Below are 85527 nucleotides of genomic sequence, written 5' to 3'. Positions count from 1 at the left end.
CTCGATCTTCTTCATGCTCCGGCCCGCACAGGGCGCGGAAAGGCGAAGCCGTGTCCTAGAAGAGGGTTGCCGTGCGCTCTTCACCCGATTCCCCTGAGTGTCGGACGATCCGCGCTCCCAGCTACTGCCCGCGTCCCGGTTGCCCCGCGAACCGCACGGCCTCCTCGGCGGCGCGGAAGAGGGCCTTGGCCTTGTTGATGCATTCGGCCTGCTCGCCGGCGGGCACGCTGTCATAGACGATGCCGGCGCCGGCCTGGACATGCATGGCGCCGTCCTTCACCAGGGCCGTGCGCAGCACGATGCAGGTGTCCATCTGGCCGTCGGCGCCGAAATAGCCGATGGCGCCGGCATAGAGGCCGCGCTTGTCGCGCTCCAGTTCGTCGATGATCTGCATGGCGCGCACCTTCGGCGCCCCGGAGACCGTGCCGGCAGGAAAGCCGGCGGCAAGGGCGTCGAGGGCGTCATGGCCGGAGCCGATCTGGCCTTCGACATTCGAGACGATATGCATGACGTGGCTGTAGCGCTCGATGAAGAAGCGGTCGGTGACATTCACCGTACCCACCGCCGCGACATGGCCGACATCGTTGCGACCGAGGTCGAGCAGCATGAGATGCTCGGCCAGTTCCTTGGGATCGTTGAGCAGCGACGCCGCGAATGCATCGTCCTCGGCCTTGCTCTTGCCGCGCGGACGCGTGCCCGCGATCGGGCGCACCGTGACCTTGCCGTCGCGCAGGCGCACCAGGATCTCCGGGCTCGAGCAGACCACCGAGAAGCCGTTGAGCTGCAGATAGACCAGGAAGGGCGCCGGGTTGATGCGGCGCAGCGCGCGGTAGAGCGAGAAGGGCGGCAGCTGGAAGGGCGCGGAGAAGCGCTGCGACAGCACGACCTGGAAGATGTCGCCGGCCTTGATGTACTCCTTGGCGCGTCCCACCATGGCGAGATAGTCGGCTTCGCTGGTGTTGGAGATCTGCGCGGCATGCAGGGCGTCGAGATCGATGGTCTCGGCGAGCTTGGGTGTCGGGCGGTCGAGACCGTCGACGATGGCCATCAGCCGCTCCTCGGCGCGCAGGAAGGCCTGTTTGGCGCTCACGCCTGGCTGCGGGCGCACCGGCGTCACCGCCGTGATGGCGTCGCGCACGGCGTCGAACACCACCATCACGGTGGGGCGCATCAGGATCGCGTCGGGGATGCCGATGGGATCGGGCTTGTCGGCCGGCAATTCCTCGACGAGACGCACCATGTCATAGCCGAGATAGCCGAAGAGGCCCGCCGCCATGGGTGGGGCGCCCTCGGGCAGCTCGATGCGGCTTTCGGCGATGAGGTCGCGCAGCGTCTGCAGGGGGTGGCCCTGCAGCGGCTCGAACACATCGGCCGAGACCTGCCGGTTGATCGAGGCCTTGCCGTTCTGGCAGCGCCAGATCAGATCGGGCTCAAGGCCGATCATCGAGTAGCGCCCGCGCGTGGCGCCGCCTTCCACCGATTCGAGCAGGAAGGCGTTGGGGCGGTCGCCGGCCAGCTTCATGAAAGCGGAGACCGGCGTTTCCAAATCGCCGACCAGCGTCAGCGTGACGATCTGGGCCTTGCCCGCGGCATAGTCAGCCGAGAAGGCTTCGAAGGACGGTTCGAGAAGCATGGACAGGGCTCAGAAGCTGCCGGTGCCGACGACGCGGTCGACATTGGTCTGGTTGATGGTCACGCCGAGCTGATCCTGGACCTTGGCGACATACTCCGTCATCAGGTCCTGGCCGATGGCCGCGGTGAGCTGCTTGCCGGTGGCGACGGTCTGGTCGGCCTTCGGGTCAAGCTCCGGGATCACATTGTCCTCGACGTGGAAGATGAGGCGATCGGTGCCGTTGGCCGCCATCGAGGAGCCGAAGCCCTTCAGAGGCGTCGCGAAGACGGCGCTGACGGTGGCCGGCGGCACGGGCGCGTTCTGGCCGTTGCGGGTGAGATCCCAGGCCGGCATGATCTGCGCATTCACGCTCTTGGCGATCTCCTCCAGGGTCTTGCCGCCATTCATCTGCTTGACGAGGTCGTCGGCCTTCTGGCGTAGCCTGTTGGCCTTTTCGTCGACGCTCCAGGCAGCGATGACATCGGCCTTGGCCTCGTCGAGCGTGCGGTCCCGCGAGGGCACGACGGTGTCGAGCGAGAACCACATCAGGCCCTGGTCGCGACCATCGATCGCTTCGGGATCGGAGCCCTGTTCGGTCTTGAACAGCGCAGGGACCACCTGTGCTGCCAATGGAATCTCGGCCTGCTTGCCCGAGGCGTCGAGACCCTGCGCATCGACCGCTGGCACGCTCACAGCCTGCAGCTTCAGCTTGGTCGCGATATCCTTGAGCGGGGTACCACCCATGCGCTCGTCCTCGATGGTATCGCGCAGGTTCCTCAGCGCTTCCTGCGCCCGCTGCTGCAGCAGTTCGGCGCGCACCACGTCCTGAGGCGTGACCACCTTGGTGACCTTCAGGATGACATTGGTGAGCGTGCCCTGCACCGCGCCGGAGGTGGCCCCTTCCGCAAGGCCGAACGCCGCGTCGGCGATCTTGGCGTCGGTGAGTCGCGATCTGGAGACGGTGCCGAGATCGATGTCCTCGGGCGCCAGCTTGCGCTCGGCCACCAGGCCCTCGAAGGTAATCTGGCCGGACGCGATCCGCGCTGCCGCGGCCTTGGCCTCATCCAGCGAAGGGAAGGCGATCTGCTCGACCGTGCGCTGCTCGAGACCGGCGCCCTTGTCGTTTTCGGTGGCGAGGCGGGCCTGGACATCGGCGTCCGTCACGGTCGTCGCGGAAGCGATCTGCTCGGGATTGACCAGCAGATAGGTGAGGCTGCGCAGTTCCTTGGTGCGGAACTGGCCCTTGTGCTCGTCGTAATAGCTCTGCAGCGCGGCCGCGTCCGGCTGGCCGACATCGCCGACGGAGCCCTGCGGCAGCACGAAATAGGAGATATTGCGCTTCTCCTGGGCAAAGCGGGCCGCGGCCTGCAGCATGGTCTGTGACACCGGGCCGCCCACGGCGAAAGCCTCGTTCATCTGGCTTCGAAGGTAGAACTCGTGTTGCTGGGCGAAGAACATGGCCTCGTTCAGGCCGTTGTCCTGCAGCAGGCGACGGAAGGTGCTGGCATCGAAGACGGGCGGCTTGCCGGGCTGGGTGACCTGGAAGTTCGGGTCATTCATCACCGCCTGGACCATCGCGGCCTGATCGAGGCCGAGGTGGAGCCTCTTGGCCTGGACGTCGAGAGCGGTGTCGGCGACCAGCGAGTTCAGCACCTGCTTGTCGATCTGCAGGCTGCGGGCGAGATCGGGCGTCACCGCCTGGCCGGTGGCCTGGGTGATCATGGTCGTGCGGCGCCGATAGGCCTCGCTGAAGGCATTGCCGGAAATCGGGGTGCCGCTGACAGTAGCGACATCGGTGGAACTGTTGCCGTGGAGCCAGCCCTCGACACCCCACAAGCCGAAGCTTCCGATCAAGAGAAACATGATCACAGCCGTAACGATCTTGGCTGGTCCCTTGGTCATAACATTGCGGAATGAGCTCAGCATAGGTGTCTTGGTTCCATCAGGCGGGAGCGGCCGGCAGCCTCCCCCAGAAAAGCCGCGCATCATAGGGATGAGGGCGTGGCGTCGCAATGGTGGGCGGATGTGTTTCTTGTAACCTCTGCACAGCGCCTTCAACCTTCCGGCTGCGGGCACTTAAGGTAGAGATCCCGCCGCGATATGCCTCCGACGCCTTGCTCATACAAAGGCAGGTTGGTAATCACCCCCAGCCATTCGACAAGGAAGGATAGAGAGCATGACTGCGACCCGGCCGCGCCCGCTCATTGCAGGCAATTGGAAGATGAACGGTCTCCTCAAGGGAGTCGGCGAGCTTGAGGCCATTGCCTCCGGCATTGCCGGTGGTGGCGCCGGCCATGCCGAAACGCTGATCTGCCCGCCCTTCACGCTGATTGCCCGCTTTGCCGCAGCCGCTGCCGGCCAGCACATCAAGATCGGCGCGCAGGATTGCCATGCCAAGCCGTCGGGCGCCCATACCGGCGACATTTCCGCGGAGATGCTCAAGGATTGCGGCGCGAGCTATGTCATCGTCGGCCATTCCGAGCGGCGCACCGATCACGGCGAGACCGATGCCGATGTGAAGGCGAAGGCCGAAGCGGCGCAGCGGGCCGGCATCATCGGCATCATCTGCATCGGCGAGACCCGCGCCGAGCGCGAATCGGGCAAGGCGCTCGAAGTCGTCGACGTGCAACTTGCAGGTTCCCTTCCGCCCGGCGCCACCGGGGCCAATGTGGTCATCGCCTATGAGCCGGTCTGGGCCATCGGCACCGGCCTGACGCCGACCACCGGCGACATCAAGGAAGTGCATGATTTCATCCGGGCCAAGCTCATTGCCGCGCTTGGCGAGGAAGGCCACAACGTTCGCATCCTCTATGGCGGCTCCTGCAAGCCAAGCAACGCGGCCGAATTGATGGGCGTCGACAATGTCGACGGGGCCCTGGTTGGCGGCGCCTCGCTCAAGGCAGCCGATTTCCTCGGCATCGCTGCGGCCTATCGCGGATGAGCGCACGCATCCGCGAGGCGGCTGGTGAAGAGGACATGGGCTTCATGCTCGGCCTCGGCAGCCGCCTTGCGGGCGTGATCGAGACCACCTTGCACGAGGCTGACGATATCGCCGCCTTCCAGGACGCCTATTCGGCCGCCAATCTCAGGGATCCTCCACCCGATTCGTTGACCCTGATCGCGGAAGGCGAGGGGTGCGAGCGGCTCGGCTTCCTGCATGCTCTGCCCGGACCCGATGGCATCACTGGCAGGAGCATCGGCTATATCGCGCTGCTGGCCGTTGTCGAGGCGGCGGAGGGGCAGGGCGTCGCCCGGCTGCTGCTGGACGGCGCCGAGGCCTGGGCCCGGGACAAGGGCTATGCGGCCTTGTCGCTCGATGTCTTCGCCAGCAACGGCCGCGGGCGGCGCTTTTACGAAAAGAACGGCTTTGCGGTGGAGACGCTGCGCATGGTCAAGCCGTTGTAAGGTTGCCGGGACAGGCCCGGGCATTCTCGTCCATGACGGCCTCCGGCCTGATCCATGCAGCGAGATTTTTGCGCCGCGCGGCGACGTATCGGATGCCTTAATCGGCTATTGTCACGAGCACAATCAAGGAGAGATCCTGGGAGAGATCGATGACGCCAGCCAGCTTCCGTTACCCGCCAGCCGCCTTCTTCGGGATTCCCCTCGGACTTCTCGCGCTCGGTCTGTTGTGGCGAGGCGCCGAAAGACTGTGGCAGCTGCCATCGGGCATATCGGAGGTGATCCTCACGGTGGGCGCACTTGTATGGGCGCTGCTCATCGTGCTGTTCGCCGCCAAATGGCTGTTCGCCTCGTCCGAAGCGAAGGCCGAATTTGCCGACGCCATCCAGTGCTGCTTCATCGGTCTGGCTCCAGTGACGACAATGCTGACGGCGCAGGCGGCTCTGCCCTATTCCCGCGGCGCAGCGCTGGTGCTGGGGACACTAGGTACTCTCGGGGCGATTGTGTTCGCGGTCTACCGCTCGGGCGGCCTGTGGCGCGGCGGGCGCGACCTCTCGACGGCAACGGCCATTCTCTATCTGCCGACCGTTGCGGGCAGTTTCGTAACGGCTTCGACACTCGTGGCACTCGGCTGGCCGGATTGGGGGCAGCTTGCTTTCGGCGGCGGCTTGTTCTCCTGGCTTGCGATCGAATCCGTGCTGGTCAATCGCCTGCTGCATGCGCCTGCCCTGGTCGAGCGTCTGCGGCCGAGCCTCGGTATCCAGCTGGCTCCGCCGGCGGTTGGGGCGGTCGCCTATCTCAATGTCAGCGGTGGGCACGGCGATGTCTTCGCCACGGCGCTGGTGGGCTACGCCATTCTGCAGGGCCTCATCCTGCTGCGGCTGTTGCCCTGGATCATGGCGCAACCCTTCTCGCCCGGCTATTGGGGCTTCAGCTTCGGCGCCGCCGCCCTGCCGACCGCGGTCATTCGCCTCGCGGGGGAAGGCGGCAGTCAACCCATGCTGGTGCTGGCACCGATCCTCTTCGCCATCGCCAATATCGTGATCGGGATCCTCGCCATCGGCAGCCTCTACCTCCTGATCCGCGGTCGGCTGTTGCCACCTGCGCCGCAGCCGACGAAGGCCTGACCCGCTACGATCGCCGTCGCCAAATCAATGCGCCGGTTGCTTCTTCACCCGCGTCACCATCTGCGTCGGATTGATGAAGCGCAGCGCGATCACCAGCCAAATCAGCGTGCTCAGCATGTAGATCACCGCCATGGCGTCGATCGATTGTGGCGCCCGTACACCCGAGGCGGTGACGGCCGCGTAGAGCGAAACCACCAGCGTCTGGCTGTCGGAGCCGGCGATGAGGAAGGTAAGCTCGAACATGGCGATGGTACGCACCATGACGAGGAGCAGGGCGGCGAGGGCACCCGGCAGCAGCAGCGGGATCAGCACATGCCGGAAGATCGAGCCTCGGATCGATCTGCTCGATGAAGGGGATCATCACCAGGATGACGAAGGGCAGGGCCGGCACGAGATTGGCGATGATGATGCCGGCGAGCGTGCTGCCGAGGCCGACCTTGTAGAGCACGGTGGTGAGCGGAATGCCATAGGTCACGGGCGGCACGAGGAGAGGTGCAACGATACGGCTCTCGTCGTCGTGAAGGTTCTTGCGGAGCATCTGAGCCTCGTCATTCCGGCCGAAGCGAAGCGCAGCGCCGGAATCCAAGAACACTGGCCCTTGTACGATGGCGTTCATGGTTCACGGGACGGTGTTCATGGATCCCGGGTCTCCCTTTGGTCGCCCGGGATGACGATGTCCGGCGCGCAACTTCAAACGCTCTCAAGGCCTCGCCACGATGCGAAAATTATGTCTGTATTGTCAGAATGATCGTCGCTCTACTTCACACTCGGCATCAAGCGAGCGGCCGCATCCGGCTTCACGGCGAGAAACTCGATATTCGTCGTGCCCTTGAGGATCTTGCGGGCGACGTTGTCGCACAGGCCCGGCGCCACCGGCTGACGCTTGGAGGAGAGCGGCTGGCCGCCCTTTTTCGCGGGCGCGCTCTTCAGGGCACGGATGATGTCGTCATAGCTCGACTTCAACTCCGGCTTGATGGCAAAATTGGCCGGGCAATCCCGCACGATGCCGAAGGACACCGAAGCCTCCGCCATCAGGTGGCAGCTCACACCCGGCATGCACTCCTGCTGGGTGAGGGCAGGTGTGGTCGCGAGCAAGAGGGACACGGCGGTGAGTGCGAGAAGGGTCTTCATGTCCACAATCCTATTTCCTGCCGGCTTTCAGCCTTCGCATCGCGTCTGACTTGACACCCAGGAATTCGACACTTGATGAGCCATCCATGAACTTGCGCGCGGCACGATCGCACACGTCCGCCGGATGATAATTTGGTTTGGTCGAGAACTCCTCATTGCCGGTAACCTTCGCCATCGGTCGATTCAGCAAGGCGTTCATGGCTCTGTCGAACTTGGCCTTCTTGTCCGGCCTGATCTGGAAATCGGCGGGACAGTCCCGCACGGTCTTGAAGGAGAAGGCAGCAGCGCCGATCTCCTCGCAGGTGAAGCCTCCAAAACATTCCATCGCCTGGGCAGGGCCGCTCCCGACCGCCCCGATCAAGAGAGCCGTTGCGGCGATGAACGGGAGGCGCTTCATGACTAGCTCCATGCGGTGGACGGGCATGATTGCGGGTTTTCGAGCTCACCTGAAATGCTTGGAGAGCTTCAGCGCCTGGCCCTGATAGTTCGAGTTGAGCCCGGCCCCGTAGAGAATCCCGGGCCGCTCCAGCATCTTCTCATAGATCAGGCGCCCGACGATCTGTCCATCCTCGACGATGAAGGGCACTTCGCGCGAGCGCACCTCCAAGACGGCGCGGGCGGCCTCCATGCCGTCGGGCGAATAGCCGAAGCCGGGATCGAAGAAGCCGGCGTAATGGACGCGGAATTCGCCGACCAGCGGATCGAAGGGCACCATCTCGGCGGCGAAGTCCGGCGGCACATGCACGGCTTCCTTGGAGGCGAGGATATAGAACTCGTCCGGGTCCAGGATCATGTCGTTCTTGCCGCGATGGGGGATCGGCTCCCAGAAGTCGAGCAGGTCGCAGGCGCCGCGCTTGTCCACATCGATGACAGCCGTGTGGCGCTTGGCGCGATAGCCGACGATGCCGTCATTGAAGCCGGTGAGATCCACGGAGACGGCGACGCCGCCGGCAATGTCCGGATCGGGCGTCGAAACCAGGCCCATGCGCCGCTGCAATTCGCGCAGGGCCATGTCCTCGATGCGTGCATCGCCGCGGCGGAAGCGGATCTGCGACAGGCGCGAGCCGATGCGCACCAGCACCGGGAAGGTCCGGGGCCCGATCTCGGCATAGAGCGGCCCGTCATAGCCGGCCTCGACCTGGTCGAAGGCGCGGGCATGGTCGGTGATCACGCGGGTAAAGACGTCGAGGCGGCCGGTCGAGCTCTTCGGATTGGTGGAGGCGAGCAGCCCCTCCGGCATGGCGAGGCTTTCGAGCAGCGGCACGATATAGACGCAGCCCGTCTCCAGCACCGCGCCGTTGGTGAGGTCGATCTCGTGCAAGGCGAGGTCGGCGATGCGTTCGGCCACCGTCGCGCGCGGGCCGGGCAGGAAGCTCGCCCGCATGCGATAGGCCTTGGCGCCAAGGCGCAAATCGAGGCTCGCCGGCTGCACTTGGTCCGACGCCAGAGGCTGTTTGATGCGGATGGCGCCCTTCTCGACAAGGGCCGAAATCGCCTGAGAGGGCAGGATGCCGTGGGAGTGCATGGATCTCGCTTTTTTCTGCTCCCCGCCTTGCTAGACGAAACGATCCATTGACGCCACGGGGCAGTGGGTCTACTCAACAGCCTTCGTCGTGGTGGATTTGGGCCGGCCGGCTTGCAGCCACGTAAAACAACTTGCTAAAGGGGCCGTGGGAAAGAGCTGAAAAGCTCCACTTGCGGCTATTGGGACGCCGCAAATGACCAAGCATATCACCACCGCTCGCTCCACCCGGGAATTGCGCCCGGCGACCCGGCTCGTCCATGCCGGTACGCTGCGTTCGCAATATGGCGAGACGTCCGAGGCCCTGTACCTGACGCAGGGTTTCGTCTACGAGACCGCCGAACAGGCCGAGGCGCGTTTCAAGGGCGAGGATGTCGGCTTTATCTACAGCCGCTTCTCCAACCCGACGGTGGCGATGTTCGAGCAGCGCATGGCTGAGCTGGAGGGCGCCGAGGCGGCACGCGCTACCGCCTCCGGCATGGCGGCTGTCACCGCCGCGCTGATAGGGCAGCTCAAGGCCGGCGATCACGTCGTCGCGGCCAGGGCGCTGTTCGGCTCCTGCCGCTATGTCATCGAAGAACTGCTGCCGCGCTTCGGCGTGCACTCGACCCTGGTCGACGGCACCGAACTCGACCAATGGCAGGCGGCGGTGCGGCCGGAGACCAAGGTCTTCTTCCTGGAAAGCCCGACCAATCCCACGCTCGAGATTCTCGATATCGCCGCCATTGCCGGGATCGCCAAGAGCGCTGGGGCTACGCTGGTGGTCGACAATGTCTTCGCCACGCCCCTGCTGCAGAGCCCGCTGCAGCTCGGCGCCGACTGCGTGGTCTATTCGGCCACCAAGCATATCGACGGGCAGGGCCGGTGCCTGGCCGGTGTGATCCTGGCTTCGGAGAAGTTCATTACCGATTACGTCCACACCTATCTGCGCCAGACCGGCCCTTCGATCTCCCCCTTCAATGCCTGGGTGATGCTGAAGGGGCTGGAGACGCTGGAATTGCGCGTGGCACGCCAGCTCGAAAACGCCGCCAAGGTGGCGGATGCGCTCGCGGCTCACAGGGCGGTCGAGCGGGTGATCTATCCCTTCCGCGATGACCATCCGCAGGTCGAACTCGCCCGCCGCCAGATGAAGGCCGGTGGCACGCTGGTGACCTTCGAGATCAAGGGTGGCAAGGCGGCAGCCTTCAAGGTGGCCAACGCGCTACGCATTACCCGCATCTCGAACAATCTTGGCGACACCAAGAGCCTGATCACCCATCCTTCGACCACCACGCATCAGCGTTTCGACGAGGACCAGCGCCTCGGCATGGGCATCCGCCAGGGCATGCTGCGTTTCTCAGCCGGCATCGAGGACGCGGCGGATCTGATCGAGGACTTCAGCCAGGCACTCGACAAGGCGGTGTGAGGCTTGAGAGCGCGGACATCCTGTCCGCTCTTCCCTCTTCATTGGCGCCCTAGTTGCAAGAGCAGGCGAGATGCCGGCGGCCCCAGGCGGCAGCCGGAATTGGTGTGCCGGTCTTCAGACCGGCATGCCCTGGACCTGGGTGGAGGACGCCGGTCTTCAGACCGGCACAGCGCATGCGTCTTTTCCTGCCAACGCTGTGGTTCCAAGAGCGCACAGGATGTCCGCGCTCCCAGATTTCTCTTCCCGTCGCCACAAAAAGAGGCAATCATCGGGCTGCTCTAAATGGAGGCAGCCGGCGGCATGGCGTTGGAAATATCGACAGAAGGGCTGGCCACGCGGAACGGTCGCCTTGCGTCGAATCGTTTTGGCTTGCCCCTTGTCCCGCAGTATCATGTTAGCCGGCTTGCGGCGTCCCGCCGCCGGCCGCTCCGTCGGGGCACGTGAATGCGCAATTCCGTTCGTTACCTGCGCAACAATGTCGTCGAGATCATCGAGGATCTCGACCCCAGACAGACTCTGCTCGACCATCTGCGCCTATCCAAGCAGGCCGTCGGCACCAAGGAAGGCTGCAACGAGGGCGATTGCGGCGCCTGCACGGTGGTGCTCGGACGCATCCGCGACGGCGAGCTCCACTACGAACCCGTCAATGCCTGCATCACCCTGACCGGCATGGTCGATGGCTGCGAAGTGATCACCGTGGAGGACCTCGCAGAGGGCGAGACGCTGCATCCGGTGCAGCAGGCCATGGTCGACCATCACGGCTCGCAATGCGGCTTCTGCACGCCCGGCATCGTGATGTCGCTTTTCGCGCTCTATCAGGACGGCGCGCGGCCGGTGACCCGTCAGGCCATCACCGATCAGCTCTCGGGCAATTTGTGTCGCTGCACCGGCTATCGCCCGATCATCGACGCGGCCCAATCGGCCTGCGCCGCCGCGCCCGCCGACAGGTTCGCCCGCGCCCGCGCCGGCAAGCGCCAGGCCCTGCTCAACCTGCAGGACGAGATGGACGTATTTGTGGGCGACGAGCAGCGTTTCTTCGCCGCCCCGGCCTCTGTCGACGCGCTCGCCCGGCTCTATCTTCAGCATCCCGATGCTACCCTGGTGGCCGGCGCCACCGATGTCGGGCTGTGGATCACCAAGCAGTTGCGCGATCTGAAGAAGATCATCTGGCTCGGCCGGGTGGCGAAGCTCGACCGGCTGACCCTTGCCGAGGACGGCGTCTCGATGGGCGCCACCGTCACCCATGCCCGCGCTTTGCCGGCGCTCGCGGCCATCGATCCCGACCTTGGCGAAATGATGCGGCGCTTCGGCTCAACGCAGGTGCGCGCCTCTGGCACCGTGGGCGGCAACATCGCCAATGGTTCGCCGATCGGCGATCTCGCACCGGCCCTGATCGCGCTCGGCGCCAGGCTCTATCTGCGCCGGGGCGAGGAGGGGCGTGCCCTGCTCCTGGAGGATTTCTTCATCGGGTACGGCAAGCAGGACCGCCAGCCCGGTGAATTTGTGGTAGGTCTTGCGGTGGTCAAGCCTGGCGCGGACGAAGCCTTCCGCTGCTACAAGATCTCCAAGCGCTTCGACGAGGACATCTCGGCCGTGATGGGCGCCTTCAAGTTCACCTTGGCCGGGGGGCGCATCGCCTCTGCCCGCGTCGCGTTCGGCGGCATGGCGGCGACGCCGAGACGCGGCCTTCATACCGAGGAGGCGCTCGCCGGCATCGAGCTCGACGACTCGTCGAACTGGGGCAGGGCGCTCGATGCGCTGGCTGTCGACTACCAGCCGATCTCCGACATGCGCGCCTCGGCCGACTATCGGAACGAAGTGGCGCGGGCGTTGTTGATGAAGGCGCTGGTCGAGATCGCCGGCGCCGAAAGCTCTGAAACGCGGCTGATTGGCCGCAGGGAGCGCGCCGATGCTGCATAAGCCCGCGATTTCCCCCGATACCGCTTCTGTTTCGCAGGCGCTGCCGCATGACTCCGCCACACGGCATGTGGCTGGTGCCGCGTTCTATATCGACGACGTGCTGGAGCCGGCGGGAACGCTGCATGTCGTGCCTGTGGGCGCCACCATCGCGGCCGGCGAGATCCTTGCCATGGATCTCGATGCGGTCCGCATGGCGCCCGGTGTCGTCGCCGTGCTGACGGCGGCCGACGTACCGGGCAAGAACGACGTCTCGCCCGTGCCTTTCGATGTCGATCCTTGCCTTGCCGAAGAGCGCATCGAGTTCCATTCCCAGGTGGTGTTCTGCATAGTCGGCCGCACGCGCGACGAAGCGCGGCGGGCCGGTCTGCTGGCCCGGATCACCTATGAGGAGGCCGCACCCATCGTCAGCGTCGACGAGGCGCTCGACCATGGCGGCGAGGTGATGCCCGATTATGCCTTCGGCCAGGGCGACCCCGAGGCGGCGCTCGACAAGGCCGAACACCGCCTGCAGGGCTCGATACGTGTGGGCGGGCAGGAGCATTTCTATCTCGAAGGTCAGGTCGCGCTGGCGTCGCCGGGCGAGGCGGGGGACATGCATGTGCTGTCCTCGACCCAGCATCCGAGCGAGGTGCAGCACGTCGTCGCCCGTGTGCTCGGCGTGCCGGATGCGGCGGTGGAATGCGCCGTGCGCCGCATGGGCGGCGGTTTTGGCGGCAAGGAGAGCCAGGCCAGCCAGTGGGCGGCGCTGGCAGCCCTCGCCGCCCGTGTCACCGGCAAACCCTGCAAGCTCCGGCTCGACCGCGACGACGACATGGCGATGACGGGCAAGCGCCACGACTTCCTGGTCAATTACGATGTCGGCTTCGACGATGAGGGCGTGATCGGCGGCTATGACATCACCTATGCCGCGCGCTGCGGCTATTCGGCCGACCTGTCGCTCGGCATCTGCGATCGCACGATGTTCCATGCGGACAACGCCTATTTCCTGGGCGATTGCCGCATCGCCACGCGGCGCATGAAGACGAATACCGTCTCCAATACCGCCTTCCGCGGCTTTGGCGGGCCGCAGGGCATGATGGGGATCGAGCGGGTCATCGATGCCGTCGCCTGGCGGCTCGGCCGCGATCCGCTCGATGTTCGCAAGGCGAATTTCTATGCGCCCGGTCGGGATGTCACGCCCTTCGGCCAGACCGTCGAGGACAATGTCATGCTCGACCTGGTGGAGGCGCTGGAGAAGAGCTCGGAATATCGGGTGCGCCGCAGGCAGGTCGCCGCCTTCAACGAGACCAGCGCCATCCTGAAGAAGGGCATCGCGCTGACGCCGGTGAAGTTCGGCATCTCCTTCACCCTCATCCATCTCAACCAGGCCGGCGCGCTGGTGCATGTCTATTCAGATGGCTCGGTGCATCTCAACCATGGCGGCACCGAGATGGGGCAGGGGCTCTACCAGAAGGTGGCGCAGGTGACGGCGGATGTCTTCGGCATCGGCGTCGACCGCGTGAAGATCATGGCGACCTCCACCGCCAAGGTGCCCAACACCTCGCCTACGGCCGCCTCCTCGGGCACGGATCTCAACGGCATGGCTGCCCGCATCGCGGCGCGCGCGATCCGCGACCGCATGGCCGCCTTCGCCGCCGGCGAGTTTGGCGTGGCGGCCGAGTCGGTCGAGTTCCGCGGCGGCCATGTCATGGCAGGCGACAAGAAGATCGACTTCAACGAACTCGCCCGGCAATGCGTGCTGGCGCGCATCTCGCTGTCCTCGACGGGCTATTACCGTACGCCCAAGATCCATTGGGACCGCCCGGCGGGGCGGGGACGGCCCTTCCTCTATTTCGCCTATGGCGCTTCCTGTTCGGAAGTCACCATCGACGCGCTCACCGGCGAGATGAAGGTCGACCGGGTCGACATCCTCCATGACGTCGGGCGCTCGATCAATCCGGCCATCGATATCGGCCAGATCGAGGGCGGCTTCGTGCAGGGCATGGGCTGGCTGACCACCGAGGAACTGGTGTTCGACAGCAAGGGGCGCCTCACCACCCACGCGCCCTCCACCTACAAGATCCCGACGGCCGGCGACATCCCCGCCGATTTCCGGGTGGCGCTCTATGACAACCAGAATCGCGAGGATGTGGTGGGGCGCTCCAAGGCCGTGGGCGAACCGCCGCTGATGCTGCCGATCTCGGTGTTCTCGGCCATTGCCGATGCCATCCACAGCCTGGCGCCGGGTGCACCGGTTCTGCTGAACGCACCGGCCACCCCTGAGGAAATATTGAAGGCAATCAAGGCCATTATGCGGCCTAGTTGAAATGATATCTGAGAATGGAGTGGCGGTCTCCGACCGCCATCATCCTGTCCGATGAATGACCCGGATCCAAGAATGGCGGTCGAGGACCGCCACTCCATGAGGTGCCGATGACCATCTTCGACACGCTAAAAGCCATGATCGAACGGGACGGCCGGGCCGTGCTCGTCACCATCACGGCTGTGCGTGGTTCGAGCCCGCGTGAGGCGGGGACGCGCATGGCGGTGCGCGCTGATGGGGCCTTCTCCGGCACGATCGGCGGCGGCGCGCTGGAATGGCAGGCCCTTGCCGAGGCACAGGCGCTGCTCTCCGGTGGGAGCAGCCGGATGCGGACGCTCGACAAGGCGCTCGGCCCGGATCTGGGCCAGTGCTGCGGCGGACGCGTCAAGCTGATGCTGGAGCGGCTGGAGCGGGACGATCTGTCCTGGCTGGCTGGGCTGGTCGAACCACCCGCTGCCGGTGGCCGTGTCGTCATCGGCATGCCCCAGCCTCACGGCACCTATCTGCGCTGCTGGGCCGATGCGGCGGAAGCTGCCTTATTGCCGGAGGGCGAGAGCGAACGCCTGCTGCCCGATGGCCGGCTGGTCGAGAGCCTGGGGCCGCAGAACCCGGCGGTCTATCTCTTCGGTGCCGGCCATGTCGGCCGCGCCCTGATACTGGCCTTGGCGCCCCTGCCGCTCGACCTGGTCTGGTGCGATCCCCGGCCCGAGGCTTTTCCGAGCCATGTGCCGCAGCGCGTCATCCTGAGGCGGGAGGCCGAGCCGGAGCGGATCCTGGCCAGCGCGCCGGATGATGCCCGCATCCTGATCATGACGCACAGCCATGCGCTCGATCTCGCCATTGCCTCGGCCGCACTCGCCGCCGCCCGCTTTGCCTATATCGGCGTCATCGGCTCCGGCACCAAGCGGGCGCGCTTCGTCTCGCAGATGCGCCAGGCGGGGCTGACTCAGGCTGCCATCGACAGCATGGTCTGCCCTGTCGGCATTCCCGGCATCGAGGGCAAGGAACCGGCGGTGATCGCCGCCTCGGTCGTGGCCCAGATCTTGCTCGTAGAGAGCAAGCGAGCGGCCCTGGCTCCGGCTCAGCCTAGGAAGGCGCCGGTTCCACATCGCTCAGTTGGGGAAAAGCCGCTTCGTAATGTCTGAGCCCTTCGCAAGCCGCATAATACCGCCTATGAATTGGGCACGACCATGAATGTGGCAGCAATGTTGGACACCGAGACGCCGCTGATCGAAGCGCGTGGCATCGTAAAGATCTTCGGCTCGCTCCGGGCCAATGACGGCATCGATCTCAAGATCATGCCGCATGAGATCCATGCTTTGCTGGGCGAGAACGGCGCTGGCAAGTCGACTTTCGTCAAGATCCTCTACGGCCTGCTGCAGCCCAATGAAGGCCAGTTGTTGTGGGAGGGCCAGCCCATCCATCTGGCGCGGCCGGCGGCGGCGCGGGCGATCGGCATCGGCATGGTGTTCCAGCATTTCTCACTGTTCGACAATCTCAGTGTCTCGGAAAATGTCGCGCTGGCGCAGCCGCCCGGCACGAGGCTGCGCGATGTCGAGGAGAAGATCGCCGCCGTCTCCGCCGCCTATGGCCTGCCGCTGGAGCCGCGCCGCCCGGTGCACACGCTCTCGGTGGGCGAGCGCCAGCGCATCGAGATCGTGCGCTGCCTGATGCAGAACCCCAAGCTCCTCATCCTCGACGAGCCGACTTCCGTGCTCACCCCGCAGGAGGCCGACCAGCTCTTCGTCACGCTGCAGCGCATCACCGGCGAGGGCAGGGCGGTGCTCTATATCTCCCACCGGCTCGAAGAGGTGAAGCGCCTGTGCCAGACCGCCACCGTGCTGCGCCACGGCAAGCTGGTCGCTGCCTGCGATCCGCGCCAGGAGACGGCCGCGAGCCTGGCCCGCATGATGGTGGGTGCCGATGTCGCCAAGATCGAGCATGGCCGCCTTGCCAATGCCAGTGGCCCGGTGCGGCTGGAGCTCAAGGGGCTCAGCCTGGCGCCGGAGGACCTGCATGGCACGCCGCTGCGGGATATTGCGCTGCAGGCGCGGGGCGGCGAGATCGTCGCCATTGCCGGTGTCGCCGGAAATGGGCAGGGCGAGCTCTTCGCGGCAATCTCGGGCGAGCGCGCCGCCGGGAGCAGCGAGGCCGTGAAGATCGACGGCAAGCCTTCCGGCGCCCTCGATATCACCCAGCGCCGCCGTCTCGGCGCCGCCTTCGTGCCGGAGGAGCGCCTCGGCCATGCTGCGGCTCCGCGCATGACGTTGTCGCAGAATACGCTGCTCACCGGCCATGCCACCAATGGCCTCGTTTCCTATGGCATGGTCGACATGGGCAAGGCCTCGCGCGAGGCGGCGGACATCTCGAAAGTCTTCGACGTGCGCAAGGGCAAGCCCGATCCGGAGGCGGGGTCGCTCTCGGGCGGCAACCTGCAGAAATTCGTGGTGGGGCGCGAGATGCTGCGCGAGCCGAAGGTGCTCGTGGTCAACCAGCCGACCTGGGGCGTCGATGCCGGCGCCGCCGCGCTGATCCGCCAGGCGCTGATCGACCTTTCCCGACGTGGCGCTGCTGTGATCGTGATCAGCCAGGATCTCGACGAGATCTTCGAGGTGGCCGACCATATCGCCGTGATCCACGACGGCCGCCTCTCGCCTCCCGAGCCGGTGGCGGCAATGAGTCTGGAAAAGATCGGCCTCCTGATGGGAGGCTCCGGCCATGCGCATTGAACTGGAAAAGCGGCCCGAGCGCTCCACCTTGATGGCACTGCTCTCGCCTTTGATCGCCATCGGCCTCACCGTCGTGTCGGCGGCGATCATCTTCTCCTTCTACGGCCATGGACCGGTCGAGTCCCTCTACGTCTATTTCATCAAGCCGCTCACCGGCTGGCGCACCGTGCAGGAACTGGTGGTGCGCGCGACGCCCCTGGTGATCATGGGCGTCGGCCTGTCCCTTTGTTACATCTCGAACAATTGGAACATCGGCGCCGAGGGGCAATATATCATCGGCGCGGCGGTGGGCGGAGGCATCGCGCTCGCCTTCCAGGGGCAGACACCCTTCTACGCCGAACCGCTTATCCTCCTCGGCGGCATTGCCGGCGGTGCGCTCTGGGGCTTGATCCCCGCTCTCCTCAAGACGCGCTTCAACACCAATGAGATCCTCACCAGCCTGATGCTGGTCTATATCGCCGACAAGATCCTCGATTATCTGGTGCGCGGGCGCTGGCGCGATCCGGCCGGCCTCAATTTCCCGCTCACCGCCAATTTCGACAATACGCTGCCGGCCCTGTTCCGCCGCAGCCCGATCCATCTCGATGCGGTGTTCGCGCTGGTCATCGTGGCGGCGGCCGCCATCCTGCTCTGGCGCAGCCTCAAGGGTTTCGAGATCCGTGTGCTCGGCCAGGCCCCACGCGCGGGCCTGTTTGCCGGCTTCTCGCCGACGCGCATGACGCTGTTCGTGTTCGCGGTGTCGGGAGGCCTGGCGGGCCTTGCCGGCATCAGCGTTGCCGACGGCACCATGGGCATGCTGCAGATCCCCTTTGCTTCAGGCTATGGCTTCACCGCAATCATTGTCGCCTTCCTGGGGCGGCTCAACCCGATCGGCATCCTGCTGGCGGGGCTTCTCCTGGCGCTCTCTTATCTTGGCGGCGAGGCGGCGCAGATCGCGCTCAAGGTGCCGATCGGCATCACCAGTGTGATCCAGGGCCTGCTGCTCTTCTATGTGCTCGCCTGCGACACGCTTATTCTCTACCGCGTGCGCGTCATGGCCTCTGAGGTCAAGGTGGCCTGAATGAATCTTGCAGAAGCCATCATCCTCACCATCATCACCTCCTCGACGCCCTTCGTGCTGGCGGCGATCGGCGAACTCGTGGTCGAGCGTTCCGGCGTGCTGAATCTCGGTGTCGAGGGCATGATGATTATGGGCACGATCGCCGGGTTTGCGACAGCCTATACGACCGACAGCGCCATTCTCGGCTTCATCGCCGCCATCCTCGCCAGCATGATCTTTTCCTCGCTCTTCGCCCTGATGACGCTCGGCCTCGCCGCCAACCAAGTGGCCTCGGGCTTGGCGCTGACCATTCTCGGCCTTGGCCTGTCGGATCTGCTCGGCACCAATTTCGTCGGCCTGAACCGGCCGAAGATTCCCTCGCTCCACATCCCCGGCCTCAGCGACATCCCGCTCCTTGGCCCGATAGTCTTCGGCCAGGATGCGCTGGTCTATATTTCGATCGCCTTGGTCGCCGCCGTCTGGTGGTTCCTCTACCGCAGTCGCGGCGGCCTGATCCTGCGTTCGGTCGGCGAGAACCATGCCTCGGCTCATGCGCTTGGCTATCCCGTGCGTCTCATCCGCTTCGGTGCGGTGCTGTTCGGCGGTGGTTGCGCGGGCCTTGCCGGCGCCTATCTCTCGCTCGCCGATACGCCGTTCTGGGGCACGGGCATGACGGCCGGACGCGGCTGGATCGCCCTGGCGCTGGTGGTGTTCGCCTCCTGGAGGCCCTGGCGCCTGCTGATCGGCGCCTATTTCTTCGGCGCGATCTGGATCGGCAACCTGCACATGCAGGCCCTCAGCGCCTCGCTGCCGTCCTGGCTGGTGTGGCCGCCGCAATTCTGGACGGCGCTGCCCTATCTCGCCACCGTCATCGTCCTGGTGATGATCTCCAGCGGCAAAGGCAGGGGAGGCGCGGCGCCGGCCTCGCTCGGCACGCCTTTCGTGCCGGATCGCTGAGAGGAAAGAGTTTCCCTGCCGGGTTTGGGCCGTGGCCCGGCAGTTCGGATCTGTTCGCGGCCCGACAGCACGGGGAACTTCAATGAAGAAAACCATTCTGGCGGCGATGGCCGCCATCGGCCTGGCGGCGGGCGCGCTCAGCCCGGCCCAGGCGCAGGACAAGCTCAAGGTCGGCTTCATCTATCTCGGCCCGATCGGCGACTATGGCTGGACCTACCAGCACGAGGTCGGCCGCCAGGCGCTGGTGAAGGCGCTCGGCGACAAGATCGAGACGACCTATGTCGAGAATGTGCCCGAGGGCCCGGATGCGCAGCGCGCCATCGAGAACCTCGCCGATGCCGGCAACAAGCTGATCTTCACCACCTCCTTCGGCTATATGGATCCCACCATCAAGGCGGCGAAGAACTTCCCGGACGTCGATTTCGAGCATGCCACTGGCTTCAAGCGCGCCGACAACGTCTCGACATATGCCGGCCGCTTCTATGAAGGGCGCTATATCGAGGGCGTGATCGCCGCCAAGATGTCGAAGACGGGCGTCGTCGGCTATGTCGCCCCGTTTCCGATCCCGGAAGTGATCTCCGGCATCAACTCCTTCATGCGCGGCGCCCAGTCCGTGCGTCCGGACCTCAAGCTCAAGATCGTCTGGGTGTCGACCTGGTATGACCCCGGCAAGGAAGCCGATGCCGCCAAGGCGCTGATCGCCCAGGGCGCCGATATCCTCGCCCAGCACACCGACAGCCCCGCCGCCATGCAGGCAGCCGCCGAGAAGGGCATCTACGCCTTCGGCCAGGACTCGGACATGATCAAGTTCGGCGACAAGGCCCAGCTCACCGCCATCGTCAACAATTGGGGTGACTATTACATCGAGCGCACCAAGGCGGCGCTCGACGGCACCTGGAAATCATCCGACACCTGGGAAGGCCTCGACCTCGGCATGGTGCATATGGCGCCCTACACCAACATGCCCGACGACGTGAAGAAGCTCGCCGAGGACACGGAAGCCGGTCTCAAATCGCACAAGATCAACCCCTTCTCTTGCCCGGTGCTGAACCAGGCCGGCGAGACGGTTGAATGCAAGGGCGGCGACCACCTCGACCCCGGCCAGATCCTCGGCATGAACTGGTATGTGAAGGGCATCGACGACAAGTTCCCGAATTGAGGGGGAATGGGTGGTGCTAAAGCCTTTGCGGCCCATTGCGCTGCCAATCCGGATAAGGCGCGGGCCTCCCCACGAAGCTGGGGAGGGGCAGGGGTGGGGTGTGGTCAGGATAAGGCTCGCCCATAAACCAATAGCGCAACCTTAAGCCTTCAACTCGGGTGGTGCCTCACTCGGCCCACACCCCTCCCTTAGCCCCTCCCCAGCTTCGTGGGGAGGGCCCGCGCCTCTTCCTCAAACGCCCCGTCTTGCGGCCCCTTTTGCCTTCCCCTATGCAGGGTGATCCTCTCACCCCGCCGAGCCGCGCTCCCATGAACCTCGACGCCATCAACGCCCTCAGTCCCGCCGCCTTCGTCGACACCTTCGGCGATATCGCCGAGCATTCGCCCTGGGTCGCCGAGGCGGCCGCCGCGCTACGCCCCTATGCCTCGCGCGAGGCGATGGTCGATGCTTTCCAGGGCACCCTCGCCCAAGCCCCGCGCACGCAGCGGGAAGCCCTGATCCGCCTGCATCCCGACCTTGCCGGCAAGGCCACGCTGGCGCCCGATTCCCGCAAGGAACAGGCCGGCGCCGGGCTCGGCACGCTCACGGCGGAGGAGATGACGCGCTTCACGGATCTCAACACGCGCTACCAGGAGCGCTTCGGATTTCCCTTCATTCTCGCGGTGAAGGGCGCTACGAAGCACCAGATCCTGGATGCCTTCTCGACCCGGATCCACGGGGGGCGCGAGGAGGAATTTTTGACGGCTCTGGCTCAGGTGATGCGCATCATCCGCTTCCGTCTGGAGGAGCGGGTGGATGGTTGAACGCGCCATGGCGCTGGGCCGCGAGGCCGAGAGCATGATCCGGGCCCTGGCGCTGATCAGCGCCGAGGAAGGACATCTGACGCGCCTCTATCTCACGCCGGAACATCGCCTCGCCGCCGATCTCGTGCGCCGGTGGATGGCGGAGGCCGGGCTCGATGTCAGCGAGGACGCGCTCGGCACCGTGCGCGGCCGCTTGGCGCCGGAGAGCGGCGGGCGGAATTCCGTACAGCGCCTGCTGATCGGCTCCCATATCGACACCGTGATTGACGCCGGCGCCTATGACGGCGCGCTGGGCGTGATCGCCGGCATCCTGGCCGTGCGCGAGGTGATCAAGAAGCACGGCAGGATGCCCTTCGGCATCGACGTGCTGGCCTTCGGCGACGAGGAGGGCTCGCGCTTTCCGGCGACGCTGCTGTGCTCGCAGGCCGTGGCCGGGCGCTTCGATCCTGCTTCGCTGCAAGTGGAATCCGTCGATGGCGTGAAGCTCGAGGACGCGTTGCGGGCCTATGGCAAGGACCCGGCCGAGATCCCGGCCGCCGCCTATGAACCGGGCGAGGCAGTGGCTTATGTCGAGCTCCATATCGAGCAGGGGCCGGTGCTCGAACAGGCAGACGAGGCACTCGGCGTCGTCACCGCCATCGCCAGCCAGTCGCGCCATTCGGTCACGGTGGTCGGCGAGGCGGGCCATGCCGGTACGGTGCCGATGAACCTGCGGCGCGATGCTCTCGCGGCGGCAGCCGAGGTCGCGCTCGCCGTCGAGACACTCGCCCAGCGCAACGCCGATGACTTCATGGTGGCGACCATCGGCAAGCTCAGCCTGTCGCCCGGCGCTTCCAACGTCATTCCCGCGCGCGTGGTCTTCACCGTCGACCTGCGCTCGCAGACGGACGCCCGCCGCATCGAGGCGATGAACTGGCTGCGCGAGGAAATCCTCGCCATCGCCAGGAGGCGCCGCGTCACCGCCTGGATCGAGCGCACCCACGAGGCCGTGGCGCGGCCCTGTGATCCCGCGCTGCAGGCAGGCTTTGCCACGACCATCGGCCGGCACGGTGGCAAGAGCGCCATCCATCTGCCCTCCGGCGCCGGCCATGACGGCCAGGCGGTGGGTGCGATGTGTCCGATCGGCATGCTGTTCGTACGCTGCCGGGGCGGCATCAGCCACAACCCGGCCGAGTTCACCTCGGTGAGGGATATGGGGCTGGCGGTTGCGGCGATGATCAAATTCATCGAAGGTTTCGATCCCGCCAGGCTTGGGCGGCTACGGCGCGCAGACGATTGAGAGACATCGCCTGTCCGTCTCGATGCGGTGCAGGGGGCTCGCATGGACAACACGGCGGATTTGGAAGCGATTGTTCGCAGGATGCTGCCGGTGCTCAATTTGCGGCCGGAGAACTTCCGGCTGGAGCCTGGCATGCTGGAGCGGGCGAGGGAGCGGGGTAAGCCTCTCATCATGGCCATCACCGGCGCCGGGCAGGTGCTGGCTTTCGTCGGCCGTTGCGAGGCTGGCGATCCCGACAGCACCGCCTCTGAGGCCGCGGCACGGGCCATTGCGGCGATGAATCAGCCCGCCCGCGAGGCTTGCCATGATCTGATCGTCTCCTGGGAGGATGGCGCCGAGAAGCTGTCCGCCGCTGCCTTCGTGCTGGGCGAGGAGGGCACGCCCGAAGCGCGGATCGCCTGGTCATGGGCGCCGCCGGAGGCCTGGCCCGAGCCGATGCTCGATCTGACACGCGCCGCGACCGAGGACCTTCTGGAAGAGCAGATCGCGCAGATGCGCCTGCTGCTAGCGAACCGCGAGGAGCTCCCGGATTTCGAGGCGCGCCTCACGCGGGCCACGCGGCTCGCAGGCCTCGCACTCCGCTCGCTCGGCGCGGAGAATGTGGTGCCGTCGCCCCTCCTCGGCACCATCGCCTCGACAGGAAAGTGGGAGGTCTGGCTCGAAGCCTGCGAGCGCGCCGTCGATGACGAGTTGCGCCGTGTGCGCGGCCGTGCCCGGCGCGACAAGATCGGCGTCATCATGCCGGCGCAATCCGGGCCGCTCTCGGGCATGCGCGTCTTCCTCTCCTACGCGCGCTCGGAGGCGGCCGGCATGGCGGCGCACCTCTATGAAGTGCTGAGCCGGGCTGGGGCCGAGACCTGGTTCGACCAGGTCCAGCCGTTGCAGAAGGAGTGGCTCGATATCGGCCTCGCCGATCAAATCGCCGCCTGCGACGTCTACCTGATGTGTGCCAGCGACGAGTTTCTCGAGCGCGCCGGCTATGCCACGCAGGAACTGGCCTGGGCGATCGGGCATTACGGAAAGGGTGCACGCATCCGCCGGCTGCTGATTGTCGCCGAGCCCGGCACCATCCTGCCGACGATCGTCGCCGACTGGCCGCTGATCGAGATCGATGACGAGAACGTCGACCGCCTGCAGCAGCTGTTGGTCGCCTACCTGACGATGCCGGTTCCAGCGATCGTCCTGCCCGAGCAACCGCCCGTCACTGCGGTCGCGCGTCCGCCCATCGAACCTGGCGGAGAACTGGAACTGGCCACGCTCAGGGCCCGCATCCGGCATGTCGAACGCATGCTTCAGCTCACGGTCGAGAAGGTGGTGGCGTGCGCGAGCAGCGACAATGCCCGGGAAGCCGTAGCGGCACGCGCCGAGTTTCGCGCCGCGGGCGAAGGGCTGGATTGGGACGGGACCTTGCAGGATTTCGATCGCTGGCCCGACGACACCGTCATCCGCGCCTGTCGCTGGTTCATCGCCAGCGGGCGCGCCCTTGCGGGCGCGCGCTGGCCGTTCTCCGGCAATCTCGACGATCCCGATCCCATCGAACACGATATCGCCTTCCTGATTGCCTCTCCGACCGCCTTTCTGGCCTGGCCCACTGCACCGGGCTGGGGCGACAATGAGCGGCGGTTGCTGCTGCGCTATCAGACCGGCTTGCTGCGTCTGTTGAAACAGCTCCTGGCAAGGGGGCTCGATGGCGGCCTGGTGGACGTTCCCTCCGCCACCTTCGATGCCTGGCTTGCCCGGATCGACGGCTGCCGACGCCAATGCGTCGACGCCCTTGTCGGGATGCGAATGCAGAATCTGCTCGGCTGGCAAGGCGAGCGGCCAGCCTGGGATTCGCTGTACCGGGCCTGGCTCGGCCTCCTCGACCAGCTCGGCCGGGAGGCCTGGGCTCGCGACGTGCCCTCCTTTGCGCGGCTGATCGTCAGTGCGCATGAGAAGGAGATCGCCGCACTGGCGGCCGAAGCGAGCTGGATTTTCCAGGAGGTCGGCAGGCCGACCTGGCGGCGGCTCGACCTGCCTTATGCCGGGTCGATCACCCGGGTCCTCGCTTCGTCCAGCGCCGGCGCTGCCGATGTCGCGGAGGCCAAAGGCGGATCGCCTCGCACGCTGGCGCTGCACCTGTCTCTCGGCGAGACGGGTACGCCTGACGTCGCCCTCTCCTGGCGGGGGTTCGGCAGCGACGGCGATCATGTGGCCGCCGTGCCGGAGGGCCTGCGTCACCGGTTCATCCGCTCCAGCATCTGAAGCTGATCCGGTGTGCACAGGCTGCGATTGACCAGGAAGATGGCGGGCAGGTCATTCGGCTCGTCCTCGGGGTAGCCGAACAGCAGGCCCGGGACGTAGGACAGTTCGGCATCGAGCAGAAGGCTTTCATCGAGCGGCCGGCCGGGCGCCGATGCATCGACAGTCTCGCGAGCGAAGACGTCGATGGCGAGGAGCGCGGCTACGCTCAAACCCTTGTCGCGAAGCTTCAGCCCGGTGGTCAGAAGGCCGGGCAGATAGCCGCCGGTCCGCTCCGGCTGGACCTCACGATGGCTGCCGTTCCAGGCACCGAAGGCAACCGCCACGGGCAGCGTCGTGCCGGAGACCGCGACGGTTGAATGCGGCTCGCCATCCCGCAGCGTCTGCAGCACTTTCTTGGCAAAGGCCCTGAGAACCTCCGCCATGTTCGGGATGTGGTCGAACACCGGCTTGAGCAGGGCTTCCGTTCCCGCGCCGGTGAGAGGACGTTGCAAGGCCTCAATCAGGCTGAGGACGATATAGGCCTCCCGCTCCTCTTCCGTCGTCAGCGCCTCGCTGCCGCCCGCGGCCTCGAAGCTTGCTTTCGACACCGTCTTTTTGCCGGAAACGCCGAGGGGCACGGGGTCGGGGAGGGGCATGGTTCAGCTCCATTGGCGGAGGCGCAGCAGATCCATCCAACGCGGTGATTATCGAAATATCACCCAAAGCCAAGCCAGCAAGAGAGCAACCGCCAGGGGGCCGTGGACCCCCCAGACCGATGGGCTTTGCATTGCCTGGCGGAATTTATCGCCGTCGACCTCGCCGGGGCTCATCACGAAGCTTGGCGGCTCGCCGGCGTTGTAGGCCGCCGCCGCGGTGGTGAAGAGGTTGCGAAAGCCTTTCTCAAGCGCGAGGTAATAGGTATCGATGCAGGCAAACAAAGCGACAGGCACGAGGCCGATCCAGGCAAAGGCGGGGCCGCCATCTTTCACCGTCAGGCCGAGTGTCGCCGTGGTGAGCGTGATGCTCCAGCCCTTGGCCAGGAAGGCATTACCGGCCATGCGGGTGATCGCCGCCTGCAGCATTTGCAGGTAGGTGGGATCCGGCTTGGCCGGCTGGGCGGCGGCGGGCGCAGGAGCAGGTGTCGGAGGGGGATGCTCCGGTTGAACCTCTTCCAGGTCGGGCGGGCTTTCATTCATGACGGGATACCTGAGGCTAAAGCGTTTTGCGATTTGACGGAATCGCCAAGAATCGCAAAAACGCGTCGAAACAAAGAGTTAGAGAAAGCAGCGTTTACGCTTAAACGCGCTTTGCTCCAGGGCATGTCGGGCTCGGACATCGTCAGCCTCCCGCCGTGGTACGATCGAGAAGCCATTGTGAAATGGCGGCGTAAGGCTGGAACAGCAGCGTCTCTGGCAGACCCCTTTGCTCGCTTCGCCAGTGCCGCTCCGCGTCGACGATGCGCCCGGTGCTCCTTGCCGCGGTTAGGGCAGAGATCGCCTTCTCATCGGCTTGCCGGTCCTCCGCGACATTGTAGTTCAATGCATCGGGAGTGAGCAGCCGTTCCGCGGCGCCGCCGCCGCTGGGAAAGAGGTAGATCGGCGACGGCACCGGCCAGCGACGAAAGCGGGCCAGGACGGCACCGATCTCATCTCCCACTGCCGGCTGAAGGCGGGACCGGTCAAGGGAATGGAGCGCCTTCCACATGGCGGACGAAGGCGTCGGCGCGACGAGGAAAGCGTCCGCCTCGTCGCGCACGCCCTCCATGCCGCCGATGGCGACCATCGCCGCGGGAGGCTTCAAGCCGTGCCGCCCGTAAGCCCTGCCCTCGATATCGAGCATCGCTGCCCGCATCAGCGCCAGGCTCGGCGCGCTGTCGCCAACCGTCGTGCCGGGCAGAGCTGGCGTCCACTCGATGGCCGACCAGCCAAAGTGCACCATCTCCATGGTCTCGTTGGGCAGCACGTCCTGGAAGAAGCGCGACTGGAAGGTGACGATCGGCCGCTGCTTGCGACTGGGATCGGGCGGAAAATATTCGCCCGCCACAGACGCGATCAGGGGAGAGACGCTCGGATGGCCGCCGAAGACCAGCCGTCCGCCACGCGCGAACACTGCGCGGGCGAGGCTGACGATGGCCTCCTCGATCTCGCTGGCACGTGCGTTCTCCGTCCAGGGAGAGCGGTAGGGCACGCTTGCCGAGAGAAAAATGGTATCGCCCTCTTTCATGCCTGGTCCTTGGGAAGGAGACGGTCGACGAAGGTGGGGAGCGATCCTTCATCGAAGCTCAGGCAGCCGCTCATTCGCTCCAGCCAGCCGAGCCGGGTTTGCCGATCGGGTTCAAGCGCCGCGCGCGGACCGACGATCGCCGCCACCCAGGTTGGTTCGCCCACCCCCAGCGCAGCATGGACGCTTTGAAGCGAACGGAAATCGTCGAGTTCCGGCGGCCGGGTGGTCAGCCAGACCGTATGCTTGACGGTGCCCTGCGCAATCCGGATCGGCCCCACGGCGCCGTATTGGGCGGCCAGCCCGCCCTTGTTGAGGGCCGCCACGACGTCGGTGCGCAGCCGGTGGCGCCGGCGGAACAGGGCCGCGGCATGGACTTCCTTGACCTTGGTGACGAGCCGCCTGAGCGCTTCGTCCTCGAGCTTCGGCCATTCGTCGACCACAACTTCGCCGCGGAGCGGATCGATCACCTTGTGCGGAATCGGCGCGCCGGTGAAGTCCTTCGCATCCAGATCAATCCGCGCGTCCGCGCTGACCGAAATCAGCTCATCGCTCGCCGCCACATCCGGCATGCGCGCCGCCAATAGGCCCAGCCGATTCCGCTTGGCAAAATCGATCTCATGCTGGGTCCAGCGCGAATCCTTGAGGGATTTGGATTCGAGCAGCAGGACCATCGACTTGTCTTCGAGCTCCTGGCCCAACCGGCGCTGGAAGTCGTAGCCGGGCGGAATGGAAAAACGGTCGAGGAAGACTTCGAAGCCCTCCTCCACCAGCCGATCGAAGAGCTGCAGCGCCACCGGCAACGTCTCCACGCGGCGATAGCTGATGAAGACGCGGCTGACGGCGGCGGTGATCTCGGCGCGGGCGAGCAGGCCTGGCAACACTTCGCTCACTTGTCTCTGCCAGATCGAGGCGTTGATGCGACGCAGGAGGTCCTCGTCCTTGATGGCCGGATCGAAATAGGCGTCGTAATCGCCGGCCTTCAGCACGACCATGACATAGCCGCTGTGCTCGTCGGACGACCAGGTGTCGTACCAGGGGAGCGCTTGGAACGGCTTGTCCGTGCTGCCGGCGAGCACCAGCAGCTTCACCTGCCCGTCGTCGGCCTTGACGTCGAAGAGATCTGGGGTGCTGGGGCAGTCGATCGTCTCGACCCGGGCCTCGGCATTCGATTCAAGCAGTGCCGCTTCCAGCTCCGCGGCGAGCTTTGCCGCCGTCTCTTGTCCAGTCGTCCTCTTGTCCGCCGGCCAGCCCGACGAGACGATGGCGATGAAGCTTCGGCGCGCTGCCGGCACGCCCGTGAAAGCGCGGCATTCGAAGCTGCCGTCAGCCTTCTCGATCTGAACGATGACGTCGCCAGTCCCCCCCGGCATGTTCCGCTCCGCGATCGTCGCCTGATGCCGATGCCGCTGACGTTCCAGCAAGAACCAGCCGGCTTGCTTGTTACACCAATTCCCGCCCGGCGGGTAGCGCCTCGGTGGCTCTCCCGGCAAAGGCGGCGGCGGTTCCCTCTCTCGCCGGCAGCCTTTTCGTCCCGCTGAACGAGGTCAAACTTCATTTCCCTTCCGACACATCCCGCTCTACAAGAACGCCCCTGGGGGAAGCGTCATTGCAGGAACAACAGGAAAGCACGACTTTGGGAGCTCCGTCCTCCCGCTCGCAGGCGGGCCTCGCCGCTCTCATGGCCGTCGGCTCCATGACCTCGGTTCAGCTCGGCGCGGCGCTGGCGAAGCCGACGATGGATGCCTATGGCACGCTCGCCACCACCTGGGGGCGGCTGGCGTGGGCAGCCATCCTCCTCACCTTGATCGTACGGCCCGACCCCAGGCGCTACGGCCGTCGGGAAATCCTGGCGGCCCTCGCGCTCGGCGCCGCCATCGCCGGCATGACGCTGTTCTTCTTCGTGGCGATCACCCGCGTGCCGCTCGGCCTGGTCGTCGCCATCGAGTTCCTGGGTCCGCTCGGCGTCGCCACGCTTGGCTTTGCCCGCAGCTGGCGCATCATCTGGCTGTTCATTGCCCTTGGCGGCGTGCTCTGCCTGGTGCTCGACACCACGGGCTGGAGCGTCGACCCGCTCGGCTTCGCCTTCGCCATCCTCGCCGGCGTCGGCTGGGGCACCTACATCCTGTTGATGAAGCATATCGGCGCGGCCTTCAAAGGGTTGGACGGACTCGCCATCTCCTTCGTGTCAGCCGCACTGATTGCCACGCCCTTCGGCCTCTACGAGACGGGCTTTCACCTGCCGGGTGGGCTGGTCCTCCACACGATCGGCCTCGCCGTCCTGACGCCGCTGCTGCCCTATGCGCTCGAAATGGCCGCGCTGCGGCGCCTGCCTTCAGCGACCTTCGGCATCCTGATGAGCGCAGAGCCCGGTATCGGCGCGCTAGCCGGCTTCCTCATCCTGCTCGAACCGCTGAGCCTGCAGCAGATACTCGGTATTGCCCTTGTGATCGCGGCCAGCGTCGGCGCTGTGCTGAGCGGGGCGCAGCACTGACGCCGACGGTCGGGCTCAATCGGAAGGCGGCTTCACGAAGAAGGTCGGCATAGCTTTCTCATGCGCCCGCAGGGCGACCAGCCCAGCTTCGGTGACGGTGGGAATGCCGTCGATGATCTCGACATAACCCCCGTCCCGGAGGATCTGGATCATGGCGGCGGAAAGATCCGCGTCCTGCCCCTCCATATCGAGATCGCGCAACGCCTCGTAGACTTCCTTCGGCATCAGATCCATGCCCATGATCGTCGCTCCTGGGTTGACGAAATTCACGTGGGATCACCTTCGCGCGGGTTCGCAACCTCCGCGCGAGACGAGGGAAGAACGCATGGTCACAGGGAAGAGTTCCTGGGGGGAATATCAGCCAGGGATATCGCTGTGCCCGGCTGGCCGTTGCGGCAGTCAGCAGGCAAAACAAAAGTCATGGCGGCCCCCTCGTCTCAAACAATGGCCGGCGGGCGGTATGTCTGAAGCGCATGACAATGACCTCCTCGCCCGCGATGCGATAGAAGATCACATAGGGATAGGGTGTAAGAACGACACGCCGCGCCCCGCGACGGCTCGTCGCCTGGCCAACGTAAGGATGGTCTTCCAGCATGGCGATAATGCCGGCCACACGCTCGCCAATATTCGTAGCGCCTTGGGGTGAACGGTCCTTGATGTAGGAAAGGGCCTTATCGATCTGACGAAGGGCAGTCTTGGTATACCGCAGCTTCAAAGGCGGTACTTCGAGAAGACAGTTTGCACGTCGTCGTCCGTCGCCAACTCGCCACGCGCAATTTCGGCCTCGGCCTCAATGAGGTCTGCCTCTTCCTCGGGCGTAAGGCGATAAATGCCGTCGTCGTCGCCTGCCAGACGCAGGAGAACGCGAGCGAATTCGTCCTGCGTTTCAGGAGGGAGAGCCCGCACGCGATCGATGGCCTGTTCCAGGAGCTTTGTCATGCGGCTATTATGCCGGCGGCTTTCTCACAAGGAAAGTGCCAGATGAACGATAGCAGGGACGGCGCAGGTCTTTCCGGGTGCACGGGCATCCTGCCCGTTCTTGAACCGCCGTACCCATTGGATGGGAAGAACGGGCAAGATGCCCGTGCACCCGGAGTAGCCCCTCACACCGCCATGCCGTGCAGATCATACGCGTCCGAGCGCTCGATCTTCACCGTCACGATATCGCCCACGCGCAGCGGGCGCCGGCTGGCCACATAAACGGCGCCGTCGATCTCCGGCGCATCCGCCATCGAGCGACCCTTGGCGACGCTCGAGCCGACGGCGTCGATGATCACGGGCAGGCGCTTGCCGACCTTGGCCTTCAGCTTGCGCATCGAGATCGCCTGCTGCGTCTCCATGAAGCGGCGATGGCGCTGCTTCTTGATCTCGTCCGGCACGGGCGGCAGGCCGAGGTCGTTGGCGGTGGCGCCGGCCACCGGCTCATATTCGAAGCAGCCGACGCGGTCGAGCTGGGCTTCCTGCAGCCAGTCGAGCAGCAGCTCGAAATCCGCATCCGTCTCGCCGGGGAAGCCGACGATGAAGGTGGAGCGCAGGGTGATGTCGGGGCATACGTCGCGCCATTTCCTGATGCGCTCCAGCACCTTGTCCTGGTTGCCGGGGCGGCGCATCGCCTTCAGCACGGTGGGGGAGGCGTGCTGGAAGGGGATGTCGAGATAGGGCAGGATCTTGCGCTCGGCCATCAGCGGGATGACGTCGTCGACATGCGGGTAGGGGTAGACGTAGTGCATGCGCACCCAGACGCCGAGCTCGCCCAAGGCCTTTGACAGGTCGTAGAACTTGGCCTTCAGGGGCTCGCCCTGCCAGGGGCTCTCTGCATAGCGGATGTCGACGCCATAGGCCGAGGTGTCCTGGCTGATGACGAGCAGCTCCTTGACGCCGGCCTTTACCAGTTTCTCGGCCTCGCGCATCACGTCGGCGGCGGGGCGGGAGACGAGATCGCCGCGCAGCTTCGGGATGATGCAGAAGCTGCAGCGGTTGTTGCAGCCTTCCGAAATCTTCAGATAGGCGTAATGGCGCGGCGTGAGCTTCAGGCCCTGCGGCGGCACCAGGTCGCTGAAGGGGTCATGCGCCGGGGGCGCGGCCTTGTGCACGGCCTCGACCACCGTCTCATATTGCTGCGGGCCGGTGACGGCGAAGACGTTCGGGAACTTTTCCAGGATCGGATCGGGCTCGGCGCCCATGCAGCCGGTGACGATGACCTTGCCGTTCTCGGCCATGGCCTCGCCGATGGCGCCGAGGGATTCGGCCTTGGCGGAATCGAGGAAGCCGCAGGTGTTGACGATCACGAGATCGGCGCCCTTGTGGTTGCGCGTGATGCCATAGCCCTCGGCGCGCAGCTGCGTGAGGATGCGCTCGGAATCGACCAGCGCCTTCGGGCAGCCCAGCGAGACATAGGACACCGTCGGCGCGGTCTTGCCGTCAGCCATCTCTTGCGCTGCTTCGATCACCGCCATCGCGGGCTCCCGTTCCGTTCATGAAGGGCGTGTCTTTGCGCCAAACGGGGCGAGAAAGCAATGGCGGTGAAGTGGAGTTTGAAGTTGGCAGGATGAGCCGCACGCCTTTGCGGGAGGGCGCAGACATCGTCATTTCGGTCGACTGAAGGGAGATACATCTGACATGCAGGGCGCGCCCCGCCGAGCCCGCTGCTCCAAGCGGTAAAATCGTAGCCTCGCCCGCAACACCCTTGACATCTCTGCGCGGACAAAAAATAGTCAGATGTCAGACCAATTTTGGTCGCCTCGTTTTCCCGGACTTCATCCTTGCCGAATGCAACCCTCCAGGGCCTTGCTCCGTTGCCGTCCGCCGATCGGGCGGATGACGTGATGCGCGCCATTGGTGGGTTCATCGCGAGTTCCGGCCTGCAGCCCGGCGACCAGCTGCCCACCGAGCGCCAGCTCATGCAGGCGCTGGCGGTGGGACGCTCGACGGTGCGCGAGGTGATCCGCAAGCTACAGGCGCTGGGCGTGGTCGAATCGCGCAAGGGCAGCGGCACCTACCTGTTGCGCGGCATGTCGGCCGACACCATCCATGTGCCGCTGGTGATCGACGCCGCCCTGTTGCGCGACCGCCTGTTGCAGACGCTAGACGTGCGCCGCGGCCTGGAAGGGGAGGCGAGCGCGCTCGCGGCCCTGCGCGCCACCCCTCAGGACGTTGCCATCATCGAGGCCAAGCTCAACGCCATGGAGGCGGTGCATCTGGTCAAGGGCACCTCCGGGCGGGAGGACCTTGCCTTCCATCTCGCCATCTACGACGCCACCCACAACCCCCTGTTCGGCCAGTTGCTCGAACAGATGCGCGAAGCCTTCGAGAGTTTTTTTGAAGAGCCTTTCGACCGGCCAGACTTCGCCCGCCGGTCCTTTCCTTTTCATCGAGAACTTTTCAACGCCATCGCCTGTCATGATCCCGACACGGCGCGGCAAAAGACGCTCGCTATTCTCGAGATTGTCGAAGAAGACATTAAGGACATGTCCAGATGATACAAGCTTACAAGGACGGGCACCGTCATTCCGGGCGGCCGAAGGAAGACCCGGAATCCATGAACACTACCCTGCCAGGACTGTGTTCATGGCTTCCGGCGTTCCGCTTCGCTCCAGCCGGAATGACGCTACCTGCGCCTTTATCGACTACGGTTTGGAGTCCCGCCAGATGACCGAACCCCTTGCCGATTTTGACCGTGCCAGCCTCGTCGTCACCCATGACGACGAGCACGCCTTCGAGGCCGTGGTGCCGCCGATCGTGCAGAGTTCGCTCTTCACCTTCGCAACCTTCGAGGAGATGGCGGCCACCTATCGCGGCGAGCGTGCGAGGCCCGTCTATTCCCGCACCACCAATCCCACCACGCGCCTGTTCGAGCAGAAGGTCGCCGAGCTCGAATATACGGAGGACGCCATCGGCTTCGCGAGCGGCATGGGTGCGATCTCCTCCACCGTGCTCGCCTTCGTCGAGCCGGGCGACCGTCTCGTTTGCGTGCGCCACGTCTATCCCGATGCCTACCGCCTGTTCGAGACGCTGCTGAAGCGCTGGAAGATCGAGACCGTCTATGTCGACGGCCGCGACCTCGATGCCGTCGCCAAGGCGCTGCCGGGCGCGAAGCTTCTCTATATGGAGAGCCCGAACAGCTGGATGATGGAGGCGCAGGACATCCAGGCCATGGCCGATCTGGCCAAGGCGAATGGCGTCATCACCGTGATCGACAACTCCTGGGCGACGCCCGTCTTCCAGCAGCCGATCCGCCACGGCGTCGATATCGTGGTGCATTCGGCTTCCAAATATATCAGCGGCCATTCCGACGTGGTGGCCGGCGTCGCCGCCGGGCGCAAGGAGCTGATGGACGTCATCCGCAAGACGATCACGCCCTATCTCGGCGCCAAGCTCGCACCCTTCGAGGCGTGGCTGCTGCTGCGGGGTCTGCGCACGCTGCCGACGCGCATGAAGGCGCATGAGACGGCCGCGCTCACCATTGCCCGCCGCCTTGGCCAGCTGCCGGAGGTGACGTCGGTGCATCATCCCGGTCTTGGCAATGCCCTGCCGCCCAGCCTCAGCGGCACCTCCGGCCTGTTCTCCTTCGCGCTCGACGACAGTGTCGACATTCCCGCTTTCGTCAATGCGCTGCACCTGTTCAAGCTCGGCGTCAGCTGGGGCGGCCATGAAAGCCTCGTCGTGCCGGCTTTGGTGGCGCAAGCCCAGAATGCCGGCCCCAATTCGGCGCTCGATTTCGGCGTTTCCGCCCGCATCGTGCGCCTTCATATCGGCCTGGAAGGTGCGGACGCCCTATGGGCGGACATCACCCAGGCTCTTGCCGTGTCAAAAAAATAGGAGCGGCACCACCGGCGCCTCGCGCGCTTCGACTGTGTTTCTAGAGCAAATTGCGATTTTATTGAATCGCAATTTTTCTCTAACTCTTTGTTTCGACGCATTTTCTTAACTGAAAAGTCTGCCGGCTTTTCTGGAAAATGCTTTGGGCGTTAATCGAAATCGAACTGCGAAAAGCAGGAGAGGGGAGTCCCAATGTTCAGAAAGCTGCTACTGGCCGCCACGGCCTCGTTTGCCATCACCATGCCGGCCTGGGCCGACACCACGCTCAAGCTGACCGAGGTCATCACCAGCCCCGATCGTACCGAGACGCTCAAGCAGATCGTCAAGACCTTCGAGGACGCCAATCCGGGCGTGCATGTCGACATCACCTCGCTGCCCTGGGGCCAGGCCTTCGAGAAATTCGCCACCATGGTCTCGGCTGGCGACACGCCCGACGTGGTGGAGATGCCCGACCGCTGGCAGTCTCTTTATGCCAATAACGGCATGCTCGAGAGCCTTGAGCCTTATCTGGCCAAGTGGGACCACACCAAGGATTTGAACGACCGCGCCCTGCAAATGGGCCGCTATGTCAACAACACCGCCTACGCATTGCCTTACGGCTTCTATCTGCGCGCGATGTTCTACAATAAGAAGCTCTTCGCCCAGGCCGGCATCGACGGCCCGCCGAAGACCCTCGACGACTTCGTCGCCGACGCCAAGAAAGTATCCGCCATCCCCGGCAAGTATGGCTATTGCCTGCGTGGCGGTCCGGGCGGTCTCAACGGCTGGATGATGTTCGGCGCCACGGTGGCCGGGGACGGCACCTTCTTCAAGCCGGACGGCACCTCGACGATGGCCGACCCCGACTGGGTCAAGGGCGTCTCCATCCTCACGGATATCTACAAGAGCGGCGGGGCACCCAAGGATAGCGTCAATTGGGGCTTCAACGACATCGTGTCGGGCTTCTATTCCGGCACTTGCGCCATGCTCGACCAGGATCCGGACGCGCTGATCGGTATTTCCGGCCAGATGAGCAAGGACGACTATGACGTGGCGCCCATGCCCAAGGGGCCGGCCGGCAAGGCCTTCCCGACGCTCGGCTACGGGTCGTGGTCGATGTTCTCCAATTCCCAGAACAAGGATCTGGCCTGGAAGCTGATTGCGGCACTCGATGGACCGGAAGGCAACATCGCCTGGAACAAGAAGACCGGCGCACTGCCGATCTACAAATCGGCCGAAAAGGATCCTTTCTACGCCGATCCCAAGTTCAAGGGCTGGTTTGCCGAGCTCGCCGATCCCAATGTCGTGCCGCTGGTGATGCCGACCTATCTCAAGGAGTTCGCCTTCTTCGCCGACTCGCTGGCCGTAAAGACCACCCAGCAAGCCCTCCTTGGCCAGCTCACGCCCGAGCAGCTCGCCACGCAATGGGCCACCTACCTGACCAAGGCGCAGAAGAAATATCTCGAGAGCAAGAAATAGGCGCTGCCGCACGGCTGGCTGCCCCGGCACCCGCCGTTGCCTTCACCCCGGACACAGTTCCGGGGTGAATTTCTCAGGAGATCGAACGCGGTCGCCTCGAAGGGAAGCGACCGCGCGCTCCACCCGTGTTCTCCAATTGGATTGAACAGGCATGGCTCTTGCGCAAACAATGGCTCCTCCCCGACGGAATGCCCGCTGGCTTTGGCTGGCCTTCGAACCCTGGCTCTATGTCGCGCCCTCCGTCATCCTCATCGCGACCATCATGCTGGTGCCGCTGATCATCGGCATTTCCTACGCTTTCCGCGACATCCAGATCCTGGATCCGACGAGCGGCGGCTATGTCGGCTTCGATCACTTCTACGACCTGTGGGACGATGCGAATTTCTGGAACGCCCTGTCCAACACGGTGTGGTGGACGGTGATTTCAGTCGTGCTGCAGTTCGTGCTCGGGCTCATCCTGGCGTTGCTGCTCAACAAGCCTTTCCCGGGACGTTCGGTGGTCCAGGCGCTGGTCTTCCTGCCCTGGGCGGTGCCGAGCTTCCTGTCCGGCCTCAACTGGGCCTGGATGCTGAATCCCGTGGTTGGTCCGGTGCCGCATTGGCTGGTGTCGCTTGGCCTGATGGCGACCCCGGAGAACATCCTGTCCAGCCCCACCCATGCGCTGTGGGGGCCGATCGTCGCCAATGTCTGGTGGGGCTTTCCGTTCTTTGCCATCATGATGCTCGCGGCCCTGCAATCCATTCCTGCCGACATCTATGAGGCGGCGCAGATCGACGGAGCCGGCCCCATCAAGCGGTTCTTCTCGATCACCCTGCCTTTCCTGGCTCCCACCATGGCCATCACGGTGATGCTGCGCGCCGTCTGGATCGCCAATTCGGCGGATCTGATCGTGGTGATGACCCAGGGCGGCCCCGCCGATTCAACCCAGATCGTTGCGAGCTATATCTTCACGCAAGCCTTCCGCTCGCTCGATTTCGGCTACGCCTCGGCCATCGCCCTGGTGCTGCTGTTCCTGCTGCTTGCCTATGCCGGCGTGCTGGTCGTGCTGCGGCAAATGCTGATCAAGCGAGGTTGAAGCCATGCGCCGATCCACACGCCGCGGCATCTACTGGGTCTTCCACTATGCCCTGGTCGCCTGCTTCCTCATCATCGCCTTGTTCCCGCTCTTCTGGGTCTTCAAGGTCTCGATCACGCCGAACGACCTTCTCTATACGGAGGGCGTGCGTCTGTGGCCGTCACGCTTCAGCTTGGATCACTACGCCTCGGTGATCAGCCACACCGACTTCCCGCTCTATTTCCGCAACAGCCTGACTATCGCCACGACGACGGCGATCTTCACCACGCTGATTGCGGCGGGGGCCGGCTATAGTTTCTCGCGCTTCATCTATGCAGGCAAATTCTGGCTGATCGGGCTGATGCTCGTCACCCAGATGTTCCCGCTGGTGATGATCATCGCGCCGATCTTCAAGCTGTTCCAGCCGCTCGGGCTCAACAACAGCCTGACCGGCCTGATCATCGTCTACACCACCTACAACGTGCCGTTCGCCGCCTTCCTGATGCAATCCTTCTTCGACGCCATACCGAAGGATCTCGAGGAGGCTGCCATGATCGACGGCGCCACCCGCTTCGTCGCGGTCCGGCAGATCGTGCTGCCGCTGACCATGCCCGGCATCGCGGCGACCCTTGGTTTCGTCTTCACGGCGGCCTGGAGCGAGCTTCTGTTTGCGCTGATGCTCAATTCGAAGGACAGCGTCATCACCTTCCCGGTGGGCTTGCTCAACTTCGTTTCGAAGTTCGCGGTGGATTTCGGGCAGATGATGGCGGCTGGCGTGCTGGCCCTGATCCCCGTCTGCATCTTCTTCTTCCTGATCCAGCGCTACCTGGTCCAGGGGCTCACGGCCGGCGCCGTGAAGGGTTGAAAGGAAATTCGCGATGGCAAACATCGATGTGAAGGCCGTGCGCAAGAACTACGGCGCCGTACCCATCCTCAAGGGCATCGACCTCTCGATCCGCTCGGGCGAGTTCGTGGTGCTGGTGGGGCCTTCGGGTTGCGGCAAGTCCACGCTGCTGCGCCTGATCGCGGGGCTGGAGGACACCTCGCAGGGTGAGATCCTGATCGACGGCAAGACGGTCAACGACCTGCCGCCCAAGGATCGGGACATCGCCATGGTGTTCCAGTCCTATGCGCTCTATCCGCATATGAGCGTGCGCGACAATATGAGCTACGCCCTGAAGCTGAGGAAGAAGACTTCGGACTTCATCGCCAAGGCGGTCAACCATGCCGGCGCCAAGCTGGGGCTCGACGCGCTGCAGGAACGCAAGCCGCGCCAGCTCTCCGGCGGCCAGCGCCAGCGCGTCGCCATGGGCCGGGCCATCGTGCGTGACCCCAAGGCCTTCCTGTTCGACGAACCCCTGTCGAACCTCGATGCGCGCCTGCGCGAACAGATGCGCTTCGAGATCAAGAAGCTCCACCGCGACCTCAACGCCACCTCGGTCTATGTCACCCATGACCAGATCGAGGCGATGACCATGGCCGACCGCATCGTCGCCATGCAGGGCGGCATGATCCAACAGGTCGGCGCTCCCCTGGAGCTCTATGACGATCCCGCCAACATGTTCGTGGCCGGCTTCATCGGCTCGCCGGCGATGAATTTCCTCAACGCCGAGGCGGTACCGGCTGCGGGCGCGGACGGGCAGGTGCTGAAGGTGGGCGACACGCCACTCGCCACCCTTCCAGGCAGGGCGCTGCCCCCGAGCGTGATCGTCGGCATCCGCCCTGAACGCGTGGTGCTCTCCCCGGCGGGCGAGGTACCCGCGCGCGTCGATCTCATCGAACCGACGGGTTTGGGCACCGTCGCCCATCTCCAGATCGGCGGGCAGGACCTGAAGCTGTTCACCACGGACCGCCCGCAGATCAGCGTGGGCGAGACGGTGAGGGTATTGATCGCGCTGGGGGATCTGCGCCTGTTCGACCCGGGCTCGGGTGCGAGGATCAGGGTGGGGTAGACCAGGACGTTAGAGGCGCGGGAAGCCTCCCCCACGAAGCTGGGGGTATCGCGCACACAAACTGTGTGCGCGATACCCCCAGCTTCGTGGGGGAGGCTTTCGCGTTGCGCCTCTTTTCAAATCGACGCCTCGTGTGCCACAACACCCCCGAATATTGCCTCTCATTTCATCTCGCAGGCTTTCATGTCCGATATTGCTTCCCCGAGCGAGGCGGTGTCCGCCCCTGATACGCCTGCCTGGGTGACGCTGCTGATGGCCGCCGCCTGCGGCATGATCGCGGCGAACCTCTATTATGCCCAGCCCCTCATCGGCCTGATCAGCGCCGATCTCGGCATGTCGCCCGCCGCCGCCGGCCTGATAGTCACCATGACGCAGATCGGCTACGGCACCGGCCTGCTCTTCCTGGTGCCGCTCGGCGATCTCATCGAGAACCGCAAGCTGATCGTCAGCGTGCTGTCGATCGCAGTGCTGGGGCTCGCCGGCGTGCTGATGGCGCGCAGTGACGTGCAATTTCTGATCGCGGCGCTGTTCATCGGCATCGGCTCCGTCGCCATCCAGATCATCGTGCCCTTCGCCGCCTTTCTCGCGCAGCCGGAGCAGCGCGGCCGCGTGGTCGGCAATGTCATGAGCGGCCTGATGATCGGCATCATGCTGGCCCGGCCGGTGTCGAGCCTGATCACGGACTTCACCTCCTGGCACGTCGTATTCATGCTCTCCATCGCCATGATGGTGATGCTCGGCCTCGTGCTCCTGCGCGCCCTGCCTCGGCGCCAGCCTCCGCCTGGCCCGAGTTATGGCGGTCTGCTCGCCTCGATGGCGATGCTGGTGCGCACCACGCCGATCCTGCGACGCCGCGCCCTCTACCAGGCCGGCATGTTCAGCGCCTTCAGCCTGTTCTGGACGACATCGCCGTTGTGGCTGGCGAGCCCCGCCTTCGGCATGAGTCAGTCCGGCATCGCCCTGGTGGCATTGGCCGGCGCGGCAGGCGCCGTGGCCGCGCCCATCGCCGGACGCATCGCCGACCGCGGCTGGAGCCGGCCGGCCTCGGCCGTCGCCATGTCGCTGGGCGCCGTCGCCTTCCTCCTGACCCATATCGCCGAGCCCGGTTCCACCCTCTCGCTCGCGCTGCTGATCGCAGCGGCCATCGTGCTCGATTTCGGCGTCACCTCCAATCTCGTACTGGGCCAGCGCCTGATCTATGCGCTGGGCGACGAATATCGCAGCCGCCTCAACGGGCTCTACATGGCGACCTTCTTCTGCGGCGGCGCCATCGGCTCGGCGCTGGGCGGCTGGGCCTTCGTCCACGGCGGCTGGACCATGGCCTCCTGGATCGGCTTCTGCCTGCCGGTGCTTGCCTTGCTGTTCTTCGCGACGGAAAAGCGGGGGTAAGGAGCACCATGGTTTCATGGCGAGTCGAAGGACGCGTCATTCCGGCCGTAGCGAAGCGAAGAGCCGGAATCCATGAACACTACCTTCAAAGGATTGTGTTCGTGGATTCCGGAGCTCCCTTCGGTCGTCCGGAATGACGGCGCCTCTTATTCCGAAGTTCCGGCAATTCGGAAATTCCGATCTCTCAGGACGACCCAATGACGATCACCATCTATGGCATCAAGAACTGCGACACCATGAAGAAGGCCCGAACCTGGCTCGAGGGCCATGGTGTCGCCTATGCCTTCCACGACTACAAGGCTGAGGGCATCGACCGCCGGCACCTGCAGGCCTGGAGCAGGAAGGTCGGCTGGGAAGTGCTGTTCAACAAGGCCGGCACCACCTTCAAGGCGCTGCCCGAGGCCGACAAGCAGGGCATCGACGAGAGCAAGGCCATCGCGCTGATGCTGGCCCAGCCCTCGATGATCAAACGTCCGGTGCTCGACCTCGGCAACGGCAAGCTGCTGGTGGGCTTCAAGCCGGATATCTATGCGGGGGCGGTGAAGGGGTAGTGCCTTCTGGGGGGACTGCAGCAGCGTCATTCCGGCCGTAGCGAAGCGAAGAGCCGGAATCCATGAAGACCACCTTAAGAGGACTGTGTTCATGGATTCCGGATCTCCTTCGGTCGTCCGGAATGACGCCGCGTCTCTACTTCCCGATCCCAACTGAACGCAAACCGCCTTAATCGTCCAATCCCTTCCCATCGACAATCGGCTGTCTGTATTTCTCGATCCTCGCCTCGCGGGTCTTGGCTTGCTTGGCCGAGGAGAAATAGAGGAGGTAGCCCCGTTGCCGCCCCGGCGTCAGGGCCTCGAAAGCCGTCTTCAGGTCGGGGTCTTCGTTCAATCGCGTCTGGAACTCCTCGGGCATGGCGAATTCCCGGGTCTTCTTGAAATCTACCTTCAGGCCGGCTTTCTCCACCTCGATGGCCTCGTGGATATAGGCCTTCAGGGCATTTGCCTGTTTCACGATATCCTGGAGATTGGTGAAGCGGATCTGGCGCCCGGCCTGCACATTCTCCGTCTGCTGGATGAGGATGCCAGCGTCATCCTTCAATAGGGCGCCCTTGAAGAACAGCAGCGCGCAATAATCCTTGAAACCGTGGATGAGAACGATGTTGGCGTCCTGGAGGGTGTAGCAGGGATGGCCCCATTTGAACTCCTCCGTCAGCTCGCAGTCGAGAACGATCGCCCGCAGCCTCTCAAATTCTTCGCGCCACGCCTTGGCCTTGCTTAAAAATGCGTCGACCTTGGGATTGGTTCTGCTCGTCGTCATCGCACGCCTTTCAGCCGGTTTCCTGCCGGCCGCGAGTATGGCCCGGAATCCCGGCTGACGTCACCCATCCATGGCCAGACGAACCAAGGGCCGTCCTTCTCGGAGCTCCGGAAGGATGGCCCTTGCTCCCGCTCACATCTCCATCAGCGTCTTGAAGCCGCCATAGATCATGCGCTTGGCGTCAAAAGGTGCGCTGTTCATGCTGTCCTTCAGCCTGGGATCGGCCATCACCTTGGCGTTGATGGCGTCGCGCTCCTGGCGCGAGGGATAGGTGATCCAGGAGAACACCACCACCTCGTCGTCCTTGGCCTGGACCGAGCGCGGGAACGAGGTCAGCTCGCCATAGGGCACGTCGTCGCCGACACATTCGACGTAAGTGAGGGCGCCGTGCTCCTTCCAGACGGTGCCGGCCAGGCGCGCCATATCCTCATAGGCTTTCAGATTCTGCTTGGGAACCGCCACCACGAAACCATCGACATAGGCCATATCGCTTCCTCCTGCTTCGACCGTCCGAAGGACGAACGGGCGGGAGGCTAGCCGACAATCGGGGCGAAATCTTTGGAAAGCTGACGATATTACGCAACTTTAACGTGTGTCAGCGCTGCTTCTCGAAGCGCTTGATCACACGCTCGCGCTTGAGGCGGGAGAGCCGCTGGATCCAGAATATGCCGTCGAGCTGGTCGATCTCATGCTGCAGGCAGATGGCAAGCAGGCCATCGGCTTCCTCGGTTTGCCTGGCGCCGTCCTTGTCCTGATAGGCCACGCGCACGCGAGCAGGGCGCTGGAGCGTCTCCGTCACCCCGGGCATGGAGACGCTGCCTTCGATATGGTCCTGCACCTCCTCCGACGACCATGTGATGCGCGGATTGGCATAGAGCCGCAGACGGTTTTCGCCCGGTAGTTCCAGCACGGTCAGCCGCTGGAGAATGCCCAGATGCGGCGCGGTGATGCCGATACCGGGCGCGGCGCGCATGGTGTCGAGAAGATCTGCCGCGAGGGCCTCCAGCGGCGCGCCGAACGCCGTGACGGGCTCGGCCGCTAGGCGGAGGCGGGGATCGGGGAAACGGAGAATCGGTCGGATGGGCATAGGGCGAGGGCGGTTGGGCGAGATGAGACGGTTGGGACGAAAGCGAGCCTTCGAAGCCCCCTCGCCCCGTTCTTACGGGGAGAGGATAGAGGTGAGGGGCTGAGCGGACTTACGGGAGTAGCAATTCTGGAGCCGGAATCGGTTTCCGCACTTGTAACTTATTGATCTTAATCCAAGAAATTATATTCTGCGAGAGTCGAGCTGCCCCTCACCTCTATCCTCTCCCCGTAAGAACGGGGCGAGGGGGCGCGATCGGCGCGGCTTTTTCTCGGCTCGCCTCATCTCGCCCAACCGAAGAATGCCCCCTTCACGCCGCCCTCCGCCTCGCCTTCGCCGGCTTTACCGGTGCAGCCTCCAGCCCATGCGAGAGATCCTCCAGGATCGGGCAGTCCGGCCTGCCGTCGCCGTGGCAGTTGTGCACGAGGTGGCGAAGCGTTTTGGCCATGCCCTCGATCTCCTTCATCTTGCGTTCGAGCTCGGCGATATGGGTCTCCGCCACGCGCTTCACGTCGGCGCTTGCCCGCGTGCGGTCGCTCCACAGGGCCAGCAGCGTCTCCATCTGCTCGACCGAGAAGCCGAGGTCGCGGGCGCGGCGGATGAAGCGCAGGGTGTGGATGTCGCTCGCGCCATAGACGCGGTAGCCCGCCTCGGTGCGAGCGACATTGGCAACCAGGCCGATAGATTCATAATAGCGGATCATCTTGGCCGAGACGCCGGACGCACCGGCTGCTTCACCGATATTCATGGCTGAGACTCCCTCCAGGCCGAGGCCGTGGCGGGTTGGAACCGCCTCAGCCTCAACGCATTGGTGACGACGAAGACGCTGGACAGCGCCATGGCGCCCGCCGCCAGCATGGGCGAAAGCAGGGTGCCGTTGAAGGGGTAGAGCAGGCCAGCGGCGATCGGGATCAGCGCGACATTATAGGCAAAGGCCCAGAACAGATTCTGCCCGATATTGCGCATGGTCGCCTTCGACAGGCCGATCGCCCTGGCGACGCCGAGGGGATCGCCCGACATCAGCACCACATCGGCGCTCTCGATGGCGATATCCGTGCCCGTGCCGATGGCGATGCCGGCATCGGCGCTGGCGAGAGCCGGGGCGTCGTTGATGCCGTCGCCCACGAAGGCCACCTTGCGGCCGCCGGCGGCGAGGCGCTTTACCGCCTCCGCCTTGCCATCCGGCAGGATCTCGGCCTCGACCCGGTCGATCCCCAGCGTTTTCGCGATGGCTTCGGCCGTCCTGCGATTGTCGCCCGTAATCATCGCGACTTCCAGACCGGAGGCCTTGAGGGCCGCAATGGCCGCCGCCGCCGAGGGCTTGATGGGGTCGGCGACACCGATGAGTGCGGCGACCCGCCCGTCGATGGCGGCGAGAAGGGGCGTACGCGCGGCTTCGCCGAGGGCGCCGGCCCTGGCGGCAAGGTCCGAAGTATCGATGCCATGCTCCTCCAGCCAGCGCTGCGAGCCGACCAAGACCGTGCGGCCGCCGACACTGCCGGCAACGCCGCGGCCCGGCACGGCCTCGAAGCCATCCACCGGCTGCAGCACGAGGTTGCGCTCCCGGGCCGCTTCGACGATGGCTGTCGCGATGGGATGCTCGGAGCGGGCCTCCACGGCGGCGACCAGCGCTAGCACCTCGTTGGCGTCAAGACCGGACGCCGGTTCGAAATCCGTGACTGCGGGAGCGCCTGATGTCAGCGTGCCCGTCTTGTCGAAGGCGACGATGCCGATGTCGCGCAGGCTCTGCAGCGCATCGCCGCGGCGGAAGAGCACGCCAAGCTCGGCGGCGCGGCCGCTGCCGACCATGATCGAGGTCGGCGTGGCCAGACCCATGGCGCAGGGGCAGGCGATGATCAGCACGGCCACGGCGTTTACGAGCGCAAAGCTCAGCGCCGGGCTGGGGCCGAGCATCAGCCAGGCCGCGAAGGTGACCAGCGCGGCCGCGATCACGGCGGGCACGAACCAGGCGGTGATGCGGTCGACCAGCGCCTGGATCGGCAGCTTGGCGCCCTGGGCGACCTCGACCATGCGGATGATCTGCGCCAGCAGCGTCTTCGAGCCGACCTTGGTGGCACGGAAGGTGAAGCTGCCCGTCTTGTTGATGGTGCCGCCGATGACCTCGGCGCCGGCGGCCTTGGCGACCGGCAGCGGCTCGCCGGAGATCATCGCTTCGTCCACGAAAGAGGAGCCTTCGATCACTTCGCCGTCGACGGCGATCTTCTCGCCGGGGCGCACGCGGATAACATCGCCGGCCTTGAGTTCGGCGATCGGCACCTCCGTCTCGACGCCGTCGCGCAGGCGCAGCGCCGTCTTGGCCTGCAGCCCGGCCAGCTTGCGGATGGCTTCGCTCGTCGCGCCCTTGGCGCGGGCTTCGAGATAGCGGCCGAGCAGGATCAGCGTCACAATCACGCCGGCGGCCTCGTAATAGACATTGGCGGTGCCCTCGGGCAGCAGCGCGGGCAGGAAAGTCGCGACCACCGAAAACAGCCAGGCGGCGCCCGACCCGAGCGCCACCAGCGCGTTCATGTCCGGTGTGCCGCGCAGCAAGGTGGGAACGCCCTTGCGGAAGAAGCGCAGGCCCGGCCCGAACAGGACGAGGCTGGTCAGCACGAACTGGGCGTACCAATTCCCCGCACCGAGCGTCATCATCACCTGGTGATGGAAGGCCGGCACGAGATGCGAACCCATCTCGACCAGGAAGACAGGCAGGGTCAGCGCGGCGGCGAGGATGAGATCGCGGCGCAGGGCCGCGAGTTCCGCGGTTCGTGCGCTGCGCTCGGGATCATCGGCGCGCTCTTCCTCGATGACATGCGCCTCATAGCCCGCCTTGGCGATGGCGGCGAGCACGGGCGGCAGATCTGGCCTGGCACTGAAATCGACCTGGGCACGCTCGGTCGCCAGGTTGACGGAGGCCCTGGAAACGCCGGGCGCGCCGGCAATGGCCTTCTCGACCCGACGTACGCAGGAGGCGCAGGTCATGCCGTCGATGGCGAGTTCATAAGTCGTGGAGGCGTCGTGGGTCGAAGACATGGCAATCCCTTTCCGGGTGTTGCTCATGTAGGTAATCCTTCCCATGATGGGAAGGTCAAGGGGTGGCGTATTGGTGTGCCGGTCTTCTCAGTCACATCGACCAACGGTCGATGTGACTGGAACGGCATGGAACCACCATCCTCGCGGAAAGCGGCCTATCCGCTCGGTCCCTCTCTCTGTGACTGTCCCGGTTCCATGCCGGTCTGAAGACCGGCACACCAAGTACTTGACCTTCCAACGGTGGGAAGCCTTACAACGCTTCCGCCCCGTGGAGAATCGCCATGATCACCCTGAAAGTCCCCGAAATGAGCTGCGGCCATTGCATCAAGACGATCGATGGCGCCGTGAAGTCCATCGATCCCAAGGCCACCGTCGACGCCGATCTTGCCGCTCACACGGTCTCGGTGAAAAGCGCAGCCAACGAGACCAGCCTGCGCGAAGCTATCGCCGAGGCCGGATACGTCAATGAGAAGGTGGCGGCCTGACTCTGGCGCCTACACTGTCAGAACGATCTTCCCGATATGGCTGCTGGTCTCCATCAAGGCATGCGCTTCGGCGGCCTTGGCGAGCGGGAAGGTCTCATAAATGAGCGGCCGGCAGCGCCCTTCCGCCAACAGGGGCCACACCTTCGCCTCCAAATCGCGGGCGATCGCGGCTTTCGCTGCCACCGACTGGGGCCGCAGCGTCGAGCCGGTGTGGACGAGGCGCTTGGTCATCAGGCGGGTGAAGTCGATCTCGACCCTCGAGCCTTCCAGGAAGGCGATATTGACGATACGGCCGTCCATCGCCACCACATCGTAGTTCTTGCTGACATAGGGCCCGCCGACCATGTCGAGGATCAGGTTCGGGCCATGCCCCTCCGTGGCCTCTCTCACGGCGGCCGCCCAATCGCCCTGTCTGTAGTTGATGGCGACGTCCGCCCCCAATTTGAGGCAAGCCTCGCATTTCTCGGGCGAGCCGGCGGTAACGATCACCCTGGCGCCAAAGGCCTTGCCCAGCATGATCGCCGTGGTGCCGATGCCCGAGGAGCCGCCATGCACCAGGAAGGTCTCGCCGGCCTGGAGATGCCCGCGCTGGAAAGCATTGTGCCAGACCGTGAAGAAGGTCTCCGGCAGCGCGGCGGCGTGAACCATATCGAGCCCGTCGGGGATCGGCAGCGCATGGGTTTCGTCTGTGCGCACATAGCCGGCATAGCCGCCGCCCGGGGTGAGGGCACAGACCTTGTCGCCCAGCTTCCAACGCTTGACGGTGGGTCCGACAGCCGCGACCTCGCCGGCCACCTCAAGCCCCGGCAGGTCCGAGGCCCCCTTGGGCGGAGGATAGGCGCCCGCGCGCTGGAACACATCCGGCCGGTTGACGCCGGCAGCCGCAACCTTGATCAGGATCTCGGTATCGCCGAAGGCCGGCAGCGGCCGCTGCTCGGGCACCAGCACCTCGGGGCCACCGGGCGTGCTGATGGCGATCGCGGTCATGGCGGAGGGCAGGGTGGTCATGGGAGATCCTTGTGGGGCGAAATCGACATTCGTAGACGGGGCGAGGGTGCTTTGATGCTGGGCCATTTTCTCGACTGCCTCATCTGGCCCAACTGGTTGAATCCACTATGGCCTCACACCGCCGCCGCGATATCAGCGTCATTGTTGGCAACGTTGTTCACCCGCGTTGAGATCGGCCAGATCTCCATCCTTTCCGGTGGGTAGGGCACCATCAGGTCGAAGGGATCGGGTTCGATGTTGTCGAGCCAGCGGTTGAAATTCTCCGGTGCGATGATCACCGACATGCGGTCATGGATCTGGCCGACCAGCGCATTGGCCTCGCAGGTGACGATGGCAAAGCTGCGGGTGATCCGGCCGCTCGCTCTGTCGATCCAGCTCTCCCACAGCCCGGCCACCGCATAGGGCAAGCGGTTCTTCACGGCTATGGCATAGGGCTGTTTCGGCCCCTTCACGGGTTTGCCGCCTTCATCCCTGATGCGCATCCATTCGAAGAAGAGGTCGATGGGCACGAGGCAGCGCCTGGAACGGTAGGCATCGCGGAAGGCGGGCTTCGACTGGATGCCCTCGCAGCGGGCATTGATGGGCTTGGGCCAGACGCCGGGATCCTTCACCCAGTTGGGAATGAGGCCCCATTGCAGGAGATCATGCACATAGCGCCCGCTTCCGGGCTCGCGCCTGACGACCCAGAACCATTGCGCCGGGGCACCATTGCTGTGCGCCTCCCACGCCCGGACGATCTCCTCCGGAGTGGCGCCGAGCTCGGAATGAAGGCCCGGCAGATCCGGGCCCTGCTGCATGATGCGTCCACACATAATGGGGGACATTGGCATGGCAGGCCGCGCAAGGCTACTGGGGGAGCGGACGTCTGGTCCACACTTCCGGAAAGGGCACACCGGGATGTGCCTTCTCCGATAGATGCAGTGGTTCAAGAGCGGATCGTCCGACACTCTCCGAGTGTCGTCGGGACGTCCGCGCTCCCAGCGTCAGCGCCACATGCCGCGCATCCTGTCGCGCAGGTCCACAGGCTTGTGGACAGCGGCTGCTCGGGAAGCGCCTGAAGCTCTCGCCATCGGCCACATCACCTGCTCGAAATGCGAGAGGATGGCGGCCGGGATGAAGCGCGTGCGGTTGGCATAGATGTGGCGGTCGCCCTGGGCGTGCTGGCCATGGGTAAAGAAGCGCTGCGGCGTGATCAGGTGCAGGCTGTCGCGCGCCCTTGTCATGGCGACATAGAGCAGGCGACGCTCCTCCTCGAGCTCGTTCTTCGAGCCGGCAGCGACATCGGCCGGCAGGCAGCCATCGACGGTGTTGAGCACGAAGACGGACTTCCACTCCTGCCCCTTGGCGGAATGGATGGTGGAGAGGATGAGATAATCCTCGTCGCGGGAGGGCGGCCCCGCCTCGTCGCTGGTGGCGCTCGGGGGATCGAGCGTCAGCTCCGTGAGGAAGCGCTCGCGCGAGGGGTAGCTCGCGGCGATCTGTTCGAGCTGCAGGAGATCGGCGCGCCGCACGGTGGCGTCCTCATGCATGCGGTCGAGATGGGGCTCATACCAGCGCCGCACGGCTTCCATCTCGCCGGGCCACGCGTCCTGGCTTGTACGCAGGGCCTGCACCATGGCCACGAAGGCTGGCCAGTCCTCGCTGGCGCGAGGTGGGGCGGGCAGGGCGGCGATGTCGTCGGTATCGACGGCATCCAGCACCTTGGCGGCGCCGCCAGGCCCAACGCCCGGCAGCAATTGAAGTACGCGGAAGCCGGCGACGCGGTCGCGCGGGTTCTGGGCCCAGCGCAGCACGGCCAGCATGTCCTTGACATGGGCCGCGTCGAGGAATTTCAGGCCGCCGAACTTCACGAAGGGGATGTTGCGGCGGACCAGTTCCACCTCCAGCGGGCCGGAATGGTGCGAGGTGCGGAACAGCACCGCCTGCTGCTTCAGCGTCATGCCCTCCTCGCGGTTCTCCAGGATGCGGGTGGCGACAAAATCGGCCTGCGATGTCTCGTCCCTGACGGTGACGAGCTGCGGCTTTTCGGCGGACTGGCGGTCCGTCCACAGATTCTTGGTGAAGCGCTCGCTGGCGAGGCTGATCACCGCATTGGCGGCACTGAGGATGGGCTGGGTCGAGCGGTAATTGCGGTCGAGTGTGACGATCTCGGCGGGCGGCGAGAACTGCGCGGGGAAATCCAGGATGTTGCGCACCGTCGCGGCGCGGAAGGAATAGATCGACTGCGCATCGTCCCCCACCACTGTCAGGCCATGGCCATCGGGCTTCAGCGCCAGCAGGATGGAGGATTGCAGGCGGTTGGTGTCCTGGTACTCGTCGACAAGGACGTGGTCGAAGCGCGCGGCGATATCGGCGGCGATCATCGGCTCGGCCACCATCTGCGACCACCAGAGCAGCAGGTCGTCATAGTCGAGCACATTGTTCTGGAGCTTGGCCTCGACATAGGCGGAGAAAAGGGTGCGCAGGTCCGCCGCGCAGTCGAGGCACCAGGGGAAGGCCTCCTTCAACACGCCCTCCAGCTCCTCCTGAGCATTCACCACACGCGAATAGACGGTGAGGCAGGTATTCTTGGTGGGAAAGCGGTTCTCCTTCTTCGAGAAGCCGAGCTCGTGGCGCACCAGGTTCATCAGATCGGCCGAATCCTCCCGGTCATGGATGGTGAAGGAGGGATCGAGCCCGATCTGGAAGGCATGTTCGCGCAGGAGCCGGGCGCCGATGGCGTGGAAGGTACCGGCCCAGGCAAGACCCTCGCTCAGGGTCGAGCCCTTGGCGCCGAGCACGCTGGCGGCGATGCGCTCGACCCGGCGTCTCATGTCATCGGCTGCCCGGCGCGAGAAGGTGAGCAGCAGCATGCGGCGGGGATCGGCGCCTTCGGCGATCAGATGGGCGACGCGGTGGGCGAGCGTGTTGGTCTTGCCGGAACCGGCCCCCGCGATGATAAGCAGCGGCGAGGCCGCTTTGCCTCCGCCATGCTCGACGGCACGGCGCTGGCCTTCGTTGAGCTTGGCCAGATAGTCCACCGGTTCGGCGGTTTTGATGGCGGCTGCGTGGGCATTCATAGCCGGACCTCGGGGCGAACAGTGAAGGCAGCCCGCCACGATTCGACAGGCGGTCAAAGCCTAGCCGCGATATCTGAACAAAGATAGAACGCAGTGACGCAGCCGTCACGTCCCAGCCGCACGATACCGGCAACAATCACCTTCCCTAGGGAAATGTGGATGGCGATGTCGATTGTGTTCCCTGGGCGCTTGCTCCGCATACGCGAGCACGCCATGCTGTCCGAATGAAAGTGGGCTTGCCAGCGTTTGTTGCGAGACTTTGACAAGAGATTTGAAGGGGCTGGCAGGCGTGTCGGAGCATGCCTGCGTGTGGCCATTATTACTTTGACCGTGAGCGCTTCGGCGACGGCCGTTCCCGCCTTTGCTGCGCCCGATCCGGCAGTGACCGCACAGGACGTCACGCGTGACCTCGGCCTGCAGCCGGACCTACCCGGCAACAAGAACGAAGTCGTCACGCCCGAGACCAAGGCGAGACAGGCCGAGAGGCCCCGTTCCGATGTCGGCGAGTTCATGGCCGGCGATTTCGTCCGCATCCTGCTCTACGGGGCGCTCCTCGTCGGCGTCGTCTTCGCGATCTGGACCATGCGCGACCGCCTGCCGGTGCTCGGCCGCCGCCGGCTGGTGGCCAGGGAGCAGGCGGTCCAGGCTGTCCAGGATGCCGCGGTCGAACGCATGGTCGTGGCCCAGATGGAGGCCGACGATCTGGCGCGGCAGGGCCGCATCGCCGAGGCCATGCACGCGCTCCTGCTGCGCAGCCTGATCGAGGTGCGGCGGCGTCTCAATGTCAGCTTTGCGGATTCGCTCACCAGCCGCGAGATCCTGAAGGCGCTGAGCCTGCCCGAGGTCGGCAAGCTCTCGCTCGCGGACATCATCCGCCGTGTCGAGGTGGTTTATTTCGGCGAGCATCCGGCCAATGTGCAGGATTATGCAGCCTGCCGCGACAGCTATGAGAGGCTGACACAGGCCATGCAGGCGAGGCTGGCGTCATGAGCGAGAAATCGACTTTTTCCGGACCTGTCATCGCCGTGCTGATCGCTGGCGCGACAGCAGTGTTCGCCCTCTCCATGCTGCTGATGATCAATGGCTCGTCCGAGGATACCACCAGCTACTCCACCACCACCAAGTCGATCTCGGCGATCGGCCATGCCGGCCTCTACGAACTGGCCCAGCGCTTCGACATTCCGGTGGAGCGCAGTCGCATCAACGGCGTGGTGGCGCCGGGCGAGGGGGGCCTTCTCGTGATGGCCGAGCCGACCTCCTCCTTTTCCAGCGACGACATCATTCGCCTCGGGCGCGAATCCAACGTGCTGCTCATCCTGCCCAAGCGCTGGGCAAGCGCCGATCGCTCGCATTCGGGCTGGATCCGCTCGACCTCGCCGATGCCGGAGGACTGGGTGGCCGGCATTGTCGGTCTGGTCGATGCCAAGGCCGGCATCGCGCGCGGCGATCCGCCCAAGACCTGGGACCGCAACGAGATCGGTATCGATCCCTCCTTCGACGATGGCGCCCAGCTGATCAAGAGCGATACGCTGACCCCAATCGTCGGCAATGCCCAGGGCATGCTGATCGGCGAGAAGCTCGACGGCGACCGTCGCACCTGGGTCCTCGCCGATCCCGACATCATCGAGAACCACGGGCTGACCAAGGGCAGGAACGCGGCTTTCGCCATGGCCCTTCTCAATGCCATGCGCGACGAGGACGGCGGCAAGGTGGTGTTCGACGAGACCATCCACGGCATGGTCAATATCGTCGACAGCCCGTTCAAGAAGTTGTTCCAGTTTCCCTATGTCATCGTGCTGCTGCTCGCCTTGGGCGCTGCCGGCCTGCTGCTGTGGGCGACGACGGCGCGCTTCGGCAAGCCGCGCCAGGCGCCGCCCGCCTTCGATTTCGGTAAGGGGCGCCTGATCGCCAACACCGCCTCGCTGCTCGACCGGGCCGGGCACCACGCCTTCGTGATGCGCCGCTATGTCCGCGCGACCCTTCGCGATGCCGGCCGGCTGTTCCATGCGCCGCGCCAGCTCGACGACGAGCAGCTCGCCGCCTGGCTCGACAAGATCGGCGCGTCGCGCGGCCTCGAGACCAAATCCGCCGATATCCTCGCCCGCGCCGCGGACAGCCAGAGCACCAGCCTCCTCGCGCTGTTCCAGGCTGCGCGCGACATTCATCAATGGAAGGAAGACATCTCCGATGGAACTTCAGCACGTAGCTGAGATCGCCGACGGCATACGCCAGGAAGTCGGCAAGGCCATCGTGGGCCAGGACGAGGTCATCGAACTGATGCTCACCGGCCTGCTCTGCGGTGGCCACATCCTGCTCGAAGGCGTGCCGGGCACCGGCAAGACCTTGCTGGCGCAGGCCTTCGCCTCGACACTGTCGCTGAAGTTTGGCCGCGTGCAGTTCACGCCGGACATGATGCCGGGCGATGTCCTCGGCACCAATCTCTTCAACTTCCAGACCAACAGCTTCGTGCTGACGCAGGGCCCGATCTTCACCGACCTCCTGCTTGCCGACGAGATCAACCGTACGCCGCCCAAGACGCAGGCCGCCCTGCTGCAGGCCATGAACGAGCGCGCGGTGACCATCGACGGCAAGACCTATGGCCTCGGCGCCGACTTCATGGTGGTGGCGACCCAGAACCCGATCGAGCAGCAGGGTACTTATCCGTTGCCGGAAGCCCAGCTCGACCGCTTCCTCTTCAAGATCGATGTCGGCTATCCCACGCGGGACGAGGAGCGGGCGATCGTTACCCAGCATGGCCACCGCTCGGCCATGCCCAGGCTCTCCGATTTCGGCCTCCAGGCCCTGGCCGATCCGACGACGCTGGCGGACTTGCGGGCCACCAGCGAACAGATCGTGCTGACCCCGCAGATCATCGACTACATCGTCGATGTCGTGCGCGCCACGCGCCAGCACCAGGCGATCGAGACAGGCGGCTCGACCCGCTCTGCTAATGCGCTGGCCTCGTCGGTGCGGGCGCTCGCGGCGCTGAACGGGCGCAATTTCGTCATTCCCGACGATGTGAAACGCCTGGCGCTGCCGATCCTGCGCCACCGCATCGTGCTGGCGCCCAATGCCGAGATCGACGGCCTGACGCCGGACCGCATCGTGCGCGAGATCCTGGACCAGACGGCTGCCCCGCGATGATCCGACCGACGCCCCGCGCCGTGCTGCTGTTCAGCCTGGGGATTCCGGTGGCCCTGCTGATGCTCGTCTGGAATCCGGCCCTGTGGCCGTTCTCCTTTGATCTCAGCCTGCTGGCGCTGCTGGTGACGGGCGTGGACGCGCTGCTGATCATGCCGAAGCGCGCGCTCGGCGTCAGCGTCGGCGCACCGCCGCGGCTGCCGGTCGGCAATGAGAGCAGCATCGAGGTGGCGTTGAACACGGGCAGTTCCGTGCGCCCCGTCTGGATCGAGGCGGCCATCGATATCGACGGCCCGCTGGAAACGCCTCCCGCCTGCTCCATTCGCTTCGCCGGGCCGGCCGAGGTGATTGCCATCCCGTTTTCGGCGCTCCGGCGCGGCATCGTGGAGCTCCAGGCGCTCTGGCTGCGCTGGCAGGGGCCATTGGGCCTGGTGGAATGTCGCGTCCGCCAGGCGCTCGCCGACAGGATCGAGATCCTGCCCTCCGCCCGCATGTCCTGGGGCCCGGCGATCCAGGCGCTCAGCAAGAGTGCGATCTACGGCACCAAGACGCAGAACCAGAAGGGTGAGGGCACCGAGTTCGATACGCTGCGCGAACATGTGGCGGGGCTCGATTCCCGCTTCATCGACTGGAAGCAGTCGGCCCGCCACCGCAAGCTCCTGTCGAAGGAGTTCCGCATCGAGCGCAATCACCAGATCATCCTCGCCTTCGACACCGGCCATCTCATGCTGGAGCCGATCGACGGGCTGGCGCGGCTCGACCATGCCATCGAGGCCGGGCTGATGCTGGGGTGGACGGGCCTGCGCGCCGGGGACCTCGTCGGCAGCTTCGGCTTCGACGCCACCATCCGCCAATATCTCGATCCTGGCCGTGGCAGTTCCTATTATTCGCGCCTGCAGCGCGCGGCGGCACAGCTTGCCTACCACAGCGAGGAAACCAACTTCACTCTCGGCCTCGCCGAACTGAATTCGCGCCTGAAGCGTCGCGCACTGGTCGTGCTGTTCACCGAATTCGTCGACAGCGTGATGGCTGAATTGCTTATCGAGAGCCTCAAGCGCATGGCCAACCGTCATGCCGTGATCTTCGTCACCCTGCAGGACCCGCTGACGGCGCGCCTCGTCGACGCCGAGCCGCAGGATTTCGGCATCATGGCCGAGGCTGTCGTGGCCCATGATTTCGCGCGCGAACGGGCGATCGTGATGCAGCGCATCGCCAGGCTCGGCGTCCATTGCGTCGATGTGCCGGTGGGGGGGCTTTCGGTCGCGCTTTTGAACCGCTATCTCGAAATCAAGCAGAAAGGCCTGCTATGACCATGCTCGATGCCGGATTTCGAGGCCAGGATGCCGGCGGCCCGGCGCCCACCATCATCGGCACCTCCCTGGAGCCGCGCGCCAATGTCGTGTTGCGCTCGGCCGAGTTCCGCCGCGGCCGCGAGGAAAGCTGGCGTGAACTGGACGATCTCGTGCAACGGGTCGAAAAACGCGGCATCCGCTCGGTGTCGGCCGACGAACTGCAGAAGATGCCGCTGCTCTACCGCTCGGCGCTGTCGTCGCTCTCGGTGGCGCGCTCCATCGCGCTGGACCGTAATCTCCTGCGCTACCTCGAAGGCCTGACGCTGAGGGCCTATCTGGTCGTCTACGGCCCGCGCACCAGCCTGTTCGCCGGCCTTGGCCAGTTCTTCACGCGCGGCTTTCCGGCGGCGGTGCGCAAGGTCGGCTGGCATATCCTGATTTCCTTCGCCGCCCTGGTGATCGGCATCGTCGCCGGCTATCTCATCGTCGCCAGCGACGAGGAATGGTTCAACGCCATCGTGCCCGACGATCTCTCCGACGGCCGCGGGCCGACCGTGACGGCGGAAGAACTGCGAAGAACCGAGCTGTTCGCGCCCTGGCCTGGTTTCAAGGATGCCTTCATCGTCTTCGCCAATTATCTCTTCCGCCACAATTCGATTGTGGCGATCCTTTCCTTCGGCCTCGGCTTCATGGCCGGCGTGCCGACGCTGCTGCTGATGGTCTATCAGGGGCTGATCCTCGGCGCCTTCATCGCCATCCACGCCAAGCGCGGCGTCTTCGTCGATTTCATCGGTTGGCTCTCGATCCATGGCGTCACCGAACTCGGCGCTTTCGTGCTCTGCGGCGCGGCCGGTCTGCTGGTGGCCGAGAAGATCCTGTTTCCGGGGCGCTATACGCGGCTGGAAAGCCTCGCCATCCATGGCAAGCAGGCCGCCATCATCGTGGGCGGGTCGGTCGCCATGCTGTTCATTGCCGGCATCATCGAGGGCGGCTTCCGTCAGCTGGTCGGCGTGACCTCCTGGCGCTTCGCCTTTGCCGGGGTGACGGCCGTGCTCTGGTTCCTCTATTTCATGTCCGGCCGCAAGGAGGAGCAGCATGGCCTCCCCACCTAAGCCGGTTGCCGGCGACCGCGTCTCCGAGCTGCTGGAGGGGCGCCAGCGTCGCACGCACCAGATCGTCACGCCCGAGGGTGTGGCCATCCACGTCGACGTGGCCGACCGCGGCGAGCGGCTCGGCGCCTTCCTGATCGACGTGGTGATCTGGTTCGGCGCCACCATCCTGATCTGGATCGCGCTGATATCCACCTTGCTGAATGGCGGCGCCGGTGCGGATGTCGCCGTCACCGTCATCGCCTTCATTTCCTTCCTCTTGCGCAACCTTTATTTCATCCATTTCGAGCTTGCTTGGCAGGGCCAGACGCCGGGCAAGCGTGCCTCCGGCCTCAAGGTGATCGACCGCAAGGGCGGCGCGCTGACACCGACCGCGATCGTGGCGCGCAACCTCACCCGCGAGATCGAGTTCTTCGTGCCGCTGCAATTGGTGTTCGGGCTGATGGCGGCAGACAGCGGCAATGAGAGCTGGCAGATCCTGTCCATGCTCGGCTGGGTGATCCTGCTGACGGCCCTTCCTTTCTTCAACCGCGACCATTTGCGCGCGGGCGATCTCATCGGCGGCACGCTGGTGATCGCCTTGCCCAAGCGCTCCCTGGCGCTCGACCTCACACAGGCCTCCGCCAGGGCCTCGCAGCGCTTCACCTTCACCACCAGCCAGCTCCAGGCCTATGGCGCCTATGAGCTGCAGGTGCTGGAGGAGATCCTGCGCCGGCCCGAGAGTGCCGAGACCTGGCGCATCCATCGCGAGATCGCCGAGAAGATCATCCGCCGCATCGGCTGGCAGGGCACCTTCGAGCCCAATGCCGCCAAGGATTTCCTGCAAGCCTTCTATGCCGCCGAACGGGCTGAGCTCGAGCGCGGCCAGCTCTTCGGGCGCTATCGCGACGACAAGAATTCGGGCCTGCGCCGGGCGGGGGAGGCGGCGAAGCCCTGAGCCGATTAGGGATCGTCAAAAAAATAAGTGCTTCGAGTGCGGCGCTTGCGCGCCTCTCCTACTCTCTGAACACCAGCTTGCTGGTTCACTGATTTCAAACGCTCACCACAACGCGCAAACGCTCTCGTTCCCACGCCCTTTCCGGCTGGGTTGATGAGGGAGACCGGGCGATGGCGGCTGCGGAGCAGCCGTGAAGCAGAATCATGGAAGATGCAGGCCGCACTGTCGGTGCAGGCCGCCATCGCCCCGTTCCGGTTGCCCCACTCGCTGACAAGGCGTGCAAGGCAACCTGTTTTTTCCGCCTTCCGAAGGCGGAGGCGAGCCGGGAGCGGATGGCACGGACCATCCGAACCTGAGCCAGCCGGCTCGGTCAAGGGGCTCAGCGCTGCAGTCCTGGCCGGACAGTGGCATGAGCCGTCTTCACCGCATCGGCGGGAGATGGGACGAAAGGCGTTGCCGGGCTCAAGCCCGTCACGCTCCGTCCAGGGATCACAGGGCACTTCCATGGGGTGCCGATCCCGTCTGTCCCGCTCGTCACCCCTGGAGGCCGGCTTCGAAAGAAGCAGGACCGCCACACAGCCTGCCGCTTGGACAGGCTCTCGGGGTGGATGGAAGCGTTCGGGGTCGGGTTGTACCTACGCCGGCCGCTGACGCCTCATTCCGGGAGAGATGAGAGCATGGGAACGAAAGAAAATCAATATTTGTTGTCTTTCTGTTCAACGTAATCCAACGCCTGTGTCATCGACGGAAGAAGGATGCAGGGCAGCGTATTGTCGATCGGTCCGGACGCTGACGAGCGGTCTGGCCCGGTAAGAGATCGCTCGGGAATAAGGGCTTCAAGCGCCGCGCCTCTCCCGCTCCTTGAACACCCGCCTTCCGATTCATTTATTTTTTGACGATCCCTTAGTCGAAGACGTTGGCGATCTTCGTCTGCGGCACGCCGTTCTTGATGAGGTTCAGGCGGCCATAGGCAATAGCGAGGATCGTGCCGTACCAGGCGAAGAAGAAGGTCGGCAGCAGCAGGACGGTCACCACTGAGACGATGGCGCCCAGAATCGGGATGAAGCGAAAGATCACCAGCTCGATCATCAATCCGAGCATAAGCAGGATGCCGACAAGCATCATCAGCAGCAGCAAGCCGAAGAGGGGCCAGCGGTAGCGCTGGGTCAGTTGCGCGCTCTGGCGGAGCGCGGTGATTGGGCCGGTCTTGCCGATCACACAGGCCTGGCCTGCCAGGATGAAGGGGAACAGCAAGACCGAGATGACGATCATGCCAAGCCAGATCAATGCCTCATCCAGCCAGAGAACGTTGACGAAATGGAGCAACAGGCTGGTAACGACGGTGAGGAAGACAATCATTGGAATTGCCAGCATGATCCAGATGGCGAGGACATGCGGCACGCGCACCGTTCCCGCGAGCAGCGACGAGAATATCGGCTGTCGACGCATGTTCCACTTGCCGTCGGCATAGAGCGAAATCGCGTTGAAGCAGGCAATCCAGACCAGATAGATCGGTATCTGCCAGAGGTAGATCGAGGCGAGCACGCTGAAATCCGGGACCTGTCCGGGCGTGAACATGGTTGCCTGTGCGCCCAGCGCACGGATCATGAACAGGGTATACACGCCATAGGCGATCAAGACTGGTATGGTCAGCACCACGAAGGGCAGGATGTTCCGGCTGGCGATGCCGAGGGCGTCGCTGATGATGCTGCCGACACCGAGCGGCTCCCGGGGAGTCGGCAGCGCATTTTCGACTTGTGTCGTCATGGATGGGACTTTCGGAATGACGGGCCTTGGGCAGTCGATTGAAGATCGAGGCAATGGGTCCTGGGCGTTTCTTCTTATTGTATGGTGGCGTCATTCCTCCCGATGGGGGTTGCTGCTGGGCTCGCTGATCAGTGCAGCATCACGAAACTGCCCTTGACCCGGCGCAGATGGTCGAAGCAGATCGTCGTCAGCACCGCCGTGACGGCGCTGTAGAGCAGCGTGGCAGCTTCCTGGCCGAGCATGCCAACGAGGGGAGAGGAGCCGTCGTCGAGCCCGTCCGTCAGCGCCGACAGGCCCATGACCGGCAGGGCGGTGAGCAGGAACAGGCCAAAGAGCGGCCAGCGATAGCCGTCGGTCAGTTCGGCACTGCGCTGCAGGCTTTCGACCAGCCCGGTCCGCTCGACGATGCAGGCGGGCAGGGTGACATAGAGGACGCAGATCGCCATCAGGCCTGGCACGAACAGGGCCGCAAAGCCGAGCATCACGATCACCCCGACCAGCAGACCGGTGCCGGTGAGCACTGGCAGCGTCCACCAGGCCGCACGCGCCGAGATGATGAGGCCAAAGGATTCGCCCTGCAGCAGGCGAAAGGTTCCGAGAATGGTGGCGCCCTGGGCGAAGATCACCAGGATGATCGAGATCGGCAGCGAGATCAGGTAGGCCATGGACGCGCTTTGCGCCGAGTCGCCCGTCAGGACCAGGATCAGCAGCGCCGGCAGGCTCGGCAGGGCGTTGAGCACAAGCAACCACGGCAAACTGCGCAGGCAGATCTGGCCGGCGCTTGCGGCAACCGAGCCGATGCGGAAACCTGGGACCAGCACTGGTGTATCGACCATCCGCGCTCCCTGGGGCAATGATTCGACTCAAATCCTCCTGTGAAAGAGCCGTACCAATAAGAAGGACGCCTTCACTGAGGGCTGAACCGAGACGAGCACTGCTATTGTAGCTGTTCGGTTGGTCATTTTCTACCGTATCGCATGCGATTCAGGTCTCGGGCGCCCAGGTATAGATCCTTGTCCAAGCTAGACTTTTTGAAAAGACACTGTCGCCACATGGCACGGGCCGGGCGGAAAACGCCACAAATCTGCGAACAAGGCTTGTCAAGCGAACTGCCATTCGCTATGCAACGCGCCTCATCGCCTCCCGGCGGCGCCCCGCGCCTCTGCTGGACGGTTGTTCGGGGATAGTTCAACGGTAGAACAGCGGACTCTGACTCCGTTAATCTTGGTTCGAATCCAGGTCCCCGAGCCATTTGATTTTGCTAAGGAATCCTCCTTTTTCTAGGTTTCGGGTGCGGGCCGCTTTGTGGCCCGGCTTGTAGACTTCGTGCTCCTTTCGAGCTTCCGGATGGCACTCTTTGCCATCTTGGAAAAAAATGCGGCAACAGCGACCTGCGCAGCCCCAAAAAATCGGCAGGTTCCTTTCCTGAGCCTTGAGACGGGCATCGCAGCACCTCGAGGTCCGCCTAGCCACAGAATTTTCATGGGGGGACATCATATTTCCTGGAACTTCCCAGGCATATGTGCGTTTCGCCTGTCAGGTGACGAGCGACCCCTCGCCACTCCAACTTCGCCCGGCTCTGCTTTTCCAAATGCACCGCCGGGCTTTCTATGGCTGCCGCATGAAGCAGGTTTACGCCGCCGCGCGTCGTACCTTCCGCTGTGAGGCTTACTTCTCGCGCTCGGCTCGGTCTGCCTCCGTTGCTGCCTTCATAGGCCCTACAAGCTCGCACACGCACCTCGTGCAGACTTCCGCGAGCCGTTGGCGTTGGGTAGCGCGCTGTTCTGGGGGCATGGTATCCGTCGCAGGGTGGTCTCCAAGGCTGGGGCTAGGTCGGTTCATATGCCTTGTTTCGGCGCTCGGTGAGCTCCTCCTACCGCCGACAAATGGGTTTACTCACAGCTCGGCGCCGGTTCGTCTTGCTTAAGGGAGACGCCGAAGACTTCATACGTCCAATCGGGCCGCAGGCTGGCGTTCGCGCCAGGCCGCACGATGACAAAGCGCGGCGGTATGGAGTCAGGGTCAATGCCAACAACGTGACAGGCCGTGCCGTCTTCGAGGTGAGGCGAGGGACGGTGTGACGCCAATAGTGTGCATGGATGTCCTATGTTGATTGTGGAAGTACGCAGATAATCCACTTGTATGATGCGTCCGGGTACTCCGATTACTGTTGCATGCGCTCGGATGTACCTATTTCTCGCGGCTTGCATCCCAAGAGCTGAGGATCGCCATTGTCGGTCATGTGCTAGAAAATCCGCATGAAAGACATCAAGTCCGACCGGATCGGCTATGTGATTGCGGTCACTTTAATCGTGATCGCTCTGGCTAGTGTTGCCTGGATTGCATTGAGTACCGCCGGACATTGGTTGCCCGTAAGCTTTTCGGGCTCGGGGTGAGTTAAGTAGAGAGGGGTGGCCAACCCCGTCAGAGTCGTATTTTCAGAGTCGAGAATAATAAAGAAATGACTCTGAGGACTCTGGCGGGGGATGGGCATGCCGCCGATCGAAACGGGGTTCCTTCATTTTCCGTTTTCAGCGCCGCACAAGAATTTCGCGCTCTGGTCGTGGTTTTTGACGCATTTTTGCCACAAAGGTTAACTAATCGCACCGCCCGGCCGAAAGGCGCCGCGACGGGGTTGTGGACTTTTTGTCAGGTGTCGACGCTCGCAGGGCGATGACCAGGCGCAGATTGTTCCGTGATAACGCCGGTAATTTGATTTTCGTGGTCCACGATAAAGAGGGCGGGTCTTGCGATCCGTCCTCTTTTTTCGTCTTGGGGTCGTGGTGCGCGCAGGGGCACGCGACTCGCGCGCGATACACCCACCCCTAGGACGGCTGTTTTCCATAGGGGATCCGAACCGCGCCCAGCGATGCTTTTTGCCCTCAGCATTGTGTCACGAGGGATGCCGCGTTTGCCTCGTTACGCTGTGCAACCGAACTCGAATTTCGCTGTTGCCATGGCAGGGAAGCAGGCGGATGATCGTGTGTGGTGAAAGATCGGCGTCAGCAACTGCTTGCCGGCGCTTGTTTCATGCCCAAATACGTAGTGTTCCACGAGTAAACTGAATGGCCCCGGCCTCTTCTTCAGATGCACGCACCAAGGCCTTGGTTTTATGGGGCCTGCGCATCCTTGTCGCGCTGGTGTTTACCACGCCCGCTCTGCTGACATTGGGTGGACTGGCCCCGATGATCCGGCAGTTCGATGCCTTCGGCTTTGGCCCCTGGTTCCGCATCACAGTTTCCCTGGTGCAGATAGCGGCGGCCCTGCTGGTCCTTCTTCCAGCCGCGAGCCTTGCCGCGGCGATTGTCCTGCTCCTGCTCGATGCGGCGATCCTGCTTTCCGAGGTTTTCGTCGTGCATGGCGGCTTCATCCATCTCGTGCTCTTCGCCTTGCCGCTGCTCGCCCTGATCAGCGTGCAGAGCGGGCGCTTCGACCGGAGGCTGGCGGAGCTGGACAAAGAGGCCTGAGGATTGGCTGGGGCGGCCATTCGGCTGGATCGCGCGGGCCCAGCCAGTACGATTGATGCGCTCGGCCTGAAGTCATTCCTGCGCCTGCTGGTGCCGAGCATCGCGCGCAACTGCCGGCATCATAGGAGACAGGGCCGGGGTAGGGCGGGAGTACCGCCCCGGAGTTTCGATATCACGCCATCTCATTGTTCCACGGCGGGTCGGCGCCTTCGCGCGAGACCGTGATGGCGGCGGTGCGGGCGGCGTAGTCCATCGCTTCCTGGGCGATCTTCTCGTCGATGTTCTTGACGGTGTCGACCGACACCACATTGCGGCGCTGCAGGATGGTGAGGAGGCCGCTCGAATAGCTGTCGCCGGCGCCGACGGTATCGGCGACCTTGGCCACCTTGACTACCGGGCTCTTGGCGGCGAAGCCCTTGCCATAGCCCTCGGCGCCGTTGCCGCCATCGGTGAGCACCACAAGATGGGCGCCCTTGGCCACCAGATCCTTGGCCCAGGCGGCCGGATCTATGCCGGGATAGAGCCAGAGCAGATCGGCTTTCGAGATCTTGATGATGTCGGCAGCCTCGGTCATGCGCTTCATGCGGGCGCGATATTCATCCGCATTGCCGACGACGGTCGGGCGCACATTCGGGTCCATGCCCAGCACGCGCTTGCCCTTGTTGTCGAAATAGAGCTTCTCATAGGCAGAGGCGATCGGGTCGTTGATGAGGGCGACCGAGCCCGTCCAGATCATCGAGACTTCCGGGCCGATGGCCGGCGCATCGCGTTCGGGCGAGAACAGGCGGTTGGAGGAAGCCTCGTCGATAAAGGCATATTCCGGCTCGCCATCGCCCACCGACACGAAGGCCAGCATGGAGGAGTGGCCGGAACGGGCCACATAGTGCTGGCTCACCTTGGAGCGCTTGAGGGCGGCCGCGAGATCCTCGCCGAAGAAATCCGTCGACAAGGCCGCGCAGAAGCCGACATCGCCGTCCAGCCGGCCGATACCAACAGCCGTGTTGAACGGGCTGCCGCCGACGACAGGGCGATAGGCGTTGTGCCCGTCCACCGTTTTCACCGGCAAGAAGTCGATCAGGGCTTCACCGCACACAAGGATCATGGGCTTCCTCACTCCAAAGGTCCGACTGCCGTTTCAACCGCCGCCAGGATGCGGCTGCTGCGGGCGAGTTCGAGAATTGCTTTTATTTCGTGATGGTACCAGCGGTCGCCGTCAAGAGCCGGCTTGATTTCCGCACGGATTGCATCGATTGCCGCCTGGGATCCCTTGCCGATGGGATGGTCCTTCGTACGGTCAGCCACCAGCGACAGGGCCTGCGCCGCCATCAGCATCTCCACTGCGACGATCTGCTCGACATTCTCCACCACGGTGCGGGCCTTGCGGGCACACCAGGTGGAGTTGGAGACGTGATCCTCGGCATTGCTCTTGCCGGGAATGGAATCGACCGAGCCGGGGGTCGCCAGGCCCCGGTTCTCCATCACCAGGGCCGACATCGAGCATTGCACGGTGGCAAAGCCGGTGTTGAGGCCGCGCTCGCCGGCGAGCAGGTTGCGCGGCAGGCCGTAGCTCATCACCGGATCGATCAGGCGGGCGAGCCGGCGCTCGCTGATAGCGCCGAGATCGGTCATGGCGATGGCGAGGAGGTCCATCGCCTGCGCGACATAGGCGCCGTGGAAATGGCCGCCCGAGATCGAGACATAGCCGCCGTCCTCGTTGGCGAACATCAGCGGATTGTCGGTGGCCGAGTTCATTTCGACGCCGAGGATGTTCTCGATATAGGAGAGTGCTTCGAACACCGGGCCGTGCACCTGCGGGGCGCAGCGCAGCGAGTAGACATCCTGCACGCGCAGCGGCACGGGCTTGGAGGGATCGCGCGCCTCGTCCGGGAAGAGGACGGCGCGGGCGGCTTCCGAGCAGCGCTTGGAGTCGCCGGCGATCTTGAGGAGGTTGCGCGCGGTGCGGGCTTGGCCGCGATGCGGGCGGGCGGCATGCACGCGCGGATCGAAGGCGGCAAGCTCGCCGCGCAAGGCCTCGAGCGTCAGCGCGAGCGCGATATCGGCGTGCCTGACGATGCGCCTGGCGTCTTCCTGGGCGAGCGCCGCGATGGCGAGCGAGACGGTGGAGCCGTTGATGATGGCCGAGGCTTCCTTGGCGCCCATCTTGTACTCAGGCTCGAAGCCGGCGCGGCGCGCGGCCTCCGGCGCCGCATAGATCTTGCCCTTGTACTCCACCGGGACGTCCTCGAAGCCGCGCAGGGCGCCTGCGAGATAGGCGAGGGGAGCGAGGTCGCCGGAAGCGCCCACCGAGCCCTTGGAGGGGATGACGGGATGCAGGCCGGCATTGAGGAAGCCGACCAGCCGGTCCATCAGCGGCAGCGTCGCCCCCGAATAGGCGGAAGCGAAGGCGTTGGCGCGCAGCAGCATGGTGGCGCGCACGATATCCTGGGCGAAGGGCTCGCCAATGCCGGTGGCATGGGCGCGGATGATCTGGTCCTGGTAATGCGCCATGCTGGCGATGGGCACGCGCACATCCTTGAACAGGCCGACGCCGGTGTTGAAGGCGTACATCAGCGGTGCTTCGTCGTTCAGCCAGTTGGCGTCGATGTAATCGCGGGCCGTGCCGACGGCCTCGCGCGCCTTGGCATCGATGCCCGCCTTCTCGAAGCGTCCCGCGCCGCCGGGCCGGGCTACCCGAACCACCTTGGCGCCGGTCATGCGCCTTCCGTCGATCGTCACCGCCATGGCAAACTCCGGATCTCGCCGAATTGCAAACAGACTCAGAGGCCCTGGCGGGCCAAGGCTGTCATGAGTTTGACGTAACAGAAGCGAGGGGAAACGCAACCATTGCTGGGACCGCGGACGTCCCTACGACACTCAAGTGAGTGTCGGACGATCCGCCTCTTCCTCTCCCATCAAGCGCATCGTTTCCAAGAGCGGACGAGGACGTCCGCGCTCCCAGGTTACAACCCCGTACCCACGGCGATCTTGGCCGGCGCGGCTGTTGTTTCAGCGAGCCCGTTCACCACCGCGCGCAGAGTGCCTCGGCGTCCTCCCAGATCAGGTCGGGGATGTCGGTCAGCAAGCGCGGCGATAGGGCGGGCTTCCCCGCTGGCGAGGTCGATCAGCGAGCCATGCACGCCATAGCGCTACGCCCGCAATCACGGTCCAGCACGCGCATCCAGTCGGCAAAGTAAGCACCTGTAGACCCCGAGCCCACGTTGCGACTGCCCGATCAGGCCCAAACGATGCCTACTTAGCCGATGCGTCGCTCTCGCCGCCCAGCACCAGGCCCCGGCCGAACTGGTAGTTGTAGCCGGCATGGGCGCCGAAGGTCGGGGAGGCGGTGTTGTCCTGGCTCCACCTCGAATTGGCGGAGCCGAAGGAAGCGCCGCTCTGCACGCCGGCATAGAAGCCCGTCCAGTCGTGCTGTTGGGACTTGGGCAAGATCTTCGGCTTCACCGCCGGCGGATCAAAGGCGTTGGGGGGCGGAGCGAACTTGTCCTCGGCGAAAGCAGGGCCGGCCATTAGCAGGCAGGCGCCGGCCAAGATCATGGCTTTCCCGACAGTCCCTGTCATCGCATCACTCCAGCAACACATGCTCCGCCTGGTGAGGCGAAGCGCCGGCACAGACCACCAGAAAAATGCGACCGAATAAAGATAGTCGTCACGTCCCCTTTTTTGTGGGCCAGCGCCATGAACGCGCCTTTTATGCTGGTATGAAGGATGCGCGGGACCGCCGGCATCTTGCCGGCTCTTGGAAACGAACCGTTCTATGACAGAGGAAGAGCGGACAAGATGTCCGCGCTCCGGTTACGACTTGGCGAAGGTCTCCGCCAGCCAGGCGTGCATCATGGCGTAGGACTCCTTGGCGGCCTTGGCGTCGTAGCGGCAATTGCCGGTTGCGGCAGTCGCTTCGGTTTCGGTGAAGCAGTGCACAGCGTGGCCGATCACGGCAAAGCGCCAGTCCGCTGGGCTGGACTTCATCTCGTCGAGGAAGGCCGGCGCCTGCGGCATGGTGCCGACATCATCGGCGCCGTTCATCGCCAGCACCCGTGCCTTGATGTTCTTGGCGAGTGCGGGATCGTCGGTGGCGAGAACGCCGTGGAAGGCGACCACCGCCTTGATATCGGCCCCGCTGCGGGCAAGGTCGAGCACCGACGCACCGCCGAAGCAGAAGCCGATCGCAGCGAGGCGCGCAGTATCGATCGGCGCGCCCGAGGCCTGGGCCTTGAGCTGGTCGAGCGCATAATTGATGCGCTTGCGCATCTGGGTGCGGTCCTTGGTGAGTGGGGCGATGGCGGCCTGAGCCTCGTCGTCGTTCTTGGGCCTGACAGAGGCGCCATACATGTCGGTGAGCAGGATCACGTAGTCCTTGCCGGCGATCATCTCGGCCTTCTTGATGGCGATGTCGGTCACGCCATACCAGTTCGGCACCATCACCAGGCCCGGACGCTTGGCGGTGCCGGTGTCGTCATAGACGAGATAGCTGTGAAAGGCGGTGCCATCGAGCGTCCAGTCGATGGGCTTGGCAACCATCTTGGCGAGAGCCGGCTGTGCCGCAGCCACGGCAGCAAGCGCGATGAGGGCGAATAGAAACCGATGAATCAAGCGCATGATGAAATCCTTTGAGCGGATCTGAAAGCTTCGCGCGGCATCGGCATCATGCACGGGCCGATCGCAGGTTCAAACCTGGCGGACGATACGCCCGATCACATTGACGAGAAGGCGTGCCGCCGTGAGCGCGGTGATGCCGCCGATATCAGAGGGCGTATGGAACTCGATGAGGTCGAAGCCGGCGATGCGGCCACGCTGGCTCGCCCCCTCGATCAGCCCGATCGCTTGGCTGTAGGTCAGTCCGCCCGCCGCGCGACCGGCCACTCCCGGCATCACGCTGGGGTCGAGCCCGTCGCAGTCGAGGGTTACTATTACGTGCGCGCCCGCGGGTATGTGCCTGAGGGCAGCTTCGATACCCTCGGCATGGATCTCCTGCGCCGTGACGAGATGCGAGCCCCAGCGCCTGGCGATCTCGACCTCCAGGGGCCGGGCGCTGCCGACGCCGCGGATGCCGGCCTGCACGATGCCGGCGACATGCGGCATCTCGCTCGCCCGGCGCATGGTGCTGGAATAGCCCAGCGGTTCGCCATAGCGCTCATCGCGCCAGTCGATATGGGCATCGATTTGCAGGATCCAGATCGGCCCGTGATCAGCAAAGCCGGCGAAGAAGGGAATGGGCACGGAATCATCGCCCCCGATCATCAGCGGCACGGCGCCTGAGGCGAGGATGGCGCGGGTCTTCTCCTCGATGAGTTTGCGGTTGCCAGCATTGTCATGCGGCGAGGTCGGCAGGTCGCCGGCATCGATGCACGAGGGCTCCCTGCCTTCGAACAGGGGCCCGCCAAGGTCGAAGTCCCAGCTGTCGAGGAATTGCGCATCGTCCTGGCTGGCGGCGCGGATCGCAGCCGCTGCGCCGGCAAAGCCCGAAGAGTCAGCGCCGGGATAGGTGCTGCCGTGCGGCGCGCCGAACAGGACGATACGCGGCTTGGTACCGTCGGGCAGGTGATCGGGAAAGCCAAGAAAGCCGGGATGCGGGGACATGGCAGGAATCCTGGTTGCAGGTGGAGTGTCGACCTCCTGGCCGACATTCTTGCGAACGTTGAGTTCACCGAAAAGAGCAATGTCGACCTCACCACGTTGGCTCTGCACCTGTGGCTGTCGAGGTCGACCTCCTCACGGATTGCCGGTCTCGATGATCTCCAGCGGAAAGCCGGAGGCCTTGATGGTCTTGGTGACGATATAGGTGAAGTAGCGGTCGATGCCGATCTCGTCTGCCAGCAGGCCATCAATAAGGCGCTGATAGGAATCGATATCGGGCGTGACCACGCGCAGGAGATAGTCGATGCCCCCGCCCACCGCGTCGCAACTGACAATGGAAGGCTCGCGCAGCATCGCCATCTCGAAGCGCTGGAAATCGGCCTGGCGATGGCTCTTGAGGGTGATCTCGACCAGCACGGTGGCGAAGCGACCGAGCTTGGCGGCGTCGAGCGAGGCGCTATAGCCCGCGATCACGCCGGCCTTCTCAAGCCGCGCCAGCCTCTCCCAGCAGGCGGCGGCCGAAAGATTGGCCTCCTGCGCCAGGCCGAGCTTGGTGATGCGGCCGTCACGCTGCAGGGCGGCGAGAATTTTCAGGTCGATCTTGTCGAGTTTCAACATGGCGCCGGCGAATTGATTGGTATAATAGGGAAGTGCCTCGATATTGTATCAGGACAATTTCATGTCTGTTTCCCATTCTGACCCATTCCGCCGACTTGTCGAATCCCGCGGGCCGCTGGCGGCGGCGACAGAATGGCGGCCAGTGCTGCCGCGCCGCAAGGGGGTGACCAAGCACAAGCTGCTGACCGACCTGATTATCGCCGACGTCGAGGCTGAAGTATTGGCGCCAGGCACGCGCATGCCGACCCATCGCGACCTTGCGCATGACCTGAAAGTCTCGGTGCAGACGGTCAGCATCAGCTACAAGGAAGCGGAGCGGCGCGGCTATCTGCGCGGCGAGGTCGGCCGCGGTACCTTCGTGCGCGATCGTGTCACCGAGCGGGCCGAGCGCTTCATGCTCGACCGCGAGCCCGGCCAGACGGCAGACCTTTCGATCATCCGCGCCGTCTATACCGAAGCGCATGAACGGGCCTCACGCCAAGTGATGACGCGGCTCGGGGAGGGCGACAACAGTGCCTTCATGCGCCCCTGCCGGCCGATCGCCGGGCTCGACCGCCACCGCGCGGCGGCGCAGGTCTGGCTGCGGCGGCTCGGCGTCGAAGCAGACCGCGAACGCATCCTGATCACCAACGGCGCCGCGCACGGGCTCTTCCTGGCTGTGGCCTCTGTCGTGCATCCGGGCGATATCGTGCTGACGGAGAGCTTGACCGATCATGGCATCATTGGCCTCGCCTCCGTTCTCGGCTTCACGCTGCGGGGCCTGCCGGCCGACGCCGAGGGCGTCCTGCCCGAGGCTTTCGAGGCGGCCTGCGCGGCAGGCGGGGTCAAGGCGCTGGTGCTCATCCCGACGCTCGGCAATCCCACCAGCCATGTCGCCGGGGCCGGGCGGCGGCAGGCCATTGCCGCCATCGCCGCGCGTTACGGCATCTTCGTGGTGGAGGACGAGGTCTACAAGCCGATGCTCGAGGAGCCCATGCCCTCGATCACGCAGCTCCTGCCCGATCTCGGCTTCTTCGTTACCAGCTTCACCAAGAGCGTGATGACGGGCCTGCGCGTCGGCTATCTGGTGGTGCCGCCGACCCATGGCATCCGGGTCGCCAGCATCCTGCGCGTGACGAGCTGGAGCGCCACCAACCTGCCGGCCGAGATCGCCTCGCTGTGGATCGAGGATGGCACGGCGGAGGCCCTGTTGCGCGTGCAGCGGCAGGAGGCGCAAGCGAGGCAGGCGATCGTGGCGCGGACTCTCGGCCCGCACATCGCCTCGACGCATCCGCTCTCGCACTGCGCCTGGCTGAAGGTGCCGCCTCACTGGACGGAGGAAGGGCTGGTGCGCGCGCTCTCCCAACGCGGCATCGCGGTGACACCTTCGGATCCGTTCATCGCCGGTGAGGCAGGGGCTGGAGGCATCCGGATCTGCCTCGGCGGCCGGCTCTCCCATGCCGCTCTGACGGAGACGCTGGCCGCCCTGCGTACCACCTTCGAGCAGCTGCCGCCGGTGTTCGACGCGCAGCTGATCGCCTGAAGTATGTATCATTACAATATAATAATTGACATGATTTTTGTATCGCTACACCATTCCCTCACATTAATGCAGGGAGCGGTTCATGCAACGTGCGCGCGCCATTGCCGGGCGGGGGGAAGGCGGGCCTGAAGCCGGCATCTCCATGACAATGCGCGGGAGCCCGTGCCCATGAACACCATGGTCGGGCTCGATGAGATCAGGATGGCGCAGGCCCGTATTGAAGGCCATGTGTTGCGCACACCCTTGGTCGAGTCCCTGGCCTTGTCGCAGGGTGGTCCGGCGATCTTCCTCAAGCTCGAAACGCGCCAGACCACCGGCGCCTTCAAGCTGCGCGGCGCCACCAACGCCGTCCTCATGGCAGGCTCCTCCGCAAAGGGTTTCGTCACCGCCTCCACCGGCAATCACGGCCGGGCTGTCGCCCATGCCGCGAAGGCGCAGCGCAGGCGGGCGGTGGTATGCATGTCCAATCTGGTACCAGCCAACAAGGTCGACGCCGTGCGCGCCCTTGGGCCGGAAGTGCACATCGTCGGCCAATCGCAGGATGACGCGCAGATCGAGGTCTCGAGGCTGGTGCGCGAGGAGGGGCTGAGCGAGATCCCGCCCTTCGACCATCCCGCCGTGATCGCCGGCCAGGGCACGATCGGGCTGGAGATCGTCGAGGCCATGCCGGATGTGGCGCTGGTGCTGGTGCCGCTTTCAGGCGGCGGCCTCGCCGCCGGCGTCGCTGCGGCGGTCAAGGGGCTGCGGCCCCAGGCCAAGGTCGTCGGTGTCTCCATGACACGCGGGCCAGCCATGCAGCGCAGCCTGCTCGCGGGGCGGCCGGTGGCCGTGGAAGAAGTGCCGACCCTGGCCGACTCGTTGGGCGGCGGGATCGGGCTCGACAACGGCTTCACCTTTGCCATGTGCCGCGACCTGCTCGACGGGGTCATCCTGCTCAGCGAGGAAGAAATCGCCGAGGGCATCCGCCACGCCTTCCGGGCCGAGGACGAGGTGGTGGAGGGCGCCGGCGCAGTGGGCATCGCCGCGCTCATCGCCGGCAAGATCAGGCCCGAGGGGCCTACGGCCCTCATCCTCTCCGGCCGCAACATCGATCCCGCCTTGCACCGGCGCATCGTCGAAGAGGGAGCCTTGGCATGATCATCCTCACCGAAACGGATCTGCGCAGGAGCGTGTCGCTCGACCTCGATGCGGTTGATTGTGTCGAGGAAGCCTTCCTCGCGCTCGCCACCAAGGCGGTGGCGATGCCGCCGATCCTGAGGCTCGACATCCCAGAATATCGCGGCGAGGTGGATGTGAAGACCGCCTATATCCCGGGCGTGGAGGGCTTCGCCATCAAGGTGAGCCCGGGCTTCTTCGACAATCCCAAGCTCGGCCTGCCCAGCCTTAACGGTCTGATGATGTTGTTCAACAGCCGCACTGGCCTGGTGGAGGCGTTGCTGCTCGACAATGGCTATCTCACCCGGGTGCGCACGGCCGCCGCCGGCGCCGTCGCCGCCCGCCACCTGTCGCGTCCGGAGTCGCGTATTGCGGCCGTGCTGGGGGCGGGCGAGCAGGCGGGCCTGCAACTCCAGGCATTGATGCTGGTGCGCCCGATCGCCGAGGCGCGCCTCTGGGCCCGCGATCCGGCCAAGGCGCAGACCGCCGCCGCCGATTTCACCGCCCGCCTTGGCATCCCGGTCAGCGCGGCAGCGAGCGGCCAGGCGGCCTGCACAGGTGCCGATGTCATCGTGACGACCACACCAGCCGAAAGCCCGATCCTGATGGCTGACTGGCTGGAACCTGGCCAGCATGTCACGGCGATGGGCTCGGATGCCGAGCACAAGAACGAGATCGATCCGGCCGCGTTCGCGAAGATCTCCTATGTCGCCGACAACCTCGCCCAGACACGGCGCCTCGGCGAACTCGCCCATGCCATCACGGCCGGAACCGCCTCGGCGGAGCGCTGGTTTCCGGAACTGGGCCAGGTCATCGCTGGCAAGGCGGGCGGGCGCAGCGGCGCCGCCGATATCACCCTTTGCGACCTCACCGGCACCGGCGTGCAGGACACCGCCATCGCCACGCTCGCGCATCGGCGCGCCGTGACCGCCGGCGCGGGGCGGGTTTTCGAGACTGCAGGACACAGGAAAGGTGCGGCATGACAGGCCCCACACTCAATTTCAGCCGAGAGGAATATGCCGGGCGCCAGGCCAGGACCCGCGCCGCCATGGCGAAGTCCGGTCTCGATCTCCTCATCGTCACCGACCCCTCCAACATGCATTGGCTCACGGGCTATGACGGCTGGTCTTTCTACGTGCACCAATGCGTGGTGGTGGCCGGCGATGGCGATCCGCTTTGGTTCGGCCGCGGGCAGGATGCCAATGGCGCCAAGCGCACGGCCTGGCTCAGCCATGACAATATCGTCGGCTATCCCGACCATTACGTACAGTCCACCGAACGCCACCCGATGGACTATCTCTCGGGCGTGATCGAACAGCGCGGCTGGTCGCGCGGCACGATCGGCGTCGAGATGGACAATTACTGGTTCAGCGCGGCCGCCTATGCCTCGCTGGTCGCCCATCTGCCGAATGCCCGCTTCAAGGACTGCCTGTCACTGGTGAACTGGCAGCGCGCGATCAAGAGCGCCACCGAGATCGATTATATGCGCAAGGCCGGCCGCATCGTCGAGGCGATGCACAAGCGCATTGTCGACAAGGTCGAGCCGGGCATGCGCAAGAACGACCTGGTGGCCGAGATCCTCGACGCCGGTGTTCGCGGCGTCGAGGGCATCGGCGGCGACTATGCCGCCATCGTGCCGCTGCTGCCCTCGGGCGAGGAGGCCTCGGCCCCGCATCTGACCTGGAACGACCAGCCGATGAAAAGCGGCGAGGGCACCTTCTTCGAGATCGCCGGCTGTTACAGGCGCTATCACTGCCCGCTCTCGCGCACCGTGTTCCTCGGCAAGCCGACGCAGGCCTTCCTCGATGCCGAGAAGGCGACGCTGGAGGGCATGGAGGCGGGGCTCGCCGCCGCCAAACCCGGCAATGCCTGCGAGGACATCGCCAACGCTTTCTTCGCGGTTCTCAAGAAATACGGGATCGTCAAGGACAACCGCACCGGCTATTCGATCGGGCTTTCCTATCCGCCCGACTGGGGCGAGCGCACCATGAGCCTGCGGCCGGGCGACCGCACCGAGCTCAAGCCCGGCATGACCTTTCATTTCATGACCGGGCTCTGGCTGGAGACGATGGGCCTGGAGATCACGGAAAGCATCCTGATCACCGAAACCGGCGTCGAATGCCTCGCCAATGTGCCGCGCCAGCTCTTCGTGAAGCCATGAGCGCGCCCATGACCAGCCTCAGGCCTTCCCCCATTGCCGCCACCGTCGAATTCGAGGCGGATGGCGTCCAGCATGGCCATCTGCGCCTGCCCTGGAGCCGGGACGATTCAGCCTGGGGTTCGGTGATGATCCCGATCTCGGTGGTGAAGTGCGGGGAGGGGCCGACGGCGCTGCTGACAGGCGCCAATCATGGCGACGAATATGAAGGGCCGATCGCGCTGTTCGACCTCGCCCGTACCCTCAGGGCCGAGGATGTCAGCGGTCGCGTGATCATCGTGCCGGCGATGAACTATCCGGCTTTTCGGGCGGCCATGCGCACCTCGCCCATCGACAAGGGCAATCTCAACCGCAGCTTCCCTGGCCGTCCGGACGGTACGGTGACGGAGAAGATCGCGGACTATTTCACCCGCACTCTGTTGCCGCTTTCGGATGTCGTGCTCGATTTCCATTCCGGCGGCAAGACGCTGGACTTCTTGCCCTATGCCGCCGCGCATGAGCTGCCCGACAAGGCTCAGGAAAAGCGCTGCTTCGATGCCGTCGCCGCCTTTTCGGCGCCCTGGTCAATGAAAATGATCGAGATCGACGCTGTCGGCATGTTCGACACCGTGACGGAAATGGCCGGCAAGGTCTTCGTCACCACGGAGCTCGGGGGCGGGGGCACGGCCACGGCGAGATCCGCCTCCATCGCCAAGCGCGGCATCGCCAGCCTGCTCAGGCATGCCGGCATTCTCGCAGGCAAACCCATGCCAGGGCCGACTCGCTGGCTCGACATGCCCTCCGCCGACTGCTTCGGCTTCAGCCAGGAGGAGGGGCTGGTCGAGTTCCTCAAGGACCTCGGCGATCCCGTCGGCGAGGGTGAAGTAGTCGCCCGTATATATCCGATCGGCCGTACCGGCACCGCGCCCTTCGAGCATCGCGCCGCCCTCGATGGGCTGCTCGCCGTCCGCCATTTCCCCGGCCTCGTCAAACCCGGCGACTGCCTCGCCGTGATCGCGACCGAGGTAGCCGGCCCCTGACCCAACCAACAACCAGACAACCCGGAACCAACCGGACCAAGATCACAACCAGACAGGAGAAGAAAATGATGAAAGCGTTCCGTTTTGTCAGTCTAGCCGCCCTGGCTCTTGCCGGCGGTCTCGGCGCGGCCCAGGCCACCACGCTCGATGAGGTCAAGAGCAATGGCTATATCCGCGGCGCCAGCGCCAATGAGGTGCCCTATTCCTTCATGGACGAGAACGGCACGGCCAAGGGCATCGGCCCGGATGTGGCTGCGGCCGTGTTCAAGTCGATGGGCGTCGGCGAGATCGACTGGTCGGTGACGCCCTTCGGTTCGCTGATCCCCGGCCTCAAGGCCAAGCGCTTCGATTTCGTCGCCGCCGAGCAGAACATCCTGCCCGACCGTTGCAAGCAGGTTACCTTCACCGAGCCGAACTCCTCCTATGGCGAGGGCTTGCTGATACCGGCAGGCAATCCAAAGAAGCTGCATTCCTATGAGGACATCAAGAAGGATCCCTCGCTCAAGGTCGCCATCGTCTCGGGCGCCGACCAGCTCGATTTCCTGCATGGCCTCGGCGTGCCCGACAGCCAGATCGTGATGATCCAGGCCAATGCCGATGCACTCTCCACTGTCCAGACCGGCCGCGCCGACGCCTATGCCGCGACCGAGCTGACGGTGGCCCAACTCCTCAAGGGCGCCACGGGCGTGGAGCAGGCCGAGCCCTTCTCCGATCCGGTGATCAGCGGCAAACCGGTACGCTCCTATGGCGGTTTCGACTTCCGCCCGGAGGACAAGGACCTGTTCGACGCCTTCAACAAGGCGCTGGTCGAGTTCAAGAAGACGGACGACTACAAGAAGATCCTGACCTCCTATGGGCTGAGCCCGGAGAGCGTCGAAGCGGCTCGCACCAAGACGACGGTGGATCTCTGCGCGGGCAAGTGAGAGGCGTGTCGCAGGGCGCAATCGGTGTGCCGGTCTTCAGACCGGCATGCCCGGGACATAGGTGGCAAGATGCCGTTTCCGCCACATCGACTGAAGGTCGATGTGGTTGAGAAGACCGGCACTCCAAATGCACCTCTTCTTGTCAACGAAACGTTTCCAAGAGCAGGCGAGACGCCTGCGGTCCCAGGAACGGAAAGGCCGTGACCCATGGTCTGGACTCATTATCTGCCCGCGCTCCTGGCAGGGGCCAGGGTCACGCTGATCATCGGCGTGGTCTCGACGCTGCTCGGCGCGGTGCTTGCCTTCGCCGCCGGCATCGCCCGGGCCGAATGCGGGCGCATCGCCTCCTGGATCGCGCTCGTCTATATCGAGGTTTTCCGCGGCACCTCGCTCTTCGTGCAGTTGTTCTGGCTGTTCTATGCCCTGCCGCTGGTCGGCATCTCTTTCGATCCGATCGTCACCGGCGTTGCCGGCCTCGCCCTCAACATCGGGGCCTATGGCGCGGAGGTGGTGCGCGGTGCGCTGCAGTCGATCCCGCTCCAGCAGCGCGAGGCGACGCGGGCGCTGAACTTCTCCTGGTCGCACACGCTCTTCCATATCTATCTGCCGCAGGCGGTGGTGGAGATGATGCCCTCCTTCGGCAATCTCGCGGTGCAGAATCTGAAGGACACCTCGCTGGTCTCGCTGATCACCATCGCGGACCTGACCTTCCGGGCCCAAAACCTGCGCAACATGGCGCCGGTGAACAGCGCGACGATCTACACCCTCACCCTCGTCGGTTACTTCATCATGGCGCTGATGTTTTCCGCCTTCATGCGCTGGCTGGAGCGCCTGCTCAGGCGTGGCGCGGCCTTCCCGCGCATGAACGGCTAGGGGACGGCACCATGATTTACGGCTACGAATGGGACACGTCCTCCAACCTCGCTTTCGCGCTCTCCATCCTGCCGATCCTCGGCATCGGACTTCTGGTCACCCTGGAGGCGACGGTCTGCGGATTTGCCATCGCCATGGTGCTCGGCCTCGGCCTGGCCCTGTTGCGCCGCAGCCGCCTCAAGACGGTGGCCTGGACCACGGCCTTCCTGGTGGAATTCATCCGCGACACGCCGCTCCTGGTGCAGCTCTTCTTCCTGTTCTACGTGCTGCCCATCTACGGCATCGTGCTGCCGCCCTTCCTCACCGGCGCCATCGCCCTCGGCCTGCAATATTCGGCCTATACGTCGGAGGTCTACCGTGCCGGCCTCGACGCGGTGCCGAAGGGACAGTGGGAGGCGGCGCTCGCCCTCAATCTCAGCCGTGCCAACACCTATTCCAGGATCGTGGTGCCGCAGGCGATCCCGCGCGTGCTGCCGGCGCTCGGCAACTATCTCGTCTCCATGCTCAAGGAGACTCCGGTGCTCTCCGTCGTCACCGTGGCCGACATGGTCAACCTCGCCAACCTGATCGGCGATCGCACCTTCGAATATCTGGTGCCGCTGTCGCTGGTCGGGCTGATCTTCCTCATTCTCACTTTGCTGTGCTCAGCCGGCATACATGCGCTGGAACGGGTGCTGCCCAAGAGCGGGATTTCAATGCGATGACCGACACACCTTCCTCCACCGATCCCTGCATCCGCTTCTCCAATGTCAGCAAGCGCTTTGGCACGCTGACGGTGCTGGACGATTTCAACTTCACCGTTGCGCCCGGCGAGAAGGTCACGCTGATCGGCCCCTCCGGCTCGGGCAAATCCACCGTGCTGCGCATCCTGATGACGCTGGAGCCTTTCCAGGACGGCGTGCTGGAGCTCAAGGGGCTCTCCTATCACGAGCCCGGCGGCCATGGCCCGTTCCGGGCCAGCGAGAAACATCTGCGCAAGATTCGCGGCCATGTCGGCATGGTCTTCCAGAGCTTTAATCTCTTCCCGCATATGACGGTGCTGCGCAATGTGATGGAGGCACCCATCAGCGTGCTGGGCCTGAAGCGCGACGAGGCGGAAGCGCGCGCCGTCGAATTGCTCGGCATGGTCGGTCTTGCCGACAAGAAGGGGCATTTCCCCAGCCAGCTCTCCGGCGGCCAGCAGCAGCGCGTCGCCATCGCGCGAGCCCTCGCCATGCGCCCGCGCGTGCTACTCTTCGACGAGCCGACCTCAGCGCTCGATCCGCAACTCGTGGGCGAGGTGCTCGGCGTCATCCGTACGCTCGCCCATGAACACGACCTCACTATGCTCCTGGTGACGCACGAGATGCGCTTTGCCCGCGAGGTATCCGATAGGGTCTGCTTCTTCGACAAGGGCAAGATCGTGGAGCAGGGCGATCCGGAACGGATCTTCACGGCGCCGGAACATGCCCGGACCCGGGAGTTCCTGCAGTCGGTGCTGTAGCGCTGGGAGCGCGGACGTCCTCGTCCGCTTTTGGAAACGATACGTTCTACGACACGGGAAGAGGCGGATCGATCGACACTCTTTGAGTGTCGTAGGGACGTCCGCGCTCCCAGCCACTGCGCCTCATCTCATGACCGACAGCTTTTCGGCCAAGGCCCACGACTACCGATAATCTATCGGCCGCCTCTACCCCGAACCGAGACATCCTCGCGTCCATCGCGGCTAGACTCGTCGCACACGCCACCGGAGTTGCCTCGATGACCGCAGCGGCTGCCTTGAAACGCTCCTCTCATCCCGGCCTCGGCCGCCTCGCCGACGGACGGCTCCTGCGCGAGCTCGCCTATGTCGACGGGCGCTGGACGCAGGCGTCGGGCGCGGCGAGCTTCGCCGTCAACGATCCGTTCTCGGGGGAGACGCTCACTCATGTCGCCAGCCTCGGCGCGGAAGAGACAGGCCGCGCCATCGATGCGGCTCAGCGCGCCTTTCCAGCCTGGGCCAGCCTTGCCCCACAGGAGCGCGCCGACCGCCTGCGCGCCTGGTATGAGCTCATGCTCGCCGCCAAGGAGGATCTCGCGCTGCTGATGACGCTCGAACAGGGAAAGCCGCTGGGCGAGAGCCGCGGCGAGATCGATTACGCCGCTTCCTTCGTCGAATGGTATGCCGAGGAAGGCAAGCGCGCGAATGCCGAAAGCGTCACCAGCCATCTGCCGGGCGCCCATATGCAGGTGTCCCGCGAGCCGCTGGGCGTCGCCGCGCTGTTGACACCCTGGAACTTTCCCTCGGCCATGGTGACACGCAAGGCTGCCGCGGCGCTCGCCGCCGGCTGCACGGTGGTGCTGCACCCTTCTTCCTACACGCCGCTCTCGGCGCTGGCGCTCGCCGAACTTGCCGAACGGGCCGGACTTCCAGCGGGTGTCTTCAATGTCGTCACCGGCGACGCCCGCATCATCTCCGCGCGCCTATGCCAGGACGATCGGGTGCGGGTGGTCAGCTTTACCGGCTCCACCGAGGTCGGCCGCCTGATCGCGGCCCAGTGCGCGCCGACGGTGAAGCGCCTGGTCATGGAGCTTGGAGGCAATGCCCCGCTGATCGTCTTCGCCGATGCAGATCTGGATCGTTCAGTCAAAATTGCGATGGCAGCAAAATTCGCCACCTCCGGGCAGGATTGCCTCGCCGCCAACCGCATCTACATCCAGCGCCCTTTGTACACGGCCTTCTGTCAGGCCCTGGCGGAGAAGATAGCCGCTCTCAAGGTCGGAGGCGGCCTGGAGGAGAGTGTCGAGATCGGCCCCCTGATGCATGAGCGTGCTGTCGATCGCACCAAGAAGCGTATCGGGGAGGCGCTTGCCCAGGGCGCCCGTCGCCTCGTGGGCGAGGGCAGGGCACCGGGTCCGCTCTTCGTCAAGCCAACGCTGCTCGCGGACGTGCCTGATGAAGCCGCCATCATGCGCGAGGAACAGTTCGCGCCCGTCGCCTGCGTCGCGCCCTTCGACAGCGAGGCCGAAGTGATCGAACGCGCCAATGCCACCGAATATGGCCTCGTCGCCTACGTCGTCACCGAGAACGGCGCTCGCGCTCTGCGGCTCAGCCGCGCCCTGCACTACGGCATGGTGGCAGTCAACCGGGTCAAGCTCACCGGCGCGCCCGTGCCCTTCGGCGGCATCAAACAGTCCGGCATGGGTCGCGAGGGCGCCCGCCATGGGCTCGAAGCCTTCACCGATCTCAAATATACCTGTCTCGATCTCGCCTGAAAGGAGAGCGCCATGCTCGAACGCACCGTTTCCGACAATGAGCTGACCGCCTGGGACCGCGATCATTTCTTCCACCCCTCGACCCACATGGCCCAGCATGCGCGCGGGGAGACGCCCAACCGCATCATCAAGGGCGCGGAGGGCGTCTATATCACCGACCGCAACGGCAAGCGCAGTCTCGACGCGTTCGCAGGCCTCTATTGCGTGAACGTTGGCTATGGCCGCACGAAGATCACCGACGCCATCGCGGCGCAGGCGGCGGAACTGCCCTATTACCACGCCTATGTCGGCCATGGCTCCGAGCCCTCGATCCGCCTTGCCAAGATGGTCATCGATCGCGCCCCGCAGGGCATGAGCCGCGTCTTCTTCGGCCTCGGCGGCTCGGATGCCAACGAGACCAACATCAAGCTGGTCTGGTACGTCAACAACGTGCTGAAGCGCCCGGAAAAGAAGAAGATCATCTCGCGCTGGCGCGGTTATCACGGTTCCGGCCTGATGAGCGGCAGCCTTACGGGACTCTCGGCCTTCCACAACCTGTTCGACCTGCCTTTCAGCCAGGTGGTTCATACCGAAGCACCCTATTACTACCGGCGGCCTGACCGTTCGCAGAGCGAGGAGCAGTTCGCGCAGCACTGCGCCGACAAGCTGGAAGAGCTGATCCAGGTCGAGGGCCCCGACACCATCGCCGCCTTCATCGGCGAGCCGGTGCTCGGCACGGGCGGCATCGTGCCGCCGCCGAAGACCTATTGGGACAAGATCCAGGCGGTGCTGGCGAAATACGACATATTGCTTATCGTCGATGAGGTGATCACCGGTTTCGGGCGGCTTGGCACCATGTTCGGCTCGGACCATTACGGGATCAAGCCGGATCTCATCACCATCGCCAAGGGGCTGACCTCGGCCTATGCGCCGCTTTCGGGCGTGATCGTTTCCGAGAAGGTCTGGCGCATCCTGGAGCAGGGCTCGGATGAGTTCGGCGCGATCGGCCATGGCTGGACCTATTCCTCGCATCCGCTCTGCGCCGCGGCAGGCGTCGCCAATCTGGAACTGGTGGACGAGATGGGCCTCGTCGAGAACGCCAGGACGGTCGGCGCCTATTTCAGGCAGGGCCTCACCGATGCGCTCGGCGCCCACGCCCATGTCGGCGAGGTGCGTGGCGAGGGCCTGCTGGCGGCGGTGGAGTTCGTGAAGGATCGGCACGATCGCGTCTTCTTCGACGCGAGCGAGAAGGTCGGCCCGCGCGTTGTGGCGGCTCTGCTCGAAAATGGCGTGATCGCCCGCGCGATGCCCCAGGGCGATATCATGGGCTTCGCGCCGCCGCTCTGCCTTACACGGCAAGAGGCGGATGTGGTGGTGGCCGCCGCTGCGAAGGCTGTGAAGAGCGTGCTGGGGTAACTGGAAGCGCGGACTTCCAGTCCGCTCTTGGAGACCGTGCGCTTCCAGGAAAAGCTCGGCGACCTCGGATCTCGCTGCCGCCTTGCTTAGATATTGCCGATGAAGCGGACCTCTCTCGGTGCAACAGCCCCGGAACAAAAAAACCCCAGCTCTCCCCTGAGAGCTGGGCTGGGACAGTATCGTTCCCCCGAGAACGATGCCCCCGGTTGGGTGAGGTACACCGACGTCGACATTGCTAGCGGGCAATTGGCTGACCGCGTGTTTCCACGGGAACAAGGCTTGGGGCTGTGGCTGGGAAAGCGGTGGCGATGGAACTGGGCGCCCTTCTGCGCGGTTGGTGGGCGGGACGAAATTGCCGGCCCTGTTCGCGCGCGTCGCGCCTTGTGCCAGCGCTGTTCTTCGCGCAATTTCGAGCCCTGAGCGGGAGGAAACGCGATGCGCAGGATCATGTCGGGAATAGTATTCGGCTTGCTGGGGCCGGCCTTCGTCACGGTGGCGATGGCCCAGGATGCCCAGAAGCCATCCGGGCCGACGCTGGAGGACCTGCAGAAGACGATCCAGGCGCAAAGCGCCCAGATCGCCGCCCTGCAGCAATCGGTGAACGCCTTGGCCGCCGCCGGCAAGGCACCGAAATCGCTTCTTATCGTGAACGGCTATCCCAAGACCTTCGATATCGATCATAGTGCCCTGATGCGCGGAACGACACGCAGGGATGCCGGCGACATCTGCCACAACCGCCTCGGCACCGGCGCTTTCGCTACGGGGCTGGAGCAGGTCTCGCCGACGCAGGTGATCTTCACCTGCGAGGTGCCGGAGACGCCGTGAGCGGCTGTGCCGCTCCGCGGGAAATCCGCTACGGGCTGCTCACGGGTCCCCACGGCGCCGACGTGGCGCGCATGATGCTGGGGAGCAACCATGCCTATCGGGTGATCCATGCCATCCATGCGTTGCGCGAGCATTTCGCGCAGGCGGTGCGCATCGAGGAACTGGCAGCCATCGCCCAACTGAGCCCCTCGGCCTTTCACCGCCAGTTCAAGGCGCTGACCGCGATGACGCCGCTGCAATATCAGAAGCTGTTGCGGCTGGCCGAGGCCGCCGGCTGATGGTGACGAAGGCCGCGAATGTCGAGACGGCCGCCTTCGAGGTCGGCTATGAGAGCCCTTCGCAGTTCAGCCGAGAATATGCCCGCATGTTCGGCACACCACCCCGGCGGGACGTGGCGGCCTTGAGGCTGGCGGCAGCCTGACCTAAAGCGTTTTGCGATTTGCCGGAATCGGCAAGAATCGCAAAGACGCGTCGAACCAAAGAGTTAGAGCAAAGAAGCGTTCACGCCTGAACGCGCTTTGCTCTGGGAGCGCGGCCGGTTCAGGCCGGATCGGATGGAGCTTCCTCGCCGCCGAGATCCGACGAGTAGGCGCGCAGCACGGCCGCGAGCAGGGCGCGCGGCGCCGTGCTGGCCTTGCCGTGAACTTCGGCATCCGGACCAGGGCCACGGCTAAGCAAGGCCTCGTATGTGGAAGGCCGCGAGCCTGTCACGACCGAAGAGAGATTCATAGCCGGCCAGTGTGGCAGCAGCCGCTCGTGCAGCGCCTCCACCGCATCGAGCGAAATCGTGAAGGAGGGGATCGAGCGGGCCCGCTCGCCCGTGAGCCTGGCCACCATCTTTTCGATGCCCCAGTCGAAACCACCGCCCTGTTCAACGATATCAGCCAGGACGAGCAGATCGTGCTTCACACTCATGCGTCCAGCCTCCGGGGCGGCCGGGAGCAGCGACAGGCGAATCCGACAAGCATGGGCGAGCCCTCTCCAGCAGAATTCCGGGCGCCGACTCCCCTCCGACGCCGCAAGGTGCCCGTTGTCGCAATTGCGTGTTTCTGTTGTTTTTCCCCTTAGGCGGCCACCTTCACGAAGTTGGCATATCGATTGCGACCGTCCCGCGCTTCTGAAGGGCAGGAGCGCCACGAAAAAGGCGAGAGGACTTGAAGAGTGGGCGCCCAAGTCCCCCGCAGTCGGGCCCGGCTCTATCCCATGCGCTCGGAGGCGTAGCTGCCGGGGCTCGCCGGGAACACCACCGTGCGATTGCCGTCGATGAAGGTGCGGTGATGGATATGGGCGTGGATTGCCCGCGCCAGGACCTGCGCTTCGACGTCGCGGCCGAGGGAGACGTAGTCCTCCGGGCTCTGGGCGTGGGTGACGCGGACGGTGTCCTGCTCGATGATCGGGCCTTCGTCGAGGTCGTCGGTAACGTAATGGGCGGTGGCGCCGATCAGCTTCACACCACGCTCGTAAGCCTGCTTGTAGGGATTGGCGCCCTTGAAGGAGGGCAGGAAGGAGTGGTGGATATTGATGATCCGCCCCGACATCGCCTTGCACAGATCCTCCGACAGCACCTGCATGTAGCGCGCCAGCACGATGAGTTCGGCGCCGCTTTGCTTCGCCAGGTCCATCAACTGGGCCTCGGCCTGCGGCTTATTCTCCTTCGTCACCTTGATGTAGTGGAAGGGGATATCGTGGTTCACCACCAGCTTCTGGTAGTCGAGATGGTTGGAGACCACACCCACAATGTCGATCGGCAGGCCGCCGATCCGCCAGCGATAGAGCAGGTCGTTGAGGCAGTGGCCGAAGCGCGAGACCATCAGCATCACCTTCATGCGCTTGGCCGTGTCATAGAGCGCCACCTCCAGTCCGAAGCGCTCGATGATCGGCTGCAGCCCTCCCAGCAGTGCCTCGCGGCCCAGACCTTGCTGGGACTGGATCGAGATGCGCATGAAGAACCTGCCAGAATCGAGGGCATCGAATTGCGAGGCGTCCACGAGATTGCAGCCCTTTTCGGCCAGATAGCCGGAAAGCGCCGCAACGATGCCCCGGGTCGACTGGCACGATACCGTCAGGATGTAGTTGTTCACGTCCAATGCTCCACTTTCAGGCAGAATGCCTGTTCACTGATACCTAAAGACGCACGACCGCCCGGGGCGCCGGCAACGGCCTACAGCGCCTGGCTGTCCTGTGCGGAGGGCGGGTTCCTCTGGCAAGAAGCGTACCAGCGGTCCTTCAAGGCCACGGATCCCTTGCGACGGGCTTTCGCCGATTTTCGTCAAGGGATGATGACGGGCACACAAAGCCGCTGGCACTGCCATCGGGGGGTCCGGGATGGCGAGGGGTGAGCAAAATCGAGATATCGGCCGTTTTTTCAAAGTCACGCTCACGTCACGCCGATAAATACGTTCTCGCGGGTATCTATTTGGCGTTGGCGGTTATCATGAACGGCATTGACTATGATGAGGCCGTGAAGCTCGTGGCGCCGGGAGAAGACGGGGGCGGACCGGAACGATGGGGCTCAATGCAATGGGGCGGAACAGCCCATGAAATGCCCCTTTGGCAAGCTGTTCGAACCGTGATCGTAGACTGGGCCGACTCCGGGAGACAGCACGCCGCCCAGATCATCCGGGATCGCGGCACCTCATTGATGAATCTGGCGGCGATTCGGGCGATCTATGATCGGGATGATTTCCCGACCTGGCAACGATCGGAATAGGTCTCTTGTTGCCAAGCCTGCCTCACGCGGGCCTATTTTCTCGCACGTGAAAACAGGACAAGGGCCGCGCTGCAGGCTGATGCCGAGGTCACGAAATAGAACCACATGGCATCCGACGAGTCCTCGGCGACAACAGCCTCGATAATACCCGCGACGCCCATGACGCAGCAAAGTCCCAGCAGGCACAAGGCTCCGATCTCGCTATGATTCATGGGTGCGCTCTTCCAGTCTCCTGCCCTAGAGCAAAGCGCGTTTAGGCGTGGACGCTGCTTTGCTCAAACTCTTTGTTTCGACGCGTCTTTGCGATTCTTGCCGATTCCGTCAAATCGCAAAACGCTTTAGGCAAACTCTCGATGGTTATGCCGTGACTAGCAAGTCGAGCCCCATCGCACTTTGCATATCAATGTCTTAGCTGCCGGTGCGCTATCCTCGGCAGCATCCTTTTCGATCGCCTGCACGATGGCGTCGACGAATTCGACATTATCCAGCGCAAGTGTCGTCAGATCATGACTTTCCCAGGCTGCCATAGCAATGCCATCCTGGCCGATGATCGCTAGCTCTTCAGGAACCCGTTTGCCAAGTACGTGGACTGCCGCATCGCGGACTCCAATGGCCATGACATCGTTGCCGCAGACGACCGCATCGATCTTTGACCGGCGCAGCATGACCACCGCTTCCTTGAAGCCCGACTCGTACGAATAGTCTCCGTGCCATTCAGCTTCGAAAGTCAGGTCGTGAGCAGCCAGCGCATCGGCAAACCAGCGCTTGCGGCGCTTATCGATCCAACTCGTCTTACGGCCAGCGAGGTAGGCGAAGCGCGATCGGCCCGCGCCAACTGCTTTTGAAATCAGTTCTTCAGCCGCCTTGGAACCGTCTACTTCGATGTGGGAGACGCTCTCGCTCGACACGGGTTCAAAAGATAGAACGATCGGCCGCGCGGAACGAAAAATCTGCGTCGCGTCCTTCATGGGCACGGCATCGGAAAAGAGGACGACGTGGTCGACCTGATAGGCCGACGCCATGCGCATAAGCTGTGCGCGATCATCGTAGCCGTCGCAGCACAAGATGATGGGCATCAGCTCTCTTTGTTGGAGCTGCTGCACCAGATATTGAAGTTGCTCAGCTTCGCATGGATTGCTGATCGAGTTGACGACCAGCGCCACGAGATGTGAACGCTGTCGGTTCAGAGACCGGGCGATCGCGTTAGGGCGGTAGTTGTGCTCCTCTGCGATCGCTAGGATTCGTCTGCGCGTAGCCGAGCTGATGCGCGTCTCCTCGGAAAAAGCCCGTGAGATCGTAGCCGCCGAAACCCCGGCGAGCTTGGCCAATTCCTTGGACGTAATGCGCTTATTCATCTCGGACTCGGTACGATATTACGCGATGTCGGCGATCTGGATCGGCTCGCCATCCTTCGCCGCAGACGCTTTTATAGCATCCCACAACCGCGCAAATCGAAGCCCGTTTTCGACCGTCGACATATTTTGCTCCCGGCCAAATTTCACGCCAAGGAAAGACTTCAGAGGGTTTTCCTGGTGCGCACTCGTGGCCTCCTCACGAACTCCCGGTTTCCCGCCGACGGAAATCTCCCGCCAGGCGCCCCAGGCGTCGATCCTGACGATTGCCTTCGAGTAGAACAGGGTCATGTGGGAGGCGCATCCAGGCGGCCCTTCACCGGCTGCGTTGAAGGTGACAAGAGCTCCATTCGTAAGCCGCCCGGCCACAGCGGTAACGATGTCGACGTCCTTGCCGCGATTGTTCATATAGGCGGACACGCGATCAAAGTCCGAATTTACAAGAAAGCACACCGTGTTC

Annotated in this window: 80 protein-coding genes, 1 tRNA gene, 2 pseudogenes and 1 riboswitch (1 of these 84 cut by a window edge); of the genes and pseudogenes, 48 read left to right on the top strand and 35 right to left on the bottom strand. The window is 64.5% G+C overall.

Translation table 11 applies throughout. From position 1 onward, the window contains the following. Positions 1–121: 121 nt before the first annotated feature. Both trpE and QQL24_RS17655 read right to left on the bottom strand, forming a co-directional pair. A complete protein-coding gene (gene trpE / locus QQL24_RS17660; protein WP_284313594.1) occupies positions 122–1633 on the bottom strand; it encodes an anthranilate synthase component I in 1512 nt (503 codons plus the stop codon). Positions 1634–1642: 9 nt separating this feature from the next. Further along, the gene (locus QQL24_RS17655) at positions 1643–3538 is read right to left on the bottom strand and encodes a peptidylprolyl isomerase (protein WP_284313593.1); all 1896 of its coding nucleotides are present in this window, start codon (positions 3536–3538) and stop codon (positions 1643–1645) included. Positions 3539–3788: 250 nt separating this feature from the next. On the opposite strand from QQL24_RS17655, the gene tpiA reads away from it, so the two are divergent. The 3 genes from tpiA (at position 3789) to tehA (ending at position 6141) form a co-directional block, all read left to right on the top strand. Next, positions 3789–4553 carry a triose-phosphate isomerase gene (gene tpiA / locus QQL24_RS17650; protein ID WP_284313592.1) on the top strand — a complete coding sequence of 255 codons (765 nt, stop codon included), beginning with the start codon at positions 3789–3791 and terminating at the stop codon, positions 4551–4553. After that, a complete protein-coding gene (locus QQL24_RS17645) occupies positions 4550–5017 on the top strand; it encodes a GNAT family N-acetyltransferase (RefSeq protein ID WP_284313591.1) in 468 nt (155 codons plus the stop codon). The genes tpiA and QQL24_RS17645 overlap by 4 nt, the downstream gene beginning before the upstream one ends. Positions 5018–5166: 149 nt before the next feature. Continuing rightward, positions 5167–6141: a dicarboxylate transporter/tellurite-resistance protein TehA gene (gene tehA / locus QQL24_RS17640; RefSeq protein ID WP_284313590.1), complete on the top strand. Its 975-nt coding sequence runs from the start codon at positions 5167–5169 to the stop codon at positions 6139–6141. Between the two features lie 24 nt (positions 6142–6165). Here tehA and QQL24_RS17635 read toward each other — a convergent pair. From QQL24_RS17635 to QQL24_RS17620, 4 genes and pseudogenes are all read right to left on the bottom strand, one after another. Further along, positions 6166–6634 (bottom strand): annotated as a pseudogene (locus tag QQL24_RS17635) (ABC transporter permease); the annotation flags it as partial. 263 nt (positions 6635–6897) lie between these two features. Continuing rightward, positions 6898–7272: a hypothetical protein gene (locus QQL24_RS17630; RefSeq protein ID WP_284313589.1), complete on the bottom strand. Its 375-nt coding sequence runs from the start codon at positions 7270–7272 to the stop codon at positions 6898–6900. 10 nt (positions 7273–7282) lie between these two features. Then, the gene (locus QQL24_RS17625; protein ID WP_284313588.1) at positions 7283–7669 is read right to left on the bottom strand and encodes a hypothetical protein; all 387 of its coding nucleotides are present in this window, start codon (positions 7667–7669) and stop codon (positions 7283–7285) included. 45 nt (positions 7670–7714) lie between these two features. Beyond that, positions 7715–8797 (bottom strand): 2'-deoxycytidine 5'-triphosphate deaminase, encoded by a 1083-nt coding sequence (locus QQL24_RS17620; protein ID WP_284313587.1) that lies wholly within the window; start codon positions 8795–8797, stop codon positions 7715–7717. A 78-nt stretch (positions 8798–8875) separates the two neighbouring features. Next, a riboswitch (SAM riboswitch) is annotated at positions 8876–8956 on the top strand. Between the two features lie 34 nt (positions 8957–8990). Between QQL24_RS17620 and QQL24_RS17615 the strand changes: the two genes are divergently transcribed. The 11 genes from QQL24_RS17615 (at position 8991) to QQL24_RS17565 (ending at position 24631) form a co-directional block, all read left to right on the top strand. After that, positions 8991–10199, top strand: coding sequence for an O-succinylhomoserine sulfhydrylase (locus QQL24_RS17615; RefSeq protein WP_284313586.1), 1209 nt, complete (start codon positions 8991–8993; stop codon positions 10197–10199). 444 nt (positions 10200–10643) lie between these two features. Continuing rightward, the gene (gene xdhA / locus QQL24_RS17610; RefSeq protein WP_284313585.1) at positions 10644–12119 is read left to right on the top strand and encodes a xanthine dehydrogenase small subunit; all 1476 of its coding nucleotides are present in this window, start codon (positions 10644–10646) and stop codon (positions 12117–12119) included. Then, on the top strand, positions 12109–14424 hold the full coding sequence (xdhB, locus tag QQL24_RS17605) for a xanthine dehydrogenase molybdopterin binding subunit (protein ID WP_284313584.1): 2316 nt from the start codon (positions 12109–12111) through the stop codon (positions 14422–14424). The genes xdhA and xdhB overlap by 11 nt, the downstream gene beginning before the upstream one ends. 107 nt (positions 14425–14531) lie before the next feature. Next, on the top strand, positions 14532–15566 hold the full coding sequence (gene xdhC / locus QQL24_RS17600; protein WP_284313583.1) for a xanthine dehydrogenase accessory protein XdhC: 1035 nt from the start codon (positions 14532–14534) through the stop codon (positions 15564–15566). A 60-nt stretch (positions 15567–15626) separates the two neighbouring features. Then, the gene (locus QQL24_RS17595; protein ID WP_284313582.1) at positions 15627–17150 is read left to right on the top strand and encodes an ABC transporter ATP-binding protein; all 1524 of its coding nucleotides are present in this window, start codon (positions 15627–15629) and stop codon (positions 17148–17150) included. Then, positions 17140–18210, top strand: coding sequence for an ABC transporter permease (locus QQL24_RS17590; RefSeq protein WP_284313581.1), 1071 nt, complete (start codon positions 17140–17142; stop codon positions 18208–18210). Before QQL24_RS17595 ends, QQL24_RS17590 begins: the two co-directional genes overlap by 11 nt. Beyond that, on the top strand, positions 18211–19146 hold the full coding sequence (locus tag QQL24_RS17585; RefSeq protein ID WP_284313580.1) for an ABC transporter permease: 936 nt from the start codon (positions 18211–18213) through the stop codon (positions 19144–19146). 82 nt (positions 19147–19228) lie between these two features. After that, positions 19229–20305 (top strand): BMP family ABC transporter substrate-binding protein, encoded by a 1077-nt coding sequence (locus QQL24_RS17580; RefSeq protein WP_284313579.1) that lies wholly within the window; start codon positions 19229–19231, stop codon positions 20303–20305. 308 nt (positions 20306–20613) lie between these two features. Beyond that, a complete protein-coding gene (uraD, locus tag QQL24_RS17575) occupies positions 20614–21108 on the top strand; it encodes a 2-oxo-4-hydroxy-4-carboxy-5-ureidoimidazoline decarboxylase (RefSeq protein ID WP_284313578.1) in 495 nt (164 codons plus the stop codon). Then, the gene (locus tag QQL24_RS17570; RefSeq protein ID WP_284313577.1) at positions 21101–22387 is read left to right on the top strand and encodes an allantoate amidohydrolase; all 1287 of its coding nucleotides are present in this window, start codon (positions 21101–21103) and stop codon (positions 22385–22387) included. The genes uraD and QQL24_RS17570 overlap by 8 nt, the downstream gene beginning before the upstream one ends. Before the next feature lie 42 nt (positions 22388–22429). Then, positions 22430–24631: a toll/interleukin-1 receptor domain-containing protein gene (locus QQL24_RS17565; RefSeq protein ID WP_284313576.1), complete on the top strand. Its 2202-nt coding sequence runs from the start codon at positions 22430–22432 to the stop codon at positions 24629–24631. On the opposite strand, the gene QQL24_RS17560 is transcribed toward QQL24_RS17565, so the two are convergent. The 4 genes from QQL24_RS17560 to QQL24_RS17545 form a co-directional block, all read right to left on the bottom strand. Next, positions 24604–25266, bottom strand: coding sequence for a hypothetical protein (locus QQL24_RS17560; protein WP_284313575.1), 663 nt, complete (start codon positions 25264–25266; stop codon positions 24604–24606). The genes QQL24_RS17565 and QQL24_RS17560 overlap by 28 nt on opposite strands. A gap of 48 nt (positions 25267–25314) precedes the next feature. After that, complete coding sequence (locus tag QQL24_RS17555) at positions 25315–25806, bottom strand: hypothetical protein (RefSeq protein ID WP_284313574.1); 492 nt, start codon at positions 25804–25806, stop codon at positions 25315–25317. 142 nt (positions 25807–25948) lie between these two features. Further along, complete coding sequence (locus tag QQL24_RS17550; protein WP_284313573.1) at positions 25949–26833, bottom strand: SLOG domain-containing protein; 885 nt, start codon at positions 26831–26833, stop codon at positions 25949–25951. Next, the gene (locus QQL24_RS17545; RefSeq protein ID WP_284313572.1) at positions 26830–28203 is read right to left on the bottom strand and encodes a toll/interleukin-1 receptor domain-containing protein; all 1374 of its coding nucleotides are present in this window, start codon (positions 28201–28203) and stop codon (positions 26830–26832) included. Before QQL24_RS17545 ends, QQL24_RS17550 begins: the two co-directional genes overlap by 4 nt. A 263-nt stretch (positions 28204–28466) precedes the next feature. Between QQL24_RS17545 and QQL24_RS17540 the strand changes: the two genes are divergently transcribed. Beyond that, on the top strand, positions 28467–29324 hold the full coding sequence (locus tag QQL24_RS17540) for an EamA family transporter (RefSeq protein ID WP_284313571.1): 858 nt from the start codon (positions 28467–28469) through the stop codon (positions 29322–29324). Between the two features lie 15 nt (positions 29325–29339). On the opposite strand, the gene QQL24_RS17535 is transcribed toward QQL24_RS17540, so the two are convergent. The 4 genes from QQL24_RS17535 to rimO all read right to left on the bottom strand — a co-directional run bounded on the left by QQL24_RS17535 (position 29340) and on the right by rimO (position 31753). Next, positions 29340–29564, bottom strand: coding sequence for a hypothetical protein (locus QQL24_RS17535; protein ID WP_284313570.1), 225 nt, complete (start codon positions 29562–29564; stop codon positions 29340–29342). Positions 29565–29742: 178 nt separating this feature from the next. Beyond that, entirely contained in the window at positions 29743–30039 is a 297-nt protein-coding gene (locus QQL24_RS17530) for a type II toxin-antitoxin system RelE/ParE family toxin (RefSeq protein WP_284313569.1), read from the bottom strand. Further along, entirely contained in the window at positions 30036–30263 is a 228-nt protein-coding gene (locus QQL24_RS17525; RefSeq protein WP_284313568.1) for a hypothetical protein, read from the bottom strand. The genes QQL24_RS17530 and QQL24_RS17525 overlap by 4 nt, the downstream gene beginning before the upstream one ends. Before the next feature lie 164 nt (positions 30264–30427). Further along, positions 30428–31753: a 30S ribosomal protein S12 methylthiotransferase RimO gene (gene rimO, locus QQL24_RS17520; RefSeq protein WP_284313612.1), complete on the bottom strand. Its 1326-nt coding sequence runs from the start codon at positions 31751–31753 to the stop codon at positions 30428–30430. A gap of 333 nt (positions 31754–32086) precedes the next feature. Between rimO and QQL24_RS17515 the strand changes: the two genes are divergently transcribed. The 8 genes from QQL24_RS17515 (at position 32087) to QQL24_RS17480 (ending at position 40546) form a co-directional block, all read left to right on the top strand. Further along, positions 32087–32803 (top strand): FadR/GntR family transcriptional regulator, encoded by a 717-nt coding sequence (locus QQL24_RS17515; protein ID WP_431310698.1) that lies wholly within the window; start codon positions 32087–32089, stop codon positions 32801–32803. Between the two features lie 169 nt (positions 32804–32972). Then, entirely contained in the window at positions 32973–34142 is a 1170-nt protein-coding gene (locus QQL24_RS17510; protein WP_284313567.1) for a PLP-dependent transferase, read from the top strand. A 192-nt stretch (positions 34143–34334) separates the two neighbouring features. Next, entirely contained in the window at positions 34335–35600 is a 1266-nt protein-coding gene (locus QQL24_RS17505; protein WP_284313566.1) for an ABC transporter substrate-binding protein, read from the top strand. A gap of 151 nt (positions 35601–35751) precedes the next feature. Continuing rightward, entirely contained in the window at positions 35752–36675 is a 924-nt protein-coding gene (locus tag QQL24_RS17500; RefSeq protein ID WP_431310697.1) for a carbohydrate ABC transporter permease, read from the top strand. A 4-nt stretch (positions 36676–36679) separates the two neighbouring features. Next, positions 36680–37519, top strand: a complete 840-nt coding sequence (locus QQL24_RS17495; protein ID WP_284313564.1) for a carbohydrate ABC transporter permease — start codon at positions 36680–36682, stop codon at positions 37517–37519. A 13-nt stretch (positions 37520–37532) separates the two neighbouring features. Continuing rightward, the gene (locus QQL24_RS17490) at positions 37533–38606 is read left to right on the top strand and encodes an ABC transporter ATP-binding protein (RefSeq protein ID WP_284313563.1); all 1074 of its coding nucleotides are present in this window, start codon (positions 37533–37535) and stop codon (positions 38604–38606) included. A 183-nt stretch (positions 38607–38789) separates the two neighbouring features. Then, complete coding sequence (locus tag QQL24_RS17485; protein ID WP_284313562.1) at positions 38790–39995, top strand: MFS transporter; 1206 nt, start codon at positions 38790–38792, stop codon at positions 39993–39995. A 197-nt stretch (positions 39996–40192) separates the two neighbouring features. Then, entirely contained in the window at positions 40193–40546 is a 354-nt protein-coding gene (locus tag QQL24_RS17480; RefSeq protein WP_284313561.1) for an ArsC family reductase, read from the top strand. Between the two features lie 169 nt (positions 40547–40715). Here the strand turns inward: QQL24_RS17480 and QQL24_RS17475 are convergent, their stop codons facing one another. The 5 genes and pseudogenes from QQL24_RS17475 to QQL24_RS17455 form a co-directional block, all read right to left on the bottom strand. After that, positions 40716–41309 (bottom strand): YdeI/OmpD-associated family protein, encoded by a 594-nt coding sequence (locus QQL24_RS17475; protein WP_284313560.1) that lies wholly within the window; start codon positions 41307–41309, stop codon positions 40716–40718. 132 nt (positions 41310–41441) lie between these two features. Then, positions 41442–41795 (bottom strand): DUF1428 domain-containing protein, encoded by a 354-nt coding sequence (locus tag QQL24_RS17470; RefSeq protein WP_284313559.1) that lies wholly within the window; start codon positions 41793–41795, stop codon positions 41442–41444. Between the two features lie 109 nt (positions 41796–41904). Next, positions 41905–42396 carry a peptide deformylase gene (locus QQL24_RS17465; RefSeq protein WP_284313558.1) on the bottom strand — a complete coding sequence of 164 codons (492 nt, stop codon included), beginning with the start codon at positions 42394–42396 and terminating at the stop codon, positions 41905–41907. 307 nt (positions 42397–42703) lie between these two features. Next, on the bottom strand, positions 42704–43141 hold the full coding sequence (gene cueR, locus QQL24_RS17460; protein ID WP_284313557.1) for a Cu(I)-responsive transcriptional regulator: 438 nt from the start codon (positions 43139–43141) through the stop codon (positions 42704–42706). Beyond that, a pseudogene (locus QQL24_RS17455) lies at positions 43138–45393 on the bottom strand (heavy metal translocating P-type ATPase); the annotation flags it as partial. The pseudogene QQL24_RS17455 and the gene cueR, both read right to left, overlap by 4 nt. Positions 45394–45707: 314 nt before the next feature. Here QQL24_RS17455 and QQL24_RS17450 point away from each other — a divergent pair. Beyond that, positions 45708–45911 carry a heavy-metal-associated domain-containing protein gene (locus tag QQL24_RS17450; protein WP_284313556.1) on the top strand — a complete coding sequence of 68 codons (204 nt, stop codon included), beginning with the start codon at positions 45708–45710 and terminating at the stop codon, positions 45909–45911. 9 nt (positions 45912–45920) lie between these two features. On the opposite strand, the gene QQL24_RS17445 is transcribed toward QQL24_RS17450, so the two are convergent. From QQL24_RS17445 to QQL24_RS17435, 3 genes are all read right to left on the bottom strand, one after another. After that, the gene (locus tag QQL24_RS17445; RefSeq protein ID WP_284313555.1) at positions 45921–46919 is read right to left on the bottom strand and encodes an NAD(P)H-quinone oxidoreductase; all 999 of its coding nucleotides are present in this window, start codon (positions 46917–46919) and stop codon (positions 45921–45923) included. 113 nt (positions 46920–47032) lie between these two features. Next, positions 47033–47731 carry an SOS response-associated peptidase gene (locus tag QQL24_RS17440; RefSeq protein ID WP_284313610.1) on the bottom strand — a complete coding sequence of 233 codons (699 nt, stop codon included), beginning with the start codon at positions 47729–47731 and terminating at the stop codon, positions 47033–47035. Between the two features lie 171 nt (positions 47732–47902). Next, a complete protein-coding gene (locus QQL24_RS17435; RefSeq protein WP_284313554.1) occupies positions 47903–49978 on the bottom strand; it encodes an ATP-dependent helicase in 2076 nt (691 codons plus the stop codon). A 309-nt stretch (positions 49979–50287) separates the two neighbouring features. On the opposite strand from QQL24_RS17435, the gene QQL24_RS17430 reads away from it, so the two are divergent. Genes QQL24_RS17430 through QQL24_RS17405 form a run of 6 tightly spaced genes read left to right on the top strand, consistent with a single transcriptional unit; the run spans position 50288 to position 56457 of the window. Continuing rightward, positions 50288–50968, top strand: a complete 681-nt coding sequence (locus QQL24_RS17430) for a hypothetical protein (protein WP_284313553.1) — start codon at positions 50288–50290, stop codon at positions 50966–50968. Then, a complete protein-coding gene (locus tag QQL24_RS17425; protein ID WP_284313552.1) occupies positions 50965–52188 on the top strand; it encodes a DUF4350 domain-containing protein in 1224 nt (407 codons plus the stop codon). The genes QQL24_RS17430 and QQL24_RS17425 overlap by 4 nt, the downstream gene beginning before the upstream one ends. After that, on the top strand, positions 52166–53122 hold the full coding sequence (locus QQL24_RS17420; protein ID WP_284313551.1) for an AAA family ATPase: 957 nt from the start codon (positions 52166–52168) through the stop codon (positions 53120–53122). The genes QQL24_RS17425 and QQL24_RS17420 overlap by 23 nt, the downstream gene beginning before the upstream one ends. Further along, positions 53119–54429 carry a DUF58 domain-containing protein gene (locus QQL24_RS17415; protein WP_284313550.1) on the top strand — a complete coding sequence of 437 codons (1311 nt, stop codon included), beginning with the start codon at positions 53119–53121 and terminating at the stop codon, positions 54427–54429. Before QQL24_RS17420 ends, QQL24_RS17415 begins: the two co-directional genes overlap by 4 nt. Next, entirely contained in the window at positions 54426–55523 is a 1098-nt protein-coding gene (locus QQL24_RS17410; RefSeq protein WP_284313549.1) for a stage II sporulation protein M, read from the top strand. Before QQL24_RS17415 ends, QQL24_RS17410 begins: the two co-directional genes overlap by 4 nt. After that, positions 55507–56457: an RDD family protein gene (locus tag QQL24_RS17405; protein ID WP_284313548.1), complete on the top strand. Its 951-nt coding sequence runs from the start codon at positions 55507–55509 to the stop codon at positions 56455–56457. The genes QQL24_RS17410 and QQL24_RS17405 overlap by 17 nt, the downstream gene beginning before the upstream one ends. A 903-nt stretch (positions 56458–57360) precedes the next feature. Here QQL24_RS17405 and QQL24_RS17400 read toward each other — a convergent pair. Both QQL24_RS17400 and QQL24_RS17395 read right to left on the bottom strand, forming a co-directional pair. Further along, complete coding sequence (locus QQL24_RS17400; RefSeq protein WP_284313547.1) at positions 57361–58224, bottom strand: hypothetical protein; 864 nt, start codon at positions 58222–58224, stop codon at positions 57361–57363. A gap of 128 nt (positions 58225–58352) precedes the next feature. After that, positions 58353–59060, bottom strand: coding sequence for a hypothetical protein (locus QQL24_RS17395; protein ID WP_284313546.1), 708 nt, complete (start codon positions 59058–59060; stop codon positions 58353–58355). 341 nt (positions 59061–59401) lie between these two features. Between QQL24_RS17395 and QQL24_RS17390 the strand changes: the two genes are divergently transcribed. The 3 genes from QQL24_RS17390 to QQL24_RS17380 all read left to right on the top strand — a co-directional run bounded on the left by QQL24_RS17390 (position 59402) and on the right by QQL24_RS17380 (position 61691). After that, positions 59402–59475: transfer RNA gene (locus tag QQL24_RS17390), tRNA-Gln, on the top strand. Positions 59476–60482: 1007 nt separating this feature from the next. Further along, positions 60483–60620 (top strand): hypothetical protein, encoded by a 138-nt coding sequence (locus QQL24_RS17385; protein ID WP_284313545.1) that lies wholly within the window; start codon positions 60483–60485, stop codon positions 60618–60620. A gap of 669 nt (positions 60621–61289) precedes the next feature. Then, entirely contained in the window at positions 61290–61691 is a 402-nt protein-coding gene (locus QQL24_RS17380; protein ID WP_284313544.1) for a hypothetical protein, read from the top strand. Between the two features lie 172 nt (positions 61692–61863). Here the strand turns inward: QQL24_RS17380 and QQL24_RS17375 are convergent, their stop codons facing one another. The 6 genes from QQL24_RS17375 to QQL24_RS17350 form a co-directional block, all read right to left on the bottom strand. Then, complete coding sequence (locus QQL24_RS17375) at positions 61864–62793, bottom strand: carbohydrate kinase family protein (protein ID WP_284313543.1); 930 nt, start codon at positions 62791–62793, stop codon at positions 61864–61866. Between the two features lie 8 nt (positions 62794–62801). Further along, complete coding sequence (locus QQL24_RS17370; RefSeq protein ID WP_284313542.1) at positions 62802–64433, bottom strand: HAL/PAL/TAL family ammonia-lyase; 1632 nt, start codon at positions 64431–64433, stop codon at positions 62802–62804. 507 nt (positions 64434–64940) lie between these two features. Continuing rightward, on the bottom strand, positions 64941–65267 hold the full coding sequence (locus QQL24_RS17365) for a hypothetical protein (RefSeq protein WP_284313541.1): 327 nt from the start codon (positions 65265–65267) through the stop codon (positions 64941–64943). Positions 65268–65501: 234 nt separating this feature from the next. After that, on the bottom strand, positions 65502–66305 hold the full coding sequence (locus QQL24_RS17360) for a dienelactone hydrolase family protein (protein WP_284313540.1): 804 nt from the start codon (positions 66303–66305) through the stop codon (positions 65502–65504). 69 nt (positions 66306–66374) lie between these two features. Further along, positions 66375–67286, bottom strand: a complete 912-nt coding sequence (locus QQL24_RS17355; RefSeq protein WP_284313539.1) for an arginase family protein — start codon at positions 67284–67286, stop codon at positions 66375–66377. A 132-nt stretch (positions 67287–67418) separates the two neighbouring features. Next, positions 67419–67898, bottom strand: coding sequence for an Lrp/AsnC family transcriptional regulator (locus QQL24_RS17350; protein ID WP_284313609.1), 480 nt, complete (start codon positions 67896–67898; stop codon positions 67419–67421). A 64-nt stretch (positions 67899–67962) separates the two neighbouring features. Between QQL24_RS17350 and ehuR the strand changes: the two genes are divergently transcribed. The 14 genes from ehuR to QQL24_RS36440 all read left to right on the top strand — a co-directional run bounded on the left by ehuR (position 67963) and on the right by QQL24_RS36440 (position 81426). Next, complete coding sequence (gene ehuR, locus QQL24_RS17345) at positions 67963–69423, top strand: MocR-like ectoine utilization transcription factor EhuR (protein ID WP_284313538.1); 1461 nt, start codon at positions 67963–67965, stop codon at positions 69421–69423. Between the two features lie 177 nt (positions 69424–69600). Continuing rightward, complete coding sequence (gene eutB, locus QQL24_RS17340) at positions 69601–70560, top strand: hydroxyectoine utilization dehydratase EutB (RefSeq protein ID WP_284313608.1); 960 nt, start codon at positions 69601–69603, stop codon at positions 70558–70560. Next, on the top strand, positions 70557–71561 hold the full coding sequence (gene eutC / locus QQL24_RS17335; RefSeq protein ID WP_284313537.1) for an ectoine utilization protein EutC: 1005 nt from the start codon (positions 70557–70559) through the stop codon (positions 71559–71561). Before eutB ends, eutC begins: the two co-directional genes overlap by 4 nt. Beyond that, positions 71558–72739, top strand: coding sequence for an ectoine hydrolase DoeA (gene doeA / locus QQL24_RS17330; RefSeq protein WP_284313536.1), 1182 nt, complete (start codon positions 71558–71560; stop codon positions 72737–72739). Before eutC ends, doeA begins: the two co-directional genes overlap by 4 nt. Positions 72740–72747: 8 nt before the next feature. Continuing rightward, positions 72748–73755: a N(2)-acetyl-L-2,4-diaminobutanoate deacetylase DoeB gene (gene doeB / locus QQL24_RS17325; RefSeq protein ID WP_284313535.1), complete on the top strand. Its 1008-nt coding sequence runs from the start codon at positions 72748–72750 to the stop codon at positions 73753–73755. Positions 73756–73823: 68 nt separating this feature from the next. Further along, on the top strand, positions 73824–74678 hold the full coding sequence (gene ehuB, locus QQL24_RS17320) for an ectoine/hydroxyectoine ABC transporter substrate-binding protein EhuB (protein ID WP_284313607.1): 855 nt from the start codon (positions 73824–73826) through the stop codon (positions 74676–74678). A gap of 207 nt (positions 74679–74885) precedes the next feature. Continuing rightward, positions 74886–75551 carry an ectoine/hydroxyectoine ABC transporter permease subunit EhuC gene (ehuC, locus tag QQL24_RS17315; protein WP_284313534.1) on the top strand — a complete coding sequence of 222 codons (666 nt, stop codon included), beginning with the start codon at positions 74886–74888 and terminating at the stop codon, positions 75549–75551. A gap of 11 nt (positions 75552–75562) precedes the next feature. Continuing rightward, entirely contained in the window at positions 75563–76255 is a 693-nt protein-coding gene (ehuD, locus tag QQL24_RS17310) for an ectoine/hydroxyectoine ABC transporter permease subunit EhuD (RefSeq protein ID WP_284313533.1), read from the top strand. Beyond that, positions 76252–77034 (top strand): ectoine/hydroxyectoine ABC transporter ATP-binding protein EhuA, encoded by a 783-nt coding sequence (gene ehuA, locus QQL24_RS17305; RefSeq protein WP_284313532.1) that lies wholly within the window; start codon positions 76252–76254, stop codon positions 77032–77034. The genes ehuD and ehuA overlap by 4 nt, the downstream gene beginning before the upstream one ends. Positions 77035–77291: 257 nt before the next feature. Further along, a complete protein-coding gene (locus QQL24_RS17300) occupies positions 77292–78785 on the top strand; it encodes an NAD-dependent succinate-semialdehyde dehydrogenase (RefSeq protein WP_284313531.1) in 1494 nt (497 codons plus the stop codon). 12 nt (positions 78786–78797) lie between these two features. Next, on the top strand, positions 78798–80180 hold the full coding sequence (locus QQL24_RS17295; RefSeq protein WP_284313530.1) for an aspartate aminotransferase family protein: 1383 nt from the start codon (positions 78798–78800) through the stop codon (positions 80178–80180). 435 nt (positions 80181–80615) lie between these two features. Next, a complete protein-coding gene (locus tag QQL24_RS17290; RefSeq protein ID WP_284313529.1) occupies positions 80616–81005 on the top strand; it encodes a hypothetical protein in 390 nt (129 codons plus the stop codon). Then, entirely contained in the window at positions 81002–81283 is a 282-nt protein-coding gene (locus tag QQL24_RS36445; RefSeq protein ID WP_348536464.1) for an AraC family transcriptional regulator, read from the top strand. The genes QQL24_RS17290 and QQL24_RS36445 overlap by 4 nt, the downstream gene beginning before the upstream one ends. Next, positions 81283–81426, top strand: coding sequence for a helix-turn-helix domain-containing protein (locus tag QQL24_RS36440; protein ID WP_348536463.1), 144 nt, complete (start codon positions 81283–81285; stop codon positions 81424–81426). The genes QQL24_RS36445 and QQL24_RS36440 overlap by 1 nt, the downstream gene beginning before the upstream one ends. A gap of 119 nt (positions 81427–81545) precedes the next feature. On the opposite strand, the gene QQL24_RS17280 is transcribed toward QQL24_RS36440, so the two are convergent. Further along, on the bottom strand, positions 81546–81920 hold the full coding sequence (locus QQL24_RS17280; protein ID WP_284313528.1) for a hypothetical protein: 375 nt from the start codon (positions 81918–81920) through the stop codon (positions 81546–81548). A gap of 281 nt (positions 81921–82201) precedes the next feature. Continuing rightward, positions 82202–83086: a formyltetrahydrofolate deformylase gene (purU, locus tag QQL24_RS17275; protein WP_284313527.1), complete on the bottom strand. Its 885-nt coding sequence runs from the start codon at positions 83084–83086 to the stop codon at positions 82202–82204. Positions 83087–83340: 254 nt separating this feature from the next. Here purU and QQL24_RS17270 point away from each other — a divergent pair, with 254 nt between their 5' ends. Next, the gene (locus QQL24_RS17270; protein WP_284313526.1) at positions 83341–83715 is read left to right on the top strand and encodes a hypothetical protein; all 375 of its coding nucleotides are present in this window, start codon (positions 83341–83343) and stop codon (positions 83713–83715) included. Between the two features lie 32 nt (positions 83716–83747). Here QQL24_RS17270 and QQL24_RS17265 read toward each other — a convergent pair whose 3' ends face one another. The 3 genes from QQL24_RS17265 to QQL24_RS17255 form a co-directional block, all read right to left on the bottom strand. Beyond that, positions 83748–83927 (bottom strand): hypothetical protein, encoded by a 180-nt coding sequence (locus QQL24_RS17265; protein ID WP_284313525.1) that lies wholly within the window; start codon positions 83925–83927, stop codon positions 83748–83750. A gap of 156 nt (positions 83928–84083) precedes the next feature. After that, a complete protein-coding gene (locus QQL24_RS17260; protein ID WP_284313524.1) occupies positions 84084–85070 on the bottom strand; it encodes a LacI family DNA-binding transcriptional regulator in 987 nt (328 codons plus the stop codon). An 18-nt stretch (positions 85071–85088) separates the two neighbouring features. Continuing rightward, positions 85089–85527: the 3' end of a Gfo/Idh/MocA family protein gene (locus tag QQL24_RS17255; protein ID WP_284313523.1), read on the bottom strand. It continues 578 nt past the right edge of the window; 439 of the gene's 1017 nt are visible here — the last part of the coding sequence; the start codon falls outside the window, past its right edge; it ends in the stop codon at positions 85089–85091.

It is taken from the genome of Labrys miyagiensis, assembly GCF_030160835.1.
GTDB lineage: Bacteria > Pseudomonadota > Alphaproteobacteria > Rhizobiales > Labraceae > Labrys > Labrys miyagiensis.
This window is presented reverse-complemented; position numbering and strand designations above follow the sequence as displayed.

Bases quoted from the DNA above. Each gene is read 5' to 3' on its own strand.
- trpE (WP_284313594.1), bottom strand. From the start codon at position 1,633: ATGCTTCTCGAACCGTCCTTCGAAGCCTTCTCGGCTGACTATGCCGCG.
- QQL24_RS17655 (WP_284313593.1), bottom strand. From the start codon at position 3,538: ATGCTGAGCTCATTCCGCAATGTTATGACCAAGGGACCAGCCAAGATC.
- tpiA (WP_284313592.1), top strand. From the start codon at position 3,789: ATGACTGCGACCCGGCCGCGCCCGCTCATTGCAGGCAATTGGAAGATG.
- QQL24_RS17645 (WP_284313591.1), top strand. From the start codon at position 4,550: ATGAGCGCACGCATCCGCGAGGCGGCTGGTGAAGAGGACATGGGCTTC.
- tehA (WP_284313590.1), top strand. From the start codon at position 5,167: ATGACGCCAGCCAGCTTCCGTTACCCGCCAGCCGCCTTCTTCGGGATT.
- QQL24_RS17630 (WP_284313589.1), bottom strand. From the start codon at position 7,272: ATGAAGACCCTTCTCGCACTCACCGCCGTGTCCCTCTTGCTCGCGACC.
- QQL24_RS17625 (WP_284313588.1), bottom strand. From the start codon at position 7,669: ATGAAGCGCCTCCCGTTCATCGCCGCAACGGCTCTCTTGATCGGGGCG.
- QQL24_RS17620 (WP_284313587.1), bottom strand. From the start codon at position 8,797: ATGCACTCCCACGGCATCCTGCCCTCTCAGGCGATTTCGGCCCTTGTC.
- QQL24_RS17615 (WP_284313586.1), top strand. From the start codon at position 8,991: ATGACCAAGCATATCACCACCGCTCGCTCCACCCGGGAATTGCGCCCG.
- xdhA (WP_284313585.1), top strand. From the start codon at position 10,644: ATGCGCAATTCCGTTCGTTACCTGCGCAACAATGTCGTCGAGATCATC.
- xdhB (WP_284313584.1), top strand. From the start codon at position 12,109: ATGCTGCATAAGCCCGCGATTTCCCCCGATACCGCTTCTGTTTCGCAG.
- xdhC (WP_284313583.1), top strand. From the start codon at position 14,532: ATGACCATCTTCGACACGCTAAAAGCCATGATCGAACGGGACGGCCGG.
- QQL24_RS17595 (WP_284313582.1), top strand. From the start codon at position 15,627: ATGTTGGACACCGAGACGCCGCTGATCGAAGCGCGTGGCATCGTAAAG.
- QQL24_RS17590 (WP_284313581.1), top strand. From the start codon at position 17,140: ATGCGCATTGAACTGGAAAAGCGGCCCGAGCGCTCCACCTTGATGGCA.
- QQL24_RS17585 (WP_284313580.1), top strand. From the start codon at position 18,211: ATGAATCTTGCAGAAGCCATCATCCTCACCATCATCACCTCCTCGACG.
- QQL24_RS17580 (WP_284313579.1), top strand. From the start codon at position 19,229: ATGAAGAAAACCATTCTGGCGGCGATGGCCGCCATCGGCCTGGCGGCG.
- uraD (WP_284313578.1), top strand. From the start codon at position 20,614: ATGAACCTCGACGCCATCAACGCCCTCAGTCCCGCCGCCTTCGTCGAC.
- QQL24_RS17570 (WP_284313577.1), top strand. From the start codon at position 21,101: ATGGTTGAACGCGCCATGGCGCTGGGCCGCGAGGCCGAGAGCATGATC.
- QQL24_RS17565 (WP_284313576.1), top strand. From the start codon at position 22,430: ATGGACAACACGGCGGATTTGGAAGCGATTGTTCGCAGGATGCTGCCG.
- QQL24_RS17560 (WP_284313575.1), bottom strand. From the start codon at position 25,266: ATGCCCCTCCCCGACCCCGTGCCCCTCGGCGTTTCCGGCAAAAAGACG.
- QQL24_RS17555 (WP_284313574.1), bottom strand. From the start codon at position 25,806: ATGAATGAAAGCCCGCCCGACCTGGAAGAGGTTCAACCGGAGCATCCC.
- QQL24_RS17550 (WP_284313573.1), bottom strand. From the start codon at position 26,833: ATGAAAGAGGGCGATACCATTTTTCTCTCGGCAAGCGTGCCCTACCGC.
- QQL24_RS17545 (WP_284313572.1), bottom strand. From the start codon at position 28,203: ATGCCGGGGGGGACTGGCGACGTCATCGTTCAGATCGAGAAGGCTGAC.
- QQL24_RS17535 (WP_284313570.1), bottom strand. From the start codon at position 29,564: ATGGGCATGGATCTGATGCCGAAGGAAGTCTACGAGGCGTTGCGCGAT.
- QQL24_RS17525 (WP_284313568.1), bottom strand. From the start codon at position 30,263: ATGACAAAGCTCCTGGAACAGGCCATCGATCGCGTGCGGGCTCTCCCT.
- rimO (WP_284313612.1), bottom strand. From the start codon at position 31,753: ATGGCTGACGGCAAGACCGCGCCGACGGTGTCCTATGTCTCGCTGGGC.
- QQL24_RS17510 (WP_284313567.1), top strand. From the start codon at position 32,973: ATGACCGAACCCCTTGCCGATTTTGACCGTGCCAGCCTCGTCGTCACC.
- QQL24_RS17505 (WP_284313566.1), top strand. From the start codon at position 34,335: ATGTTCAGAAAGCTGCTACTGGCCGCCACGGCCTCGTTTGCCATCACC.
- QQL24_RS17500 (WP_431310697.1), top strand. From the start codon at position 35,752: ATGGCTCTTGCGCAAACAATGGCTCCTCCCCGACGGAATGCCCGCTGG.
- QQL24_RS17495 (WP_284313564.1), top strand. From the start codon at position 36,680: ATGCGCCGATCCACACGCCGCGGCATCTACTGGGTCTTCCACTATGCC.
- QQL24_RS17490 (WP_284313563.1), top strand. From the start codon at position 37,533: ATGGCAAACATCGATGTGAAGGCCGTGCGCAAGAACTACGGCGCCGTA.
- QQL24_RS17485 (WP_284313562.1), top strand. From the start codon at position 38,790: ATGTCCGATATTGCTTCCCCGAGCGAGGCGGTGTCCGCCCCTGATACG.
- QQL24_RS17480 (WP_284313561.1), top strand. From the start codon at position 40,193: ATGACGATCACCATCTATGGCATCAAGAACTGCGACACCATGAAGAAG.
- QQL24_RS17475 (WP_284313560.1), bottom strand. From the start codon at position 41,309: ATGACGACGAGCAGAACCAATCCCAAGGTCGACGCATTTTTAAGCAAG.
- QQL24_RS17470 (WP_284313559.1), bottom strand. From the start codon at position 41,795: ATGGCCTATGTCGATGGTTTCGTGGTGGCGGTTCCCAAGCAGAATCTG.
- QQL24_RS17465 (WP_284313558.1), bottom strand. From the start codon at position 42,396: ATGCCCATCCGACCGATTCTCCGTTTCCCCGATCCCCGCCTCCGCCTA.
- cueR (WP_284313557.1), bottom strand. From the start codon at position 43,141: ATGAATATCGGTGAAGCAGCCGGTGCGTCCGGCGTCTCGGCCAAGATG.
- QQL24_RS17450 (WP_284313556.1), top strand. From the start codon at position 45,708: ATGATCACCCTGAAAGTCCCCGAAATGAGCTGCGGCCATTGCATCAAG.
- QQL24_RS17445 (WP_284313555.1), bottom strand. From the start codon at position 46,919: ATGACCACCCTGCCCTCCGCCATGACCGCGATCGCCATCAGCACGCCC.
- QQL24_RS17440 (WP_284313610.1), bottom strand. From the start codon at position 47,731: ATGTGTGGACGCATCATGCAGCAGGGCCCGGATCTGCCGGGCCTTCAT.
- QQL24_RS17435 (WP_284313554.1), bottom strand. From the start codon at position 49,978: ATGAATGCCCACGCAGCCGCCATCAAAACCGCCGAACCGGTGGACTAT.
- QQL24_RS17425 (WP_284313552.1), top strand. From the start codon at position 50,965: ATGAGCGAGAAATCGACTTTTTCCGGACCTGTCATCGCCGTGCTGATC.
- QQL24_RS17420 (WP_284313551.1), top strand. From the start codon at position 52,166: ATGGAACTTCAGCACGTAGCTGAGATCGCCGACGGCATACGCCAGGAA.
- QQL24_RS17415 (WP_284313550.1), top strand. From the start codon at position 53,119: ATGATCCGACCGACGCCCCGCGCCGTGCTGCTGTTCAGCCTGGGGATT.
- QQL24_RS17410 (WP_284313549.1), top strand. From the start codon at position 54,426: ATGACCATGCTCGATGCCGGATTTCGAGGCCAGGATGCCGGCGGCCCG.
- QQL24_RS17405 (WP_284313548.1), top strand. From the start codon at position 55,507: ATGGCCTCCCCACCTAAGCCGGTTGCCGGCGACCGCGTCTCCGAGCTG.
- QQL24_RS17400 (WP_284313547.1), bottom strand. From the start codon at position 58,224: ATGACGACACAAGTCGAAAATGCGCTGCCGACTCCCCGGGAGCCGCTC.
- QQL24_RS17395 (WP_284313546.1), bottom strand. From the start codon at position 59,060: ATGGTCGATACACCAGTGCTGGTCCCAGGTTTCCGCATCGGCTCGGTT.
- QQL24_RS17385 (WP_284313545.1), top strand. From the start codon at position 60,483: ATGAAAGACATCAAGTCCGACCGGATCGGCTATGTGATTGCGGTCACT.
- QQL24_RS17380 (WP_284313544.1), top strand. From the start codon at position 61,290: ATGGCCCCGGCCTCTTCTTCAGATGCACGCACCAAGGCCTTGGTTTTA.
- QQL24_RS17375 (WP_284313543.1), bottom strand. From the start codon at position 62,793: ATGATCCTTGTGTGCGGTGAAGCCCTGATCGACTTCTTGCCGGTGAAA.
- QQL24_RS17370 (WP_284313542.1), bottom strand. From the start codon at position 64,433: ATGGCGGTGACGATCGACGGAAGGCGCATGACCGGCGCCAAGGTGGTT.
- QQL24_RS17365 (WP_284313541.1), bottom strand. From the start codon at position 65,267: ATGACAGGGACTGTCGGGAAAGCCATGATCTTGGCCGGCGCCTGCCTG.
- QQL24_RS17360 (WP_284313540.1), bottom strand. From the start codon at position 66,305: ATGCGCTTGATTCATCGGTTTCTATTCGCCCTCATCGCGCTTGCTGCC.
- QQL24_RS17355 (WP_284313539.1), bottom strand. From the start codon at position 67,286: ATGTCCCCGCATCCCGGCTTTCTTGGCTTTCCCGATCACCTGCCCGAC.
- ehuR (WP_284313538.1), top strand. From the start codon at position 67,963: ATGTCTGTTTCCCATTCTGACCCATTCCGCCGACTTGTCGAATCCCGC.
- eutB (WP_284313608.1), top strand. From the start codon at position 69,601: ATGGTCGGGCTCGATGAGATCAGGATGGCGCAGGCCCGTATTGAAGGC.
- eutC (WP_284313537.1), top strand. From the start codon at position 70,557: ATGATCATCCTCACCGAAACGGATCTGCGCAGGAGCGTGTCGCTCGAC.
- doeA (WP_284313536.1), top strand. From the start codon at position 71,558: ATGACAGGCCCCACACTCAATTTCAGCCGAGAGGAATATGCCGGGCGC.
- doeB (WP_284313535.1), top strand. From the start codon at position 72,748: ATGACCAGCCTCAGGCCTTCCCCCATTGCCGCCACCGTCGAATTCGAG.
- ehuB (WP_284313607.1), top strand. From the start codon at position 73,824: ATGAAAGCGTTCCGTTTTGTCAGTCTAGCCGCCCTGGCTCTTGCCGGC.
- ehuC (WP_284313534.1), top strand. From the start codon at position 74,886: ATGGTCTGGACTCATTATCTGCCCGCGCTCCTGGCAGGGGCCAGGGTC.
- ehuD (WP_284313533.1), top strand. From the start codon at position 75,563: ATGATTTACGGCTACGAATGGGACACGTCCTCCAACCTCGCTTTCGCG.
- ehuA (WP_284313532.1), top strand. From the start codon at position 76,252: ATGACCGACACACCTTCCTCCACCGATCCCTGCATCCGCTTCTCCAAT.
- QQL24_RS17300 (WP_284313531.1), top strand. From the start codon at position 77,292: ATGACCGCAGCGGCTGCCTTGAAACGCTCCTCTCATCCCGGCCTCGGC.
- QQL24_RS17295 (WP_284313530.1), top strand. From the start codon at position 78,798: ATGCTCGAACGCACCGTTTCCGACAATGAGCTGACCGCCTGGGACCGC.
- QQL24_RS17290 (WP_284313529.1), top strand. From the start codon at position 80,616: ATGCGCAGGATCATGTCGGGAATAGTATTCGGCTTGCTGGGGCCGGCC.
- QQL24_RS36440 (WP_348536463.1), top strand. From the start codon at position 81,283: ATGGTGACGAAGGCCGCGAATGTCGAGACGGCCGCCTTCGAGGTCGGC.
- QQL24_RS17280 (WP_284313528.1), bottom strand. From the start codon at position 81,920: ATGAGTGTGAAGCACGATCTGCTCGTCCTGGCTGATATCGTTGAACAG.
- QQL24_RS17265 (WP_284313525.1), bottom strand. From the start codon at position 83,927: ATGAATCATAGCGAGATCGGAGCCTTGTGCCTGCTGGGACTTTGCTGC.
- QQL24_RS17260 (WP_284313524.1), bottom strand. From the start codon at position 85,070: ATGAATAAGCGCATTACGTCCAAGGAATTGGCCAAGCTCGCCGGGGTT.